Annotated in this window: 92 protein-coding genes, 2 tRNA genes and 1 riboswitch (2 of these 95 running past the window's edge); of the genes, 41 read left to right on the top strand and 53 right to left on the bottom strand. The window is 65.4% G+C overall.

Annotated features, from left to right (window positions below):
• The 14 genes from HKW67_RS03550 to HKW67_RS03485 all read right to left on the bottom strand — a co-directional run.
• On the bottom strand, positions 1 to 1,047 hold the 5' portion of the coding sequence (locus HKW67_RS03550) for a glycoside hydrolase family 10-like protein (protein ID WP_171227534.1). The gene continues 591 nt to the left of window position 1, outside the view; only the first 1,047 of its 1,638 coding nucleotides appear in the window; it begins with the start codon at positions 1,045 to 1,047; its stop codon lies beyond the left edge, outside the window.
• A complete protein-coding gene (locus HKW67_RS03545) occupies positions 1,047 to 2,231 on the bottom strand; it encodes an aminotransferase class I/II-fold pyridoxal phosphate-dependent enzyme (RefSeq protein ID WP_171224084.1) in 1,185 nt (394 codons plus the stop codon). The genes HKW67_RS03550 and HKW67_RS03545 overlap by 1 nt, the downstream gene beginning before the upstream one ends.
• Before the next feature lie 28 nt (positions 2,232 to 2,259).
• Positions 2,260 to 3,453: a homogentisate 1,2-dioxygenase gene (locus HKW67_RS03540; protein WP_171224083.1), complete on the bottom strand. Its 1,194-nt coding sequence runs from the start codon at positions 3,451 to 3,453 to the stop codon at positions 2,260 to 2,262.
• A 173-nt stretch (positions 3,454 to 3,626) separates the two neighbouring features.
• Positions 3,627 to 4,427 (bottom strand): PEP-CTERM sorting domain-containing protein, encoded by an 801-nt coding sequence (locus tag HKW67_RS03535; protein ID WP_171224082.1) that lies wholly within the window; start codon positions 4,425 to 4,427, stop codon positions 3,627 to 3,629.
• Positions 4,428 to 4,504: 77 nt separating this feature from the next.
• Positions 4,505 to 5,629, bottom strand: a complete 1,125-nt coding sequence (gene hppD / locus HKW67_RS03530; protein ID WP_171224081.1) for a 4-hydroxyphenylpyruvate dioxygenase — start codon at positions 5,627 to 5,629, stop codon at positions 4,505 to 4,507.
• Between the two features lie 232 nt (positions 5,630 to 5,861).
• A complete protein-coding gene (locus HKW67_RS03525) occupies positions 5,862 to 7,877 on the bottom strand; it encodes an acetoacetate--CoA ligase (protein WP_171224080.1) in 2,016 nt (671 codons plus the stop codon).
• 9 nt (positions 7,878 to 7,886) lie between these two features.
• A complete protein-coding gene (locus HKW67_RS03520; protein WP_171224079.1) occupies positions 7,887 to 8,198 on the bottom strand; it encodes a hypothetical protein in 312 nt (103 codons plus the stop codon).
• 38 nt (positions 8,199 to 8,236) lie between these two features.
• Entirely contained in the window at positions 8,237 to 8,848 is a 612-nt protein-coding gene (locus tag HKW67_RS03515) for a hypothetical protein (protein ID WP_171224078.1), read from the bottom strand.
• Between the two features lie 8 nt (positions 8,849 to 8,856).
• Entirely contained in the window at positions 8,857 to 10,386 is a 1,530-nt protein-coding gene (locus tag HKW67_RS03510; protein WP_171224077.1) for a class I adenylate-forming enzyme family protein, read from the bottom strand.
• A 16-nt stretch (positions 10,387 to 10,402) separates the two neighbouring features.
• Complete coding sequence (locus tag HKW67_RS03505; protein ID WP_171224076.1) at positions 10,403 to 11,347, bottom strand: extracellular catalytic domain type 1 short-chain-length polyhydroxyalkanoate depolymerase; 945 nt, start codon at positions 11,345 to 11,347, stop codon at positions 10,403 to 10,405.
• A gap of 87 nt (positions 11,348 to 11,434) precedes the next feature.
• Positions 11,435 to 13,960 (bottom strand): TonB-dependent receptor, encoded by a 2,526-nt coding sequence (locus tag HKW67_RS03500; protein WP_171224075.1) that lies wholly within the window; start codon positions 13,958 to 13,960, stop codon positions 11,435 to 11,437.
• Positions 13,961 to 14,147: 187 nt separating this feature from the next.
• Complete coding sequence (locus HKW67_RS03495; protein WP_171224074.1) at positions 14,148 to 15,884, bottom strand: AMP-dependent synthetase/ligase; 1,737 nt, start codon at positions 15,882 to 15,884, stop codon at positions 14,148 to 14,150.
• A gap of 6 nt (positions 15,885 to 15,890) precedes the next feature.
• Positions 15,891 to 16,961, bottom strand: coding sequence for a 3-oxoacyl-ACP synthase III family protein (locus tag HKW67_RS03490; protein ID WP_171224073.1), 1,071 nt, complete (start codon positions 16,959 to 16,961; stop codon positions 15,891 to 15,893).
• The gene (locus HKW67_RS03485; RefSeq protein ID WP_171224072.1) at positions 16,958 to 17,986 is read right to left on the bottom strand and encodes a LacI family DNA-binding transcriptional regulator; all 1,029 of its coding nucleotides are present in this window, start codon (positions 17,984 to 17,986) and stop codon (positions 16,958 to 16,960) included. The genes HKW67_RS03490 and HKW67_RS03485 overlap by 4 nt, the downstream gene beginning before the upstream one ends.
• Positions 17,987 to 18,079: 93 nt before the next feature.
• Between HKW67_RS03485 and HKW67_RS03480 the strand changes: the two genes are divergently transcribed.
• A complete protein-coding gene (locus HKW67_RS03480; RefSeq protein ID WP_171224071.1) occupies positions 18,080 to 18,964 on the top strand; it encodes a LysM peptidoglycan-binding domain-containing protein in 885 nt (294 codons plus the stop codon).
• Between the two features lie 335 nt (positions 18,965 to 19,299).
• Here HKW67_RS03480 and HKW67_RS03475 read toward each other — a convergent pair whose 3' ends face one another.
• From HKW67_RS03475 to HKW67_RS03455, 5 genes are all read right to left on the bottom strand, one after another.
• Entirely contained in the window at positions 19,300 to 20,286 is a 987-nt protein-coding gene (locus tag HKW67_RS03475) for a deoxyhypusine synthase family protein (protein WP_171224070.1), read from the bottom strand.
• 98 nt (positions 20,287 to 20,384) lie between these two features.
• Positions 20,385 to 22,421: a tetratricopeptide repeat protein gene (locus HKW67_RS22400; protein WP_230981115.1), complete on the bottom strand. Its 2,037-nt coding sequence runs from the start codon at positions 22,419 to 22,421 to the stop codon at positions 20,385 to 20,387.
• Positions 22,422 to 22,476: 55 nt separating this feature from the next.
• Positions 22,477 to 22,767 carry a hypothetical protein gene (locus HKW67_RS03465; protein ID WP_171224069.1) on the bottom strand — a complete coding sequence of 97 codons (291 nt, stop codon included), beginning with the start codon at positions 22,765 to 22,767 and terminating at the stop codon, positions 22,477 to 22,479.
• Between the two features lie 130 nt (positions 22,768 to 22,897).
• Positions 22,898 to 23,839: an alpha/beta hydrolase gene (locus tag HKW67_RS03460; RefSeq protein ID WP_171224068.1), complete on the bottom strand. Its 942-nt coding sequence runs from the start codon at positions 23,837 to 23,839 to the stop codon at positions 22,898 to 22,900.
• Positions 23,840 to 24,030: 191 nt separating this feature from the next.
• Entirely contained in the window at positions 24,031 to 24,909 is an 879-nt protein-coding gene (locus HKW67_RS03455; RefSeq protein WP_171224067.1) for a LytR/AlgR family response regulator transcription factor, read from the bottom strand.
• 380 nt (positions 24,910 to 25,289) lie between these two features.
• Between HKW67_RS03455 and HKW67_RS03450 the strand changes: the two genes are divergently transcribed.
• Together HKW67_RS03450 and HKW67_RS03445 are read left to right on the top strand one after the other, a co-directional pair.
• Positions 25,290 to 26,435: a sensor histidine kinase gene (locus HKW67_RS03450; protein ID WP_171224066.1), complete on the top strand. Its 1,146-nt coding sequence runs from the start codon at positions 25,290 to 25,292 to the stop codon at positions 26,433 to 26,435.
• 26 nt (positions 26,436 to 26,461) lie between these two features.
• Positions 26,462 to 27,208 (top strand): SIMPL domain-containing protein, encoded by a 747-nt coding sequence (locus HKW67_RS03445; protein ID WP_171224065.1) that lies wholly within the window; start codon positions 26,462 to 26,464, stop codon positions 27,206 to 27,208.
• Here the strand turns inward: HKW67_RS03445 and HKW67_RS03440 are convergent.
• Positions 27,205 to 28,914: an ATP-binding protein gene (locus HKW67_RS03440; protein ID WP_171224064.1), complete on the bottom strand. Its 1,710-nt coding sequence runs from the start codon at positions 28,912 to 28,914 to the stop codon at positions 27,205 to 27,207. The two genes, HKW67_RS03445 and HKW67_RS03440, sit on opposite strands and share 4 nt — an antisense overlap.
• Before the next feature lie 121 nt (positions 28,915 to 29,035).
• On the bottom strand, positions 29,036 to 30,232 hold the full coding sequence (locus HKW67_RS03435) for an acyl-CoA dehydrogenase family protein (RefSeq protein WP_206044591.1): 1,197 nt from the start codon (positions 30,230 to 30,232) through the stop codon (positions 29,036 to 29,038).
• Positions 30,233 to 30,346: 114 nt separating this feature from the next.
• Between HKW67_RS03435 and HKW67_RS03430 the strand changes: the two genes are divergently transcribed.
• Positions 30,347 to 31,096, top strand: a complete 750-nt coding sequence (locus HKW67_RS03430) for a pseudouridine synthase (RefSeq protein WP_171224062.1) — start codon at positions 30,347 to 30,349, stop codon at positions 31,094 to 31,096.
• Between the two features lie 8 nt (positions 31,097 to 31,104).
• Here the strand turns inward: HKW67_RS03430 and HKW67_RS03425 are convergent, their stop codons facing one another.
• The 7 genes from HKW67_RS03425 to HKW67_RS03395 form a co-directional block, all read right to left on the bottom strand.
• The gene (locus HKW67_RS03425; protein WP_171224061.1) at positions 31,105 to 32,289 is read right to left on the bottom strand and encodes an efflux RND transporter periplasmic adaptor subunit; all 1,185 of its coding nucleotides are present in this window, start codon (positions 32,287 to 32,289) and stop codon (positions 31,105 to 31,107) included.
• Positions 32,289 to 35,444: an efflux RND transporter permease subunit gene (locus tag HKW67_RS03420; protein WP_171224060.1), complete on the bottom strand. Its 3,156-nt coding sequence runs from the start codon at positions 35,442 to 35,444 to the stop codon at positions 32,289 to 32,291. The genes HKW67_RS03425 and HKW67_RS03420 overlap by 1 nt, the downstream gene beginning before the upstream one ends.
• A 102-nt stretch (positions 35,445 to 35,546) precedes the next feature.
• Positions 35,547 to 36,749, bottom strand: a complete 1,203-nt coding sequence (locus tag HKW67_RS03415) for a methyltransferase (RefSeq protein WP_171224059.1) — start codon at positions 36,747 to 36,749, stop codon at positions 35,547 to 35,549.
• 32 nt (positions 36,750 to 36,781) lie between these two features.
• Entirely contained in the window at positions 36,782 to 37,198 is a 417-nt protein-coding gene (locus HKW67_RS03410) for a hypothetical protein (RefSeq protein ID WP_171224058.1), read from the bottom strand.
• A complete protein-coding gene (locus HKW67_RS03405) occupies positions 37,199 to 37,792 on the bottom strand; it encodes a transmembrane anchor protein (RefSeq protein WP_171224057.1) in 594 nt (197 codons plus the stop codon).
• Between the two features lie 8 nt (positions 37,793 to 37,800).
• A complete protein-coding gene (locus HKW67_RS03400; protein WP_171224056.1) occupies positions 37,801 to 38,505 on the bottom strand; it encodes a HupE/UreJ family protein in 705 nt (234 codons plus the stop codon).
• Positions 38,489 to 40,606: a carbohydrate binding family 9 domain-containing protein gene (locus tag HKW67_RS03395; protein WP_171224055.1), complete on the bottom strand. Its 2,118-nt coding sequence runs from the start codon at positions 40,604 to 40,606 to the stop codon at positions 38,489 to 38,491. The genes HKW67_RS03400 and HKW67_RS03395 overlap by 17 nt, the downstream gene beginning before the upstream one ends.
• A gap of 467 nt (positions 40,607 to 41,073) precedes the next feature.
• On the opposite strand from HKW67_RS03395, the gene HKW67_RS03390 reads away from it, so the two are divergent.
• Complete coding sequence (locus HKW67_RS03390) at positions 41,074 to 41,934, top strand: DUF1259 domain-containing protein (RefSeq protein ID WP_343212903.1); 861 nt, start codon at positions 41,074 to 41,076, stop codon at positions 41,932 to 41,934.
• A 20-nt stretch (positions 41,935 to 41,954) separates the two neighbouring features.
• Here HKW67_RS03390 and HKW67_RS03385 read toward each other — a convergent pair whose 3' ends face one another.
• The 10 genes from HKW67_RS03385 to HKW67_RS03340 all read right to left on the bottom strand — a co-directional run bounded on the left by HKW67_RS03385 (position 41,955) and on the right by HKW67_RS03340 (position 55,476).
• Positions 41,955 to 42,665, bottom strand: a complete 711-nt coding sequence (locus HKW67_RS03385; RefSeq protein ID WP_171224054.1) for a hypothetical protein — start codon at positions 42,663 to 42,665, stop codon at positions 41,955 to 41,957.
• A gap of 65 nt (positions 42,666 to 42,730) precedes the next feature.
• Positions 42,731 to 42,804, bottom strand: a tRNA-Ile gene (locus HKW67_RS03380).
• A 120-nt stretch (positions 42,805 to 42,924) separates the two neighbouring features.
• Complete coding sequence (locus HKW67_RS03375) at positions 42,925 to 43,218, bottom strand: hypothetical protein (protein ID WP_171224053.1); 294 nt, start codon at positions 43,216 to 43,218, stop codon at positions 42,925 to 42,927.
• Between the two features lie 231 nt (positions 43,219 to 43,449).
• Positions 43,450 to 45,282, bottom strand: coding sequence for a translational GTPase TypA (gene typA, locus HKW67_RS03370; protein WP_171224052.1), 1,833 nt, complete (start codon positions 45,280 to 45,282; stop codon positions 43,450 to 43,452).
• Positions 45,283 to 45,389: 107 nt separating this feature from the next.
• Positions 45,390 to 46,286 carry a 4-hydroxythreonine-4-phosphate dehydrogenase PdxA gene (pdxA, locus tag HKW67_RS03365; RefSeq protein WP_171224051.1) on the bottom strand — a complete coding sequence of 299 codons (897 nt, stop codon included), beginning with the start codon at positions 46,284 to 46,286 and terminating at the stop codon, positions 45,390 to 45,392.
• A gap of 13 nt (positions 46,287 to 46,299) precedes the next feature.
• Entirely contained in the window at positions 46,300 to 47,694 is a 1,395-nt protein-coding gene (locus HKW67_RS03360) for a peptidylprolyl isomerase (protein WP_171224050.1), read from the bottom strand.
• A 47-nt stretch (positions 47,695 to 47,741) separates the two neighbouring features.
• A complete protein-coding gene (locus tag HKW67_RS03355) occupies positions 47,742 to 49,181 on the bottom strand; it encodes a peptidylprolyl isomerase (RefSeq protein WP_171224049.1) in 1,440 nt (479 codons plus the stop codon).
• Between the two features lie 70 nt (positions 49,182 to 49,251).
• Complete coding sequence (gene mfd, locus HKW67_RS03350) at positions 49,252 to 52,563, bottom strand: transcription-repair coupling factor (RefSeq protein WP_171224048.1); 3,312 nt, start codon at positions 52,561 to 52,563, stop codon at positions 49,252 to 49,254.
• Positions 52,563 to 54,485 (bottom strand): BatA domain-containing protein, encoded by a 1,923-nt coding sequence (locus HKW67_RS03345; protein ID WP_171224047.1) that lies wholly within the window; start codon positions 54,483 to 54,485, stop codon positions 52,563 to 52,565. The genes mfd and HKW67_RS03345 overlap by 1 nt, the downstream gene beginning before the upstream one ends.
• A gap of 82 nt (positions 54,486 to 54,567) precedes the next feature.
• Positions 54,568 to 55,476 carry a DUF58 domain-containing protein gene (locus HKW67_RS03340; RefSeq protein ID WP_171224046.1) on the bottom strand — a complete coding sequence of 303 codons (909 nt, stop codon included), beginning with the start codon at positions 55,474 to 55,476 and terminating at the stop codon, positions 54,568 to 54,570.
• A 139-nt stretch (positions 55,477 to 55,615) separates the two neighbouring features.
• Between HKW67_RS03340 and HKW67_RS03335 the strand changes: the two genes are divergently transcribed.
• The 3 genes from HKW67_RS03335 (at position 55,616) to HKW67_RS03325 (ending at position 59,604) form a co-directional block, all read left to right on the top strand.
• Complete coding sequence (locus HKW67_RS03335; RefSeq protein WP_171224045.1) at positions 55,616 to 56,533, top strand: hypothetical protein; 918 nt, start codon at positions 55,616 to 55,618, stop codon at positions 56,531 to 56,533.
• Between the two features lie 139 nt (positions 56,534 to 56,672).
• Positions 56,673 to 58,469, top strand: coding sequence for a translation elongation factor 4 (gene lepA / locus HKW67_RS03330; RefSeq protein ID WP_171224044.1), 1,797 nt, complete (start codon positions 56,673 to 56,675; stop codon positions 58,467 to 58,469).
• 136 nt (positions 58,470 to 58,605) lie between these two features.
• Positions 58,606 to 59,604: a glycosyltransferase family 9 protein gene (locus tag HKW67_RS03325; protein WP_171224043.1), complete on the top strand. Its 999-nt coding sequence runs from the start codon at positions 58,606 to 58,608 to the stop codon at positions 59,602 to 59,604.
• On the opposite strand, the gene HKW67_RS03320 is transcribed toward HKW67_RS03325, so the two are convergent.
• The gene (locus HKW67_RS03320; protein WP_171224042.1) at positions 59,598 to 60,650 is read right to left on the bottom strand and encodes a serine hydrolase domain-containing protein; all 1,053 of its coding nucleotides are present in this window, start codon (positions 60,648 to 60,650) and stop codon (positions 59,598 to 59,600) included. The genes HKW67_RS03325 and HKW67_RS03320 overlap by 7 nt on opposite strands.
• 199 nt (positions 60,651 to 60,849) lie before the next feature.
• On the opposite strand from HKW67_RS03320, the gene HKW67_RS03315 reads away from it, so the two are divergent.
• The 10 genes from HKW67_RS03315 (at position 60,850) to HKW67_RS03270 (ending at position 69,736) form a co-directional block, all read left to right on the top strand.
• Entirely contained in the window at positions 60,850 to 61,857 is a 1,008-nt protein-coding gene (locus tag HKW67_RS03315; protein ID WP_171224041.1) for an ROK family protein, read from the top strand.
• The gene (locus HKW67_RS03310) at positions 61,854 to 62,921 is read left to right on the top strand and encodes a carbohydrate kinase family protein (RefSeq protein ID WP_171224040.1); all 1,068 of its coding nucleotides are present in this window, start codon (positions 61,854 to 61,856) and stop codon (positions 62,919 to 62,921) included. Before HKW67_RS03315 ends, HKW67_RS03310 begins: the two co-directional genes overlap by 4 nt.
• A complete protein-coding gene (locus HKW67_RS03305) occupies positions 62,918 to 63,865 on the top strand; it encodes an ATP-binding protein (RefSeq protein WP_171224039.1) in 948 nt (315 codons plus the stop codon). The genes HKW67_RS03310 and HKW67_RS03305 overlap by 4 nt, the downstream gene beginning before the upstream one ends.
• 7 nt (positions 63,866 to 63,872) lie before the next feature.
• Positions 63,873 to 64,430, top strand: coding sequence for a hypothetical protein (locus HKW67_RS03300; protein WP_171224038.1), 558 nt, complete (start codon positions 63,873 to 63,875; stop codon positions 64,428 to 64,430).
• On the top strand, positions 64,427 to 64,759 hold the full coding sequence (locus HKW67_RS03295) for a hypothetical protein (RefSeq protein ID WP_171224037.1): 333 nt from the start codon (positions 64,427 to 64,429) through the stop codon (positions 64,757 to 64,759). Before HKW67_RS03300 ends, HKW67_RS03295 begins: the two co-directional genes overlap by 4 nt.
• Before the next feature lie 63 nt (positions 64,760 to 64,822).
• Positions 64,823 to 65,881, top strand: coding sequence for a trans-sulfuration enzyme family protein (locus HKW67_RS03290; protein ID WP_171224036.1), 1,059 nt, complete (start codon positions 64,823 to 64,825; stop codon positions 65,879 to 65,881).
• A gap of 12 nt (positions 65,882 to 65,893) precedes the next feature.
• Positions 65,894 to 66,595: a cell division ATP-binding protein FtsE gene (gene ftsE, locus HKW67_RS03285; RefSeq protein ID WP_171227529.1), complete on the top strand. Its 702-nt coding sequence runs from the start codon at positions 65,894 to 65,896 to the stop codon at positions 66,593 to 66,595.
• Between the two features lie 8 nt (positions 66,596 to 66,603).
• Positions 66,604 to 67,452 (top strand): cell division protein FtsX, encoded by an 849-nt coding sequence (locus tag HKW67_RS03280; RefSeq protein WP_171224035.1) that lies wholly within the window; start codon positions 66,604 to 66,606, stop codon positions 67,450 to 67,452.
• Positions 67,452 to 68,660 carry a murein hydrolase activator EnvC family protein gene (locus tag HKW67_RS03275; RefSeq protein ID WP_171224034.1) on the top strand — a complete coding sequence of 403 codons (1,209 nt, stop codon included), beginning with the start codon at positions 67,452 to 67,454 and terminating at the stop codon, positions 68,658 to 68,660. The genes HKW67_RS03280 and HKW67_RS03275 overlap by 1 nt, the downstream gene beginning before the upstream one ends.
• Before the next feature lie 83 nt (positions 68,661 to 68,743).
• A complete protein-coding gene (locus HKW67_RS03270) occupies positions 68,744 to 69,736 on the top strand; it encodes a deoxyribonuclease IV (protein WP_171224033.1) in 993 nt (330 codons plus the stop codon).
• A gap of 146 nt (positions 69,737 to 69,882) precedes the next feature.
• On the opposite strand, the gene HKW67_RS03265 is transcribed toward HKW67_RS03270, so the two are convergent.
• Both HKW67_RS03265 and HKW67_RS03260 read right to left on the bottom strand, forming a co-directional pair.
• Positions 69,883 to 72,231, bottom strand: a complete 2,349-nt coding sequence (locus tag HKW67_RS03265) for a TonB-dependent receptor (RefSeq protein WP_171224032.1) — start codon at positions 72,229 to 72,231, stop codon at positions 69,883 to 69,885.
• 84 nt (positions 72,232 to 72,315) lie between these two features.
• Entirely contained in the window at positions 72,316 to 72,663 is a 348-nt protein-coding gene (locus HKW67_RS03260) for a hypothetical protein (protein ID WP_171224031.1), read from the bottom strand.
• 77 nt (positions 72,664 to 72,740) lie between these two features.
• Between HKW67_RS03260 and HKW67_RS03255 the strand changes: the two genes are divergently transcribed.
• Both HKW67_RS03255 and pckA read left to right on the top strand, forming a co-directional pair.
• A complete protein-coding gene (locus HKW67_RS03255; RefSeq protein WP_171224030.1) occupies positions 72,741 to 73,430 on the top strand; it encodes a zinc metalloprotease in 690 nt (229 codons plus the stop codon).
• 243 nt (positions 73,431 to 73,673) lie between these two features.
• Complete coding sequence (gene pckA, locus HKW67_RS03250; RefSeq protein WP_171224029.1) at positions 73,674 to 75,296, top strand: phosphoenolpyruvate carboxykinase (ATP); 1,623 nt, start codon at positions 73,674 to 73,676, stop codon at positions 75,294 to 75,296.
• A gap of 479 nt (positions 75,297 to 75,775) precedes the next feature.
• Here pckA and HKW67_RS03245 read toward each other — a convergent pair whose 3' ends face one another.
• Both HKW67_RS03245 and HKW67_RS03240 read right to left on the bottom strand, forming a co-directional pair.
• Positions 75,776 to 77,410 (bottom strand): hypothetical protein, encoded by a 1,635-nt coding sequence (locus HKW67_RS03245; protein WP_171223430.1) that lies wholly within the window; start codon positions 77,408 to 77,410, stop codon positions 75,776 to 75,778.
• Positions 77,411 to 77,463: 53 nt separating this feature from the next.
• Positions 77,464 to 81,243, bottom strand: coding sequence for a TonB-dependent receptor (locus tag HKW67_RS03240; protein WP_171224028.1), 3,780 nt, complete (start codon positions 81,241 to 81,243; stop codon positions 77,464 to 77,466).
• Between the two features lie 303 nt (positions 81,244 to 81,546).
• Between HKW67_RS03240 and HKW67_RS03235 the strand changes: the two genes are divergently transcribed.
• Positions 81,547 to 82,830: an HD domain-containing protein gene (locus tag HKW67_RS03235; RefSeq protein WP_171224027.1), complete on the top strand. Its 1,284-nt coding sequence runs from the start codon at positions 81,547 to 81,549 to the stop codon at positions 82,828 to 82,830.
• Between the two features lie 16 nt (positions 82,831 to 82,846).
• Here the strand turns inward: HKW67_RS03235 and HKW67_RS03230 are convergent, their stop codons facing one another.
• From HKW67_RS03230 to HKW67_RS03215, 4 genes are read right to left on the bottom strand one after another with little or no spacing between them, the layout of a single operon-like run.
• On the bottom strand, positions 82,847 to 83,530 hold the full coding sequence (locus HKW67_RS03230; protein WP_171224026.1) for a thioredoxin family protein: 684 nt from the start codon (positions 83,528 to 83,530) through the stop codon (positions 82,847 to 82,849).
• Positions 83,530 to 83,733 (bottom strand): hypothetical protein, encoded by a 204-nt coding sequence (locus HKW67_RS03225; RefSeq protein ID WP_171224025.1) that lies wholly within the window; start codon positions 83,731 to 83,733, stop codon positions 83,530 to 83,532. The genes HKW67_RS03230 and HKW67_RS03225 overlap by 1 nt, the downstream gene beginning before the upstream one ends.
• A complete protein-coding gene (locus HKW67_RS03220; protein ID WP_171224024.1) occupies positions 83,726 to 84,517 on the bottom strand; it encodes a Stp1/IreP family PP2C-type Ser/Thr phosphatase in 792 nt (263 codons plus the stop codon). Before HKW67_RS03220 ends, HKW67_RS03225 begins: the two co-directional genes overlap by 8 nt.
• Positions 84,518 to 84,576: 59 nt before the next feature.
• Positions 84,577 to 86,580, bottom strand: coding sequence for an ABC transporter ATP-binding protein (locus tag HKW67_RS03215; protein WP_171224023.1), 2,004 nt, complete (start codon positions 86,578 to 86,580; stop codon positions 84,577 to 84,579).
• Between the two features lie 42 nt (positions 86,581 to 86,622).
• Between HKW67_RS03215 and uvrA the strand changes: the two genes are divergently transcribed.
• The 7 genes from uvrA (at position 86,623) to HKW67_RS03180 (ending at position 93,764) form a co-directional block, all read left to right on the top strand.
• The gene (gene uvrA, locus HKW67_RS03210) at positions 86,623 to 89,460 is read left to right on the top strand and encodes an excinuclease ABC subunit UvrA (RefSeq protein ID WP_171224022.1); all 2,838 of its coding nucleotides are present in this window, start codon (positions 86,623 to 86,625) and stop codon (positions 89,458 to 89,460) included.
• Between the two features lie 84 nt (positions 89,461 to 89,544).
• Positions 89,545 to 89,618: transfer RNA gene (locus tag HKW67_RS03205), tRNA-Asn, on the top strand.
• Between the two features lie 239 nt (positions 89,619 to 89,857).
• Positions 89,858 to 90,346, top strand: coding sequence for a type II secretion system protein (locus tag HKW67_RS03200; protein ID WP_171224021.1), 489 nt, complete (start codon positions 89,858 to 89,860; stop codon positions 90,344 to 90,346).
• On the top strand, positions 90,343 to 90,723 hold the full coding sequence (locus HKW67_RS03195; RefSeq protein ID WP_171224020.1) for a type IV pilus modification PilV family protein: 381 nt from the start codon (positions 90,343 to 90,345) through the stop codon (positions 90,721 to 90,723). The genes HKW67_RS03200 and HKW67_RS03195 overlap by 4 nt, the downstream gene beginning before the upstream one ends.
• A complete protein-coding gene (locus HKW67_RS03190; protein WP_171224019.1) occupies positions 90,711 to 91,628 on the top strand; it encodes a prepilin-type N-terminal cleavage/methylation domain-containing protein in 918 nt (305 codons plus the stop codon). Before HKW67_RS03195 ends, HKW67_RS03190 begins: the two co-directional genes overlap by 13 nt.
• On the top strand, positions 91,625 to 92,812 hold the full coding sequence (locus HKW67_RS03185) for a hypothetical protein (RefSeq protein WP_171224018.1): 1,188 nt from the start codon (positions 91,625 to 91,627) through the stop codon (positions 92,810 to 92,812). Before HKW67_RS03190 ends, HKW67_RS03185 begins: the two co-directional genes overlap by 4 nt.
• A gap of 67 nt (positions 92,813 to 92,879) precedes the next feature.
• Positions 92,880 to 93,764: an alpha/beta fold hydrolase gene (locus HKW67_RS03180; RefSeq protein WP_171224017.1), complete on the top strand. Its 885-nt coding sequence runs from the start codon at positions 92,880 to 92,882 to the stop codon at positions 93,762 to 93,764.
• Here the strand turns inward: HKW67_RS03180 and HKW67_RS03175 are convergent.
• Both HKW67_RS03175 and HKW67_RS03170 read right to left on the bottom strand, forming a co-directional pair.
• Positions 93,751 to 94,623 (bottom strand): MOSC domain-containing protein, encoded by an 873-nt coding sequence (locus HKW67_RS03175; RefSeq protein ID WP_171224016.1) that lies wholly within the window; start codon positions 94,621 to 94,623, stop codon positions 93,751 to 93,753. The two genes, HKW67_RS03180 and HKW67_RS03175, sit on opposite strands and share 14 nt — an antisense overlap.
• Complete coding sequence (locus HKW67_RS03170; protein ID WP_171224015.1) at positions 94,620 to 95,996, bottom strand: APC family permease; 1,377 nt, start codon at positions 95,994 to 95,996, stop codon at positions 94,620 to 94,622. Before HKW67_RS03170 ends, HKW67_RS03175 begins: the two co-directional genes overlap by 4 nt.
• A 64-nt stretch (positions 95,997 to 96,060) precedes the next feature.
• On the opposite strand from HKW67_RS03170, the gene HKW67_RS03165 reads away from it, so the two are divergent.
• From HKW67_RS03165 to HKW67_RS03155, 3 genes are all read left to right on the top strand, one after another.
• A complete protein-coding gene (locus tag HKW67_RS03165) occupies positions 96,061 to 97,443 on the top strand; it encodes a M16 family metallopeptidase (protein WP_171224014.1) in 1,383 nt (460 codons plus the stop codon).
• Complete coding sequence (locus tag HKW67_RS03160; RefSeq protein ID WP_171224013.1) at positions 97,443 to 98,900, top strand: M16 family metallopeptidase; 1,458 nt, start codon at positions 97,443 to 97,445, stop codon at positions 98,898 to 98,900. The genes HKW67_RS03165 and HKW67_RS03160 overlap by 1 nt, the downstream gene beginning before the upstream one ends.
• A gap of 80 nt (positions 98,901 to 98,980) precedes the next feature.
• Positions 98,981 to 99,817 carry a sulfurtransferase gene (locus HKW67_RS03155; RefSeq protein ID WP_171224012.1) on the top strand — a complete coding sequence of 279 codons (837 nt, stop codon included), beginning with the start codon at positions 98,981 to 98,983 and terminating at the stop codon, positions 99,815 to 99,817.
• A 1-nt stretch (position 99,818) separates the two neighbouring features.
• Here the strand turns inward: HKW67_RS03155 and HKW67_RS03150 are convergent, their stop codons facing one another.
• Entirely contained in the window at positions 99,819 to 100,805 is a 987-nt protein-coding gene (locus tag HKW67_RS03150) for an ion channel (RefSeq protein ID WP_206044589.1), read from the bottom strand.
• A 71-nt stretch (positions 100,806 to 100,876) separates the two neighbouring features.
• Here HKW67_RS03150 and HKW67_RS03145 point away from each other — a divergent pair, with 71 nt between their 5' ends.
• The 8 genes from HKW67_RS03145 to HKW67_RS03110 all read left to right on the top strand — a co-directional run bounded on the left by HKW67_RS03145 (position 100,877) and on the right by HKW67_RS03110 (position 109,876).
• Positions 100,877 to 101,206 (top strand): hypothetical protein, encoded by a 330-nt coding sequence (locus HKW67_RS03145; RefSeq protein WP_171224010.1) that lies wholly within the window; start codon positions 100,877 to 100,879, stop codon positions 101,204 to 101,206.
• Positions 101,207 to 101,244: 38 nt separating this feature from the next.
• Complete coding sequence (locus tag HKW67_RS03140) at positions 101,245 to 102,399, top strand: serine hydrolase domain-containing protein (protein ID WP_171224009.1); 1,155 nt, start codon at positions 101,245 to 101,247, stop codon at positions 102,397 to 102,399.
• A gap of 226 nt (positions 102,400 to 102,625) precedes the next feature.
• Positions 102,626 to 103,144 carry a 5-(carboxyamino)imidazole ribonucleotide mutase gene (gene purE / locus HKW67_RS03135; protein ID WP_171227528.1) on the top strand — a complete coding sequence of 173 codons (519 nt, stop codon included), beginning with the start codon at positions 102,626 to 102,628 and terminating at the stop codon, positions 103,142 to 103,144.
• The gene (gene purK / locus HKW67_RS03130) at positions 103,141 to 104,328 is read left to right on the top strand and encodes a 5-(carboxyamino)imidazole ribonucleotide synthase (protein WP_171224008.1); all 1,188 of its coding nucleotides are present in this window, start codon (positions 103,141 to 103,143) and stop codon (positions 104,326 to 104,328) included. Before purE ends, purK begins: the two co-directional genes overlap by 4 nt.
• 7 nt (positions 104,329 to 104,335) lie before the next feature.
• Positions 104,336 to 104,713: a hypothetical protein gene (locus HKW67_RS03125; RefSeq protein ID WP_171224007.1), complete on the top strand. Its 378-nt coding sequence runs from the start codon at positions 104,336 to 104,338 to the stop codon at positions 104,711 to 104,713.
• A gap of 46 nt (positions 104,714 to 104,759) precedes the next feature.
• The gene (locus HKW67_RS03120) at positions 104,760 to 106,001 is read left to right on the top strand and encodes an acetate/propionate family kinase (RefSeq protein ID WP_171224006.1); all 1,242 of its coding nucleotides are present in this window, start codon (positions 104,760 to 104,762) and stop codon (positions 105,999 to 106,001) included.
• Between the two features lie 241 nt (positions 106,002 to 106,242).
• A riboswitch (SAM riboswitch) is annotated at positions 106,243 to 106,317 on the top strand.
• A 65-nt stretch (positions 106,318 to 106,382) separates the two neighbouring features.
• On the top strand, positions 106,383 to 107,762 hold the full coding sequence (locus tag HKW67_RS03115; protein ID WP_171224005.1) for an O-acetylhomoserine aminocarboxypropyltransferase/cysteine synthase family protein: 1,380 nt from the start codon (positions 106,383 to 106,385) through the stop codon (positions 107,760 to 107,762).
• Positions 107,759 to 109,876, top strand: coding sequence for a homoserine dehydrogenase (locus HKW67_RS03110; protein WP_171224004.1), 2,118 nt, complete (start codon positions 107,759 to 107,761; stop codon positions 109,874 to 109,876). Before HKW67_RS03115 ends, HKW67_RS03110 begins: the two co-directional genes overlap by 4 nt.
• 10 nt (positions 109,877 to 109,886) lie before the next feature.
• Here HKW67_RS03110 and HKW67_RS03105 read toward each other — a convergent pair whose 3' ends face one another.
• From HKW67_RS03105 to HKW67_RS03095, 3 genes are read right to left on the bottom strand one after another with little or no spacing between them, the layout of a single operon-like run.
• The gene (locus tag HKW67_RS03105) at positions 109,887 to 111,536 is read right to left on the bottom strand and encodes a hypothetical protein (RefSeq protein WP_171224003.1); all 1,650 of its coding nucleotides are present in this window, start codon (positions 111,534 to 111,536) and stop codon (positions 109,887 to 109,889) included.
• Entirely contained in the window at positions 111,533 to 112,714 is a 1,182-nt protein-coding gene (locus HKW67_RS03100; RefSeq protein ID WP_171224002.1) for a hypothetical protein, read from the bottom strand. The genes HKW67_RS03105 and HKW67_RS03100 overlap by 4 nt, the downstream gene beginning before the upstream one ends.
• Positions 112,715 to 112,746: 32 nt before the next feature.
• A complete protein-coding gene (locus HKW67_RS03095) occupies positions 112,747 to 113,946 on the bottom strand; it encodes a P1 family peptidase (protein ID WP_171224001.1) in 1,200 nt (399 codons plus the stop codon).
• A 55-nt stretch (positions 113,947 to 114,001) separates the two neighbouring features.
• On the opposite strand from HKW67_RS03095, the gene HKW67_RS03090 reads away from it, so the two are divergent.
• The gene (locus HKW67_RS03090) at positions 114,002 to 115,093 is read left to right on the top strand and encodes a DNA polymerase III subunit delta' (RefSeq protein ID WP_171224000.1); all 1,092 of its coding nucleotides are present in this window, start codon (positions 114,002 to 114,004) and stop codon (positions 115,091 to 115,093) included.
• A 17-nt stretch (positions 115,094 to 115,110) separates the two neighbouring features.
• Positions 115,111 to 115,343 carry the 5' end (the start) of a cyclic pyranopterin monophosphate synthase MoaC gene (gene moaC / locus HKW67_RS03085; RefSeq protein ID WP_269141431.1) on the top strand. 253 nt of this gene lie beyond the right edge of the window, so the window shows 233 of its 486 coding nt (coding positions 1-233); the start codon lies at positions 115,111 to 115,113; its stop codon lies off the right edge, out of view.

Genomic DNA, 115,343 nt, shown 5'->3' with positions numbered 1-115,343 from the left:
CTGCGGCGTGAAGTAGTCCACCCATCCCTCGCGCAGCCACTTCCGTGCGTCGGCGTACAGCTTTTCGTAGGCGTCAAATCCACGAACCTGCGTGGGATAGCCCGGACGCCAGATACCGAATGGACTGATGCCGAAGCGCACCCACGGCTTGGTCTTGTGCACGCCGTCGTCGAGGGCCTCCACCAGCAGATCGACATTGCGGCGCCGCCAATCGGCCCGCGAGAGATCACCGCCCTCTCGCACGTAGCGTTTCCAGCTGCGGTCATCGGGGAACGGAATGGCGCGACCGCGCCGGTCGTTCTCCGGGTACGGATAGAAGTAGTCGTCGATATGCACGCCATCCACGTCGTAGCGCTTCACGACGTCGAGCACCACGCGCAGCGTGCGCGCCCGAACGGCGGGCTCACCGGGATCCATCCACAGGTAGCCCGCATACGGCTTCACGAGCGATGGATTGGTGCGCGCGATGTGCGTGGATGACAACGGTGACTTGGCGTCGGTGTGTCGTGCACGATAAGGATTGAACCAGGCGTGCAACTCGAGGTTGCGCGCGTGCGCTTCCTTGACCGCGAACTCGAGCGGATCCCAGAACGGCACTGGTGCGCGGCCCTGTGCGCCTGTGAGATACTCCGACCACGGTTCGATCTTCGAGGCGTACAACGCGTCGGCCGCCGGACGGATCTGAAAGAGCACCGCGTTCAACTTGAGCGCCGCCGCGCGGTCGAGCAGCGCGATGAGCTCCGCCTGCTGTTCAGCGGTGGAGAGCGAGCGCTTGGATGGCCAGTCGATGTTGGCCACCGACGCCACCCACACGCCGCGGAATTCGCGCGCCAGCGGCGGCGCCTCGGCGCTGACCACCGGACGAACACGCGCGGGCGTGGCCGGTGCGGTGCGCCCCGGTGTTTCCACCGGCGTGGGACGCGTGGGCTCCGGGCGTGCCGCCGGGGCCGGCTCGCCTGGGGCGACGGGCGGCGCTGAGGGCCGGCAGGCGAGCACCGCCGACACGGTCAGCAACGCCCCGGCGGCGATCAGATCGCGGCCACGCATCACGCCAACTCCTTCAGCATGGCATCGAGTACAGCGCCGGCCCGCTTCGCGGCTTCGGCAATGCGCTCCTCCGACTGGATGAACGAAATGCGGAAGAACCCTTCTCCACCGCTACCGAACCCGGAGCCCGGCAACACAATGACGCCGGCCTCTTCCCGCAGCCGATCGGCAAACGCCGCGCTGGCGATGCCTTCGGGCAAGGGCATCCACAGGTACATCGTGGCACTCGGCACATCGACGGCGAATCCGTGGGCGCGAAACGCCGTCACGGCGGCGTCACGACGCGCCTGAAATACCGCCACGTTCTGCGGCACGAACTCTGCCCAGCTCTCGATGGCCGCGACGCCGGCCGCTTGAATGCCCATGTACTGCCCGGTATCCGTAAACGCCTTCACCTTGGCGAGCGCCGTCGAAATCTCCGGCTTCGCGACCGCCCAGCCACAGCGCCAGCCGGTCATGTTGTACGTCTTCGACAGCGAGTGGAACTCGATCGCCACCTCACGTGCCCCGTCGATCTCGAAGATGCTGGGGGGCACGTAGCCGTCGAACCCCATTTCGGAGTATGCGTTGTCGTACACCAGCAGGATGTCGCGTTCCCGACAGACGTCGACGACCCGCTCGAGATAGTCGCGCGGCGCGATCGCCGAGGTCGGATTGTTCGGATAGTTGAGATACAGAATCCGCGTGCGTGACAGCACGTCGACCGGGATCTCGTCGAGGTCCACGAGAAAGTTCGTGCGAGGCCGCAACGCGTACACGTATGGCGTGGCATCGCTCAGCAGCGTGCCGCCCAGATACGCTTGATAGGCCGGATCGGGAATGATTGCGACATCGCCCGGTCCCGCGAACGCGAAGGCGATGTGCGCGAGCCCTTCCTTGCTGCCCAGCAGCGGCACGATCTCCGTCATCGGATCGACGCGCTGCCCGAAACGCGTCTGCATCCAGGCGGCGATCGCCTCGCGGTAGCGCACGAGCCCGAGTCCGAATCCGTACCGCTGCATGGCGGGCACTTCGGCCGCCCGCTGCAACGCCGACACCGCGCCGGCGGGCGGCGCGAGATCGGCGTCGCCGGCACCGAGATCGATGACATCGACGCCGGCTTCGATCAGCGCTTTCTTGCGCGCCGGAATGTGCGCGAGCGGATAGGCCGGGAACGACGAAAACCGTTGGGACAGACGCGGCATGACAGTGAGTCGAAAGGTCAGAACGGAATTACGACGTGGGCGGACTGTACTGCGCATGCTGCGCATCAATCCAGCTCTTGTGATACGCCGGGTCTTCGATCGCCATCGCGAGCTTGGCGACCTTGAGCGGCTTGAAGCTGTCCATCATCACGGCGAGCTCGTTCGTGTACTTCGCCCCGATGGACGCCTCCGTACGGCCCGGATGCGGACCATGCGCCAATCCATCCGGATGATGCGTGATCGAGCCGTACTCGATGCCCTTCCGGCTCATGAATTCACTCGACGCGTAGAACAGCACTTCGTCCGAATCGACGTTGCTGTGGTTGTACGGCGCCGGAATCGCTTGGGGATCGAAGTCGTACGGGCGCGGACAGAACGAGCAGATCACGAATCCGTCACCCTGGAACGTCTGGTGCACCGGAGGCGGCTGGTGAATCCGACCGACAATCGGCTCGAAGTCGTGGATGTTGAAGATCCACGGATAGAAATACCCATCCCATCCCACGACATCGAACGGATGGTGATCGAGCACGAGTTCGTTCAAAGCGTCGTACTGCTTCACGAGAATCGGGAAGTCACCCATCTCGTCGTGCGGCACGAGCTGCATCGGGCGGCGGATGTCACGTTCCGAGAACGGCGCACCCTCGAGCATCTGACCGAAGTTGTTGCGATAGCGCGACGGCACGCGAATGTGACCGCGGCTCTCCATCACCAGGAACTTCGTGGCACCGGCGGTGAGGTCATGGCGCCAGCGATGCGTGATGTTGCGGTGAATCACGACATAGTCGCCCGGCTTGTACGGCAACTCGCCGTATACCGACTCCAGTACGCCAGAGCCCTCGACCACGTACACGACTTCGTCCGCCTGTGAATTGCGGTAGAAATGCGCGTCGTTCGTGTCGGGCTCCACGTAGAGCATCACGATGTCGGTGTTGAACAGCAGCGGCAGTCGATCGAGCGTGGCCGACCCGCCATTCGTGGTGCGCGAGGTGAGGAAGTGGCGGTGGCGCAGCGACGTGTCTACATCGGCCTCGAGCACGAAATCGCGCACCTTGCGGGCCGATTTGTACGTGGTGGGCGGATGCGTGTGATAGAGCAGCGACGAGGTCCCCACAAAGCCCTCGTGTCCCATCAACTCCTCAGCGTACAGTCCGCCGTCGGGACGTCGAAAGACGATGTGTCGCTTGCGCGGCACGGAGCCCAGCTGGTGGTAGAACGGCATGAAAGACGGCCTCTGGTGCGGGCAGTCGACGAGATGCCGGATGGCAGTCGTGCGCCGACGAATTGATGCATGCAATCTGGCCGAACACACGAAGCGGCGGGAGGGTGAACCTCCCGCCGCCGCTACATGACGCTACATACTCACTCGGGGCGTGCACCGCCCCTCACGGACGCTCAGCGGCCGCGTGCGCTCCGCCGACGCAGGAACAACAGCGACGACATCCCGACGGCCATCAACACCACGGTGCTGGGCTCCGGTACCGTGGTGACGAGCGGTGCGACCACGAACGACTGGGCTGACGCCGAACTCGCCGCGTTGGAAACGCCTGCGACGGACGGCGTCCCCGCGCGACCAGCCGACTGAGGCGCCGCCTCGGCTGGCTCAGCGGCCGATTCGTCCACCGCATTGTTCCACGCGCCCGGTGCCGCGACAGGGCTGCTCCCCGGAGCGACCCACGCCGGTGCGCGACCAGCGCCATCGGCAACGGGGGCCGGTATGGGGGCCGCTACGACGCCCGCTGGCTCGCCGGCCCGCGTCGAGACCTCATGTGCGCGCGATGCTTCCGTCGCCGCCACAAGACGATCAAGCGCAGCGCCGTCGGCGCCAAACCGCCGAGACCAGCCATAGTCGCTCAGGTCAGCGCGGTCGGTCGGAAGCAGTGCCGATCGACCAGAGGCGACCGACGCGCTGCGGCTCGACGCACGCAGCGCCGACACCGTGGAACCGAAGGGCGCCATCGCGAAACCGCGCTTGCCGAATGCCGCGCAGCCACCTGCGCAGTTCCATGCATTCGGATGCGACGCGTCGGTGTCCGCCCCGCCGAATCCGACGAAGTTGCCGCCGAGTCCGAGCAGCGAGACGACAGCGCTGGAGGTCGAGGTTGAATCCTCGCGCTCCTGAGCGCCGGCCGACGACGCCGTCACCACCGCCGCTATGGCAATGAACGGGATGGTGCGATGCAACAGATGCATCATCGGTGATCTCCTGTGGGTACGGGTTCACCGGTGATGCATTGCACGTAACATGCCGAACGCATTCCCCGTTCGGCACGCTAGAGGTTGCCGCGAAGCTCCTGCTCGCGCTCGATGGCTTCGAACAACGCCTTGAAGTTGCCCTTGCCGAAGCTCTTGGCGCCCTTACGCTGAATGATCTCATAGAACAACGTCGGGCGATCTTCCACCGGCTTCGTGAAGATCTGCAGCAGATATCCGTCGGGATCACGGTCCACCAGAATGCCAAGGGCGGCGAGCGCGTCGATATCCTCATCGATCTGCCCCACGCGCTCTTGCAACTCCGCGTAGTACGATGTCGGCACCGAGAGGAACTCGACACCACGATCGCGCAGGGCCGTTACGGTGGCCAGAATGTCGTCGGTCGCGAGCGCGAGGTGCTGCGCGCCTGGCCCGCCGTAGAAGTCGAGATACTCTTCGATCTGCGACTTCTTCTTGCCCGAGGCCGGCTCGTTAATGGGGAATTTGATCTTGTCGTCGCCATTCGCCATCACCTTCGACATGAGCGACGAGTACTCGGTGCTGATGTCGTCGTCGTCGAAGGTGATCAGATTGCGGAAGCCCATCACGTTCGCGTAGTAGTCGACCCAGCGATTCATCTGGCCAAGCTCGACGTTGCCGACGCAATGATCGACGTACTTGAGTCCGACGCTCGCTGGCTGATAGCGCGACGAGATCTCGCGGAAGCCAGGCAAGAAGAAGCCACGATAGTTGCGGCGTTCCACGAGCGAATGAATCGTGTCGCCGTACGTACCGATGGCGGCGATGATCACCTCCCCATGCTCGTCGGAGACCACCTGCGGCTCCTGAATGGCAATCGCGCCGCGCTCGATAGCCGTCGCGTAAGCCGATCGCGCGTCGTCCACCCAGAGCGCGTAGTCGCGGAGGCCATCACCATGCTTGTGCACGTGGGCCGCGATGGCGGAGTCGACGTTGAGCGCGGTCGTGAGCACGAGGCGGATCTTCCCCTGCTGCATGAGATAACTGGCGCGGTCGCGCACGCCGGTTTCCGGGCCACGATAGCCCACCAGCTCATAGCCGAAGGCCGCACGGTAATAGTGGCTCGCCTGCTTGGCATTCCCAACGTAAAACTCGACGTAGTCGGTGCCGTTGATCGGGAACGCATCGTGCTCGATCCCCTGCTCGGGGATAGTCATCGTCGCCATAGGACAGACCTCAGTTGTGATGGTTGGACGGTCGGGCACGCGAAATCGCGCCGACCATGGTCAGCCATCTCAAACTCAGATATGCGAACGCGGCAGCGCACCGATCCAGGCGCGTTGCCGTTGGTCTTCCGAAAGCGGATTCTTGCACATGGGACGATGCTCCACGAACGCGATTTTTCGGGGCTGGTCCGGCGGGATATCTGAAAGATAACCCGCTGCCGACTAGAGGTGCCTACGATTGGAGCTCCGGGAGGTCGGCAAAGAGCGCCAGCGCCGCCGGGTTCGCCAGCGCGTCGGCGTTCCTGACCGGTCGGCCGTGCACCACGTCTCGAACGGCGATCTCCGTGATCTTGCCGCTGATCGTGCGCGGAATGTCCGCCACCGCCACGATCACCTTCGGGACATGATGCGGGCTGGCGTGCTCCCGGATACGCTGCCGGATGCCCCGTTGAACGTCCGCACTCAGCAACGCCCCGTCACGCATGCGCACGAACAGCACCACGCGAGAGTCGTCGCCATCGACGCCGAGCCGTTGCTCGATGACCAGCGACTCCAGAATCTCCGGGATCTGCTCGACCTGCCGATAGATCTCGGCCGTACCGATACGCACCCCACCAGGGTTGAGCGTCGCGTCGCTGCGGCCGTGGATGATCAGGCCGTCGTGCGCCGTGATCTCCGCCCAGTCGCCATGACGCCACACACCGGGGAAATGCTCGAAGTAGGCGGCGCGGTAGATTGCCCCGTCGGGATCATTCCAGAACGCCACCGGCATACTCGGGAACGGCCGCGTGCACACCAGCTCCCCCGGCGTGTTACGCACCGGCGTGCCATCCTCCCCGAACACCTCGACCGCCATGCCAAGCCCGCGCATCTGCAATTCGCCGCGATACACCGCGCCGGTGGGATCACCCAACGCAAAACAGCTCACGATGTCGGTGCCGCCACTGATGCTGGCCAGACGAACGTCCGATTTGATCTGCTCGTACACGAAATCGTAGCTGTGCGCTGCCAGCGGGCTGCCCGTGGACAGAATCGCGCGCAACGCGCTCAGATCGAATGCTGCACGCGGCTGCACGCCTTCCTTCTCGAGCACGGACAGATACTTGGCACTCGTGCCGAACACCGACACGCGCTCGACGGCGGCCATGCGCCACAGCACGTCGGCGGATGGGGCCAGCGGGGCGCCGTCGTACAGCACGATCGTGCTGCCCAATGCCAACGCCGACACGAGCCAGTTCCACATCATCCACCCACAGGTCGTGAAGTAGAAGATGGCATCATCGGCGCCAAGATCGGTGTGCAGGGCCAGCTCCTTCCAGTGCTGCAGCAGCGTGCCGCCCGCGCCATGCACCATGCACTTGGGAAGTCCCGTCGTGCCCGACGAATACATGATGTACAGCGGATGTTCGAACGGCAGCCGAGTGAAGGTCGGCTTGCGATGCGCCGCATACTGCGCCAACACCGCGGTGAAGGTGACCGCACCGGGAATCGACGCGATGGCCGGCGCGGCGTGTACGTATGGCACCACCCACACGGCCGCCACCGACGGCAGCGACGTGACAATCTCGCGCAGTCGTTCCAGGCAGTCGATCTGCTTTCCCGCGTACCAATAACCGTCGGCGGCGATGAGCACCTTGGGCGCGATCTGCCCGAAACGATCGAGTACGCCCTTCGTGCCGAAGTCTGGTGAGCAGGACGACCACACGGCGCCGAGCGACGTTGCCGCCAGCATAGCAATCACGGCCTGCGGCAGATTCGGCAGATAGCCCACGACACGATCACCAACGCCAACGCCGGCGGCAACGAGTGCGGCGGCCGTCGCAGCCACTTGTCCGGCCAAGTCCGCGAAACTGAGGCGCTGCCGGGCCCCGTGCTCGTTCCACGACACGATCGCCGTTCCATCATCGCGCCGACGCAGCAGATGTTCGGCGAAATTCAGCCGGGTGTCGGTGAACCAGCGCGGGCCGCGGAGCGCATCCGGCGGCGCCATCCGGTCACCGCCCACCAGCACGTCGCTCCACGGCGATTGGGGTGAACCGGGACCGTCCGCCATGACCGCCGCCGCGCGCCAGATCTCGGCCCAAAACGTCGCGGGGTGCTCGACCGACCATCGCTGCAACGCATGCGCATCAGCCACCGATGGATCGACGATGCCGCGCTGCATGAGATCGCGCCGAAACTGCGTCAGGCGGGCGCGATCGACGCCTTCGGCCGACGGAGTCCAGATCGGCGTGGCATCAACGGACATGACGATCCGTCATTTGATCTCGTCGCGGGCGAGTTGTACGGTGTGACACGAGGGTCCGTGCGACTCGCAGTACCAGCCGTGCCGGTCATGGAAGATCAGGTGCGGCGCATCATTGGGGCGCAGACGCACGCGCACCAGATGCTCGACGCCGGTCTGCGCCCCGACGACGGACCGCGGATCGAGCACGTCGACGACTGGACGTACCGGAAACAAGTCGAGCTGCGGCGGCGCCGTCGCGGCCTTGGCCTCGGCGGCAGCAGACGCCGACGTGCGTGCGCCTTTTGCGCGCTTGGGGGCGGGTGCGCGCTCAGGGCGCGTCATGGAGCCGTTCGGACCGGCAGAAGCATCTCCAATGCTCGCTAGGTCGCGCTCCGTGCGCCAGCGGTGGAGTGCTCGACGTGCCACGAGAGTTCCCACTCGCAGAAGGCATCCCCTTCAATGCAGCACCGCACATGTCGCACCCGGGCGCCCTCGCCACCAGCCAGGGCGACGGCCTTGCGTAAACCGCCAGTCTGGCGTCGACAGAAGATGGTCGTCACCGGATCGAAGCCCACGAGCCGAAGCACGACCCGACCCGGCACATCTTCGACGACATCCATGTCGCCGGGCTGGTAGTACAGCTGGAAAAGCGAAATGCTCTGCGTGAGAAACTCGCGCGGCGTCGGCTTCCGGAGAATGCCACCGTACAGCTGCACGCCGAGTGAGCCGATCGACGCTTCGCCCGCCTGCTCCGCCCAGTCCCGCAAATCCGGACGATGCGCGAGGATCCAGCGGTCGGCCGCGCGCCACAGCGTCACGAGCACGTCGTATGGGACCTCGTGCGTCGGCGAAACGCCGGCGACAACGGCCTTGGTATCGGCGTCGAGTTCGGTCATGAGCGCAGTCGGCATCTCGTCGCCAGCGGCAGCGGCCAGGAACGCCAGCGTGCTCTGAACGGCCGAGCCTTTCGCTCTCGCCGACGGACTAGGCATCGGGATTCTCAGGCATCGGGAATGAGCGCCGCCGTGGCCCGTCGGTCGATCTTTCCAGAGCCGAGCCGCGGGATTGCCTCGACGAACACCACGCGCTTGGGCACCTTGTAGCCAGCCAGTCGCAGCCGCGCTTCGGCAGTCACCTTGCCCTCGTCGAGCGCCGGATCGCGCCGCACGATGAGTGCGCATCCCACCTCCCCCCAGCGCGCATCGGGCACGCCGATCACCGTCGCTTCAAGCACGCCGGGACAATCCAGCAGCGCGGCTTCCACTTCGCCGGGGAACACGTTCTCGCCGCCGGAGATGAACATTTCCTTGCGACGTCCCCGGATGCGATGCACACCCTCGGCATCGCGACTCGCCAGATCGCCGGTGCGCAGCCAGCCGTCGGCCGTCATGGCGTCCGCGGTCTTCTCAGGCGCACGGAAGTAGCCGCTGAACATCTGCGGACCGCGCAACTCGAGCTCGCCGATTTCGTCATTGCCGACGAGTGAACCGTCGTCGGCACGCAGCCGCATTTGCAGGAACGGAATCGGCCAGCCGGTCGAACCATCCTTTTCGAGCGCGGTGCGATCGTTGGTGGCGAAACAGTTCGGTCCGCACTCGGTGAGTCCATACCCCTCGCGAAAGCCGTACCCCGCGGCGCGCACCATATCCTTGATACCCGGTGGGCAGGGCGCACCACCTGAGAAGAACCATCGCAACTTCGGCAATGGTCGGCCCCAGTTCGTGCAATCGCGCATCATCGCGAACTGTGTGGGGACCCCGAACGTGACCGTGACCCCGAACCGATCGAGCGCATCGAGGTACTCCGTGGGCTCGAAGGCACCCATCAGCACGATCGTGCCGCCGCGCGACAGCAGGGTGGTCGTGAACACGTGCCATCCTCCCGTGTGGAAGAACGGTGTGGCTGCCGGTCCGACATCATCGGAACCCAGTCTCCACCCGATAGTCGTCGCCATGGCGTTCCACAGCAGCTGACGATGCGGCAGCATCACGCCTTTGGGGACACCGGTGCTCCCCGACGTATACAGCAGCATCGTGGTGTCATCGTGCCCGCGCGCGGGCGACGTTGGCGTGACGTCGTCGCTCGCCGCGCGCTGCATGGCCGGCAGATCGTGATCCAGGTCGAGCACGCGCGGCATCGGGGTGCCGTCGAGATGCGCGCACGCCTCTTCGAGCAGCGCGCGCGATGCCGATTCGCCGAAGATCAACGCCGGGTCAGCATCGGTGATGACGCGGGCCAGCTCGACGGCCGACAGTCGCCAGTTGAGCGGCACCAGAATCGCGCCGAGCCGGATACAGCCGAAGAAGAGCGGCACGAAGTCGTACCGATTCTGCGCGAGAATCCCCACTCGGTCGCCGGCCTGCACGCCCTGGCGCGCCAGCACCGTGTGCCAACGATCAGCATCGCGATCGACATCACGGTAGCTGTAGCGACTCCCGGAGGCCGAGTCGATGATGGCCGTTCGCGTGCCATCCACCATGGACCACCAGGCGATGGGATCGAAGAGATCGGGCAGCTGCGGATACGTCATCGGGTCGAGAAGAGGCCTAGCGAGCGGCTGGACGCGCATGCTGCGCCATGAAGGTCGCGATCAGGTGACTCGCGTTTGGTCCAGCACTATCCGTGAAAGTACCGGTGTGCGAGCCACCCGACCATGCATGCCCGAGTTCATCGACACGCAGGAGCGTGACGGCGGGACGCCCTCCAGCATCGGCCCAGCGTCGCTCATGCACGGTATAGCCCTGCTCGACGCGCGCCGGAATCTCGGAGGCGACCAAGGGCGCCTGCCCTGCCTCGCCGTGCACGACGTCGTGCAGCGCAGTGAACTGTCGCGCCGTCTCGTCCGCGTTGCGCACGCTGACCACCGCATCCTTGCCTCCGTGTATCACGAGCACCGGCAGAGCCCAGGCGTTGGCACCCATTGCCGCGCGCATCGCCACGCCCGATGGCAGCGCGTCGCCCGCCCCCTTCTGCATGACCGAGATCGCCGCCGATACGTCGCTGGCGGCACGCCAGCCGATCCCCGACGCCGACGTGAGCGAAGCAAATCGTTCGGGATACGCCACGGCCAGCAGTCCGGCCATGCCGGCACCCGCCGACACACCGGCCAGATGCACGCGCTGAGGATCGACGTGGTACGTCACTCCGACTTTCGCGATCATGGCCGCGAGAATCGCCGGCTCACCACCGCCGCGTGACTGGTGCGCCGCGTCGAACCAATTCCAGCAGCGTCGCGGATTGCCGGCGACGGTCTGCTCAGGGTACAACACGAGGAAGTTGCCCGCCTGCGCTTCTTCATCGAACCGCGTCCCGCGTGCGATGTCCGCCGCATCCTGCGTGCAACCGTGCAGCATGACCAGCATCGCCCGCGGCGTCGTGGCATCGCCCGCCGGCACAAAAAGGCGCCATGGTCGACGACCTTCGGGACCATCATACTCCCCCGACACCACGCCGCTCGCGAGCGGTGCCAGCGCACTGGACTCATCGATCATGTGTCTCTCCGCGTGGACGCGCGGCGTGGGGACGACGGTCGTCCCCACGCACGCGGCCAAGGCTAGGGAACGCCAGGGATTCACGTCTTAGCGGTCGAACCGGAGGCCGATGAACGTCATCGAGCCAAGGGCCGGCATGTTGAGCAGTTCGATGTGCTTACGGCCCAAGCCACATCCCCATCCACGCTGGTAGGGTGCGACCTGATCCGCTCGCAGAAATCCCGGCGCCGTCGTCACGCCGCTCGTGCAGGTGAAGAGATTCTGCACCGACACGTTCAGCACCATGTTCGGCGTGAGGCGCTTGCCCATGTTGATGTCGAGATTCAGCAGGCCCGGAATGCGACCGTTGTGTACGCCTGAGAGAAACTTGTAGTCCTTCACGAAGCGCATCGTGAATCCGCCGAAGGTCTGGAACGGGCCGTCCTTGCCATCCATGCCGACGGTCGCCTTCATCGTCGGGCTATTCAGCGACGTCGCTTCCGCCGGGTCACCGGTCTTCTGGATGATCGAGTCGAGCTTGAGCACGCTGAACGTACCGGTCGTATTCACTTTACTGTTCACCACGAAGCGCCAGCCGGCATCGATGCCCGTCAGCGTGGCTTCACCGAGGTTGTAGTACGTGAGCGCGATCTGTTCGGCACCGGCCGCATTGGTGTACTTCTTGTTCGTCGCGGTGTTGTACGCGAATGTGCCTGCGAACGGATTGGCGACGACGACCAGCGGGCTGAGGAACGACTTGTAGCGCGCCACGTAACCGGCCACGTCGATATACAGGCGGTCCTTGATCACGCCCTTGTAGCCAAGTTCGATCGTGTTGTTCACCTCGGGGACGACCGGCGCAAAGGTGCGAAGCGTGGTGCCTGCCGCGTCCTTGATCGTCGTACCGTCCTTGTTACCGAACACCCCGACACTCGGGCTGAAATCACGGAAGTAGAAGCTCGTCTGCAGAATCGACGGCGACTTGAACGCGCGATTGAACGTGAGGCGGAAGGTGCTGTTCTCGTTCGGCGAGAGCAGCAGCGCCGCCTTCGGGCTGAACTGCGGATCGTAGAACTCCGGATTGTCGTAGCGCGCGCCGAACACGAGCTTCGCGTACTGGTTCACCGGCGTCTCCGTCTGCGCGTACACGCCCACCTGGTTCAGCTGGATGTCTTCCTTGGTCAGTGCGTCCGTGAGCCACACCTCCTTCGAGCTGACCACGTCACGACGCACCTGCGAACCGGCCACGATGCGCGTGTTGAACAGCTTCGGCACCGTCGTGTTGTACTGGATTTCACCGGCGTAGATGTGCCCATCGGCCGGGAACGCCGAGGCGCGACGCACGGAGTCGTCGCTGATGCCGTTGAAACGTGCCGCCAGACGATTCGTGGAGAAGCCGTTCAGCGCGAAGGTCTGCCCCGACGTGGAGCGCGTGGCGTAGGCCTGTGCGAACCAGTGATCGGAGGTGTAGCGCACCTGCTGATTCCAGTAGCCCCAGTTCTTGAGCTGGTTCCGACCCGCGCTGGTCACGCCAATGCCGTTGCTGTTGCTGGCGCCCGCCTGGTACTCGAGACGTCCACCCTGATCGAAGTAGTACACCAGGGCTCCGCTCGCGCGGCGATAGCTGGTGGTCCAGTCGGGATTGATTTCCGGCGACGCCGTTGTGCGCGGTGCGACCGGCGCATAGTTGTTGGTGTTCTGCCAGTCGTTGGCATACAGCGCTTCACCAGTGACCTTGAAGCCGACCTTGCCGTACACGTTGGCGTAACGGACCTGCAGATCCGAGAAGCTCACATGTCCCGGATCCTTCTCGAAGGTCTTCGACACCGAGCCGCCATTGCTGCCCATCGACGTCTCGACCGTGAGTCCCTTGTACTGCTTCGGGTCCTTGCTGAGCAGCGTGACGACACCGTTCGATGCGTCGGGGCCGTAAAGCGCCGCGCCGGGGCCGATCAGCACTTCCACGCCCGCGATGTCGATCTTCGGGATGGTCGTGAACACGCCCACCGGCAAGCCGTTTTCCGGAAGCACCGCGACGCGGTTGTCTTCCATCTGCAGCATGCGGTTGTTGAAGGCGCTATTGAAGCCGCGGGCATTGATGCCCGCCGCAGCGACGCCCGTCTGGAAGAAGTCGACGCCCTTCACGTCCTTCAGCACTGACGTGAACGAGTTGCCGACCGTGTTGCGCAGTTGATCGGCATCGATACGCGTGACGGTGGCCGGCGCATCGGTAATCTTTTCCACGCGACGCGAGGCCGACACGACATAGCCTCCCAGTTGCAGCGCCGAGGCAGCGAGCGTGATGTCGAGCTTGGTGTCACGGTCGGCCGCGACGGTGATGTTGTCGAAGGTGCGAGCCAGTGCGCCGATGCGCTGCACCCGCAACGAATACGTGCCGGCCGGCACGCCGACCACACGATAGCGGCCGTCCATACCTGACGTGCTCGAGAAACGGGTACCGACCACGGTAACCTGCGCGCCGGGCAGCGGCGCCTTCGCGCTGTCGGAGACGAGACCGGAGATGCTGCCGGACTGCGCCGCCGCGACGGCGGGCGCCGCCAGGACCGACAGGGCCACGAGCACGTGCCGGAGCGTACGCCCATACGGGACGACCGGGTGAACGAAAGACGACATACGTACTCCTCCAGGAGGGGAACAACGAGGGAGGTGCACCAGAACGGTGCGGAGGGAGAGGGAACTGCGGGACATCGGAAATCGTCCGGGTAAGAGGGGTGGAGGCTTGCCGGGTGGTGACATCACCCCTCCAGCGGAACGAGCACGACGGCTACGCCGTCGAAGAGCAGTACCAGATCCGTGATCATCAGGCGTCCCCCGTGGGCCGCGCGGCGGCCGCGTACAACGCGTCGAATACTGGAGCGAAGCGCGTGTCGATCACACGGCGCACCAGTTTGAGCGTCGGCGTCAGCTCACCGCCCGCCACCGAGAACTCGGCATCGGTGATCGCGAACGACTGAATGCGGTCGGTGCGCGCCAGCGCCGCGTTCACGCGATCGACCTGCTCCTGCACGAGGGCGTGCAGCGCCGCGTGCCGCGTCAGCTCGGACCACGGGAGCGAGAGCTGCTGCGCCGTGGCCCACGCGGTGACCATGTCGCGACGGAGCGCCAGCAGCGCCACCGGAAACTTCCGACCTTCCCCATGACAGACCGCATGCGCGACAAACGGTGAGTCGGTCAGCGCGGCTTCAATGGGCAACGGCGCGATCTTGCGACCGGTCGAGAGCGCGATGAGCTCCTTCACGCGGCCCGTGATGCGCAGCGCACCATCGGCTTCGAGTGCAGCCTGATCGCCAGTTCGTAACCAGAGCCCGTCGTCCGTGAACGCCGCTCGCGTGTCGTCGGGTTTGTTCCAGTATCCACTGAATGTGAGCGCGCTCCGCAGCACCAGCAGTTCGCCGTCATCGGCAATGCGGACCGTCGTTCCCGGCATCGGTGTGCCGACCGTATCGAACCGGATCGCGTCGACGCGGTTCATGGCGATGCACAGGTGCTCGGTCTGTCCGTACGCGCCAAGTATTGGCAGACCCAAGGCATCGAGCGTCTCCGCGACGCGCTGCGGTAGCGCCGCCCCTCCGGACGTCGCCAAGCGTACATCGGGGCCGATGCGCGACGAGATGGCGTCGCGGGGATCGCTGCCGGTCGCGCGCGCGATCTCGGTGGCCTCGTACAGGCGTTCGAAGAGCCGCGGCAACCCGCCGAACACCGTGGGTTGGAAATGCTCGCACACACGAAACACGTCCGTCGGATCTTCCACCAAGGCCGCCGACATCCCCGAAAGCATACGCGTGCACTGCCCGAAGATACGCTCGGCCGCGTGCGAGTACGGCAGAAACGAGACCGAGCGATCATCACCGTCGATGCGGAGCACCTCCGCGATCGACGCCGCAGATGCCGCCAGATATCGGTGCGAAATGCAGGCGCCCTTCGGTTCTCCGGTCGAGCCCGAGGTGTAGATCAGCGCCGCCACATCATCTGGCACGAGAGAGGCGATGCGCGCCTCGAGCTTCGTCGTCGCACCCCTATCGCGGAGCAATCGTGCGCCCTCGTCGCACCACGCCGTGAAGGGCACGACCTCACCGTCGCGCGCGGCATCGACGACGATGGCAATACCCGCCACGGCTGGATCGCTGGCCGCCCGGATCTCCGCGACGTGCGCGACGCTGTCGGTAAACAGCAGACGCGCGCCGCTGTCTTGCAGCAGCGCCACAATCTGCGCCGGCGCACTGGTTGGATAGAGGCCGACACCGACCGCGCGCACCAACTGCAACGCGACGTCTACGACCGGCCACAGTAGTCGATTGCCCGCCAGAATCGCCACCCGGTCACCGGGCTCGATGCCCGCAGCGAGGAGGCGCGCCGCACAGGCCAGCGATGCATCGCGCCACTCGCCCCAGGTCAGCACCCGACTCGGCGTGCGCGCCCCCGTGGGATACACCGCATACGCGACCGAGTCGGGAAACCGGTCGCAGCGCGCCAGGAAGCGCAACGCCAGCGGCGTCTCGGCCATGATGGCCACCGTATCGGTGGAAGCAGTCGCCATGCTGCTTTACGCCGGTGGCAGGGGAGACGGCGACGGAGCCACGGCGGCGGCGGGACGCCAGCGCATCGCGACCGAGCCCATCGCGAGACCGGCGCCTGAACCCGTGAGCACCATCAGGTCGCCGTCATGGAGCCGACCGCTCCGCACGGCGTCATCGAGCGCCATCGGCAGGCACGCCGAGCCAGTGTAGCCCCACTTGTGCATGATGGTGTGCGCGCGCTCCATCGGCTGCCCCAGCCCCTGCATGACGATGTCGATGGTGGATCGGTTGACCTGCGTCCAGAGCCAGAGATCGACGTCATCCGGCGTGTGACCAGCCCGCGCGAGCACTGATTTCACGATGCGCGGCCATCCCTCCTCGTTCACGGACGCGGGATACTTCTGCACGAAGCGCAGGTACTGCTGCACATTCTCGTCGAGGACGGCGTGCGTGATCGGCGTGTGCGTGCCCCCCGCGAACACGCCCATGCCATGACAGTAGCGCCCATCGGCGAAGAGCTCCGACGACAGCACGCCAGCCACTGGTCCGGCTTCGACCACGGCGGCACCGGCGCCATCGGCGAAGATCGTGAGCGTCTTCTTGTCGCGCGGATTCAGATACTTCGACATCGCGTACGCGCCGATCACCAGAATGCGCGAATACCGCTCGTCGGCGCGGATATACTTCCACGCCGTGTCGAGGGCGGTCACGAATCCGGCGCACCCCGCATTCAGGTCGAACGTGCCGGCGTTCGTGAGCCCCAGACGTCCGTGCACCACCGACGACGTGGCCGGTGACACATACTCCGGCGTGTCGGTGGCGACGATCAGCAGGTCGATCTGCTCCGGCGAGATTCCCGCGGCGACAAGCGCCGCACGTCCCGCCGCTTCGGCCAGATCGGCGGTGCTTTCATCGGGTGCGCACCAGTGCCGCTGCGTGATACCGAGCGTTCCCCGCACGAATGGGTCGATGTCCTCGCCAAGTTGCGCCGACAGTTCTTCGTTGGTCACGATGCGCGACGGAACGGCGCTGCCGGTGCCGATGATCGTTGCTTCGCGACCGCGAGCGAACGTGCTCGATGTGGTCGCCTGGCTCACGCGACCGCCGCCGGCGCGCGTCCGGAGCTTCCACGGGTGACGAGTCGCACGGGCAACAGGCGGCTGGCCGAAACGCGCTGCGTGGATTGCTCAATGAGCTGCAGCAGCAGACGGGCCGCGCGTGCGCCAAGCTCGCGGGCGGGGACGGATATCGTCGTGAGTTCGGGAGTCACGTAGCGCGCCAGTTCGATATCATCGCAGCCGACGACGGAGAGATCAGCGGGCAAGGACAGTCCCACGGTGAGTGCCTGCTTGAGTGCACCGATGGCCATCAGATCGTTCGCGCAGAACACCGCGGTCGGTCGAGGTCCGGTGGCCAGGAGCAACCGCATGGCGTCGCGGCCGCCGGCCACCGTGGCGGGGGCACGACGGAGCCGCGCCGAGCGCATCGCGATGCCAGCTTCGCGCAAGCGCACGACGAATCCGCGCTCGCGCATGCGGAAGGCGTGGACATCGGAGGCCGGGCCGATGAACGCCATCTCGGTGTGTCCGAGTTCGAGCAGGTGGTCGGCGGCCAGACGTCCAGCCATGACGGCATCGGTCGCGATGCCTGGCCACCGCTCCGATGGCTCGTCGATGAGTACGACGTTCACGCCGGCGAGCGCCTCGTCGGGGAGGGTGCTGGCACCGACGGCGTCGAGCAGCACACCGTCGATCTGGCGCGCCCGCAGGACATCGAGGTGCTGCCGGACGTCGCGCGCCGACTGATCGCACAGCAGCACGGCATAGCCTGCGTCCGCGGCCACGCGCTCGGCCCCGGTGATCACGTCGGCGACGAACGGGTTCCGCACATCGGGCACGATGACCCCCAACGCAAAGGAGCGGCGGCTGGCCAGCGACTTGGCGACCACGTTCGGCCTATAGCCGAGCTCGGCGGCGGCGTCGAGGACGCGCTGCCTGGTCGCGGGCGCCACGCGGGCGCGCGGGTGGTTCGAAAGGACGAGCGACGCGGTGGGTTGAGAGACACCGGCGCGGGCGGCGACGTCATGGATCGTGACGCGGCGCCCAGAAGGAGGGAGAGCCATCGCGATGCAAAATGTGCTGCAAATACGTATTGGCAAGACCCTTTCTGACATTTATCGCCGCGTTCAGGGGGCCCCCGTGGGTATTTTCAGCGAATGGCTATTCACGACCCGTCCGCAAGTCCGGCCAAAGCCCCCCCAATGGCAGAGCTCGATGCGACCGTGTCCGCCGAGCCCGCGCAGGTGTCGCCCCCGTCTCGGCGGGCGGGCTGGCTGCGGTCCGGTGCGGCGGCGCCACCTGCCCGTCGGCAGCGCAGTCCGTGGGTCCGGCTGCTGGTGGCACTCACCAGCAGTACCGCCCTGCTTGGCACGGCAGCGCTCGTGGCCGCCGCGGCGATTGTGCCGCCGATTGGCGCCCGCCGCACGGCACGCGAGGCCGCCCAGCAGGAGGTGTTGTCGCAGTTGGGCCCCGACGAGCGCGTGGTCGCACGGGCCTTCGCGTCACAACGCCGCTGGACCGACATGTGGCGCGAGTCGTTCGGTGTGGTGGTCGCCACCAACCGGCGACTGCTGTATGTAGGTGCACCGCCCACACCGCTGCTGCGTCCACGCGAAGACGGTCCGACCGAACTGTTGGTGGAGAGCTACCCGTTCGACGCGGCATTCACCCTCGAGCCGCGCACCCTCTTTCGCGGCTATGGCCGTGGCCTGGTGCTGCGGACCCCTGCCGCACAGGTCGACTTCGTCGTCGATGATGCGTCGTGGACCGCAGCGCTGCGCGTGTCGCAGGCGAGTGCCGCCGCGCGCCGATCCGTCACCCGCGACGAAGAGGCTCTCAGCGCGACCACGCGCGCCCCGGCCCCGCCGGCAGCGCTCTACGTGCGCTACGTCGTGCAGCGGGGCGAGACACTGACCGGACTCGCCCGACGCTTTCGCACCTCACCCGATGTGCTGCGCCAGCTGAATCAGTTATCGACGGACGAGATCAAAGTGGGGCAGCGGTTACGCGTGCCGAAAGTTGACGTGGACACGCTACCGTAGCACCGCGCCGGGCCAGCCTCGACACTGCGGGAACTGATCACGCCGAGGCGCAGAGAACGCGGAGGCCGCAGAGGGTCCAGCATCGCTGAGCCGATCACACAGGACAAATGAGAAAAGGAGAACGACGGCATGTGCACCCCCTCTGCGCTCTCTGCGCACTCGGCGCCTCCGCATGAGCTGTTCTGCGGAGCACAGCCGCCGCACGGCGGTAAGTGATCACGCAGAGTCGCCGAGCGCGCGGAGGCCGCAGAGAGGGTGCGTACTGAATAGCCACGTGGCCAGCATCCCGTTGTACCGGACGCTGGCCACGCGTACCACCACCAAATACGGTGCGGCTACTGACCGAGCACGATCGCAAACACCAGCGGTGCCACAATAGACGCATCGCTTTCGATGATGTACTTGGGCGTCTCGATGCCGAGCTTGCCCCACGTGATCTTCTCGTTCGGCACGGCGCCCGAGTACGAACCGTACGACGTGGTCGAGTCGCTGATCTGACAGAAGTAGCCCCACAGCGGCACTTCCGTGCGCTGCAGGTCCTGATGCAGCATCGGCACGACGCAGATCGGGAAGTCGCCGGCAATGCCGCCGCCGATCTGGAAGAAGCCCATCGACGAATTCTTCGTGACTTCGGTGTAGTGATCGGCGAGATACATCATGTACTGAATGCCGCCCTTCACCGTATGCACATTCTTGATGTTGCCGTCGATCACGTGCGACGCGAAGATGTTGCCGGTGGTCGAGTCTTCCCAGCCCGGCACGATGATCGGCAGGTTCTTCTGCGCGGCGGCCAGCATCCAGGAATTCTTCGGATCGATCTGATAGAACTCCTCGAGCTTACCGCTGAGGAGAATCCGGTACATGAACTCGTGCGGGAAGTAGCTCTCGCCCGCCTGGTCGGCCGCGGTCCACTCGTCCAGAATCGCCTTCTCGATCCGACGGATTGCTTCCGCTTCGGGAATGCAGGTGTCGGTCACGCGATTGAAATGCTTCTCCAGCAACGCCTGCTCGTCCTGCGGCGTGAGGTCGCGATAGTTCGGCACGCGCGCGTAGTGATCGTGTGCGACGAGGTTGTAAATGTCCTCTTCGAGATTCGCGCCGGTGCAGGTGATCGCGTGGACCTTGTCCTGCCGGATCATCTCGGCCAGCGAGAGTCCGAGTTCCGCCGTGCTCATCGCGCCGGCCAGCGTGATCATCATCTTGTTGCCCGCTTCGAGATGGCGCACATAGCCATCGGCGGCGTCGATGAGCGCGGCCGCGTTGAAATGACGGTAGTGATGACGGAGAAACGCCGTGACGGGCGCGGACGTGGACTGGGCCATGAGATGAACGACTCTGTTCGGAATGGGACAGCGACGACGGCGCGCGGGCGCGGCCAATGGGGCGTCGCCGACCGGGGGCCGGTAACGCCGAGGGGAATCTAATCGGCCCCAGTCGTATCGCGGTCCCCTGCCCGATCCCGTCGTACCGCCCGACGCGCGTCGGGGAGCGCATCCTCGCGTGCATGCGACCGCCCGCTCCGACGGAGCCCGAGCCACGCCGCGCCGATCCCGAAGGCCACCGCGACCGTGCCGGCGCCCGACATCCCCGCGCCGGCCGCGATGATCACACACAGGAGCGCCGCGATCCGCATGCTGGCCCCCTCGTCGCGCGGCCGCGGTTGCAGCGAGGCGGCCGACATGGCGGCCCCCCAGCCGCGCCCGTCGGCGTCCACCGCCCCTATCGCGAGCCCGTTCGGGGTCACGCGACTCGGCGTTGTCGTACCCATCGTCGTGCCCATCGTCAGCGCACGAGGATGCTCGATCCAACCACTGAGCGCACGCGCCGGCTCATCGCTTCGGGCACCCCAGATCGGGTCCGTCGCTCGCGTCGAGTTCGGCGTGCGGCTCCACACCGCCCGATCGCTCTCGCCCGAAGGACGTCGCCCCGCGTCACGCGGCCGTTCCGCCAACCGATCCGGCGCGTGCTCCGAGGAACGCTCCTCGAGCAAGGCGAGCCCAAGCCGAACCGGAATCAGCGGCCCCTTCACGGGCTCACCCTGCACCAGCGCCTCGTACTCACCCGTGCCGAAGGTCCGAACTGACGGCTCACGGTCGTCGCGCGCGGTCGACTCCGGTTTCATTTGCGAACAGGCCGACAGCAGACGCCGTTGCACATCAGGTATGCTCGCGCCGAGCCGGCGCAACACACGGGCCGCATCGCCAAAGCGCTCGGCTTGCATCAACGGGAGCCACTGCGAAATCAGCACGTCCAGAGGCGACGCACCATCGGTTGCCCTCGTACCGCCACCCGCGTTGTTGAGCGCAAAGACGATGGCCGTAAGGATGCCACGCGCGGCATGCGCCTGCTCGGGAGTGCATGTCCCCGCCATGGAGCCGCCCGCACTGAACGCGCGAATCAAGACGCGACCCTCGCGCACGGCATCCGTGACCGACAGCGCGGCGAAACGCGCACCCAGACGCGCCAAGGCACGCTCGGCGACATTGCCGGACGCGACGTCGTCCGCGGCACCGTCGATCGTGCGATCGTCTGTGTCTCTCGTGCCCCGCTGCGGTGCATCAGCCGTTACCTCGTCCGCCGCGCCTCGCCACAAGGGTTCGCCGGGGACCTCGAGCTCTCGTTCGACACCGCGCGACACGGCGCCGAAGGCCTCGAACACCTCGTGGTCGCCAGTGGTGAAGGGCGACGGTTCGTCGACCCGCCCACCGAAGGCGCTGCGGGACGCGCTCCTCGTGTGATCCGCCGCAATCGCGCGTAGCGCGCTTCGGGCGAACTCGATCGCGGGATGTTCGGGAAACACGCGCATCACCTGCTGGAGCAGCCGCTCAGACTCCGCGCGGTTCCCCTGGCGCGCGAGCACGATCACCTGCTGCATGAGCAGCACCGGATGCGTGGTCTGCTGGTCGATAGCGGCCGCGATCGCACTACGGGCTCCGGGAACGTCCCCGGCGGCGAGTCGCGCCAGCGATTGGACGAAGCGCAGCGCGATCGACGACGGCTTGAGCTGGAGCGCCTCCGTGGACACGCGCTCTGCTTCCCCGGGAAGACCCAGCACGGTCAGCGCGCCACTGCGGAGATACCAACCCTCTTCCGTAAGCTGGGCGCGCTCCCAGACACCGTCCAGCGTTGCGAGCGACTCGGCGGCGAGGCCACGCAACAATGCGCCGCGAGCCGTCTCGAGTCCGACATCGAGCGCGACTGGCGCCACGACGCTGCGCTCCACAAGCACGTCGGTCGTGTCGAGGATGTCGAACAGGTCGAGCCCACTGCGCCCCAGCGGCGACGGCATCGCGGATGCGCTGCGGGCACCGGTGGGGACCACCGGAACGACCGCCGTCGACGGTGTGACCGGGCCTATGGGCCCGGGGGGCACGGTCCCTGGCGAGACCGCCGGGCCGATCGGCGACGACGGCAGCAGGCGCGGTGTCGCGCCTACGCCGGGGATATCCGGGGGCATGGGAAAGAAGTATCGGCTGCGTCGCCCCGGAATTCCATGAACTTCTCGCTCCCGCTCAGACCAGCGCTCCGATCAGCGCTTCCTCGTGATCCACCCGACTGTAGCCATTGATCTCATCGAACCAGCCATAGGCGCCCCCATTGCGGTCGAGGGCAATACGCCGACGCGTCGTGCTGTACTCATACAAGCGGAGTTCGCCCACATCGGCCGGTCCCTGGACAAACCCGATGAACCAGAAGGAGGCAGTGGCGTCGATGGCGGCGGTCCCGAACACCAGCGCGAGGGCGCGCTGCAGTGGGTACCAGTCCGGCGGACGATAGGTCGGGAAGATGTCTGAGTTGCTCACGGTCGTTGCTCGCTGGACGCATCGTGCCGCAAGGCGTCACGATCCGTCACACTACGAGACGCCGATGTTCCAACGTGTCACCACACGGTGACGTGACACACAAAACGTCGCACGCGACCGTGGCGTGTTGCTACATGCGTGCGAGCACGAAACGCGTCGTGGCGGCGAGCGACGCGCGCGCTTCCGGCAGTACGGCCGCGAAGAACTGCCACACGTGCGGCACGTGCGGCCAGAGCTGCAGCTCGACCTCCACACCATCGCGACGGGCTGCTTCGGCCACGCGAATCGCATCGTCGCGCAACACTTCATCCTCGCTGGCGTGCACCAGCATGGGCGGCAGCCCGCGGTAGTCGCCGTACAACGGGGAGATCAGCGGCAACGTCGGATCGGCATCACCCACGTAGAAACGCGCGGCCCGTCGAATCGTCTCGCCGGCAAACATGGCGCACCGCTCGGTGTTCTCCTCGAGCGAACCGCCGGTGGCGGCCAGGTCGGTCCAGGGGCAGAACGCGACGAGACCGGCCGGATGCGGCCACTGCTCATCACGGATCGCCAGCGCCAACGCCAAGGCGAGCCCACCGCCGGCCGAATCGCCGGCAATCACGATCTGTGTGGGTGCGATGTGCTCGATATCGAGAAGATACCGGTAGGCAGCCATGGCGTCGTGCAACGCCGCCGGAAACGGATGCTCAGGCGCCAGTCGATAGCGCGGTACGAACGCCCGCCCGCGGAGGCGACGCACGAGTGAGGAGACCAGTGGGCGGTGCGTCTCCGGCGAGCAGGCGATGTAGCCACCCCCATGGAGATACAGCAGGACCGGCGCGCCCGGCTCGTGCCCGGGCCACGAGACGACCTCGCCGCCGGGCCACCCCTCTCCCGCGGGGCGCGATTCCATCGCGGCTCCGGTCGACCGCGCCATCCAGCGACGTGCCGCGCGCGGCCGGCCCATTTCGGTGCGTACCCACGACGGGTCGATCGGGGCGTGGGCGTGCGGACGCATCCGCGCGCGCACGAGCAGATGCACGATCCGGGACTGCCAACTGATCGGGGTGACGGACGGGACGGTCGACATCGGTCTCACTCAAGCTCGCATGAATCCTGCACGCCGTGATGTGTACCGAATCACACACCATCCAGAGGGCTCGAGAATGATACTCGTGACGACAGAATTGGGTCACATCGGCCGCAGGGCTCAGTGACACGAACGCCCCCGAGGGCGCCGCGCAGGGCGCACTCGAGGGCGTCGGCGAACAGATCGCGGCGTTAGACGCCGACCTGCTTCTCGACGCGATCGCGATAGTGGCGGCTGAGACGCAGTCGCGTCCCATCTTCGAGGATCACCACGTAGTCGCCGGAGAACCACTGCTGCATCTCGCGTACGCGATTGAGATTCACGATCGTGGAGCGGTGAATGCGCGCAAACAGTCTCGGGTCGAGAGTCTCCTCGAGATGGCTGATGCGCTCGCGAATCGTGTGCGACGTCTTGCCGACGTGCAATCGCACGTAGTTGCGATCGGCTTCGATCCAGTCGATCTCCGTGGTCTTCACGAAGAACATACGACCATCCTGCTTGACCAGGATACGGCTTGCGTGACGACCGTTGACACCCGCGGCATTGGCGCTTGCGCCGCTTGCGCCGGGCATGCTGCCACTGACCCCATTGGCACCGTTGCCCACCGCCCCAATCTCCCCGCGGGCGTCGGCCATCGCGGCACCGCCGTCGGCGAGACGTCGCACGGTCTCGAGCAGCTCACCGAGGCGCTCGGCAGCCACGGCGTTCGCGCGCTGCTTACGTGCTTTGTCGAAGGCCGCCTTGAAGCGGTCTTCGTCGACCGGTTTCAACACGTAATCGACGGCGTGCACGTCGAACGCGCGCTGCGCATGCTCGTCGTACGCCGTGATGAACAGGACCATGGGGACGTGACCGCCGTCGAGCTCACGCAGCACGCCGAATCCGTCGAGCCCCGGCATCTGCACGTCGAGGCAGACGAGATCCGGTTGGAGCTCGCGAATCAGCGCGACGGCGTCATGGCCGCTCTCCGCTTCGCCGACTACCTCAACATCCGCCTCAGTCTGCACGAGACGGCGAACGCGCTGCCGCGCCAGACTTTCATCGTCAACGATCAGTACTCGCACACGCACCGTCTCCGCCTCCTCTCGACTTGCCGACCGCCACTGAAGAGCGCGCCGGGAGGTGCAGCGCGCGTGACGTCGATCGACAATGACCTGACCGTCTCCAGTCCAGCAGCGTCGCCGGATCGATAGACGACCGTTGGGAATCCAGAAGCGCTATCGCAGTGCGGAGCGTCTGGTCGTCATTCCGGAGAGACGGCGGTCGTGATTAATACCGTTTCTGGAATGCAAACATGGTTGCACCAAGTACCGCGAAAGGAAAGTGCAGCCGAAAAGCTGCACCTTCTGCCCATATCTTGTGTACTACGTTCTCCTGTGGGCGAAGTTCCAGTACATCGCATGGCACGCATGTCCCGCAGGACGTCACTCTCCTCATCCGCTACCGCCTGGTGACCTCGATTCAGCCCGTCACGATCGCCGATGAAGGCGCGCGCCTACGGCGCATCACGCGGCTGCTGTTCGCCGTCGTCTGGGTGATTCCGGCCATCCTGGCGGCGCTGCAACTCATCCTCGTTGGCGACGCCTCGGGCACCCACTACAGTCTGGCCACGGCCCTGCTGTGGCAGGGTGCGTCATGGATGATGTGGGGGCTCTGGTCACAGGTCGTGCTGACCCTCGTCGAACGGGTCAAGCTGGACACCGCTCGTATCCTGCCGTGGATCTCGATGCACGTCGCGGTCAGCGCGGTCATCTGTACGATCAACGTGTTCGCGATCGCGTGGCTCGATCACGTGCTCGGGGCCATCGGTCAGGTCACCAGTTACGCCTTCGCGGTGCGCGTGGTGCTCGTCAATCACCTGGATTTTCAGGTGGTGCTCTATTGGGCCGTGGTCGGTGCCGCGTACATGGTGGAGTTCGTGCGCCGATATCGCGAGCGCGACCGTGCCGCCACCGCGCTGGAGCAAAAACTCGCGAGTACGCAGCTCGAAGCACTTCGCATGCAGCTCAACCCGCATTTCCTCTTCAACGCCCTGAATTCCGTGGCGGAGCTGATGGAGATGGACGTGCGCGAGGCCCAGCGGACCCTGACCCGCGTAGCAGATCTGCTTCGCCTCTCACTTCGCAGTGCGGGCTCGTCAGTGATTCCGGTGTGGCAGGAGATCGAACTGGTCGAGCTCTACCTGCAGATCGCCCGTGTGCGCTACGGGCAGGGGCTCGACGCCGACATCACGGTCGATCCATCGGCGGTGGACGACATGCTCCCCAGCTTTCTCCTGCAGCCGCTGGTCGAGAACGCCCTGAAGCATGGGCTGGCGCCAGGCCATCCGGATCAGAGCATCGAGGTGCATGTGAAGCGCAACGGCGGCGTGCTCGAGATCATCGTCGAGGACAATGGTCGCGGCCTCGACGGACTGCTCACCACCAGCGGACGATTTCTCGCAGCCACACCATCGGTGGACGGCCTTGGCATCGGCCTCACCAACACCCGGATGCGACTCACGATGCTGTACGGCGACCGATACGCCTTTCGCATGAGCAATCAGGCGTCGGGCGGTTGCCGCGTAGAGATTCGCATTCCCGTTGACGATCGCTAAGTCCGACCTCTCACACTCTCCACCCCATGAACACACCCACGACTTCGTCGTCCGGCCGAATCGTTGCTGCCCTTCTGCTGGCCACCGGCGTGGCGGCCGGCGGATTCCTTGCCGGCACGGGCTTCGCGCGGATGCGCACTTCGGATCGCACGGTCTCGGTCAAAGGCGTCGCCGAGCGGGAAGCGAAAGCCGATCTTGCCATCTGGCCGCTGCGGCTCGTGGTGACCGATGACGATCTGGTACGCGCCAACACCGCGCTTGAACGCAATGTGCAACAGGTGCGCGCCTTCCTCGCGGCCCAGGGAGTCGATTCCGCTGGAACGGAAGTGAGTTTACAGGAATTCTCCGTGCAGGATGCGCGCACCGTGGGCGGCTATCAAAACACGGGACGCTATATCATCCGGCAGACCCTCGTCGTGCGATCGACGCGTGTGGATCTGGTGCAAACAGCCAGCCAGCGCGTGCCGGATCTCGTGCGCAACGGCGTGGTGTTGTCGTCGGGTCAGGAGTACGGTGGCGGCGGCCCCACGTTCGTGTTCACTAAGCTGAACGATCTGAAGAACCCGATGATCGCCGAGGCCACATCGCGTGCGCGCGAATCGGCGCAGCAGTTCGCCCGCGACTCGAAGAGTACGCTGTCAGGAATCCGCAGTGCCAATCAGGGCGTGTTCGAGATTCTTCCGCGCGATCAGGCGATGGGGATCTCAGAAGAGAGTCAAGTCACGAAACGTGTCCGCGTGGTGACCACGGTCGTGTACGGACTCGCGAACTAGACGAGCAACAGCGTACGGGTTTCCGCGCCCGTCGCTCGCGAAAGCGACGGCGCGGCGTCCTGCTCTTCCGACGACGCTGGGAAGAACACCCGCACGCGCGTGCCCGAGCCGACGCGCGAGTCGACTGTGATCATACCGCCCGCCTTGTGCACGATGCCGAACACGGTCGACAGGCCGAGACCGGTGCCCTTGCCCACGTCCTTGGTGGTGAAGAACGGGTCGAAGATGCGCGACAGGAACTCGGTGGGAATGCCGACACCGGAATCGCGGACCGTCAGCTCGAGCCACCGTCCCTCGGGCACCGTAACGCTGGCGGTGGTCAGCGGTTCAGTGAGACGCAGCGAGACACACTCCACCCCGATGGTGCCCCCGTTCGGCATCGCGTCGCGCGCGTTCACGATCAGATTGATCGCCACTTGCTCGACCTGCCCCGGGTCGATGAACACGGTGGGCAGATTCGGCTCGTGGCGCGTGTCGATGTGTATACCGGCGGGAATCAGCCGTCGCAGCATCGGGGTGAGTGATTCCACCGTGGTGGCGATATCGACGTGTCGCGGCTGTATCGACTGCTTCCGACCGAACGCCAGCAGCTGTTGCGTCAACGACGCCGCGCGGGCGACCGCCGCGCGGATGTCAGACAATTCGTCGTACGTGGGTGATGTGGGCGTCAGGTCATCCATGAGCAGCTCGCAGTTGGCGCGCATCACGGTGAGCAGATTGTTGAAGTCGTGCGCGACACCGCCGGCGAGGGTACCGATCGCCTCCATCTTCTGGGCCTGGCGTAGCTGATCTTCTCGCAGGGCGAGGGATTCGATCGCCCGACGTCGCTCGGTGGTGTCGGCGAAGTACACGGCGAGCCCGTGGCGCGCCGGCACCGCGCGGATCTCGAACCAGCGGGCCTGCGCCGGGAGAAACGCCTCCGCCTCGAGCGGACGACGCGACGCCGCCGCTTCACGCAGCAGTTGCTCGATCGGTGTGCCGATGAGCATGGGCAGCAGCGTCCAAAGATCCTGCCCTACGGCGATCGACCGCGAGACCCGCGTCAGTCGCGCTGCGGCGCGATTCGCCAGCGTGATGCGCCAGTGACGATCGAGCGCGACCGCGCCCTCGAGCATATGGTCCAGAATATCGACGCCGCGCGTGGGCAAGCCTTCGGCCAGCACCGACGGATCGGTGGCCTCCGCCGAGTCCTCGCGGTGCGAGAGCTCGGCCCGCAACTCGAGGTCGCTGATCACCATTTGCGCCAGGTCGCGCAGCGTGGCCTCGTCCTGCGGTGTCCACACGCGTGGTGACATCGTCAGCGCGCAGAGCGAGCCGAGGGTATGACCGTCCGACGTCGTGAGCGGGAACCCGAGATACCCGACCACACCCATCTCCTCAATAGTCGGGTTGTCGAACACGAGCGGATGGGAGCGGGCGTCTTCGATCGAAAGCACGGCGCCCGTCATCACGACGTGTTTGCAGAACGAGTGCGATAGTGGCGTCGCGCGACACACCGCAATCTCGCCAAGCAAGCCCGTCGCGCCTTGAAAGAACTGCCCTTTGTCGTCGACGAGAGACACCAGGACGACAGGCACGTCGAGCGCCTGTGCCGCGACGCGGGTCAGACTGTCGTACGCCGATTCGGGGTACGCACGCGGACGGCTGGCGTCCCGCAGCAGACGAAGCCGCGCGGGATCATGCAGCACATCGAAGAACTCAGGCATGAAACGACCGAAAAATCGAAAGCGGCGCGCCAGGCCTGCATCGGGCCGACCACTCCGTCATTACAACAGACGACCCGTGCCCCGAATCGTTGCAGAACGGTCCAGCTCGACGGCTCGCGAACTACACAAACGCCGAATAGCCGGTGACGGCCCGTCCCACGATCATCGCATTGATCTCGTTCGATCCCTCATAGGAGTAGATCGCTTCGGCGTCCGCGAACAAGCGCGCCACGTGGAATTCCAGGAGGATCCCGTTGCCCCCCATCGACTCACGGGCGAGCTGCACCACCTCGCGGCACTTGGCGGCGCAGAACTGCTTAGCCAGCGCGGACATTTCGTCCTTGGGCCCCAAGCGATCCTGCAGCTCGGACGCCCGCAGCGCGAGGCCGATCATGGCGGTCAGGTTGCCGAGCATCTTGACCATCATCATCTGGATCAGCTGAAAGCTGCCGATCGGCTTGCCGAACTGCGTACGTTCCTGCGCGTACCGAAGGGAGTGTTCGTAGGCCCCCATCGCGCAGCCCACCCCCTGCCACGCCGTACCGCAACGGGCCGTGACGAGGACGCGTTGGGTGTCGGCGAAGCTGTTCGCCCGCTGCAGTCGGTCCCGTTCGGCCACCCGCACGTTCGAGAGCGTGATCAACCCGTTCAGCACGGTGCGCTGGGCGATCTTTCCCTGCATCGTTTCGGCCGAGTATCCGGGCAGCGAGGTGCGCACGATGAATCCCTTGACCGACTGATCGGCCTCGTCGCGCGCCCAGATGATCACGATGTCGCCCCAGGTGGAGTTGCCGATCCACTTCTTCTGACCGTTCAACACCCACGTGTCGCCCTCACGACGGCAGGTCGTCGTCAGCCCCCGCGCTACCCCCGACCCGACGTCGGGCTCAGTGAGGCCAAAGGCGCCGATCAGGTCCCACCGACGCAACGCCGGCAGCCATTCCGCCTGCTGCTCCTCGGATCCGCACAGCGCGATCGACCCCATGCACAGGCCCGCGTGCACGCCGAAGAACGTCGCCAACGACGGATCGACCCGGGCGAACTCCATCGAGAGCAGCCCGTCCATGACAGTCGCCATGCCGGCGCGCTCCGGCGTATACGCCCCGTGTAGCAGGTCGAGCTCCTTCATCTTGCCCACGAGGTACTCGCGCGGGAATTCCGCACGTTCCCAGTACCCGTTCGCCTGCGGCTCCCATTCGCCGCTCATGAAGTCGCGCAGCTTCAATCGCGCCGCGTTGACCTCATCGGGGAGCGTCGAGAACCAATCGTAGAAGTCGCCGTTGATCGGCGGTCGCGGGCGGGAGGAAGCAGTGCTCATCGGCGGGCTGGGAGAGAGGAGACCACGGTGCATTATACTCCCCGGTACGCCCACTTCGCCGCCGGCTCGGGCTGGCCGGCCACGCCCCAGGTTCACGCCCTCTGCCCTCGCGCTGTGTCCTTAACGCTGTCCCGCTATCTCGTGTCGCTCGGCCACGGCACCCGCAAAGAGGCCGAGCGGATCGTGCGGCAGCGTCGCGTCACCACGGCGGCGGGCGTCGTGCTGCGCGACACCGATCGCTATGTCCATGACGACGTGTTCGTGGATCGCACGCCGCTGGATGCACCGCCTGGATCGGTCGTGTTGCTGAATAAGCCGGCAGGATACGTCTGCTCCCTGAACGACCGGCCGCCGATGATCTACGAGCTCCTCCCCGCGAACTATCCCAAGCGAACCCCGGTGATGGCCTCGATCGGCCGGCTCGATGCCGATACGTCAGGGCTGTTGCTGGTCACCGACGACGGGCCGCTCAATCATCTCCTCGCGTCACCGAAGTCGCACGTGCCCAAGCGCTACGCCATGACGCTGGCCGAGCCACTGCGTGGCGACGAGGCCGAGCTGTTGGCCAGCGGGACGTTGCTGTTGAAGGGCGAAACCGCACCGCTGCTGCCCGCGGAGTTCCTCGCGACCGGAGAGCGCAACGCGGACATCACTGTGCGCGAAGGGCGATACCATCAGGTTCGGCGCATGATGGCCGCCATCGGCAATCACGTGCAGGCGTTGCAGCGCGTCGCTCTTGGTCCGCTCGTACTCGGTGATCTCGCCGAGGGGCACTGGCGACGGCTCGAGGCGCCTGAGATCGACGCGTTGAGGACAGTCGCGCTCGAGCACAAGGCGATCGCCAAGGCCGCGGCGAAGGGCTGAACGACCGCTTACGGCGCCGGCTTGGCTGGCGCCTTGCCGCGCGCGATGGCCTTCACGACCATGCCATCGGACAGCTGTTCACTCGCATTCACGACCAGCTCGGCTCCCTGAGCGATGCCCGACAGTACCTCGAGCGACGTACCGAAGTCGCGGCCGAGGGTGACGGGGGTCAGTCGCACTTTGCCATTCACGACCTGGGCCACCTGCGTACCGTCGGCACGCACTATGAGTGCGATCGATGGAATGCGCAGCCCACCGCCTGCCGTGGGCACGGTAAACTTGACGTGCGCAAACATACCCGGCAGCAGCCGTCGGTCGGGGTTGGTGACGTGAACTTCGGTGAGCAGCGTGCGGCTGAGTGGATCGATGGCGCGCGAGGTGAGGGCCACCCGTCCGCGGAATGTCGTGTCGCCCAACTCCCGTACCGCGACGTCGGCGCGCTGACCAACGCGAACCATCGCGGCGGCACTCTGCGGCACATTCAGCATGACCCGCAACGTGTCGATCTGCACGAGCGTGAGCAGCGGCCGGTTGCCCGTCACGGCGCCGGCCGACACGAGCCCACCGATATCGATGGTACGTGACGTGACCACACCACGGAACGGCGCGATCAGTGCACCAAAGCGTAGCACCTCCGAAAGATTCGCCACGTTGGCGCGCGACACACGCACGTTCGCCTCGGCTACGTTGGCGGCGGCCTGACGCTCGTCGAACTCCTGCGGCGTCACGGCAGCCTGTTCCCGCATGCTCTTCCAGCGGGCGAGCGTACTGCGCGCCAGTCCGGCCGAAGCTTCCACCTGCTCGAGTGACGCACGGGCCTGCCGAAGCTGCTCGGCCACGTCTGGCATATCGAGAACCGCCAACGTGTCGCCGGCACGGACCATCGAACCGATATCGACCCGGAGCGATTTCACGAAGCCGTTGGTACGCGCGTAGATCCCCGTCTCGTGCAAGCCGGCGATCGATCCCGGCAAGTCGAGCTCCGTATCGGCGGTGTCGCGTCCCACCGTCTCGGTGAACACCGTTGGCACGTCGGTCGCAGTGCTCTGCTCGGCCGAACGCGCCTGCGACTGCCGAAGCCGCGGCAGCACTCCGGCAACGAGCAACAGCATGAAGATGGCGATGATCACGATCGGCAGCACACGCCCGGACCGGGTCCGACGCTGCTGGATCTGCGAGTGAGGCTGTCCCATTACACGGTCCTCGGCGCACGACGCAGCCGGCTGTATACGATCGGCACCACGAAGAGCGTGGCTACCGTAGCGAAAGTGAGTCCACCGATGACGGCACGACCGAGTGGAGCATTCTGCTCACCACCTTCCCCGAACCCGAGCGCCATCGGCAGCATGCCCACGAGCATCGCAAGCGCGGTCATGATCACCGGGCGCAGGCGGGTCGACGCGGCATCGAGCGCCGCTTCAAGCGCCGTGCGCCCGGCGGCCATGCGCTCGTTGGCGAACGATACCACGAGAATACTGTTCGCCGTCGCGACGCCCATACTCATGATCGCCCCCATGAACGCCGGAACGGTGATGGTGTTGCCGCAGGCGAAGAGCGCCCAGACGATCCCGGCCAGCGCACCAGGGATGGCGCAGCTGATGATGAACGGGTCCAACCACGACTGGAAATTCACCACCATCACGAGATAGACGAGCAGAATCGCGAAGACCAGACCAACCGCGAGGCCGGTGTAGGACGTCCACATACTCGCCACCTGGCCGCGAATCGCGAGCGTCGTGCCGCGCGGCAGGTCACGGCGCAATGAGTCGAGTACGGTTTCCATTTCACGCGCGACGCCACCCAAGTCGCGATCCTGCACATTGGCGAAGATGTCGAATACCGGTGCGACGTCGTAGTGACTGACCACGGCGACGCCACTGCGGCGAGTGATCGTGGCGAGGTTGTTGAGCATCTGCGTCGTGCCGCCAGCAGCGCCCAAGAGCGGCGTGCGCCCCAGCGCCTCGAGCGAGGCCACGCGGTACTGCGGTGTCTGCACGTTCACCGAATACTGCACGCCGTTCTGCGGATTGAGCCACACGTTCGGTGCCGTTTGGCCGCTGGATGACAGCGACACGAGGAGATCGCTGGCAATTTCGCGTTCCGTGAGCGCCATCCCCGACGCGCGGGCGCGGTCGATCGAGACGAACAGCTCAGGGCCGGCCGTGCGCTGCTGCAAATACACATCCACCGCGCCGGGCACGTTGCGCAACCGGCGCTCGAGAAACTGCGCGATCTCGAAATTCTTCACCTTGTTCGAGCCGACCACCTGCACGTTGATCGGCGCCGGAAGTCCGAAATTGAGAATCTGCCCGACGATATCGGCGGCTTGGAAGAAGAAGGCGACCTGTGGATAGTCTGCGCGCATCATGCTGCGCATTTCTCGACGGTACGCATCGACGTTGCCGACGCGCTCGTCGTTCAACACGATCAGGATGTCGGCGTCGGTCACACCGGTGGTCGGATTGTCGCTGAACGCCAAGTTGGTGGAGCTCGACGTGCTGATGCCGACGTTGTCGAGCATCGTCCCGAGATCTGCCGGCGGGATGATCTTCCGGATCCTGGCTTCAACCTCGGCCACCAGCCGCGCGGTCTCCTCGACACGTGTACCGATCGGTGCGCGGAGGTGGAGGCGAATCTGTCCGGCGTCGACCACCGGGAAGAAATCCTGTCCGAGAAACGGCACGAGCCCACCGGCGAACACGACGACCAGACCGAAGGACACGAACACCTTGGTGGGATGGTGCAGCGCACGCGACAGCGCGTCACGATACTGGAGGCGCTGCTGCTCGAACCACGCTTCGAACCGATGGTGCGCCCGCGTGAAGGCCCCGGGTGTTTCCACGCCGTGCGCCGCTTCGCGATTCCGTCGCTCCTTCTCCAGCGCGTAGCGCACCAGCGTCGGCACCAGCGTCCGCGAAATCACATATGACGCGAGCATCGCGAACACAACGGCCATCGCGAGTGGCGCAAACAAAGAGCCGGCCACACCGCTCAGAAAGAAGATCGGCACGAACACGATGCAGATGGCCAGCGTCGACACGAGCGTGGGCACGGCGATCTGCCCCGCCCCCTCGAGAATCGCCTTCTCGATATCGGACTCGTGGGCGAGCACCCGATAGATGTTCTCGATGCCGACCGTGGCATCGTCGACCAACACGCCGACGGCGAGGGCCAGCCCACCGAGCGTCATCACGTTGATCGTCTGGCCAAGCGCGGCCAGTACTGTGATCGACACCAGGATAGACAACGGGATCGACAGGGCCACGATGAGCGTGGCACGCCAGCTTCCGAGGAACAGCAAAATCAGGAACGCGGTGAGACAGGCCGCCACCGCGGCTTCGAACAGCACGCCGTTCAGCGCCGCCTTCACGAACAGCGACTGATCGGCCAGGAGGTCGACCTTGAGCGCCGACGGCAGCGTGGACAGAATGCCGGGCAACGCCTCGCGTACGCGCTTCACGACGTCGATCGTGGACGCGCCACCCGACTTGAGCACCGTGACCAACGCGCCGCGCACGCCGTCGCGATGGACGATGTTCGTTTGCACGGCGTACCCGTCACGCACCTGCGCCACATCGCGAATGCGGATCAACGCCCCGTTGACCGTGCGGATGGGGAGATCGTTCAGCGCTTCGACTGCATCCGGACTTCCGTTCAGCCGCACCGTGTATTCGCGCTCGCCGATTTTCGCGGTGCCCGAGGGCAACACCAAATTCTGCGCATTCACGGCATCACTCACATCGGTGGGCGAAATGCCGCGAGCCATCAACTGCTCTGGGTCGAGGTCCACGTTGATGACGCGCGACCGACCACCATAGGGCGACGGCACGCTGGCACCGCGCACCGTGGCAAGCCGGGTGCGTATGCCGTTTGTGCCGAGATCGGCCAGCTCCTGCTCGGACAGCGAATCACCACCCAGCGCGAGCTGCAGCACCGGCACGTTGGCCGCATTGTAGCGGATGATGAACGGCGCCGACGCGCCCGGCGGCATGATGCGCAGAATACTCTGCGACACCGCCGCCAGCTGGGCAACCGCCGACTCCACTTCGGCGCCCTGCTGGAAGAAAATCTTGATGACATTCACGCCGGCGAGCGACTGCGACTCGATATGCTCGACGTTGTTTACGGTCGTGGTGACCGCCCGCTCGAACGGCGTGGAGAACCGTCGCTCCATCTCCTCCGGCGGCAACCCGTTGTACGACCAGATGACCGACACCACGGGGATGTCGATTTCCGGGAAAATGTCCGTGGGCATCCGAAACAGCGACAACACCCCGAAGAGCACGACCAGCAGTGCACCGACGATGAAGGTGTAGGGGCGCTTCAGCGCCAGCTCAACAATCCACATGCTCTGGGATTCGGGATGCCGTCGGGGCGGCGCCGGACGGCCGCCGTCTCTTCAGTGTACGCGCAGCGTCAGGCTTTCGCTCTCGCGGTAGCGAACGCGCATCTACCGGGTGGCGCCCAGCACTTTGAACCGGCGACCGTCGTGAACCGTGCGGACCTCACCGAACCGGTCGCCGATCACCTGCTCGTACGGGAGCGTGCGGTTGGCCACCAACAATAGGCGACCACCCACCTTCAGATGCGCGTAGGCGTCGGCGATAAACTGCCGCGGTACCATGAGATCGGTGGCCTTCCCCTGATGAAACGGCGGATTGGAGACGACCACGTCGAACTGCTCCTCACCCACCCCGCCACCCACGTCGCTGGTGCGCACCTCGGCGTTGCCGAGCTCGGCCTTCGCGATGCCGCGCGCGGCGCAACGCACCGCCTCGGCGTCGGCATCGACCATCAACACGCGGCCGCTTCCGGACAAGGTGGCCGCCGTGAGCCCCAGCGCACCCGCGCCGCAGCCCAGATCGAGCACCGATTCACCGGCGCGGATGTCCAGCACATCTCCCAGGATCTGCGTGGCCTCGTCGAGATGCTCCCACGAGAACACGCCAGGACGCGAATATAGCGTGTGGGCAACGCCCTTGAGCGTCACCGCGACGTCGCGGAAATGATCCGGGTCGAGATACGGTGACGTGCCCTCGGTGAGCGAGGCGGGGGCGATCTGGGTCTTGGTGGCCACCGCCAAGCGGTGCCCGCTGTGCTGGGCCTCGAGGCGAGCCAGGCCGAAGATCGACTCCAGAAGACGCACCGCCGGCTTCACGCCCTCATCGTTCGCGCCGGCGATGTAGCACTTGCCGCCAATCCGGAGCGCGTGAAACGCCTCCCAGATGAGCTGCTGCAGCGCCAGCTTGTCGGTCGACACGCGAATGGTGACCACATCCGCCGCCAATGCCAGCGGAAATGCGTGCGTGCCATGCGCGTGCACCACATGAGAGCCGGCAATGCCGTTCGCAGCCATCGTACGCTCCGTCGCCTGCACCGACGGCAGCGAACGATCCGAGCACCAGAGTATCGACGCGCCACCGGCCACCGCCGCGGCGGCAGGCACCATGCCGTTACCGCAGTTCAGGTGCACCGAGGTGCTCTTCCCCATCGACGCCATCTGTTCCGCCAGCATCATCGACGCCGGGTCGACCGTGCCGTGCGCAAACACCCCAGGCTTCGTGGCCACCAGCACCCGCGACCCCGCGATCGAGAGCGGAGCGTTCTGCCAGAAGGCGTAGCGGTCGGGGGCGGTTTCGGTCGGTGTCGTCATCCCTGCAGTCTAGCGACCTCCAACAGCGGCCCCTACTCCTCCAGCAGCAGATCCCCGCAGGCCACGATCTTCGCCATCGCGGAGGACGACTCATGGACGTTCACGTAGAAGCTCCCGCTATCCGGGAGCGCCAGGCGCAACGTCGCCTTGCCCCCGGCGGCGCCCTTCCCGTCTACGCGCAGCACCGGATACGCCGACGCGGCGCCCAGTACAGGACCGCCTTTCGCACAGCTGCCCACATGTACGTGCCAGGGCCGGATCGCCCCCGCCGCGTCGCGGGCGAAGCTGACTTCGACGGCGGTCGTTCCCGGCGTCTTACCGGCCACCATCTCCACCTCGCCGCGGAGCTTCGAACCTCCAACGCCCATCACCATGCCGTCCCACGCCACATGACGACCTGCGGCGAGCGTGAGTGCGACCCCGAGCGACAGTACGACTGTGGTCTTCATCTACTTGAGCTCCTTGAGCACGAGATATTCCCCACCAGTCCGCAACGTAATTGTAATCGGCTGCTCCGTGCGATTGCGCCAGAACCACCCATGCACGCCGTCGAACGCGGCCACCAACTCACCCGACTCGGCGGCAGACGTGCCCTTACCGTAGCGATGGGCCGCGTAGTCCTTGGGCGGATTCGGCGGTTCGCCGTGCATGTTGAAGTACACCTCGCCACCGTCCGTCGTCCATGCGTAGCGCGCCGTTTCGGCGGTACGCATCGACATCTTGACCTCGATTCCCTGACTTGGCTGTAACGTGATCGTCATCGAGTCACGCCAGCGCGACCCAGTCAGTTGCGTTGCCTCAGATGTCTTTGCCCGAGCGCCTTCTTTCACTTCGGCCACGGCCTCGTTGGCGAGCGCCACCTTGATGCGACCCATCTCGGCGATCCCGAGCACACGACCCAGTCCGGTCGGATCGCGGTCCGTTTCCGCTGGCAGCACGACCGCGACGCCGATGAAGGCCGCGAGCAGCAGGGCGCAGAGCGACAGCCATGCGAGCAGGCGCACGGACGGCAGATCGTCGGGAGGCTCGTCCTGCTGTTGCATACGTCCTCCTAGGTCGGTGACGCGGTGAAGTAGCCGTTCACCTGATAGATCACGAGCGCCACGCCGCTCATCAGGAGCAAGACATTCGCGGCGGTCGCGTAGCGCACGAAGCTGGCACTGCGACGCCAGAAGCTCATCGCGATGAGGATCACACACAACGCGAGAAACTGTCCGACCTCCACGCCGACGTTGAAGGCCAGCAGATTCTCGAGCAGGCCGGCCTTGCCCAACTCGAAGTCGAGCATCTTTGTGGCCAATCCGAGTCCGTGACAGAGCCCGAACACCACGGTCGCAGTGCGCGGATTGGGCTCGTATCGCAACCAGCGCGAGAACACGCTGAGATTGTCCAGCGCCTTGTAGATCACCGAGGCACCGATCACCGCATCGATGACGAATGCGTTTACCTGCACGCCCATGAGCACTCCAGCTATGAGCGTGATCGAGTGGCCAACGGCGAACAGCGTGACGTACACGCCGATGTCCTTCAGGCGGTACAGATAGAAAATGACGCCGACGAGAAAGAGCAGATGGTCGTAACCAGTGACCATGTGCTTCGCACCGAGATACATGAACGGCACGATGCGCGTGCCGAACGTCTCCATGATGTAGCCCTTGTCGCCGGCGGTTACGCCATGGGCGTAGGCAACGGACGGCAACGCCACCGCCAAGAGCAGCAGCAACGCGCGCGTCCGCATGCTAGTAGCGGAACGCATACTGCAACTTGACCAGCAGTTGATTGGACGCGAAGCCCCAGTTGCGCGGGTAGCGCGTGGTCGGATCCGTCTGCAGGCCCGTGCCGTACGGCAGCCCGGTGTCGCCGTTGATGTCGTGGCGCAGGTTGTGGTTGTACACGATGAACAGGTCGCCGAGCGGTGAGAACGTCCAACGAATCCGCGTGTTCGCGCCGAACGTGTCGCTCTGATTGTCGTACTGCGCGTAGCTATTGAGCTGCAGGTTCGACGATACATTCACGCGCAGTCGAGTGCCGATCAAATCCTGCGTGAACCCTCCTTCGCGCAGACGGCCGATATTGCGCGTGCCGTTCACTTCCACGTTGAACAGTGACGACGGCTTCCACGCGGTGGTCAAGGTGATCTCGTCGAGCCGGCCCGTGTAGAACGGCCCGAACCACCAGGTGGCCTGTCCGCTGAAGCGGCGCTTGGCAGCGAGCCCACCTTCCACGCGATAGCGATTCCAGTGATACGCGCCAGCGGGAATCGTGACACCCGGCGCAATCGTGAATGGCACGGCCAATCGCTCGCCGGTGGGATTCACGTTGAGCTCGAAGCGGTCGCCGCTCTCGAGACGCCAGTTTACCGGCGCCATGAAGATGCGATAGCTCTCCCACTTCCCGTTCAAGTCGGTGACGACGCGCGGCTGGAACTCGTTGACCATCTGACGCACGCGCAAACCGGCCACCCGTCCGCGCGGACGCGGCACGAAGTTGCTCGTGAAGGTGATGATCTGGGCGGCGGCACGCGGCACGAAGCCAAGTGACGGATCAAAGCCGTCGCCGATGCGTTTGTAAGTGGCCGAGATCTGCCAGAGGTCGTTCGGATAGTCGATCTTGGCGCCCCACGCCGACTTCTCGCCGGTGAGGCCGTCGCGGTCGGTCTGCAGCCCCCAGACGCCCATGGCGAGGTTCTTGTTGCCGTGGAAGCGTGAGGTTTGATACGTCGCATCCAGACCTCCCATCCAACTGTTGGCGCGGCCCGTGGGATCGCCGATGGTGCCGATCATCCCCACCGTGGATTCACGTCCGATGTTCTGCTTGTAGCGGAGCACGCCGAGCGTATTCGCGGTTGACGGCAACGTGGTGCCCGCGGTGACCGCAGCACTGAGGTCGCCCGTGCGCAACGCAATCGCTCCCACGTTCGCACCATTTGCGCGCCCCGTGACTTTCACGCCGGCGCGGATCGGCACTTCGTTGCCACTCAGCAAACCGATGCGCCGGCTGAAGAACGGCCGCACGTCGTCGCCGAGACTGAGCCCGAAGTCGAAGATGTCCGCGCCCTGCAGGAAGAACGTGCGCTTCTCGGGAAATACAATCGGGAAGCGCGTGAGATTCGTGCGACGCGTGTCGACTTCGGTCTCGGCGAAGTCCGTATTCACCGTAAGGGCCGCCAGTGTGCTCGCGCCGAGCGTCTGCGTGATGTCGAGACTCATGTCGCGTTCATCGCGGCGCACTGCGCCCGGGGCCGGCACGCCCGTCGCACCCATCAGTGACGGACGGACGCTGAGTCCGAGGCCAAGGGCGAACGGCGGCAGATTGGTGAGTCGTCCCGCGCGAAACGTCTGCGTGATCTTGAAGTCGCGCACCGGACTCGCCCATCGGTCGTTCTCGAGCAAGCGCTGCACACGGCGCTGCACGTTGAAGCCCCACGTGGTCAACCCGCTGGCGAACTGCACGCTACGGATCGGGATCACGATTTCCGCCGACCATCCGGTCGCGGTGCGCACCGTCGCGGCGTCCCAGACCGCATCCCAATTCGCGTTCTCGCCGTCTCCCGAGATCAACGCGTCGTAGCGCGCCCCGTTCGGATTCACCGCGAACACGTAGCCCGAGCGACCGTCGAGATACGTATCGAGCACGATCTTGATGTGATCTTCGTTGGCGAGTGAGTTGTCGCGCTCGCGGGCGAAGCTCACGATGCCATCGGGATTCGGATCGTCGGCGCGCACGCCGATCACGATTCGGTCGGCGTCGGTCAGCACGCGCACGATGGTGCGACCGGCCGGCGCGCGGCCCGCGACGGGTTCGACCTCGGTGAGTGCTCCGATCGAGTCGGCCGCTGTCCACATGGCCTCATCCATGCGACCGTCCAGGCGAAATCCTGAGCCGAGTGGTGCGCTCCGTAACGTCGCGCCGGCGGCCCCACCTGTGGCCCCTGCCGGCGCACCTTTCGCTGCCGCCGCAACGACGGGCTGGGCGTGAACGATCGACGCCGAAAGCAGAGTTCCGGTCAGCGCGACGATCGCCGCACATGAGGTGAATCGGGGAGCAACGAGCACAGGGTTCGCGAAGCGGGGAGAGATGGAAGCGGCCGTGGTCGGCATCGACGGGCTAGACCCGAACTTACGGCTATGTTATCTCAGTCGCTGGCCCCACACGCGATGTATGGCGACTGGTTCCTGTTCCTGCCGCGGATCGCGGCTCGGTTTTGAGAGGTTCTGCCATGACGCGACGCAACGCGAAGTCGGCCCGGATGACGTTTCGATCACATCTACTTGGTGCGCTGGGCATCACGCTCTCGGCTTCGACGCCGGGTGCAGCGCAGGTGATGTCGCTTCCTGCTGATGGCGGCCCGACGTGGGCGAGTGTGCAACAAGCACTTGGCGGACGAGGCGCCATGCAGCCCGGCGACGTGCTCCGCTTCGGTTTTCCCCGCACCGATCTCACGGTCGTTGCCGACGGCGTGACACTGAAGCCGACGCTCGCTCTCGGCTCATGGGTGGCGTTCAAGCGGATGGACGCCGGCGGCACGACCATGGTGATGGGTGATCTGGTGCTCACGGAAAACGAGGTCAGCCCGGTCATGCTGGCGCTGCAACAGAACGGCGTGGAGCAAACGGCGCTGCATCAGCACGTCCTTCGCGAAAACCCGCGAGTGCTTTACATGCACATCGATGCGCACGGGGACGCGGTGAAGATCGCGAACGCCATTCGCATCGCGATCGGCGCCAGCAAGACACCGATGACCGCGCCGACCGCTCCCGCACCGACCTCACCCGCATCCGCGGCGTTTGATCTGGACACCGCCGCCATCGCGAGAACGCTCGGCGTGGCCGGGCGAGTGAACGGCGGCGTGTATCAAGTGAATGCGCCACGCGCCGAACGCATTGTGGCCCACGGTGTCGAAGTACCACCGTCGATGGGCGTGGCGACGGTGATGAACTTTCAGCCCACCGGTGGCGGGAAGGCGGCCATCACGGGCGACTTCGTGATGACGGCGGCAGAGGTGAACCCGGTCATTCGTGCACTTCGCGATCACGGTATCGAAGTCACGGCGCTGCATAGTCACATGCTCGACGAGACGCCGCGGCTGTTCTTCATGCACTTCTGGGCCAACGCGAACGCGGTCACCTTGGCGGCGGGATTGCGCGCCGCACTCGACCAGACAGCGAGACCGGCGGCCAGATAGCGCGCGGCGACGTGTGCGGTTCAGCCGTGCAGCGCGCCGTACAACAGCTGCGCGGCCTCGCGCCACCACGCACTGTCGAAGGACAGCACTTCGAACACCTGCTCGGCGATCACCGCACCGCCGCCATATAAAAGCACCGGGTGTACGGACCCGCGCGCGCGCCAGTCGCGAAGCATCGCGACCACGATCCAGGTATACGACAGCACGACGCCGAACCAGATGTCAGGGCGTGGCACCGCCGGAAACCAGTGGCGGAAACGAAACCACGCGGGCCAGATCACGACCAGTGTGGCGAGCAGCAGCCATCGCGCGTGCGCCTCGCGATCGCGGCGCGACATGATGCCTGCGACCACCAGCGCAACGAACAGCAGTCCCGAGGTCAGCACGCCGAGCATCGCCGAGATGCCGGTGGAGCCGGCTCCGGCGGCGGCGTCGCGAGTGGCCTGAAACACTCCCGCGGGCAGCATCGTGACCGCGACACCGATCGCCAGCGGCACTCCGAGCCGTCCGATGCGCCGGTGCGTTGAGAGTGCTCCGTATCGCACCAGCAGTGGCTGCGTGAGGAACAGCAACACCCACGTCATCGCCAACGCGCCGTGGAGATGCACCACCCACGGCGCCGCGAAGGTCCCACGAGACATCGGGACCACGTACGTACGACCAAATCCGAACAGCACCGCGCCGAGCGCCACGGCGCCCATACCGACGAAGAACCAGGAGCGCTTGGGCATTTCCGACGATAATACCAAACGGCGGCGGCATCGAGGGATCCGATGCCGCCGCCGTTCCTGTTCAGTGGGCCTTGTAGGAGTTGAACCTACGACCTCACGCTTATCAGGCGTGCGCTCTAACCACCTGAGCTAAAGGCCCGAAGGAGAGTTCACCATCTCCGCCAGAGCCGCATAATGTATCCCGAGCAACCGTTCGGGGCAAGTGCGGCCGAAAGGCAGACGAGCGACACCCCGCAGGAGTATCGCTCGTCCATCTCACTCACGCGTCCGGATCATCATCGTCGAACCCATCGACGTCAAAATCCAGATCTTCGTCCTCGTCATCATCGTCGTCGTCCTCGTCGTCATCATCGAGGTCGTCGTCATCATCATCGTCATCATCGTCGTCGTCATCATCGAAGTCGACGTCATCATCTTCATCGTCATCTTCGTCGAGATCGTCGTCGAGACCTTCGTCGTCGAAATCTTCGTCGTCGGCAGCCAGCGCAAAAACCGAGGACGGCAACTTCTCTTCGAGCGCGTCCAGCGACGACGACCCGAACTGCTCCAACATGGGACGATTCTCCTGCGAGTGGTGATGGTGTTCCGCGCGCGCGTGCTGCGGATGGCCGAACGGCAACGAGGTTTTCGAGACGGCGTGATCGGGAGTATCGGCAGACGCTCGCCGTCGCGCAACCCGAAAGTGTGTGCGCCTAACCAGAAAATTGCTCGGACCACCGGCGGACCTCGGCGGAACGGTCCGATGACGAACCATTCACGCCGCGCCGATGGCTCAGCCAGCCACTTAGGCCGTCCGTTCCCGTTTCGTCTCGCGGTTGGTCCGCTTGCGGTCGCTCGTGGAGAGGAGACGCTTGCGGAGCCGGATGTTGAGCGGGGTGATCTCGATGAGCTCGTCGTCTTCGATATACTCGAGGGCGCTTTCGAGGGTGATCTCCCGGGGCGGCTCGAGGGTGATGTTTTCGTCGGTCGACTTGGTACGGATGTTCGAGAGCTTCTTTTCCTTGGTCGGATTCACGTCCATGTCGCCCGGACGCGAGTTCTCACCGATCAGCATGCCCTCGTACACCGCGTCACCCGGCGTCACGAACAGCGTGGAGCGCTCCTGCAAGCTGAACAGAGCGAACGCGATGATCGTACCGTTTTCCATCGACACGAGCACACCGCGCGAACGGCCCGACAGCGGACCTGCCCACGCCCCATACTCGAGGAACCGGTGGTGCATGATGCCGGTGCCGCGCGTGTCCGTGAGGAACTCGCTGCGGTAGCCAAACAGACCACGCGCCGGTACGCGATACAGCAAGCGCACCAGACCCTGACCCGGGTTCTTCATCTCGATCATCTCGGCCTTGCGGGGTCCGAGCTTCTCGATGACGGTGCCGAGGTATTCCTCGGGCACGTCGATCGCGAGTTCTTCAAACGGCTCGAGCTTCTGGCCGTTGTCGTCGGTGCGCAGAATGACCTTCGGACGCGACACCTGAAATTCGAAGCCTTCGCGCCGCATCGTCTCCATGAGAATGGAGAGGTGCAATTCACCGCGGCCGGACACGCTCCACGCATCGGTGGAATCGCTGTCTTCGACGCGCAGTGCCACGTTGCGCTCGAGCTCCTTGTACAGGCGCTCACGCAGCTGACGCGACGTGACAAACTTGCCGTCTTTGCCGGCGAACGGCGAATTGTTCACCACGAAGTCGACGCTGATCGTGGGCGACTCCACGCTGATGCCGGGGAGCGGCTCCTGATGGTCGGGATCGGTGAGCGTGCTGCCGATGTCGACATCTTCGAAGCCGGCCAGCAACACGATCTCGCCCGCCGAAGCCTCCTGAATTTCCACGCGCTCGAGGCCTTCGTAGCCGTACAGCTTCGACACGCGACCGCGCTGAATCGGCTTGTCGCTCTCGAACGGCAATAGCGTGACCGAATCGCCGAGGTGCACGACGCCACGTTCCACGCGGCCGATCGCCATACGACCGAGGTACGCCGAATACTCGATAGTCGACACGAGCATCTGGAACGTGCCTTCGCTGTCCGACGGCGGCGGCGGCACGGTGTCGACGATCGTCTGATACAACGGCTGCAGATCGACCGGAGTGACATCCATGTCCATCGTGGCCAGACCCTGCTTCGCGCTGGCGTACACCACCGGCGCGTTCAGCTGCTCTTCCGTCGCTTCGAGTTCGATGAACAGCGACAGCACTTCATCATGCACACGTAACGGATCGGCGCCGGGGCGGTCGATCTTGTTGATGACGATGATCGGGGTGCGTCCGAGTTCGAGCGCCTTGCGAAGCACAAACCGCGTCTGCGGCATCGGACCGTCGAACGCGTCCACGACGAGCAGGACGCCTTCGACCATGCGCAGAATGCGCTCCACTTCACCACCGAAATCGGCGTGGCCCGGCGTGTCGACGATGTTGATCTTCGTGTCGTTCCAGCGGATCGACGTATTCTTGGCGAGAATGGTGATTCCGCGCTCTTTTTCAAGCGGATTGGAATCCATCACGCGTTCTTCTACGACCTGATTTTCGCGGAAGGCTCCAGCCTGGCGGAGCATCTTGTCGACGAGGGTGGTCTTCCCGTGGTCGACGTGCGCGATGATGGCGACGTTACGAATCTGCATAGCCTTAAAAGTTAATGGGGCCATGCACTTAGAGACAATGGGGGGACTCGGTAACGGACGTGTGACGACGCCTGGCGCCTCAGCCGATGCGCCTTAGGCGACTCGCCTTAGGCGACTCGCCGTCGCTCCACCATGTCCACCGCCAGTCGCATGGCCGCGATCAGGCTTTCTGCGCTGGCCACGCCCTGCCCGGCGATATCGAGCGCCGTGCCGTGGTCCGGGCTGGTGCGCACGAAGGGCAGACCCAGCGTGACGTTCACCGCACTCCCGAAGCTCGCCACCTTGATCGCCGTCATGCCGACGTCGTGATACGGCGCGATCACGGCGTCGAACTCGCCACGCATGGCGCGCACGAACACGGTGTCGGCCGGGAACGGCCCGGCCATGCCCGCTTCTTTGGCCACGGGAGCCAGCAGGTCGTCGTCTTCACGCCCGAACCGACCACTGTCGCCGGCGTGCGGATTGAGGGCACAGAGGGCCAACCTGGGCTCAGCGATCCCAAAGTCGTGGCGCAGCCCCTTACGGGTGGCGTACGCGGCCTGCAACAGCGCCTCGCGGGTCACCGCCGCCGGCACGTCGCGCAGGGCGATATGGGTGGTGGCCAGCACCACCCGCAGCCGATCGGAGGCCAGCATCATCGTCGCCGGTACGCCCGCCAACTCGGCCAGCATCTCGGTGTGACCGGGGAAATCGAACCCGCCCGCCTGAAGCGCCGCCTTGTCGAGCGGGGCGGTCACGATGCCATCCAGCTCTCCCGCCAGCGCCATGCGGGCGGCCCGCTCCAGGGCGAGGCCGGCCAGCTTCCCGGCCAGGGCGACGTCGGCGGCAGCGTGGCCGGTTGGCGCCCACGCGCCGATCGACTCGTGTACCGGCACCGGGGTGCCCGTTGGGCCGATCACATACCACGAAGCGCCCAGTGCCGCGATACGCGGATCACTGAGCGCCTTGGCGGCGATCTCCGGGCCAATGCCACGGGGATCGCCGAGGGTGAGCGCGAGGCGCATCACGGTCTCCGCCTTACGGCGTCACCGTCTGCTTCGACGGATCGTAGCGCACGGACACATACGTCTGCTTCTTCAGCGTGTCGATGAGGCGACGCATGCTGCGCTCTTCGGACAACTGCGACCGCAACCGCTCACGCACTTCCTTGAGCGTGTACTCGCCAGCGTCGTCGAGAAACGTAACCTGCGCGATGATGTACTTGTTCACGCCGGCCGACGGATCGGGCATCGGGAACGGGTCGATGATATCACCCAACTTCTTCCCTTCGAGCGCATTGCGATACGGCTCCGGCAGCTGGCTGCGCGGATACTCCGGAATGGTCTTGTCTTCATCGCCGGCCGAATCGTGAAACTTCACGCTGAGTGAATCAAAGCTGCCCCCAGCACGCCACACGGTGGCAATGCTGTCGGCCAGCGCCTTGGCGCGCCGCTCATCGGCCGTATCAAGCTTTGGACGGATCAGGATGTGGCGCGCCTTCACTTCGGCCGGCTGCACGCGATCCACGCGAATGATGTGATATCCGAACGACGTTTCGATTACCGGGCTGATGATGCCGGGATTGAGCGCGAACATCATGCGATCGAACTCGGGCACCATGCGGCCGCGACGATTCCAGCCGAGATCTCCACCGAGCTCCTTCGTGCCATCCATCGACTCTTTCTTGGCGATGTTCTCGAAGTCTTCGGGGTGCTTGTCGAGATCGGCGCGCAGCGAATCGATCTTGGCGCGCGCCTTCTTCTTGGATTCTTCCGACGGCTTGGTGGCCAGCACAACCTGACGCAGGCCGATGCGCGCTTCCTTACGCGGCAGCTTGGTGCGATTCGACTCGAACGCCTCGTTGATCTCGGCTTCCGTCACGTTGATCGCCGTCATCTTGCCGTCGCGCTTCAACTTGCTGACCACTTCCTGCTGCAGGTTACGACGCTTGAGCTGATCGTTCTGTAGCTTGCGCCACTCGTCGACCGTCCCGAAGCCCGCTTCCTTGAGCGCCGCCTTGAACTCGGCTTCCGTCTTGAACTGCGAACGGATCTGCTTCTCGTTGTCATCGATGGAGCGCTGAAGCTCGGCCTCGTTGGCCTCGACCTTGAGCTCCTTCGCCTTCTGGACCAGAAGCTCGGCTTCCACCAGCTGTTGAAGGATTTCCTGCTCGAGCTTCACGAGATCCTGCGCCGACGCAACCTTGGCTCCCGCCGAGCGGGCGGAGTTCACAGCCGCCAGCACCTCGGACACCAGCACGACCTGATCGCCCACCACGGCAGCAATGCCGTCGACGGGCAAGCCTTTGGGTTGCACCGTATCGGCGGTGGCCGCCTTCGGCGCAGGCTTCGGCGCGTCCTGCGCCAGCGTAACCGACAACGGCGCCGCGATGATCGCGGCGCCGGTCAGCAGAGAAAGCAGTCTGGGCATCATTCCGTATAGTACCCGGTCGGATGACCAGGGGTTCGTTGAAAACGCGCTTACTTCTTGGTGGTGTCAGGCGTCGGCATCGGCATCGGGGCCGGAGCGCCGCCCGGAGCCGGAACGCCCGGGGCGCCCTTGCCGGCCTTTAGCGAATCAGACGTGGCACGCACCGTCTTGGCCTTTTCGACGACCTTGTCGAGGCCCGCGTCGTTGATCGAGAACGCGAACTTCTTCTGAAGCGCATGGGCGACCGGGTACGGCACGTCCACGAACGGCACTTCGTTCTTGATCAGCTTGTCGAAGAACGACTCGATACGCGCGGCGGCGATCTTCGCCTTGTCGCCACCCGCCTTCGCGCTGTCGGCGAGCTTCGACGGCTCGACGTTGAGCGAGCTCCAGGTCTGCGTAACGGCGTTCTTGAAGTTCAAGTACAGGTTCGACAGTTCTGCGGTATCGAGCGTGGCCTTGGCGCTGTCAGCCTGGTGCAGCACGAGCTCGTTCCGCACGATCTGACGCACGAACTTCTCGACCAGCGAATCCGGCGCGTTCAAGAGCTGCGGGCGGATCTGCGAGTTGGGCGGATAGGCCGCGACCCAGTTGGCGAATTCCGACGCCGTGAGTTCGCCGCTCTTGTACGTGGCGAGCTTGCCGTTGTCCTTGCCGTAGCCGAGCGGGTTGCGCGCGATGGCCTTGGCCTTCACGGCGGCGCCCGACGTCAGCTCGACGCCGTTCGACGACTCGACCTTCGCGAGATAGGTGCTCTCGGCGATCTGCACGTTCCGCTGCTTGGCGACCGGCGCGAACTTCGCGGCGACGTCGGCATACGGCGAGCGGTAGATGACGTGGAACCCGAACGACGTCGCGCACACCGGTCCGATCTCGCCCGGCTTGATGGCCAGCACGCACTTCTCGAACTCGGGCACCATCATGCCCTTGCCGAACAGGCCAAGGTCACCGCCACGCTCGCCGGCGCCCGGCTCGTCGCTCTTGGCGGCCAGCTTGGTGAAGTTGGCCGTCGTCGCTTCGGCACGAATGCCTTCGGCCTTCTTCTGCGCCGCGACCTTCTGCTCCGGCGTCGCGTTGGCATCGACCTTCACGAGGATATGACGGGCGGCCAGCGCCTCGCCATTCATATAGCGCTGCTCGTCCGGTCCCGGGGTGAGTGTGTCCCAGCCCTTCGAGACATTGTCGTAGAACTTCTTGACGCGGATGTTGTCGATGTTCGACCACAGCGCCTCGTCCATGGTCTTCTTGTCAGAGAGCGAGTCGCCCTTGGCGGCCGCCACACCCACGAGCTGGTAATTCACCCAGAGCTCAGCGATGGAACGGGCGACGTCCTTTTCGAGCGGGGCCTGCGAAGTGCCCAGGATGTCCGCCAGGCGCGTCACGGAGAGCTGCTGGTCGCCGGCCGAGGCCGCGACGTCCGGATTGGACGCGGCACCACAGGCTACGGCGAACGCGACGGCAGCGAGCACGGACAAACGATACGATTTCATCAGGTCGAACTCCGGCACCGGAGTGAAGAGAAGTGTTGGTGAGACCCCAACGGCATCCAGTCGGTTGCCATCAGGGAGCGAGGGCACGCAGCGCGCGCACCAGGCCCTCGAGCATTTCCGCCCCGCCTAACCGGGTCAACTTGAGCGCCAGCGGCTGGGTTCGTCGAACGTCCACTTGGAACTGGACACCGTGGAATGCCGCTGACAGACCCTTCAGGCGAGGAACTGCGTCAGCCCTGAAACTAACACGGGCTTCAGATGCCCGCACAAGCACCCCCTCCACGCCGAGGGCCGCCCCGAGCACCCGGAGCATGGCACTGGCGAAAAGGGCGTGGGCCGCCGTTGGCATCGGACCGAACCGGTCGCGCACCTCACTTTGGAGGGCCTCGATGTCCTTGGGCTCGCGTAACGCCGTGAGCCGGCGGTACACGTCGAGCTTCGCTTCCTGCGACGTGATGTAGTCGTCGGGCAGGAAACTCGGGAAGTCGAGCGACACGTCGGCCGGGATCCAGGCCTTCTGGCCCCCGGTTTCCGACAGCTGACGCACGGTCTCGTCGAGCAAACGCAGGTACAGATCGAAGCCCACGGAGTGCACAAAGCCCGACTGCTCCGACCCGAGCAGGTTACCCGCACCACGCAGTTCGAGGTCCTTGAGCGCGATTCGGTAGCCGGCACCAAGCTCGGTATGGTGCTCGAGTACGGCCAAGCGGCGCTCGGCGTCCTCGTCAACGCGATCGGGCACCAGCAGATAGCAGTAGGCTCGGCGGTGCGACCGTCCCACGCGACCGCGCAGCTGATAGAGCTGTGCCAGCCCCAAATGGTCGGCACGGTTCACGAACATCGTGTTCGCATTCGGCACGTCGAGCCCGCTCTCTACGATCAGCGTGGACACCAGGATGTCCACCTCGTGATCCACGAACTGGCGCATCACCACTTCGAGCTCGCGCTCTTTCATCTGCCCGTGCCCCACCGCCACCTTGGCGCGCGGCACGATCCGACGCAGATGATCGGCGATCGCTTCGATCGTCTCGATGCGATTGTGCACGAAGAACACCTGACCGCCGCGGTCGAGCTCGCGCGAGATCGCTTCCTCGATGAGGGCGTCGTCGAAGGGCTCCACGAACGTGAGCACCGGCGAGCGATCGCGCGGCGGCGTCTGCATCAGCGTGAGATCGCGTAAGCCCGCCAAGCTCTGATGCAGCGTGCGCGGTATTGGCGTCGCCGTGAGCGTGAGCACGTCGGTTTGCAGCTTGAGCTGCTTGAGCCGTTCCTTGTGCTTCACACCAAAGCGATGCTCTTCATCGACGATGATGAGGCCGAGATCGGCGAACTCGACATCGGGGCTGAGCAACCGGTGCGTACCGATCACGATGTCGATCTGCTTCTTCTTGAGCTTCTCCACGACGACGGCCTGTTCCTTGGCCGTCTGAAAGCGACTCATGACTTCCACCGTCACTGGGAAGTCGGCCAAGCGGTCGCCGAAGCTTCTCGCGTGCTGCTCGGCCAGAATGGTGGTCGGTACCAGCACGGCCACCTGACGACCACCCTGCACCGACTTGAAGGCGGCGCGAATGGCGATCTCGGTTTTGCCGTAACCCACGTCGCCCACGAGCAGGCGATCCATCGGGCGATCGCTCTCGAGGTCGCGCTTCACATCTTCGGTGGCTTTGCGCTGGTCGGGCGTGTCTTCGAACAGGAACGAGCTCTCGAGCTGGCGCTGCCACGCCGTATCCACGCCATGCGTGGGACGCGTTGCCACCTTGCGACGGGCGTACAGATCAAGCAGTTCCTGCGTCATCTCGAGAATCGCCATGCGCGTCTTTTCGCGCTGCTGCTTCCAGCGATTGCCGCCCAGCTTGTGCAACCGCGGGGCGGGCGCGTCTTCCGACACATCGCTGGCGCTGCGGTATCGCTCGATCTGATCGATGCGATACAGCGGCACGTTCAGGCGATCGCCGCCCTCGTACTCGATGACCGCGGCTTCGATCGTGCTTTCGCGCACGAAAATCTTCTCGATGCCGCGATAGATGCCGATGCCGTGCTCCAGATGCACGACGTAATCACCCGGCTTGAGCGCGCCGATGGTATCGAGCGGTGCACCGGTGGTGTACTTGCGCGTACGACGCAGCCGGCGATCACGACGGAAAATCTCGTGATCGGTGAGCACGCGCACGACGTTCGGGATAATGAACCCGCCGCCGAGCACACCGATGGCGAGCGCCGCCGACAGCGGGCCGTCTTCGCCGAGCAGTTCGTCGAGCCGCTCTACCTGGCCAGCGTTGTCGCACAGAATGACCGTAGGCAAACCGTCGCGCTGCAGCTTGCGCAGCACGCGCAGATCGCGCGAGATCGATTCCGGCGGACGCGTGGCGAACACCACATCGGGTTCAGGCCCCTGCGGCTGCATGTCGGCCGATGAGGCACTGACCGCCCGCTGCGGCGGCGGTGCGATGCGAATGGTGCCGAAACGCGCGAGCGTACTCGCCATCTCCGGCGGCGGCACGAACAGCCGTTCGCGACGCACCCATTCTTCGCCCCGACGACGCGCCAGCTCGAGATGGTGTGCGGCTTCCTCCCACGTGCGCACCAGCTCGGGCAATATCGACGCGCCGGCGGGCATGATGACGACGGCATCGGGCGGCCAGAGCGACGGCAGCGATACGCGCTCGGCGTCGCCGTCTTCTTCGCGCACCCGACCGTCAACCGGCAGAATCAGCGCGAGCTCGGCATCACGCGTGCTGCGCTGCGTGTTGAGATCGAAGTGTCGCAGCTCGACGATGTCATCGCCCCAGAACTCGAGGCGCACCGGCTCGGCCATGCCGAACGAGTAGATGTCGATGATGCCGCCACGCACGGAGAACTGCGCGACGTCTTCCACCATCGGCACGCGTTCAAAACCGATGGATTCGAGATGCGCCGTGAGATCCTCCAGGCGACGCACATCGCCCTTGCGCAGTTCGAGTCGCGCGCCGGCGAGGGCCCGTGGCAACGCGGTCTGTTCGAGGACGGCACGCGCGGTGGTGAGCAACAGGCGCACACCGCTGCGTCCGAGCTTCTCGAGCGTCTCCACGCGTTCGCCGGCTACTTCCGCGTGCGGCTCGACTTCGCCGAAGCCTTCGCGCGGCGGGTAGAGCGCGACCGGGATGTCGTCCACGAGCGACTGGAGGTCGGCCAACCAGCGTTCGGCGTCGCCCACCTGGTCGGTGATGACCACGACCAATCGTTGTGGCAGTGCGCGGGCGAGGGCGGCCACGAACACCGCGTCGGCCGACCCGGCCAGTCCACCGACACGGAGACTCTGACCGGGCCCCGGAATCGCCTTGTGTACTCGCGCGAACGCCGGCAACGCCTCGACCGCATCGAGCAGTCTGGGAAGGCCCATCAGTGTCTCGCCAACCAGGCTTCGGCCAACAACGCGGCGAGTGCCAACGCCACCAGCGGCAAGAGCAGCCCATGTCCGGCCGCACGATCGAACACCAGCGTACGCCACGCGCTCACGCTGGTGGCCGGCGTGACGTCGCGTCCGGCAATGTGCGTGCGCATCGCGGCCACCGCGCTATCCGCTGCTCCCTGCCCCATCCCCACCACGTCCGACTCCTCTGGCTCCGGATTCACCACCAACGCGCCGATGCGCGCGGCCTGACGACGCAGGTAGTACACGCCTGCTTCATTGGGAACGGTGAGACGGTCACTGTTGGTGCCCACAATCTTTCCGTCGGGGCTTTCGAGTCCGGTCACACCGCGCAGCCCTGCAATGTGTTCGCCCGGCACCGCTTCGATGAGCCGGCCGTCTTCACCCAGACGACGTGACAGTGCCTCCAGCACCCATGGTACGAACGCCGCGCGCAGCGGCAGTTCAGTGGCTTCGGGCTCGAGCGGCGATCCGATGAGCACGTAGCCTTCGCCCGCCACCGCCCAGGCCGATCCACCGGCGGTCGCCAACGTGTCGGGTATCGCCGGCGCACCGGCACTCGTGGCCGCGGTGGTGCCACCCGGCGAATACACGAGCGGATAGCGCAGACGCACCGGCGTGCCTTCGAACACGCTCACCGATGCCGCGGTGGTGTCGAGCGGCGCGCCATCGCTGCTGGCGGCACGCGCCAGCACGAGATTGCGTGCGATGGCGCCGAACCGCCACGGAATACCGAGCCGGGTGAGCGTGCGATTGGCTTCGCCTATGCGCACGGGATCGAGCGGCGCGGTGAGCAATACGGGCAGGCGAACGCCGGCCGCGTCGGCGCCCGCTACGGTCACACTGCGCGCCGCACCTTCGGCGCCGCGCTCGAGTCGCTTTTCTTCAACCAGCGTGGAGAGTGCGGCCGAGAGAAACGGGCCGCCTTCACTGCGGACCGCGACCATCGGCGGCGACGCCACGCGCACGGCAAACCATCGCGCGTCATCGGCACGGAGAGCGTCGGCGTCGACTTCGACCTTGCCGCGTACCCACCCGGTACTGTTGCTGGCCAATCGCTGCGTGAGCCGCACCGGCGCGCCAACGGGCGCACTGGCGACGGCGCCGCGGGCGACCGTGCGACCATCCAACAGCAAGCGCCAGTCGGCCGAATCGGGCGCACTGATGGCGAAATTCACGGTGCCCGAGGGCGTCCAACGCGCGGGCTCGGCTCGCGCCGCCAGCACGGCCCGATTCCGTACGGAACCGGTACCGTGGGCCAACACCACGACCGGCACGGTGCCAGCATTGACCACACTGTCGGTGGCGAAGGCGTTGCGCTGCCCATCGCTGACGATGGCCACGACGGGCGCGCGGGGACTGCCGCTGCGCGCGAGTCCCACGGCGCGGCGCGTCGCGGCCGCGAGATCGCCGCGTCCGCCCAAGGGCGCGAGTCCGTTCAACGCCTCCAGCAGCGACGGAGCGCTGCCACCGATCACGCGTCCATCGGCGGTCACGATCCAGGCGCGATCGTCGTTCGAGAGATCGGAAAGCAATCCGCGCACATCGGCCCGCAAGCTGTCGAACACCGACCGCTCGTTGCCGATGATGCCAGTGCTCATGGAATTATCCAGCACAATGGCCAGACTGACCGGGGCATGCCCAAGCCCGGCGAGCTTGGCGATCGGGCGTGCGGCCGCCAGCGCCAATGCCAGCACCGCGAGGATGCGCAGCAGCAACAGCAACCGATGACGAAGCTTGAGGTCGCGGCTGTGTTCCTGTTCCATGCGCGTGAGGTAGCGCACGGCGGGGAAATCCACCGTACGACCGACCTTTCGTCGCAACAGATGCACGAGCAACGGCACGCCGACCAAGGTGGCCAGCGTCAGAAACAGCGGAGCGAGAAACGCCATCGAGAGGCTGCGAGAGGACTACAACAGAATCGGAAAATTCAGGAGAGGTAGGCGCAACAGATCGCCATCCAACAGATCGCCATCAGATCATGGCGCCGCGACCGTTCACGCCGACCAGATGGCGTAGTGGTCGGCCGAACGGTTCATCGGTCATGGCCACCGCATAGCGCGCGCCGGCCCGGCCCAAGGCGGCGCGCCATTCGGCGAGCGCCTCCTGCACCGTGGCCTGATAGGTGGTCCGTACATCAGAGGGTGACGCCGGCACTTCGATCTTGGATTCCGGATCGCGATAGCGCGCCTCGCCGGAATCGGGGAAGTCGCGTTCGGCCGGGTCCATCACGTGCAGCACCAGCACTTCGTGCCCGCGCGCCCGTAATGTGCGCGCCGCATCAGCCACCGGCTCGGGATCGGCGAGCAGGTCGGACAACAGCACCACGAATCCGGGGCGACGCACCAATCGGCCGGCCTGCAGCAGCGCCCCCGCCACGTCGGAGCTGTTGCCGCCGCCCGGTTCGGAGAAGGCCGCCATGAGCCGGCGCCACTGGGTGCGCTGCGAGCGCGGTGGCACCACATGGCGCAGCGTCGCATCAAAACGCACCAGCCCCACGGCATCACGTTGCCGTAAGAGCAACAACGCCACCGCAGCGGCGAGCCGTTCAGCGTACGCGAGCTTGGTGAGCCGGGCCGGGTCGCTGGTCCACTGCATCGACGCGCTCACGTCGAGTACGAGCATGGCTCGGGCGTTGGTCTCTTCCTCGAACTGCTTGACCACCCAGCGATCGGCGCGGCCGGCGATTCGCCAATCGAGATAGCGCAGGTCGTCGCCCGGCATATACGGGCGATGCTCGGCGAACTCGACACTGAAACCCTTGCGAGGCGATCGATGCATGCCCGTCACGAAGCCGTCGACGACCCAGCGGGCGACGAGTTCCAGATGGCCGAGGGCCGCCAGGACTGTGGGGTCGAGTTGATCGGCGCGTGGCTGGGACATGTGCGAGAAGGATAGTGCGGTGGCCGCCGATATGTGGGTGGGTATCCGACGGCGGCTCTGAATCGTTTGACAATTACGGCCAAGACCCCAACATTGGTTGAGGATTGACGAATAATTCCCTCCCTATAGGAGGCTGGACATGACCAGATCGTTTGCATTGCTCGCTACCGTCGCTTCCGTGACGGCCAGTGGTACCCTGGTGGCGCAGGGTGCGGCCCCGAAGGCGTCCCCGGTCGAGACCGCGCCGCAGATCACCGTGACCGGGGTGACGGCGGTGACGTCGCTGGCGAACTGGCCCGGATTGTCGCTGTCGGTCAACAAAGACGCCTACGTCACCGTGTTCGCCGTAACCCGCACGAAGGGATCGGCGCTCCCGATTCAGATCCTTTCGCCGGCCAAGCCGGACGACGCGGGCAAGCTGAGGGCCGGCAGGACGGTCAAGCCCCGTCGTCTACTGGGTGACGAGGCGTTGCACCTGCTGAATTACGGCGAGTCGCCGCTGATCGTCGCCATTGCTTCCAGCGTGAAGCCGGAGCTGGGGGCCTTCAAGGCCGGCGGCAGCTGGGGACACGACCTACTGATGGACACCCTCGCCACCAGCGAGCAGCAGATGGTGGAGATTCTCGCGAAAACGATCTACGCCGCGGGAGTGCCATTTGATGCCGTTATCAGCCAGCCCAGCGAGATCTCGCCGGTGCCGGTTGTGAGCGGTGCCTTCGCGTTCGGGAACGGGCCGGTCGTGGTGTCGCGGTATGCCACCAGCATCAATGGTGCCCTCGTGCTCGCCACGCTCGATCCGATTGTCATGACGGCCGACGTGTTTCAGAAGTCCGGGATGATTCCGATGGGTTACACCAGCGGTGCCCCGTTCACCCTCAAGGGCGGCTCGGTGGCGGCCATCGAGAAGGGACGTGTGGTGTATTACCCTCGTCCACCGGCGCCTCCGACGGCTGCTCAGCTGGCCGGTCAGGCTCGCTCCGGCACGCCCAACATAGCGCCGTCGAACGTCTCCTCGACGAAGGGCAACCCTGGCCAAATCGTCCCGGACGAGCTGTAAGCAACACGAGATCATAGCGTTACACGGCGGCCGTCCCCTCGGGACGGCCGCCGTTTTCATATCCGGGCACCAGATTGCGGGGCGAATCGGTTATCTTGAAAGGCTGTCCACGCATCGCCCCTTCTAGCAAGGCATTCCGTTGGAACTCAGTCACATCCGCAATTTCTGCATCGTCGCGCATATCGATCACGGCAAGTCCACGCTGGCGGACCGCCTGATCGAGAAAACTGGCACGTTGCAGAAGCGCGAAATGAAGTCTCAGGTGCTCGACACGCTCGACCTCGAGCGCGAGCGCGGCATCACGATCAAGCTCAATGCCGTGCGTATGAGCTATAAAGCGGGCGACGGGCAGAACTACGAGCTCAACCTGATCGACACGCCGGGCCACGTCGACTTCACCTATGAAGTCTCGCGGTCGCTGGCGGCCTGCGAAGGCGCGATCCTGGTGGTCGATGCGTCGCAAGGCATTCAGGCGCAGACGCTGTCGAACCTGTTCCTCGCGATGGACGCCGGTCTCGAGATCATTCCGGTGCTCAACAAGATCGACTTGCCGGGCGCCGAACCGGAGCGTCGTCGTCAGGAAGTGGTTGACCTGATCGGCTGCCGGCCGGAAGACGTGCTGCAGGTAAGCGGCAAGGAAGGCACCGGCGTGCCCGAGCTGCTCGAAGAGATCGTGCGACGCGTCCCGGCGCCGTCGGGCGATGTGAACGGTCCGCTTCGGGCGCTGATCTTCGACTCGTACTACGACAAGTACCGCGGGGCCATTCCCAGCATTCGCGTGGTCGACGGCGCGATGCGGAAGGGCACCAAGATCACCTTCGGCGCGTCGGACAACGTGTACGAAGTGGCCGAAGTGGGCTATCTGCAGCTGCGTCAGGTGCCCACCGATGTGCTGCATGCCGGCGAAGTAGGCTACGTGCTCGCCGCCGTGCGCTCGGTGCGCGAAACGCGCGCCGGCGACACGATTTTCGACCAGGACAATCGCGCCGCCGAAGCGCTGCCCGGCTATCAGGAAGTGAAGTCGTTCGTGTTCGCCGGTATCTACCCGACCGACACCACGCAGTATGAAACGCTGCGTGACGCGCTCGAGAAGATGAAGCTGAACGACGCGTCGTTGCAGTACGAGCCGGAAACGTCCACCGCGCTGGGCTTCGGTTTCCGCTGCGGATTCCTCGGCCTGCTGCACATGGAAATCGTGCAGGAGCGGTTGGAGCGCGAGTACAATCTGGATCTCGTGACCACCGTGCCCAGCGTCGAGTACCAGGTCTTGAAGACCGATGGCACCGAGCTGCTGGTGGAGAACCCCGCGCTCATGCCGCCGGCCGTGGTCATCACGCGCGTGAGAGAGCCGTACGTACGGGCGCGTATCATGTGCCCGTCGGACTACATCGGCCCGATCATGACGCTCGGCATGGAGCGTCGCGGCATCTACAAGAACACGCGCTTCCTTGATACGGTACGCGTGGAGCTGGATTGGGAATTCCCGCTCGGCGAGATCATTCTCGACTTCTTCGACAAGATGAAGACAGTGAGCCGCGGTTACGCCTCACTGGATTACGAGATTCTCGAGTATCGCGAGAGCGATCTCGTGCGCCTCGACATGCTCATCAACGGCGACGCAATCGACGCGTTCTCCGTCATCGTACACAAGGACAAGGCGTACGAGTGGGGTCGCAAGGTCGCAGAGAAGCTCAAAGAACTGATTCCGCGCCAGATGTTCGAAGTGGTCATTCAGGCGGTCATCGGCGCCAAAGTCATCGCGCGTGAAACTGTGAAGCCGCTGCGAAAGGACGTGACGGCCAAGTGCTACGGCGGCGACATCTCGCGAAAGCGGAAGCTGCTCGAGAAGCAGAAGGAAGGAAAGAAGCGCATGAAGCAGGTCGGCAGCGTGGAGATTCCGCAGGAAGCGTTCCTTGCGGTGCTACAGGTCGACTAATACTCGCGTGAGTTTCGAGTTGTGGGTTCAAGTCTCGGGTTGTGAGTAAGCGATACACACGACTCCAAACTTTTACTCACAACGCGAAACCCACGTGACGATTTCGGCGGTACTGCAAACTTCCTTTCTTGGCGACATGATCCTCACGACCCCGCTCATCGAGCGGTTGGCGCGTGAGGGCGAGGTGCACGTGGTGGCGACGCCGGCGAATGCGGCGGTGTTGGCGAATCACCCGTCGGTAGCGTCGGTGATTGTGTACGACAAGCGCAACACCGACGCGGGATTGACGGGGCTGCGTCGCGTAGCGGCGCGACTCCGAGCGACCGGGGCGTCCACGGCGTACATGGCACAAGGCTCGTGGCGTACGGCGGCGTTAGCGCGGCTAGCGGGTGTGCCCAGCGTGGGCTTCGATACTTCAGCGGGGCGATGGTTGTACTCGCGCCGCGTGGTGTATCGGAAAGACTGGCATCACGCCCAGCGGCTCTGGGCGTTGGCGAGTAATCCGGGCGACCGATCACTGCGAGCGCCGGAGTCCATGCGACCGTCGCTCTATCCGGGTGAGTCTGATCAGGCGCAGGTCGTCGCGCTGTTGCACGCCGCCGGGGTCGGACCCAGCGAGCGATTGATCGCCCTGGCGCCCGGCAGCGTGTGGGCCACCAAGCGATGGCCGTCGTACGATGCGTTGGCGAGTGAACTCGTGGCCGGGCTCCGCGCTGGGCGCGTGGCGGTACTCGGAGCGGCTAGCGATGCCTCGCTCGCGACGGCAATCGGCACCGCGGTGCAGCAGCGCGGTGGCCCGCCAATTCTCGATGCCACCGGCAAGCTGTCCTTGCTCGGATCAGCCGCCCTGCTCTCCCGTTGCGCCGTGCTCGTGACCAACGACTCCGCGCCGCTGCATCTCGCGAGCGCCATGAACACGCCGACCGTTGCGCTGTTCGGCCCCACGGTGCCGGCAATGGGATTCGGCCCGCTCTCTGATCGTCATGTCGTGATGGGGCGCGACGAGCTGACCTGCCGACCATGCAGCGCGCACGGCGGCCAGGCCTGCCCGCTCGGTCATTGGAAGTGTATGCGGGATGTGGAGCCGAGCGTTGTGTTAGCGCAGGTCGTGCGTATGAGCGGCCCGTCTCAGTAGCGAAACGCCAATTTGAGTTTGCGCCACCACTGCTCGTCGAAGGTCGATACCGCGAGTGGATTGCCACCCGACGCATCGGCTTCTTCCCCGTGGCGAACGACGACGAGTTCGAGGCTCGGGACCACATAGATCTTCTTGTCGCCCTTCCCGAGGGCCGCCACCAGATCGGCGGGCGCCGACGGAATGAGCGCGCCGGGTTGCGACGGCAGCCGATACGGACCGGGAATGCGATAGCTGGTGCTACCGTTGAGCCACCAGAGCAAGCCGTATCCTGCGTTATCAGGTGGGGTGGCGCGCCACGACGCGGCAAACCATGCGCTATCCGCCAACACCGCGACGCCGTTCCAGCGACCGCGATTCAGCGCGAGCAGGCCGAAGCGCGCCATATCGCGCGCGGTGCTACTCAGAATCCATCCCAGTTCGCCGGTGTCGACGTTGGGGAACCACGTGGAGCCGGACATCCCGATGCGGTCGAACAGCACGCGCCGCGACAGCACGTTGATACTCTCTCCACTCGCCGCCTGCACGACCCCGAATAGCTGATAGTAGCCTGGATTGTTGTAGTAGAATCGCGTGCCGGGCTGCACGACGGTCTGCAGTGAGTCGTTGAGACCCGACATCATACCCATGAGATGACGCACTGTAATGCGCACCTCGGTGCCGGGACTGCGCGACCAGCCGCTCCCGAGGTATCGCGTGGCCGCGCTGTCGAGCGCAAGCTGTCCCGATCGTGCCAGCTCTCCGGCGATCGCACTCAGCACCGACTTGCTGGCCGACGCGATGATCGAGTCCTTCGCGGGTGTCCAGCCGCTCCAGTAGCGTTCGGCCACGATCCGGCCTCTCCAGAGCACCACCACCGCGGTCGAGCGCTGTGTGCCTGCCCAGTCGAGAGCGGCCGTGAGAGCGGCCGTGTCGAAACCGAGTCGCGCGCCGGCAATCGTGTCCCACGACGCGCCCGTTGTCGGCGGAAAGTAGGGCGCCAGCGTGCGCGGATCGACGACGACCGGTGGTGGCTCGGCGGGCGGTGCAGTTGACGTCGCGGTCACGTCAGCGCTGGCACACGCGGTCGTGAGCCCGAGAGCGACCTCCCACGCGAAGCGCGCGATCCGGGGCCGGGTAACTGCAGGCAGTTGAGCGCTTCGAGGAGTCGGCGGCATTCGCATGACCATTGGACGACCGGCCGCCACGTGCGTTAACGACCGCCAGCGCAGCCAGCACTGGGCGGCAGCATTATCTTTTCGCCTTATGACTGCTCTCCCAGCCAACCAGTTCATTGTCGGTGTCGATCTTGGCGGCACCAACATTGTCGTCTGCGCGATGTCCGCCGATGGATCGCGCCAATACGGACTCTGCTCCGAACCCACCGCCGCGCACGAAGGTGCCGATGGCGTGATCGCGCGCATGGCCCGCATGGTGAACACGGCGGTGGCCGACACGATGCGCGAGGCCGGGGTGTCGCGCGATGCGTTTCTCGGCGTGGGTGTGGGAGCGCCCGGCCCGCTCGATCGGGAAAAGGGCATTGTCCTCGTGGCGCCGAATCTGAACTGGCACAACATCCCGCTGCGCGATCGCATGACCGAGCTCACCGGCCTCGCCGCCGCACTCGACAACGACGCGAACTGCGCGACGTACGGCGAATGGTGGGTCGGTGCCGCCCGCGGCGCGAAGAACGTCATCGGCATGACGATCGGCACCGGGATCGGCGGTGGTATCATCCTCGACGGTCGGCTGTATCACGGCTCGAGTGACGTGGCTGGTGAAATCGGCCACACCACCATCGACCAGACCGGCCGTCGCTGTGGCTGTGGTAACTACGGCTGCCTCGAGGCATACGCGTCGGGCACGGCGATCGCCGAACGCGCGCGTGAGGCGCTGTCGTTCGAGCAGCTGTCGATTCTGCCCGACCTGGTGAACGGCGACGTGTCGAAGATCACGGCGGCCACGGTATATGCCGCGGCGGCGCAAAGTGATGCCGTGGCCATCGAGATCGTGCGGGACACCGCGCGCTTTCTGGGCACTGGCATCGCGAATCTGCTGAACGTGTTCAATCCCGATTGCGTCGTGATCGCCGGTGGCGTCACGCAAGCCGGCGAGGCGTTGTTCGTGCCGCTGCGCCAGGAAGTGCGTCGTCGCGCGTTCAAGCCGGCGGTGGACGCCTGTCGGATCGTGCCCGGTACGCTGCCCGGCACCGCTGGTGTGGTGGGTGCGGTGGCCACGTTCATCGCGCAGCACACCGGTCGGCCGCCCGCGTGAGTACCGCCGGGTTGCCGCGCGAATCACGAAGCGCACCGCATAGCGAACCACGCAAGAAGCGCGTGGGCGTGATCGGTTCGTTCGTCTGGGATGTGCTGCACGGCCGTGACAAGCGCAGTGTGCCCGTGGAGGAATGGGGCGGCATCACCTACTCACTCTCGGCGCTCGATGCCGCCCTGCCCGATGATTGGGAGATCGTGCCGTTGGCGCGTGTGGGCGATGATCTGGTCGATCGCGCGCGCTTGTTCTGCCGCACCTTACGGCACATGGCGCCCGACGCCGAGATCATCGGCGTGCCCTACCCCAATAATCGGGTAGAGCTGCGCTATCTGGACGACGAACGTCGTACCGAGCATCTATCGGGTGGTGTACCGGCGTGGACGTGGATGGGACTCAAGCCGGTGCTCGATGCAGCGGGGCTCGATGCGCTGTACATCAACTTCCTGAGCGGCTGGGAGCTCGATCTCGAGACCACGCAGCTGGTGCGCGCGCATTTCAGCGGGCCGATCTACTGCGACCTGCACATGAAGATCATGGCCGTGCTGCCCGATGGCCTGCGCGTGGCCCAGCCGTTGCCCAACGTGGCGGCGTGGTGCGAGTGCTTCGACGTGCTCCAGGTGAACGAAGACGAGATGCAGATGATGGCACCCGACTCGATGGCGCTCGCCGCCACGGCGATGGCGGCCGGTGTGTCCTGCCTCTGTGTCACCCTCGGCAAACGCGGCGCGGTGTACGTGGCTGCTCCAGGCTTTGAGCGTCTGCGCGACTTGCCGCCCGTGCGAGGTCACACTTCTGCGCTATCCACATCGCCGCGAGGTGGAAGTGGTGCGCTGGGCGCGCTGCGCACGGGACTGGTGCCAAGTGTTCCGCCACGGGTCGATGGCCCCGGAGATCCGACCGGATGTGGCGATGTATGGGGCGCTACCCATTTCTCGCGGCTGCTTGCCGGTGATATGTTGACTGATGCGATTGCGACGGCGAACAAAGCCGCATCGCGCAACGTCGAGCATCGCGGGGCCTCCGGTCTTGCGAATCATCTCCGCGGAGAGCTGAGCCTTTCGTGACGTCTGTCATCAGCGTACCGCCATCACTCGATGAACACAGCTTCGAGCAAGTCTTCGAGCAGCTGGCGTTGGTCCCCGAAGGTGACAAGATCCTGGTCGACGCCCGTCATGCGCGATGGGCCTCGCCCTACGGACTGACGGCGCTGCTCTGCGTCGCGCAATCACGCGCCGACCGCATGGGATTCGCGGTGCCCGAACATGCCGACACGGTGTCCTACTGGTCGCGCACGGGATTCTTCCGTCATGCGGCCGAGTTGTACGACATGCATGGGACTGTGCCGCGCGCGCGTGACGCACATGAGTCGGATGTGCTGCTCGAGATTACGCCGATCACCAAAAGCGACGACGTGCACGGGGTGGTGGGCCGCATCCAGCAGAAGGCCGCCGACATTCTGCACGGCCAGCTGAATCTCGATACCGCCATCACCGGCGCCTTCGGTATGACGCTGAGTGAAGCGTGTCAGAACATCGTGGAGCATGCCGGCCTTGGTGGCTGGGTGGCCGTGCAAACGTACAAGTACGCGCGCCGACTCGGTCGCCGTGTGGTGGTGATCGCGGTGTGCGATGCCGGTGTCGGCTTCCGCAAATCACTCGAGAGTTCGCCGGGACATCGGCGCAGCGACCGCTGGGATGACGCGATGGCGCTTGAAGATGCCGTGCTGCGCGCGGTCAGCCGCTTCCGTCATGGCGACAAGGGACGCGGCCAAGGTCTGGCGGGCATTCGTCGCTTCGTCGGTCGGTGGGACGGGAAGTTGTCGGTGCGCAGCGGCGCCGCCCGCATCGCCATCACGCCGGACTGGGATGAAGATGTCCCGATGACGGAGGGACTTCCGTTCTTCCCCGGTGCGCAGATGCAGGTCACGATCCCCGAACGCCTCGGTGAGGCGCCCGTGCGGGCCCGCAGCGCCGGTGCGTCACGTGCGCGCCCGCGGGGCACGCTGTGAGGGCGCGATGACCGTGAACATCGACGTCGGGACCGTGTTGCGTGGCACCGTGTGCGACCTGTACTCGAATCTGGTCACCCGCCCGACCGGCGCGGCCGTCCGGACGGCGATCGAGGAGCAGGTCCTCGAGCTTGGTGCGTCTGTGGTCACCACGATCGACTTCTCGCAGGTGAACCTGCTGGATTTCTCGTGCGCCGACGAGATCGTGGCCAAGTTGCTGCTGCGTTACGCCAGCGACGACGGACTGCCGGGATTCCTCACCTTCCGCGGGATTCACGAAGGCCATATCGATCCGATCGAGACGGTCCTCGAACGTCACGCGCTGGCGTTGGTCTCGTGGCATGAGGGGGCGGCCGAACTGTTCGGCCATGTGGACGACGACGAGCGTTCGCACTGGGAAGCGGTCCGCGACCACGGACCGATCTGGGCCGAGGCGCTGGCGCCGATTCTGGCCGTGAGCGAGGCGTTTGCCGCCCAGCAGCTGGACCGGCTGCGGGTCCGCCGGTTGATCATGCGACGCGACGACGGCTTCACGGTGCCCGGCACCGTGGCGAGGGCATCATGAACGACGACGAGAAGGCCAAGGCCCGAAAGTTGGGGATGTTCAGCGGGTTCTCCCCGGTGTTGCAGGTCGTGGGTTTCATCAGCAGCAAGCCCGGCGACGCCGAACGGGGCCCGATGGTGCGCCTTCGCTCCGACGATGCGCTGGTGCGTCTCGTGACGGGACACGAGCTGGTGCGTGTGGTATCGGATCGACGTTCTGAACTGGCCGAGCTGCAGATCGACGACACCTTGCCTCGCGGCGGGTGTGTTTTGCGGGACGTGGTCGGGGCGGCTCCGTCTGAACTCGTGCGCGTGATCAAGTTGGATACCGACTCCCGGACGCGCGTCTGACCTCGTCCGGCCCCTTGCCGGCCAACTCCGCATTTATTCCGCACCCAACCCGCCGTGCCTGACATGAGTGACATCGACGCGATGCCCCCCATGCCGTTGAACGGCCTTCCCGACGGGCTGCCCGTCCCGGACGGGCTGCCCGATGGCCTCGTGCCCGGGCGGCCCGACAACTCGGTCGTGCGTGAGTTGGCGCAGCTGGACCGGACCGAGTCGGCGCTGGTACTGGCCAGCGGCATGGCCGCCGTGGCGTGTACGATGGTCTCCCTGCTCCGCCCCGGTGATCACCTGCTCGCGAGCCGCTGGCTGCGTCCCGAGACGCGCCGGTTCTTCGAGCATGAACTTCCGGCGCTCGGCGTACAGGTGAGCTTCGTCGATCCCACCGAAACGCGTGGATGGCGCCGCTCCCTGACGCGCACGACGCGCCTGGTGTATCTCGAGTCGCCGGTCGATCCGAGTACGCGCATCGTGGACATGCGCCCCGTGCGTACGCTGGCTCAGGAGCTCGGGATCGCCCTGGTGGTCGACGCGACGTTGGCGAGTCCCATCAATTTTCGGCCCGTCGAGCACGGCGCCGATGTGGTGCTTCACTCCGCCAGCGCGTTCCTCGATGGTCATGCTGACGGGTTCTCCGGCGTCGTGTGCGGCAGCGACGCGGTGATCGACGAGGTCCGCACCAAAATGCGGTCGTGGGGCGCCGAGCCGCATCCAGCGGCTGAGGAGCATCTGGCCCGCGGACTCAAGACGCTCGGCGTTCGGGTCGCGCGGCAGAACAGCTCGGCGCTGCACGTGGCGCAGTGGGGGGCCGCATTCGCCGCCACCAACGGTGCCGTGAGCGCGGTGCACTACCCCGCACTCGCTTCGCATCCCGATCATGCGGTGGCCGCCGAGTGCTTCTCGGGGTACGGCAGCCTGATGTCGATCACCCTGCGCGATGGCGACGCGGCGGTTGGCGAGCTGCTCGGCCGACTGCAACACTTTCATGTGCGCCACGCGGAGCGCGCCGCGCGACTGGGCGGCATCGAGTCGGTAGCGAGCGCCCTCCCCGAAGGATCGATCCGCCTCAACATCGGACTCGACGATGCGTCGACACTGATCGGCGATCTCACTCAGGCATTGGAGTAGTTGGTGTCCGGCATTCTTCGCCTGACAAACGTCAGCAAGGAGTATCCCCGCTCAGGCGCCGCCCTGCGCGACATCTCGTTCGAGATGCGCAAAGGTGAATTCGTGTTTCTGGTGGGACACAGTGGCGCCGGCAAGAGCACGCTGCTGAAACTGTTGTCGATGGCCGAGCGCCCGACCACGGGTGAACTGCGCATCTCGGGCTTTTCGAGCCTCTCGATCAAGCAGCGCGAGATTCCGATTCTTCGCCGCCGACTGGGCATCGTGTTTCAGGATTTCCGGTTGTTGCCCGATCGCACCGCGGAACAAAACGTCGCGTTCGCCTTGGAAGTGACGGGGGCCCCGCACGCGCAGATCCGCCCCAAGGTGGCGCGACTGCTCACGCAAGTCGGGCTGGCCTCGAAGGCCACTGCGTTTCCGCACGAACTCTCGGGCGGCGAACAGCAGCGCGTCGCGATTGCGCGCGCGTTGGCGAACGATCCGTTTGTCCTCCTGGCCGACGAACCCACCGGTAATCTCGACGACCGCGCCACCCACGCCATCTTTCTGCTGTTGCGCGAGATCAACGCACAGGGCACGGCCGTGCTGATGGCCACGCACGACGTCGCGATGATCCAGCGCTCCAATCTGCGCTTTCTCGAGCTCGACCACGGTGAGCTGGTGCACGACGGCACCGATGTGGCGCGACTGCTGGCCGACATGCGAGGCCGCCGATGAGGCTCGCCATGCGAGAAGTGTTCCTGGCATTCAAGCGCGCCCCACTCCTGGCGATGCTCGGCGTGACGACGATTGCGTTCTCGTTGTTCGCGTTCGGGCTGTTCGGGCTGGTCGCGATCAATATCAAATCGGCTCTGCTGGAAATCGAAGATCGCGTGGAAATTCGCGCGTTTTTGATCGACGGCGCGAAGGACGCGCAGGTGGAAGAGTTGATGCAGGGGATCAACAAGATCCCGCAGGTCGCCGACGTGGGCTATGTGAGTCCCGACTCGGCGCTGCAACGCGCCCGCGCCGAGCTCGAAGAGTTTCGTGATGTGATGGAAGGGGCGATGCTCCCCGGCTCGGTGGAGCTTCGCCTGAAGGAAGGTGCGCGCGACCCCGAAACGGTACAGACGATTTCACGGCGCCTGCAGACCTTTCCGGTGGTCGAGGAAGTGCGCTACGGTCGCGAGTGGGTGGAGAAGCTCTATCGCATTCGCAATATCGCGGGCATCGCCGGATCGGTGCTCGGCAGTGTATTCGCCTTGGTTGCGATCATCATCATCGGGTCGACGATCCGCATGGCCATCCTGGCGCGGACCAAGGAAATCGAGATCATGCGACTGGTCGGCGCGACGAACAATTTCGTGCGCCTGCCCTACCTAATCGATGGAACACTCAAAGGGCTCGCCGGTGGCGCGATCGCGGCAGCCCTGGCGTGGACGGCCGTGCAGCTCGTGTCGAAGAACCTCATGGCCGCGCAGTTCTTCAACGCCGAACAAGTCATGCTGGGGATCGCGGCCGGCGGCGTGCTGGGCCTCGTGGGGAGCTGGCTTTCGGTGGGTCGTCACCTGCGCCGCGTGTGGCGCGACGCGTAGTGCGCGCAGTCGTCGCGTTCGCGTTTGCAGTAGCGGTAACGGGGGCTGCGATAGCCGGCACGCCGACCATCGCGCGCGCGCAAGCGAGCGGCGCACCGGAACAGCGCCTGCGACAGCAACAGGACGAACTCGACAAGCTGCGAAAGGAACGCAGCGACCTCGAGAAGAAGATGGCCGACCTGCAGCGCAGCGCGCGCACGCTCTCCGATGAAGTGACCAATCTTGAAGCGCAGCGGAAGGCGACGGCGCGACTGGTTGGCGCCCTCGATCAGCAGCTTGAGACCATCAACACCGAAGTGGTAAAGGCGGGCTCCGGCCTGGTGAAGGCGGAGAGTGAGCTGGTGAACAAGCGTACCGCGCTGCAGCGCCGCATGGTCGAGATCTACAAGCGCGGTAGCCTGTACGACGTGGAAGCGATGCTCTCGGCCCAGTCGTTCGCCGGCCTTGTGGCGCGCTACAAGTATCTGCACGAGCTGGCGCTGCACGACCGCGGACTCGTGCGCCGCGTGGAAGGACTACGCGATCAGATCATTTCACAGCGACTGCTGCTGGTGCGCCTGCAGGATGAAGTGGCGCGCAACCGTTCCGAAAAGGATCGGGAAGCGCGCCGGCTGGCCGAGCTCGAATCGCGGCGTCAGCGCAATCTCACGACCGTGCAGCGCAGCGCCACCCAAACGCGCGAGCGGCTCACGCAGTTGGCGCGCGACGAAGCCAAGGTGGCCGGCGTCATTGCGTCGCTCGAAACGGTACGACGCCGGGCCGAGATGTCGCCGAACGCTCGACCGGCGGCACCGTCGAGCATTCGCACGTCGGACCTCGGCAAACTCGATTGGCCGGTGGACGGCACGATTCTGTATCGCTTCGGCCGCGTGATCAATCCGAACAACACGACCACCCGCTGGAACGGCATCGGCATCGGCGCGTCGGTAGGCACTGCCGTGAAGTCGATTGCCGCCGGTGAAGTCGTACTGGCCGACAACGTCGGCACGTACGGGCCTACGGTGATCGTGCAGCACGGCGGTGGTGACTACTCGGTGTACGGTTCGCTCTCTCGCATCGATGTGCGGAAAGGGCAGCAGATTCCAAAGGGGCAGACCATCGGCACGGTGGGTGCGACCGACCCTGATCTGCCGCCGCACCTGCACTTCGAGATCCGCCCGAAGGGGCGCTCGGTGGATCCGTTGGAGTGGCTGCGCGGGCAACGGTAACGGCGAAGTTGGGGGTATGAAGTACGGAGTACGGAGTAACGGGTAGGTGTGGAGGTGGCGGGGGGATGGTGGTAGTGTTGGTCATGCCTGCCAAGAAAGCCGCCACTAAGGTGCCTGCCGCTGCTGCGGCCCCCGCGAAGAAGGTCTCCACCCGCAAGGCGCCATCGCCGCCTGCCCCATCGATTGCTGCGCCCATCGTGGTCGATGCGGGCGACCACACGAAGGACCGAGCACCGATAGGTGCACATGTGTCGATCGCGGGAGGTACGTGGGAGTCGGCAGCGCGGGCGCGTGAGATCAGCGCGACCGGGTCGCAGATCTTCACGAAGCAGGCGAACCGCTGGCTCGAACGCGACATCGACGACAGCGAATCCGCGCGCTATCGCACGGCGATGAGCGAGACACAGGTGCGCTGGACCTGTGCGCACGACTCGTACCTCATCAATCTCGCCTCACCCGATGACGCGCTACGGGCGCGCTCGGTGGAGAGCTTCAGCGCCGAGCTGCGTCGTTGTCACGCGCTCGGCCTCGACGCGTTGGTGTCGCACCCCGGCAACTTCATGGACGACCGCGCCAGTGGCATCGCGCGCAACGCCGAAGGCATTGTCGCCGCACTTGAAGCGGAGGTCGGCCCCACGCGGTTGCTGATGGAGCTCACCGCTGGTCAGGGTACGGTGCTGGGCTCGACGTTCGAGGAGATGGCCGACTTGTTGTCGCGAATTCCCGCCGCGCTGCGGAGCCGGGTGGGCGTGTGCCTCGACACCGCGCACATCTGGGCTGCCGGCTACGACCTGGTCACCGACTACGACGGCGTGTTCGCGAAGTTCGGCGACCTGCTGGGCTTCGACACGCTCGGCTGCCTGCACCTGAACGACTCGAAGGCCAAGCTGGGCTCGCATCTCGACCGACACGAGTTGATTGCCGAAGGCACGATCGGCGAACAGGCCTTCCGTCGCATCATGACCGACGAGCGCATGGCGCAGATTCCGAAGGTGATCGAGACGCCAAAGGGCGACACGCCGGCGGAGACGGATGGACGGATGCTGCGGTTATTGCGGGGGTACGCGGCGGGGTGACCTGCGAACGGCAAACGGCGAAATACAAACTCCCTAGGAAGCAGGGGGGAGGGTATCAGGGCAGAGGAGGGAGGTAAACCGCGCGCCGTTGCTCCTCCCTCTTACCTGATACCCTCCCCCCTGCTTCCTAGGGAGTTTGCCGTTGTTCAAAACAGCAGCTTATACACCACACTCACGTTGCGTCCCGGATTGTACGCGTAACTCTTGATGCGGCTGGTCGCGTCGCGATACTGCTCGTCCAACGCGTTGTCCACGCGCATCGTGACCGAGTGCACCTGGCTTCCCTTGAGCGTGAACAGCCACGTCGCGCTCAGATCGAGCAGCGTGTAGGCATCGGTGGTCACGTCGAGGTCGTCGCCGCTCACCTTCTCCTGCGCGAATACACGGCGCACGTCGCCGCCCGCCGACACGCGGCCGTTGTCGTAGCGCAGTGACGCGCCAAGACGGCCGGCGGGAATGTACGGAAGATTGTCGTCGCTATTGCGGATCTTGGCGCGGACGTAGTCTCCCATCACACCGCCCACGAGACGATGGACCAGCTTCGTTTCAAGTTGTCCTTCGACGCCGTACATCGCCGCGTCGCGCTGCAGGAAGTTGACCAGGGGTACGCTGTTCCCGTCGACATTCTGCGTGCCCGTGGCGCTGGGTACGATGTACTTGTCGATCAGATTGTAGTACGTGTTGAACTGCGCGAAGGTGCGCGGTGTCTGTGCGCGCAGTCCCGCTTCGAAGCCCGTGCTCTGCTCCGGCTTGAGGGCGGCATTGCCGACGTCGAAGGTGCCCACCGCGGCGTGGTAGCCGTTGGCGAACAGCTCTTCCACCGCCGGCGCTCGGAAGCCGCGCGACACGTTCGCGGTGAGCGACATGTCGGTGGTCACCGGCACGCTCAGCCCCAACGACGCCGCCATGTTCTCGAAGGCGCGGGACTGCGCGGCGCCGAAACGTGCCGCTTCGCTGCCGGGATCGGTGGAAATCGAGAAGCGATCGTAGCGCGCACCGATCTGCAGGCGCGGGGTGTGGTCTTCCGACGCACCCATGCTGAGCGGTAGCTCTTGAAAGACGAACGCGGCTACGTTGTTGTTGGTGGAGCCGGGAACGAACGCTTCTTCACCGACTGGGCGGTACTCACGAAACAGTCCTTGCACACCGACCGCGCCGCTCATCCGGCCGACCTTGGTGCGTCCGGTGACGTTGACCGTCTGCGTGTTGAGCGTGAACTGCGTGCCGATCGCACCATCCGGCTCGATCTCGTTGTGCGAGTACCACTGCGAGGTGCCGTCCACGCGCAGCGTGGCGATCGGGGCGTAGCCGGTGCTGATGGTGGATTGCAGCGCCGCCATGCGTCGCACGCCATCGATGCGAATGGGGTCGTCGCCGGCCGGATGCGGCAGGCCGTACTCGAACCCCATCTGCCGATACACCACACCGACCGACCCGCGCCCGCCGACCGTGCCGGCACCGAGCGCAAACTGATTGGTCGCACCATTCGTGTTCGGCTGCGAAGCGCCGCCGCCCACGCGCATGTTCTCGAAGTGGCGGAACCCACCACGTGCCGTGACGGCGAGCTTCGAGCCAACGGGAACCGTGATGCCCACGCTCGCGACACCGCCGGGCGTGACGCTTTCCCCCTGCCCCAGCACATAGCCGGTCGCGCGACCAGGAACGCTGGTGGGGATGTCCGACGAAATCACGTTCACCACGCCGCCGATGGCGTTGTTGCCGTACAGCAACGAGGCCGGACCGCGAATCACTTCGATGCGTTCGGCGGTACTCGGATCGACCGCGTTCATGTGATCGGCGGCGCCGGCCGACAGATCGCCGGCGCGCTCACCGTCTTGTAGCACCAGCACGCGTTCGCCGGTGAGACCGCGAATGACCGGCGTGGACGCCATCGGTCCGTTGAAGCGCGTCGACATGCCGGGCTCCTTCGAGAGCGTCTGACCCAGCGACGTGCTCAGGGCGCGCTGCAGTTCCTTGCCCGACAGCTGCACCGTGGCCTGTGTGACGTTGAGCGGATCGGTGCCGGTGGGCGTCGCGGTCACGTTAACGCTCGAAAGTCGTACCGTGGCGACCCGCATCGTCACGGTGACCTGCACCGGCGAACCACTGGCACTCACGGTCACGACTTCATGCGCGGCGGAGTAGCCGATGCGAATGAAGTCGAGGTGATACACGCCCGGCGGCAATCCCTCGATGGCGAAGCGACCCCGCTCGTCGGTGAGCGCATTGCGGTTCGCGCCGCTGACCACGACCTGAACGTTCGACAGCGGCGCTCCGGCCGTGTCTTTGACGATGCCATTCACCACGGCCTCGGAGGCGGCGGTCGGCGCCAGCGAGGCAGCCTCACCGCGCGTCGGGACACTCGCGATCGCGAGCGCGGCTACCACCAGAGGGGTGAACAGCGAGAAGACGGTCCGCGGGCTGATACGACGGCCCGCGGCCGGACGCGCGACGGTCGCCGAGGCGACGTCGCGGCGCGAAAAGTTCGGCAGCATGACAACTCCAGAAATGTGATGTGCGCGACGCGTAGATGACGCGATCGCATGGTCCGGGGCCATGCACGTGGCATGGCCGACAACTCAGACCGACATCATCGGAGGAGCACGCTGAGAAGCAGTGCCGCGACCGACACCCTCGCGACGCGGGGCTTCGAGGCTGACGGGCGCGATGACGCGCGCGGTAACGATGGGGGTGCGCGGCGCGCTCGTTGACGTGCCGTTCGGGCCGGTCGCCACACTGCACAGGAGACAGTCGTGCCCATGCACGAGCACGCAGCCGGGTCCCGTCTCCGACTCCATGTGCACGTACGCTTCGCGCTTGTCGAGTCGCCAGGCGTCGGCCACCGACGACACGGCCGGCCCCATGACCTGAAACCAGGCCAACAGGAACAGGAAGCGCGTGAGCAGTGGGGAGCGCGTGCGAGCCATCTCTGTAACGTGTCGGTTCCGGGAAAACGACGCAACGGGCTATGGAAGATCCGGCGTCTGACAGACAGCTTTCACAAATGTTCCGCCCTCGCGCTCGATCACACGCATCCCGCTGTCGGTTCCACGCCGGCCGGCATCTCATCGGCATCGCCCTGCTCGCCGCCGCCTGCGACAATCCCACGGCGGTCCGACCGGATTTCGCATACGATCCTACCGAGCTTACGGGGGGCCTGCTGTACCGCTGGACCACAGGCGCCAAGGTGCGCGTGTTCGTGGAGCCGATACCGGCGAGCAGCGTGAGTGTGGCGCTTGCGACGCAGCGCGCGGTGGTGGCGTGGAACGCCGTACCGCAGGTCCGTGAGTTCACGCTCGAAGTCGTGACGAACCGCGATGTAGCTGATGTGATTGTATACGACCGCAGCCTGGCGCAACCCGTGGTGACCGGCTCATGCCCGTTCAACCCGTCAGGTGCAGCGGGCTATACGTATTTCTGTGCGGTCAATGGTCGGGCCGAACGTCTGCGCCCGATTGCCTCATCCGTGCTGAGCGCAGCGATCGTGATTCGCGTGGACATGTCCACGACCGCGACGCAGGCGTCGCTCGATGCGCTCGTGGCGCACGAGATGGGGCACGCCGTGGGTATCGGTGGCCATAGTCCGCAAACCACCGACGTGATGTACACGCGACCGACCGTGAGCGCACCCACCGATCGCGATCGCAACACGCTGCGAAATCTCCTGGGGCGAGCGGCCGACATTACGCTCTGACGCGGGCAGGTGCCATGCAACCGTACTGAGAATTCATGCAGGAAAAGGGGCAAATCCGCTTGAGCCAGCGGGCCTCGTCCGTCATGTTTCATTCTCGGTTCGCTGCTCGACCGAATGAAGGCCGAACCAGTCGCTCGCAGTTTCACATCTCTGAAGCATACCTCCCGCAGGACAGGTCAAGCGCTGCACCGTGCGCGCTCGACTGCGCCTGTCCCGCCGTCCGTTTTCCGTGAGGGTCGCACCATGGCGACACAGGTCACCCCGTCCGCTGCCGTTCGTCGCGAGAGCCTTGAAGGCCTCGCTCCCCAGGGCCTCAAACCGAGCGGCGAGGTTCACTGGAACTTCGTCGCTTCCGAACTCGTCGAGGCGGCGATCCGTCGTGGCGAGGGGCGGTTGGCTGAAATGGGGCCGTTCGTGGCGGTCACGTCGCCGCACACGGGCCGTTCGCCGAACGACAAGTTCGTGGTGCAGGAGTCGTCGAGTGAGGCCGATGTCGACTGGGGCAAGGTGAATCAGCCCATGGCGCAGGCGCACTACGAAGCGCTGAAAGCCGATGTGAAGCAGTATCTGAACACGCTGCCCGAACTGTTCGTGCAGGACCTGTATTGCGGCGCCGATCCGGCCACGCGTCTCAGCGTGCGGTACGTGCTGCCCAATGCGTGGCACGCGTCGTTCGTGCGCAACATGTTCATCCGCCCGGCGGTCGAAGAGCTGGCCACGTTTGCGCCGAACTTCACGGTGTATCACGCACCGGAATTCCAGGCCGACCCGGCAAAGCACGGCACGCGCACGACCACGTTCATCGTGCTCAACATCGCCGAGCGGACGATCCTCATTGGCGGCACGCGCTATGCCGGTGAGCTCAAGAAGTCGATGTTCACGGTCATGAACTACCTGCTGCCGAAGCAGGGTGTGCTCTCGATGCACTGCTCGGCCAACATCGGCCCCGCCGGCGACACGGCGCTGTTCTTCGGTCTGTCGGGCACGGGCAAGACGACGCTCTCGGCCGACCCCACGCGCGGTCTCATCGGCGACGACGAGCATGGCTGGTCGTCCGAAGGCACGTTCAACTTCGAAGGTGGCTGCTACGCGAAGGTGATCAACCTGTCGCCCGAGAACGAGCCCGACATCTATCAGACCACGCAGATGTTCGGCACGGTGCTCGAGAACGTCGTGCTCAACGAGCCGTCGCGTTCGGTGGACTTCGCCAATCAGTCGATCACCGAAAACACGCGCGCGTCGTATCCGCTCCATTACATCAAGAACCACGTGCCGAGCGGCCGCGGTGGACACCCGAAGAACGTGGTGTTCCTCACCGCCGACGCCTTCGGTGTGTTGCCGCCGATTGCCAAGCTCACGCCCGAGCAGGCGATGTACTACTTCCTGTCGGGCTACACAGCCAAGGTGGCCGGCACCGAGCGCGGCGTCACGGAGCCTCAGGCCACGTTCTCGGCCTGCTTCGGCGCCGTGTTCCTGGTGTGGCACCCCACGAAGTACGCCGAGATGCTGGGCGAACTGCTGCGTACGCACGGCTCGCAGGTGTGGCTGGTGAACACCGGCTGGAGCGGCGGCGCATACGGCGTTGGTCAGCGCATGAAGCTGAGCTACACGCGCACGATGGTGCGTGCGGCGCTCGACGGCTCGTTGGCCAACGCGAGCTTCGCCGCTGATCCGATCTTTGGATTGCACCTGCCCAATGCCATCGATGGCGTGCCGAGCGACGTGCTGAACCCGCGCAGCACGTGGGCCGATGGTGCCGCGTACGATGCGCAAGCGAGCAAGCTGGCGGGCATGTTCCGCGACAACATCACGAAGTTCGGCGCGGCCGTGTCGCCGGCGATTCTGGGCGCGGGTCCGAAGGGCTGAGGCTCGGCGCTGACGGTGGCCGCTGAATGACAAACCGCCCCGGAGCAATTGGCTCCGGGGCGGTTTGCGTTTCACAAACTGCTTGACCGCGAATTGGCGCAGGTGCTCGCGGATGAACAGCATAATGAAATTGGGCGTCGCGCCTGCGGACCGAGTCCTGCTCTGCGACGATCGTCCGCGACCATTCGCTCAACTCGCGGTGAGGTTGTGCCGTGTTGCACCACTGCGCGTTCCGCGTCGCGGTGAAAGACCCGTATAAACAGCAACTTGACCGCGAATTGCCGCAGGTGCTCGCGGATGAACAGCATAATGAAATTGGGCGTCGCGCCTGCGGACAGGCCCCCGCTCTACGACGATCATTCGCGACCATTCGTGCGAATCCGCGGTGAGCTGTTGCTGTTGTTGTAGCGCAATGCCCCAAACAACAAACCGCCCCGCAGCATGAAGCTCCGGGGCGGTTTGTTTGCATCAGCGGTGCATCACTCCTTCCGCATCACCTTCTCAACCATGATCTGACGGCCCTCACGGGCGCCGAGGAAGATGGCGCCGTTGGGGCCGAAGCCGAGGAGCTGACGACCGGCAGGCAGCTTCACGCGCTCGATCATCTTGCCCGCGGGGCTGATCACGTCGTACACGAGCGGCGGCTGGTTCATCATGGCCGCCATCATGCCCATCGCGGCAGCGGGCATGCTGCCACGCGTGGTGTCACCGGCGGCGCGCGGAGCGCCAGGAGCACCAGCAGCCGCGCCAGCGGCTCCGGGAGCGCCCGGCGGGCCACCAGGGCCACCACGACCGCCCATGCCACCCATGAACTGCGTCGCGAGTTGCGCCGACAGGTTCGACGTGGCGGGAAGCACCCACAGGTTGCCATCGAAGTCGGCCAGTGTGGTGCCGGCGCGGATGGGCGGGTAGTAGTCGGGCAGCTTCTCAGCGGCCACGGGCTCGAACGACATGCGGAACCCACCGCCGCCGCCCGCGTTACCAGCGGCTCGCTCGGTGGCCGCCTTGGCCAGCGTCTGTAGCGAATCCACCAGCTTGGTCTTGTCGTCGTCGGTGATGCGCTTCCAGTCGAACGGCAGCTTGTCCGACGCGATGTGCGAACCATCAGGACGGTAGTAATCCACATGGAAGTCGAGCACGCGCATCACGGCGACCGTGCCGTCGTTCAACAGCGCCCAATCATCGGCCTGCGGCAGCGGGTTGATCTTGATCGCGATCTTCGTGCTGCCGTCTTCGCCACGCGTCATCTGCGTTTCGTTCTTGGGCACCTTCACGAACGCGACCGTGTCCGCCTTGCGCGTGTCGAAGTTGACGCGCACGATGGGCACCGAATCCGGCTGGCTCTGCGGGTTGAAGCCGCGACCGCCGGGGCCACCGAACGGCTGCCCGCCTTGGCCGCCGCCCGGAGCGCCACCACCGAACCCGCCAGCGTCGCCGCCAGGACGCCCACCCTGCGCGCCGCCCCGGTTCTGCTGCTGGTTGTTACCACCCTGCCCGCCAGGCTGACCGCCACGACCACCACCACCGCCACGATCGTTGCCGCTTCCGAACATCATCGCCATGCCACCGCCACCGGGACCACCGCCGGCGTTGCCCTGGCGATAGTACAAGCGACCCTTCTGGTCGAAAGCGTGCGACCCGAGGTTCATGTTGGACAGCGTGTTCACATCGTTCGTGCGCGGTGACGCCATCACGCGCACCGTCTTGCCGTCCTTGTTCAGCACCACCATCGACAGCGTAGCCGGGTCGACCACGATCGATGAGTCGCCGAGATACGGGATCAAGCCGATCGGGCGCTGACCGTACGGCATGAGCGCACCCGCCGCCGTGTCGGCTACGACCACCACGTTCTGCAGCGTGGGGTCGAAGCGCAGCAGCTGGCGACGCTGCACGTCGTTGATGAAGATCGAGCCGTCGGGGAGCGCGCGCAGCATGTTCGCGCCGTTGATCGGACGCGTGGCCTTGGCCAACGGTGCCGTCACTTCCCGCACCGGAACCGTCGAGGTGGACGGGGTTTCCGGCGACACCTGCGCGGACGCGGTCGATGCGGTGGCGGCCAGAATCGACACGCCAACCATCGTCCACGTCGCAGACTTCGTACGCGACACGCTCATGCGAGTACCACTCTGTAGTCGAGAGAAATTTCGATTCGTCAGGTCAGACATGATCAGTTGCCTCCTCGGCCGCCGCCGCCGCCGCCCATACCACCCATGCCGAACCGGTTGTTGCCAGACGTTCCTGAGCGCAATCCCTGCAAGGTGCGCTTGTCGAGGAAGCTGACCAGCGACGTGGGGAGCACGCGGATCTGCTCCTGCGTGAGCATGCTCTTGATGCCAGGCGCGAACCGGATGAGGATGTCGATGGTCTGCTCGCGAGCATCCTTGTAGCGCCCGTACGCCGCATCATGGTTGTACTTGTCGGGCAACTCGTTCAGGAACTTGGTGACCGGGTTCCAGATGGTATCGGAACGCAGCACGAAGTAGCGGTTGAGCGTGGCCAGACTGTCCGCCTGCTTGCGCGTGAGCTTGAGCGTGTCCGACTGCTGGAGCAGCTGCTGCATCGGGTTGATGATGCCGGACGTCGCCGTGCCGCGGAGCTGCTGCAACGTCGGCTTGTTGCCGGCACGCGAGCGACCACGATCGAGCTGCTGCAACAGCTGCTGCTGTTCACGCGTGGGCCCGACGTCGACGCGCATCTGCATCGTAATCGCCATCGGCGCTGAGCGAATGGTCGTCTGCTGCGGACGCGTGGAGCCGAAGCGCTCGTTCACTTCGTACTTGAACGTGTTGCTTGCCACGTCGAAGCCGCGCACGTACAGCAGCTGACCGTTCGGCGTCGGCGTGACGCCCCATCCCTTCAGGCCAGCTTCGCCGTTCAACAAGCGATCCAATCCGTTCAGCGGATTCGCGATCTGCAAGCTCAGCGTCGTGCGCTGAGGCAAACCGAGCTTGAGCGAGTTGAAGGAGACATTCAGGTTGCCGCTCATGCTCCACGGGGTCGTGCAGGAGTTGCGGCCGGCAAACTGGCCGAGCTGACTGCGCAGGCATGCCACGGCTTCTTTCGTGCCCGTCGCCAACAAGTTCTCGAGTCCAGCCTTGAGCGCCGGGTCGGTCACCGCGGCGGGATCGTAGATGAACGCGCGGTCATTGCCGTAGCTGTCGCCGTTCACGTCTTGATTGATCGTAGGCGTGTAGTTCGAGCCGGAGCGGAAGTTACCGTTCCACGAGATGCGCACGGCATCCCAGGCGTTGTAGCTGATCGAATACTGAATCTGATGACGGGCGAAGAAGGCACCCTTCGACCATTCCGTGCCAGCTGGCGAACCCACCGTGCTGTTGAAGCCGAGGAACTGTTCGCGTACGTCGGCCAGCACGTAGGCCAGGCTCCAGCTGTAGTGCGAGTTGAACACCGCCGGGCGGAGGCTCACGTTGACCTGCTTGCTCTCCGATTCGAGCGTCGAGGTCTGCCCGGTTACGCGACCGAAGGCATCGACCACACGCGCATCGCGCCACGCCACCTGACCCGTGGTCGGCACGATCGCCGACGGCATGACGTAGACCGGACGTCCGAGTTCATTGGCCAGCGTGAACTGCTGGACACCCGGGAAGTTGAGATCGACGCCACCCTGCTGATGCTGATTGCGCGAGTACGTTCCGTCCACCGAGAGCATGAAGCGGTTCTTGAGCACCGCGCCGGCCCACTGCAGGTTGCCGCGAATGGAGCGCTGCGCGGCGTACTCGGGCACGAACAACGTGATGTTCGGCGAGCTGTTGGCGAACACCGTGCCGTTGGTGCCGTCGGCGCAGGTGGTCGGAATGTTGGCCTGATCGGCGGCATACGCCGTCCAATTCGGGATTGGCGTGGCGGTACCGAGGCAGGTGAGCTGCTGCAGCGCCGAGGGCAGACCGGTGTTGTCGATGGCGTTCGAGATGAGCTGCGTGCCGGGCGTGTTCTGGAACACGCCGACGCCGCCGCGAATCACGGCGCGCGGCGCGCGGATCATGCCGGGGAGCAGCGCCATCTGATCGGCCTGGCCAACCGTCCAGGAGAAGCCGACGCGCGGGCTCACATAGAACCGGTTCGGCGTTTCCGCGTTGTCGTAGCCGAAGGCCGAGCGTACGGCCGGGTTGGACTGCGGTCCCTTCGAGAACCGGTTACCGTCGACGCGCACACCGTACTGGACCTGCAGATCGTTCGTCGGGCGCCACGCGTCGCCGAGCGACATCGCGCCAACGATCTGGCTGCCGGTGCGCGTGCGTGGCGACAAGGTGCGCGTGAACGACGCCGGCGTATTCGCCTGCAAGTCGGCCAGCGAGTTGTAGCTGAACGAGCCGAACTGATTGAACGTGACGTTCTGCGAGAACGCGTCGTTCCGCAGCTCGCTGGTGAGCTTCACGCGATGCCGATTGTCGTTGGAGAACCACGACATGGTGTTGTTGAACGCCAGCGACGTGTTCTCGGAGGCGGTGTTCAGATTCGTCGAACCACCGAACAGGAGGCTGCTCACGGCCGCCGAACCGTCGAGGAGCTGCGAATTCACGCGAACCGTGCCGGCCGGTAGAATGGCGTACGGCTCAGACTCATTGCGGCTCAGGCTGTATCCAATCGTGCTCTCGGTGAAGATGCCCTTGAAACCGAGCAGGCCGCTGTGGCGCGCCTGCAGGGCGCCGCCGTAGTTGTCGCGCGTGCCGTCGCGCGTCGGGGTGAAGAGACTGGCAGCACCGCCGCCGAATCCGCCGCCACCGCCGCCGCCAAACCCACCACCACCACCGCCACCGACCGGGGACGTTCCCGAATAGTTACCCGACAGCGTGATGGCGAACGTGTTGCCGCGATTCGAATTCGGCTGCACGAAGTCCAAGCTGTTAAGCATCGTGACGTTGTTGCGAATACGCTGCGGCGAGTAGCCACCCACGGTGATCGGCACGTTGCTCGACCCGAGGATGTTCAGCAAACGCGCCACCGAGTCGGCCGCAACACCGGCCGTCTCGAAGCCCAGTGAGCTTTCGCTGAGCAGCGTCTGCAGGTCCTGCAGGCGACGATCGAACTGGAACGACGAGTTGAAGAAGGCGCGATCCATCTTGATCGGGCCGGACGCCGAACCGCCCAGCGACATGTTGGTGTACTGCTGACCCGTCGCAATACCCGTTTGGTCGAGCCACTGCGTCTGCGGCGTGATGAGATTGCCGCTCAGGCTGCGCGTGATGTAGTTCGACCCCGAGCGCGTACGCACCTGCAGCTGGCCGCCGGAGAAACCACCGCGCGACACGTCGTACGAGGACGTGGCGAGCGACGTCATCACGTTCGCGTCGCGCGGTAGCGCTGCGTCGCCGAAGTTGAGGCCGTTGAGCTGCGTGTTGTTCTGGTCACCGCCCAGGCCGAACACCGAGAAGGCGTCGGCACCACCGTCGGAACCCAACAGCAACTGCACGCCCGGAATCGCCGACGCCATCGCGGCCAGATCGCCGAGCTGATCGGCGTTCAGGAAGCCCGCGGTCGCATCATCGACCGTCTTTTCCGTGCCGGACACATCGGACACCGTATCGGTGCGCGACGCCGCGGCCCGCTCCGTGACTTGCACGGCATCGAGCGTGATCGTGGCCGGCGCCATGCGCGCGTCGGCGATCAGGATTTCCTGATCCGCCGTGCGCTTCACCTGATAGCGACGCGGGCCGAGACCGACCGCCGAAAATGTCACCCAGTAATCGCCTTCCCCGCCGGGGAAGGAGATCGTGTAGCGACCGTTCTTATCGGTGCGTGCAGAGCGGCTGACATTGCCGCTGAGTGTCGTCGCGGTGACGAGCACATTGGGAATCGCCTGTGCGTCGGTGCCGAGCACGCGACCACGGATGATATCGACTGCCTGCGCGGCCAGCTGCAGACTGCACACGAAGAGCAATCCGATGGCGCCGAGGAGCCGTCTGAAAAAGAGAGATGTATGGGTCACGACAATGTAGACGAGGAAACGGCACCCGCGTTAAGAGCGGATTTTGGACGTCTTTGCAGAGGGAAATACGACGTCGGACTGCTTGAGCCAATTACACGGGGCTTGGTGATTTCGTTGACGAATTGTGCGAGTCTTAACGCCGACGCTGAACAACGCCGCGCGAGTGCAATCGGTGCCGCTTGCGTTTGGGGACACGGCAGCGGCGTTTGGTCCCTGCCGATTTCAGGGACGTCCCGTACGGGTTCGCGATCCACCCGATGGCTGCTGATGCCCCACTGACGGCTCCGCTTCATATGTTTGGGTATGGAGATTCTTCGCGATCCGCTCTGGAACAACATTCGCCTCGACCCCCTGGCCCTGGCGCTGCTGGAAACGCCAGTCGTGCAACGGCTGCGCTACGTGCGCCAGTTGGGATTGGCCTTTCTGGTCTATCCGGGCGCAACGCATTCCAGATTCGAGCACGCCCTCGGGGCCTGGCACCTTGCCGGCGTCGCCCTCCGTCTGCTCGAGGAGCGCGGAGCCCTCCATGGCATCGACGCCCGTGCGCAGCAGATCGTGCGGGCCGCCGCCCTGCTCCACGACGTCGGGCATTATCCGTTTTCGCATGCGCTCGAAGAGATAGGCGTCACGCACCATGAGCAGGTCGCGTACCCGCTGATCACCTCCGGTCCGGTGGCGACCGTGCTTCGCGACGCGCTGGGCGAATCGGCCCCCGAAGAGGTGTTCGCCCTGATCACCGGTCGCAGCACGGATGCGCTGCAGGGACTCATCTCGGGTTCGCTCGATCTCGACAAGATCGAGTACCTGAAACGCGACGCGACCATGTGCGGCGTGCCGTACGGCGAGATCGATGTGGATCGTCTGCTCAACTCTCTGGTGATCGTGCAGACCCCAGAGCGAACCACCCGCATGGTCGGCGTGCATGAGAAAGGGCTCTCGGCGCTCGAGTCCTTGCTCTTCGCGAAATACCAGATGTATCGCAACGTGTATTGGCACCATGCCGTGCGCAGTGCGACGGCGATGTACAAGCGACTGGTAGCAGTGGCACTCGACTCCGGCCACGTGGCATCGGACACGGTCGCCCGATTCACCGACGAAGGGCTGCTCGTGCATCTCGACGTGCCCTCGTTGCCGACGGAGGCCCGCGTGATGCTGGACGGACTGCGCTTTCGCCGCCTGCACAAACGCGCCTACGAGTGCCCCGCCGCTACGCTGGGTGAGGATGTGGGCGAGTGGATCGCCAGCGATTTCCATCTCGCGCGTCGCGTCGAAGATGCCTTCGCGCGGGAGCTCGGATTGCCGGCCGGCGCTGTGCTGCTCGACTACCCCGCCAAAACGCAGATGCTGGGGCTCGACATCCCCATGCAACGCCGCGATGGTCGTGTGGAGCAGCTCACCGCCGCCGGATGGGAAGGCGCGATCAACCTGCCGCGGCTCAGCGACGAACTCTATCGCAGTGCACGACGGCTGCGCGTGTTCACCACGGACCGGGCACCCGTCCCGGAAGCGCGGGTGCTGCGCGCGCTGCGCGAAGACGCGGATGTGGTCCGGACGCGACTGGACGCAGGGACCGCGCTATTGGGCTAGCGCGAACGGGCGCGCGTTACGGTCGGGCGCCGCGCGAACAGCGCGGTGATCCGGCCTTTGCCGCCTCCAGCATCTCCACCGCTTCGGTGGTGATCGCCACGCCGCGGTTGGCCGCGTAGAAGGTGCGAATGCCGGCATGCAGTGAATCGCTGCTGACCGTGCCGCGCACACCATGGGCCCAGTCGCGGATCTCGCGCGGCAGCTCCACGATGCATCCCACGTCATTGCCCTTGCTGTCCAGCAGCACGAAGGTCGGCGTGGCGGTGCGTCCGTCGAGCGAGCGGTGGGTATCCTGCACCGGCCGCCCGTTCACCGGCAGCACGATGCGGAGGTCGAGCCCGGGGACCAACTCCGACAGCTTCGCGAGATAAGGCACGTTGTTCATCGAATCGCCACACGCGTCGATGGCGATCACCAGCAGATGCCAGGTGCCGCCCACCGCTTTGGCGCGGGTCACGAGCGCGTCTTCCACCCGCGCGCTGTCGGCCATCTTGAGCCACCCTTCACGGCGCGCCTTGGCGGCGGCGAGGAAGTCGGGGAAGCTCTGGCCTGTTCTGAACAGCGACAGCAGCGTGCTGTCCTGCCCCACCACGCAGCCCGGACGACTGGCGGCGAAGGCCGGCGTCGGCGTACCAGCCAGGGCGAGGATGACCGCCGAAAGCCCGGCCATGCAGCCGGCGCGAAGACGCGGAGAGAGCATCAGGAGCGGTCCGGTGAATGTTGATCGGCTGGGCGCGTCTTCGTGCGTCCGTGTGCGTCGGCAAGCTTGCGTCCGATGCCGCGATAGAAGGCGGCATCGAGCGGCTTCTCATCGGCCTCGAGCGACAGCGCACATCGCTCGATCGCATAGAGGAGATTGCCAAGGTAGAGCTCGGCAATCTCCCCGACCGACTCGTCAGGCATGCGAGACGGCAGCCTGCTCGCCGGTCGTGCCGGTGCTCCCCGTACCATGGACCTGCAGCACCTGCACGACGATGGCCGTGATGTTGTCGAGTCCACCGCGGCGATTCGCCTCGGTAATCATCGCGTCGACCATGCGGCCGGGCGTCTGCTTCGACTCGAGGATCTTCTTGAGCTGCGGATCCTCGACCATACCGGTCAGACCGTCAGAGGCGACGAGATAGAGATCGCCATTCTGGATCTCCCCGTTCAGCACGTCAGCTTCGACGGCGGCGTTGGCGCCCACGCAACGGGTGATCACGTTGCTGTAGGGGTGGTAGCGCGCCTGTTCCGGCGTGAGGAAGCCAGCGTCGACCTGCTCCTGCACGTAGGAGTGGTCCTTGGTGAGCTGGCGCAGGGTGCCATCCCGCAGGAGATAGACGCGCGAATCGCCGATGTGTCCGATGATCCAGCGCCCCTGTCCGATCATGATGCAGGAGGCCGTGGTGCCCATCCCCTGCTTGTCGGCTTCCTGAATCGTACGCTCGTAGATCGCCCGATTGGCGGCCTTGAGCGCTTCACCCATACGAGAGAGCGGCGGGTTGCCGGTCAGGTCGCGGACATCAGTGAGGTCGCGCGCAACGATCTGCACCGCCATCTCACTGGCCACTTCACCTGCGGCGTGACCGCCCATGCCGTCGGCAACGATAAAGAGCCCTCGCTCCTGATCGGCGTCCGCATAAAGGCTGTCTTCGTTGCCTGCCCGAATGCGCCCGACATCTGTGCCGGCGGCGACGGATAGCTGCACGTGGATAGGAAGAGGTCTGACCGAGGATGACGAATGGAACGTGGAGCGGAGAAGCGAAGCTACCCGAGAGTTGCGTCGGTTGGCAAGCGCGTCGCCGAGCTCGCCGAGAGATCCGTGGGCCCGACGGGAGGCAACTCCTCGGCTGGAAGGGCCGGGAGATCGCCCGATTCGTGGACGTCCGGCTCGCCGACCTGCAGTCGGAAGAGTCGGTCGTACAGACCCTGACGGGTCATCAGCTCGCGATGGGTCCCCCGCTCGACGACCTCGCCGTGGTGGAGCACAAGAATCTCGTCGGCCTCGACGATCGTGCTGAGCCGGTGGGCGATGGCGATCGTGGTGCGGCCGCGCATGAGCTCCGAGACGGCCCGTTGGATCTCCGCTTCGATCTGCGAATCCACCGCGCTGGTGGCCTCATCCAGAATGAGCAGGGCCGGATCGGCGGCGACGGCCCGCGCAAAGGCCAGCAGCTGCCGCTCGCCCACACTGACTCCGCCGCCTCGCTCGGCCAACTCGTGGTGCCACCCGCCGGGGAGACGCGCGATCACCCGGTCGGCGCCGACCTGGGCCGCCGACGCGGCGAGCGCCTCGTCGTCGATGTCGGCATCGAGACGGAGGTTGCCGGCCACGTCTCCCGCGAAGAGGAAGATGTCCTGCTGCACGTAGCCGATCACCGAGCGGAGTACATCGACCGGCAATTCCCGGATATCGACGCCATTTACCAGAATGCGACCGCGCTGCGGCTCGTAAAAGCGGAGCAGCAGGTTCACGATGGTGGTCTTGCCAGCGCCCGTATGCCCCACGAGCGCGATCTCCTGCCCGGGCGCGACGCGGAAGCTGACGCCCTTCAGCACCCAGCGGCCCCCGGGGAGATCAGCGTCGGCTGGGCGAAGTGCGTCGGCCGCACGCTGCGAGGTGGGCGAGTGATCGTCCGACACCCCCTGCTCCCGGTCGTACGCGAACCAGACATCCTCGAACACCACCGTCACGCCGGCCGATCGCAGGGCGCCGACGCGCGCATCCCGATCAGGGGTAGCGGCGACACCAGCCGCCACCGGCGTATCGAGGAGGCCGAAGATGCGCTCAGAAGCGGCCATGGCGGCCTGCAGGATGTTGTACTTCTCCGAGAGATCCTGCAGTGGCTGAAAGAAGCGACGGACCAGCTGAAGAAAGGCGGCGACCGTGCCGACCGTGATCGCACTGCTCCCCACCCGGAAGCCGGCGGTCACGAGCAGACTGGCCAAGGCGAAGGTGGTGAGGAACTCGATCACGGGGAAATAGAGGGCGTACACCGTGATCGACTTCAGATGGGCATCGAGATGCGACTGGTTAAGCGCGTCGAAACGCCGGACTTCGTGCGCCTCCCGACCGAACAGCTGGACGATGCGCATGCCGCCGATCCGTTCGCCGATGAAGGCGTTCAGGCGCGCCAGGCGCGTGCGAATGTCCCGGTAGGCGGTGCGTACGGAATTCTGAAAGACCCGCGACGCGATCAGCACCAGCGGAATGACCACAAATGCCGCCATCGCCAACTGCCAATCCACGTACAGCATGACCACGCCGATGGCCAGCAGCGTAAAGAGGTCACCGACACCGGCGACGACGCCAGATGTGAACAGCTCGTTGAGCGCCTCGACATCACTGGTGACCCGGGTGACCAATCGCCCAACCGGATTGCGGTCGAAATACGAGACGGGGAGGCGCTGCAACCGTTCAAACAGCTCCCGGCGCAGATCACGCATCACTCGCTGTCCCAGCAGGGACGTGAACATGGTCTCGCCGAAGGCTGCACCGAACTGGGCCACGAGCAGGGCCGCGTACATGAACGCCACCTGCACGACGAGGCCGACATCCCGGGCGGGCAGCGCGCGATCGATGACCCAGCGGGTGAGCAGCGGTCCAACCAGCTGCATTCCAGACTGAACGATGATGCACGCCAGCGCCGCGACGACCAAGGGACGATAGGGGCGCACGTACGCCAGCAGACGCCGCACCAGGCGCGCGTCGTACGCTTTGCCGAGCGCGTCGTCTTCGGTTGGTGCCGTGGTATTTGTAGAAGCGGCCATGAGATGCGGAATCTAGCGGGCCGCCCCGATAGTTTTCATGGGATGAAGGATCGCATTCGCATTCGTGGCGCCCGCCAGCACAACCTGAAGGGCTTCGACCTTGATATCCCACGTCGGGCCATCACGGTCGTGACCGGGGTGTCGGGTTCAGGGAAATCATCGCTCGCCTTCGATACCATTTACGCCGAAGGCCAACGGCGCTACGTCGAGTCGCTGTCGGCCTACGCGCGTCAGTTTCTGGAGCGGATGGAGAAGCCGGCGGTCGATTCGATCGAGGGGCTGTCGCCGGCCGTGGCCATCGAGCAGAAGAATCCCACGCGGACGTCGCGGTCGACGGTCGGTACGGCCACCGAGATCTACGACTATTTGCGACTGCTGTGGGCGCGGGTGGGGCGGACCTACTGCCGCGTGTGCGGTCGTGAGCTGCGTCCCGATACCGTGCAGACCGTGACCGATGCGGTGATGGCGCTGCCCGAGGGCACGCGCTTCATGGTGGCGTGCCCGTTGATTCGGTCCAGCGAAGTCACGCACGCGGTCATCGCGGAAAATCTACGCGCGCGCGGTCTGGTGCGCGTCGCGTTGGGTGAGCGCATCGTGCACTTGGATGACGTCGACGCCGAAGGCGTAGATCTCGCCGCCGCCGGCGATGTCCAGATCGTGATCGACCGGTTGCGCGTGGAGGCCTCGGCCCGCGGGCGCATCGCCGATGCGGTGCAGACGTCGTTCAACGAGGGCGACGGCGATACCGTGCTCCTGTTCCCCGAGCCGGTGCTGCCCCCCGAGGCGTTGCGCGCGAGTACCGGCAACAAACCCGTATCGCGCTTGGCGTTCACCGAGCGGTTCGAGTGCCCCAACGACGGCACGCGCGCCCCCACGCCCACGCCCCAGCTGTTCTCGTTCAACAATCCGCGCGGCGCCTGCCCCACCTGCAACGGGTTCGGGGCGACACTGGACTACGACGAAGCGCTGATCGTGCCGAACCAGGAACGCTCGGTGCGTGAGGGCGCCATCGACCCATGGACCGCCCCGCGCTACGAGAAGCAGCGACGCACGGTCGTGGAGTTCGCGCGCGCGCTCGGCGTGTCCCCTGATGCCGCGTGGAAGACGCTGCCGGCGAAAGCCCGCGAGCAGTTGCTGCGTGCCAAGTCACGCGCGTACACGGGCATCTTTCCGTTTCTCGAGGCGCTCGAAGAGAAGCGCTACAAGCAGTACATCCGCATCTTCCTGCGGAAGTATCAAAGCGCGCGCGCCTGCCGCGATTGCGGCGGCAGTAAGCTGCAGCCCGATGCGATGGCGGTGCGCATTCAGGATCGCACGATCGCCGATGTCACACAGCTGCCGGTGCGCGATCTGCACACGTGGCTCGATACGCTGTCGCTGACGCCCAGCGAAACGCAGATCGCCGAGGCCGTGCTGCGCGAGGCGCGAAGTCGCACGCGTTTTCTGTCGGATGTCGGCCTTACATACCTCACGCTCGACCGCGCCACGCGCACGTTGTCGGGTGGCGAGGCACAACGCATCACGCTGTCGAATGCGCTGGGCGCCGCGCTCGTCGACGCCACGTATGTACTCGATGAACCCAGCATCGGGCTACATCCGCGCGACCTCGACAAACTGCTTGCGCTCCTGATGCGCCTCCGCGATCACGGCAACACCGTGATCATGGTGGAGCACGATCTCGAAGCGATGCGCATTGCCGACTATATGGTGGAGCTGGGTCCGCACGCCGGTGAGCACGGCGGTGAGGTCGTGTTCGCCGGACCGATCGCCGATATCACCAACAGCCCGCTTACCGGGCAGTATCTGACGGGCGCGCGCACGATTCCGCTACCTGCGAAGCGGCGGGCGGTGGGGCCGCGCTGGCTCGACCTCAAGGGCGCGAGTGCGAACAATGTGAACCACGTGGACGTGCGCTTTCCGTTGGGCGCGATGACGGTGGTGACCGGCGTCTCGGGCTCGGGCAAGAGCACGTTGGTCCACGACATTCTCTTTCATGCGGTCGAAGCACGTCTGCACGGCGAGCATTCGGCCAAAGAGCACCTGGGCGAGACCGTGGGCACGTTCACATCGTTGTCGGGCGCGGAGTTCCTCGATGACGTGGTGCTGGTGGATCAGAGCCCGATCGGCAAGTCGCCGCGATCGAACCCCGTGACGTACGTGAAGGCGTACGACGAAGTGCGAAAGCTGTTTGCCGAGATGCCGCTGTCAAAAACGCGCGGGTACGGGCCGGGGCACTTTTCGTTCAACGTTGCCGGTGGCCGCTGTGAGCAGTGCGAAGGCGCCGGGGCGATCGAAGTGGAGATGGTGTTCATGGCCGACGTCTTCGTGCCATGCGACGCGTGCGGCGGCAAGCGCTTCAAGCCCGATGTGCTGGAGGTGCGGGTGCGTGGTCGCAACATCGCCGACGTGCTCGAACTGACGGTGGATGAGGCGATCAAGTTCTTCCCGCGCGAGGACAAGCTGGCTCAGGCGCTCTGGCATGTGCAGCAAGTGGGGTTGGGCTATCTACGTCTGGGGCAGCCAGCCACCACGCTGTCGGGGGGCGAGGCGCAGCGTCTCAAGATCGCCCGTGAGCTCGCTCTGACGGCGCGCGGCGGCGCCCGGAAGCTGTACGTGCTGGACGAACCGACTACGGGCTTGCACCTCGAGGACATCCGGAAGCTGGCCCAAGTGTTCGAGCGCCTGCTCGATCAGGGGCACACGTTGGTCCTCATCGAGCACAACCTCGACGTGATCAAACTGGCCGACTGGATCGTGGACATGGGCCCGGACGGCGGCGACGGCGGCGGGCATTTGGTGGCGATGGGGCGACCGGAGGAGATCGTCCAGGTCGCCGCGTCGCACACCGGTCGGTGGCTCAAGACGGTGCTGCCCGCTTGACTCAGTCGGGTGGGGTGACGATACTATTGGGCTCTTGCATGGCCGTTCGCGGTTGTGTGAGACGGCGGCGACGGCCGTCGATATTCCCGGGTAGCTCAGCCAGGTAGAGCAGGTGACTGTTAATCACCCTGTCGGGGGTTCGAGTCCCTCCCCGGGAGCTGAACACAAGGTTTGACACGAGAAAGGTCATCGCTCACGCGGTGGCCTTTCTTGCGTGCAATAGCTCGTAAATCGTTGATTTCATGTATTTTGCTTCATATTGATCGAAAAGTGACGCGCAGTGTGAGGGCGAGCGCCCAGACAGGAATGTTCTGTGACGCCCGACACCGTGACGTTGTCTATGTCGCATCAGAACAGGGGTTCTGGTGTCGCATCGCCCTTCGTCCTCCGTGCTGTCATGACCCATCGCGCTCCGCTTCGCCATCGGCTGGGCTTCACCATGATCGAGGTGCTCCTCGTCGTGGGAGTAGCCGCCATCATGTTCGCGATGGTCGTGCCCCGCATGACGACCATCAAATCCAGCACGTCGATGCGCGCGGCCCGCCAAGAGCTTACCGCCGTCTTCGCCGCCGCCCGCGCCGCCGCCCTGCAAAAGGGGAAGACGTCGACACTGACGATCGACGGGTCGTCGGCCCGCGTTTCGGTGCTCAGTGGGCTGAACGGCACAGTGGTCAATGTCTTCGGGCCGATCAAGCTCGATACCGAGTTCGGCGTTGCGCTGACGGCGCTGTCCGGCTCTCCGGTCACGCTCAACTTCGATGCGCGCGGCATGCTCACGCCGACGCCTGTGTCGACTCTCAAGTACAAGCTCAGCATGTCGTCATCGTCGGACACGCTGTGCATCAGTCCGGCCGGCATCATCATGCCTAAGGGGTGTCAGCTATGAAACAGCCTGCTGTCGTGAAGCCTCGCCGCACACGTGACGGCGTGACGCTGGTCGAGATCCTGGTGGCCGTCCTCATGCTCACCGTGGCCGTCGGTGGGCTCCTGAGCAGCTCGGCCGCCGTAGCCAATCAGATGGGCGGCGGTGTGCGACAGACCGTCGCGGCGGGCGTGGCGCAGGCGCGCCTCGACTCGCTCACCAGCCTCTCCTGCGCCCAGCTCGCGGCGGGGGCAGCGACCGGCTACAGCTCCACGCGCGGCGTGAAAGAGTCATGGACCGTGACCGACGGCCGCAACATCAAGACCATCGCCGTGAACATCCAGATCCCCCGTCGCACGAAGACTCTCGTTTACTCGATGGTGATTCCATGCCGCGATTGACCTCCGTGCGCCGCCGGGGCTTCACCATGGTCGAGATGCTGGTCACCATGACCATCCTCTCGGTCATCGGCATCATCGTGTCTCGTCTCATGATGGGACAACAGCGCTTCTATCAGCGCACCAACGAACAGATGGGGATGCGACGCGAGCTGCGTTCAGCGATGAATCTGGTGCCGGCCGACCTGCGCTCGATCTCCTCCTCGGGTGGCGACCTCACGACCTTCAATTCCAACTCCCTCACGTTTCGCGCCGTGCTGGGGGCTTCGGCCGTCTGCGCGCGACCGTCGAACAGTGCACTAGACCTGCCTCCATTGAACATGGCGCGCAACACCGTGACCAGCTGGTACACCACCCCGCAGGCGGGTGACACGGTGTGGGCGTTCAACGACAGCTTGTCACGCGGTGCCGAAGACGACGTCTGGGTGCCGCTGCGGATCACCGCCGTGTCACAGAGCGCGGTGCTCTGTCCGCTCTCGCCGTTCATCGACGCCATCCTCGACGTCGGGAAACCGCGATTTCGCGTGACCGTGACGCCCAATCTGCCCGATTCAATCAAGGTGGGCTCGGCACTGCGCTTTACGCGCAGCGCGCGCTTTCAACTCACCGCGCAGAGTAGCGGGCGGTACTACCTCACGCGCGCCGAGTACGTGGGCGGTGCATGGCAGGGGGCGACGGCCGTGAGCGGTCCGTACGAGGCGCCGAGCGGCTCGAATGGGGGCATTCGTTTCACCTACTTCGACAGCCTGGGCCTCGCCGTCACCAACCCCGCGTTGGGTCGCGACGTAGCTCGCATCGACATGATCCTGCGCGCCAAGGGGGCGAACAGCTCCGGCGGCGTGGGCAGCAGCAGCACGAGCAATACCGATTCACTGGCCTTTCGTATCGCCCTGAGGAACCGTCAATGACCCACATCGAAGCGTCGAGTGATGAGCAGATGACCGAGCTGCCGCGCACCCTGCGCGTGCGTCGCGGTACCGCACTACTGATCACCTTGGTGGTCGTCGTAGTGCTCGCGATTCTGTCGACCGGAGCGGTTCTCGGTGCGATGCAGGACTTTCGCGCCGGCCGCAATACGCTGGTCGAGCAGCGCGCGTTCGCCGTGGCCGAGTTTGGTTTGAACCAGGAGATCTCCAAGTGGGATCGCGCTCGCAACTTGCCGGCGCCGAAGGGCATGGCGGTCGGAGCGATCGATTCGACCAATGTCTTCGTGGCGCAAGGAGACACGGCGCGCGTGCGCGTGCAGCGACTGACCGAAACGACGTTCTGGGTCGTGTCGGTCGGACGCGCCAATATCGGCAACGGCACGCTTGAGGCACAGCGTCAGACGCACATGGTGGTGCGCATCGCGTACCCCACCATCAATCCCGGCGGCGCGATCGTGACGGCTGGTAATATCGATGTAAAGGGATCCGCACAGATCACCGGTACGAATACCAATCCGACCGGCTGGACGCAGTGCGCCAACATCGCCGGCCGCGACACGTTCGCGATCAGCTACGCCACGGGCAAGACGGCCACGATCCAAAAGACAAACATGGTGACGGGCGGTATCAATCAAAGTGCTGCCGCCGCCGACTCGAATACCTACGTGCGGTACGGAACGGAAAGTTGGAACACGCTCGTTGCGAACGCTGATATCACTCTGCCGGCGGGCAACCTCGGACCGGAACCGGTCGGCACCGCCACGACCTGCGACATCTCGGATGTATCGAACTGGGGCGAGCCGTTGCGCAGCGGCAACGGGTACGTGGCCGGCTGCACCGACTACTTCCCGATCATTTACGCGAGTGGTTCGCTGCAGCTCACGAAGGGACGCGGACAGGGCATTCTGCTGGTGAACGGCGACATTCGCCTGGCGGGCAACTTCCAGTGGTTTGGTCTGATCATCGCTCGCGACGATATCACGAAGGGCAACGGTACCTTCGACATGTGGGGCAGCATCATGTCCCGCAACGCGAACGTGAACGACGGTAACGACATCGTCGGTAACTCCTCGTTCAACTGGTCCAAGTGTGCCGTCGAGTCCGCCCTGCGCGGATCGGCCATCTTGACCCGCACGAAGGAACGCAGCTGGGTGCAGCTGTACTGAGTCGGTCGTCGAAGTCTGCAGGGCCCCTCGGGAGGGGGAGCGGAACACGAAGGGCGGTCGCCGACAGGTGGCCGCCCTTCGTGCATCGCTGCGATACTTCGGTATGGCCAACGACATCCCCGTCGGCATCCGCATCATCCGCGGAGCGAACCGCACGCTCGGGCGCGTCGCGCCCTCGCTGGCGTCGCGCCTGAGTCGCCGGATCTTCTCCACGCCGCGCAAGTTCACGCCCCGCGAGTGGGAGGCGCCCTTCGAAGCGTTGGCGCGACGGGAACGCCTTCCCAGCGGGCTGTCGGTGCTCCGGGCGGGTGATGGTCCACCGGTGGCGCTGATTCACGGCTGGGAAGGACGCGCCACGCAATTCGCCGCGATGGCCCCTGCCCTGCTCGCCTGCGGATTCAGTGTGGTCGCGATCGATGCGCCTGGGCACGGGCATTCGCGTGGAAAAGAGTCTGATCCGTACCGGTTCGCCGAGGCCTTGATCGATGTCAGTGCGACATTCGGTCCCCTGCATGCGGCCGTCGGTCATTCCATGGGTGGCGGGAGTATCGCGCTGGCGCTCTCGTCCGGGCTGTCGTTGTCGCGGGCGGCGCTGATCGCCAGCCCGTCCTCATTGCACGACGTGCTGCACCGGTTTTCCGCCGCGATGCACCTGCCGCCAAAGGCGACCGAGCACTTCGTGCGCGACGCCCGGCGCCGCATCACGGCGCGCGGCTATCGCACCGACGATATCGAAGGCGCCCTGCGCGCGGTGACCGCACCGGCGCTGGTCATTCATGCGCTCGACGACAAGGAAGTGCCCTTCGCGGACGCCGAACGGATTGCGGGATTCTGGCTTGGCTCCACACTCCTGCGCGTGGAGCACGTTGGACACCGACGGATTCTGCGCGACCCGATCACGATTGCCGCCGTAGCCGAGTACTTCTCGGCAGGCGTTGCTAGCGAAGACTGAGCACCTGCAGTTCGTCGCCAATGCGGATCACGCCGGCGGCGCGATGCGTCGTGTTCATGCCGAAAATGACACCGCCGTCGGCGCGACGATACTGTGCGAACGCACGCAGCGGCTCATGACCGCTCTCGGCCGAGTCGGGATCGACGGTCGTGAGCACGCAGCGCGTGCAGGCCGAGACTACGCTCAGTGACACGTCGCCAATCCGGATATCGCGCCACGTGTCTTCGTCGTGTGGCCGCGTGCCGGCCACGAGCACATTGGCGCGGAACCGACGAAGATCCATCACATCAGCGTGGCCGCTCTCGAGCAGACGCGCATTGAGGGCGTCGATGCTGGCCATACCAAGCAACAGCAGCGGCGCACCGTCCGACATGGCCACGTAGCGGGCGTGCGCGTCGATCGTTCCCGCAAAGCGCGGCGCGAGCGGTCGGCGATCCACGTCAGCCAGTCGCAGCAGCCGGCAGGCGCGTCCGGCCGCCGCGGAGCACCAGGCGGCGGCGATGTCCCCGACGTCATGCGCGACGACGTCGTCATCCCACACGCGCACGGTCTGGGTCCGCGCAGCGCGATTTATCCACTCGGTCGGCACATCCAGCGGTGGCAAACCGGGGGCCGTGAGCCGGATGCCACCGTGGCGATCGTCCGTGAGGAACGACGGGCGAATCAGCACGAGGCGGTGCGTCTCGCGCGCGGTGATCATCGCGCCGTTGGAGTCGGCCAAGATCCATCGGCGATCGCCAACCGCGCCGCGTTCGTCCAGCGTAAGCTCCTGCACGCGAATACCCGCTGCCGATTTGAGCGGATGAACGAAGAGCGCAGCGACGCGCACGGTGGTGTCCGCGGTTGCGTGTGCGTTCACGGGGTGGCCGGCGGCCGCGACGCCGTACGCCGCCCGTTCCAGTAAAGGTAGACCGGCACGCCAAGCGCGAGCAGACCGGCGCCGCGCGCCGCGTTGCCGGGGTTCGAGATGATCGACCCGAGGACGACGTAGATCGCAGCCGCAATGAAAATCAGTGTCGTGACCGGATGTCCCGGCGCCTGCACCAACGCGGGTCCGTCGCGATGCGCGTCACGCCGCCGCAACACGAACAACGTGGCAGCCGTGGAGCCGAAGAAGATCCAGTCGGCGAACACGACGTAGTCCAGCAGTTGGCCGTACGTGCCCGTCAGCAGCAGCACCAGCGCGACGGCACCTTGTGCCACCAACGCCACCACCGGCGTGCGCGTGACGGGATGCAGCGCCGCCATGCTCTGAAAGAACAGCCCGTCGGCGGCCATCGCCTGATACACGCGGGCCGACATGAGTATCACCATGCCCAGAAAGCCGATAGTGGACGCGACGATGCCGCACGTGATCAGGGTGCGCCCGGCCGGGCCGAGGTACACGAACATGGTGTCGGCGGCCGGCGCGGTGCTGGCGGCAAGTCCCGCGACGCCAAGAGCACGCAGATAGGCGACGTTCACCAGCAGATACGTGGCGGCCACGATGAGCACGCCCAGAATCAGGGCACGGGGCAACGTACGCGCGGGATCGCGCAACTCTTCGGCCACGGCATTGGTCTGCTGCCACCCGCCGAAGGAGAAGAGCACCGGAACCAGCGCGGCGCCCATCGCCACCACCGTGGCGGTGAGGCCTTGCGGAGGCATCAACGGCGCGGCGGCGACCGTGGGCACCGGCAACGCGTTCGCCGGCGACATGATCAGCGCTGCCACCACCAGGATCGCGATGGCCGACAACTTGAGCACGGTCAGCACGTTGCCGGTAGTGGCCCCGATGTTCACGCCCAAGACGTTCAGCAGCGTCAACATCACGATCAAGGCGATGGCGATGGCGCGTGCATTCTCCGGCGCCCACCCCAGTAGCGTGGCCAGATAGCTGGCGCCGGTCATCGCCACGGCGGCGATAGCCCCGGTTGCCATGATCAGGAACAGCGCCCAGCCATAGAGAAACGCCGGCAGTGTGCCGAAGGCCTCTCGCAGATAGACGTAGGTGCCCCCCGCCTGCGGGCGTCGGGCGCCCAGTTCGGCGTACACGAAGCCACCGATGATGGCGACGACCGCACCGATGCCCCAGGCGGCCAGTGTAAGCGGCGCCGTGCCGACTCGCTGGGCTACCACCGACGGGGACAGGAAGATACCGGAGCCGATGATGCCGCCGACCACCAGCATGGTGCCCGAGAAGAGGCCGAGGCGGGCCGCGTAACCGACCGGCTGGGGCGCGTGTATATCCATGGCGCCAAAGTGGCTTGTGTACATTTCCAGCGCTACCAGCGACCCCTCTTCGACTTTCCGAACCATGACCCTGCGGTATCGCGTCGGTTTCTTCACGGCAGCCTGTCTGCTGGCGCTCGGAACCTCCGTTGGCCTCGCCTCCGCGCAAAAGGCGCCGACGATTCCCTACGAGAAGTTCACCCTGCCCAACGGACTCGAAGTGATCCTGCACGTGGATCGCTCGGTCCCGATCGTGGCCGTGGAGAACTTCTACAAGGTCGGCTCTGGCGACGAGAAGCGAGGCCGCACCGGCTTCGCACACCTGTTCGAGCATGTGATGTTCATGGGCTCGCAGAACGTGCCCGTCGGCAAGTTCGACGAATGGCTCGAAGCGGCCGGCGCCAGCAACAACGGCTCGACCAACTTCGATCGCACGAACTACTACGAAACCGGTCCGTCGAACGCCCTGCCCCTCATGCTCTGGCTCGACGCCGATCGCATGGGATGGCTGCTGCCGACCATGGACAAGGAAAAGCTCGACCTGCAGCGCGACGTGGTGAAGAACGAGCGGCGGCAGAGCTACGACAATGTGCCGTACGGACGCGCCTACGAAACGATCCTGCCGGTAATGTTTCCGTCGAATCATCCGTACTCTTGGCCGGTGATCGGTTCGCTGGCCGACCTGAGCGCCGCGTCGGTCACCGACGTGAGCGATTTCTTCCGTCAGTACTACGCGCCCAACAACGCCACGATCACCATCGCCGGTGACTTCAACGCCGACTCAGCCAAGACCTGGGTGCGCAAGTATTTCGGCAACGTCCCGCGGAACGCTGAGATTGCGCGACCGGTCGTACCCGCGGTGGCGCTGAAGAAGGATACCGTGATGATGATGGAAGACCGTGTGCAGTTGCCGCGTGCGTACTATGTGTGGCACAGCGTGAAGGCGTTCAGCCCCGACGATGCCGCGCTCGATGCGCTCACCGACATCATTGCCGGTGGCAAGAGCTCGCGTCTGTACCGTACGCTCGTGTACGAGAAGCAGATCGCGCAAGACGTCAGTATGGGCAACAGCTCGAGCAAGCTCGATGGCATGATCATGCTGACGGCGACCGCCAAGCCCGGCGTGCATCCGCGTGAGCTCGACGTCGAGATCGCGAAGGCGATCGCGGACGTGGCCGCACGTGGCGTGACCGAACGCGAGTTGATTCGCGTGAAGAACGGCATGCGCGCCAGCACCATCGACCGCTTGTCGAGCGTCCTCGGCAAGGCGACGCAGCTCAGTTACTACAACTACTTCACGGGCACGCCCGACTACATGGCCAAGGACCTCGAGCGCTACGAGTCGCTGACACTCGCTGACATCCAGCGCGTGGCGAAGCAGTACGTGGCCGGCCAGCCGAAGATCGTGCTCACGGTGGTGCCGGAAGGCAAGAAGGAACTCGCGTTGATCGCAGGAGACCTCCGCTGATGCGCCGCACACTGATGGTTCTCGCGTCGCTGGCGTCAGCGCCGGTGATGCTTTCCGCGCAGGCCGTGCTGGCGCAACCGGCATCGACCACGCCGCCCAAGCTGACCGCGCCGAAGCCGCTCACGCTGCCCACGATTACCGAGCGCGTGTTGCCCAACGGACTCAGGCTGGTGATCGTCGAGCAGCACGAGATTCCGGTGGTGGACGCGTCGCTCGTGATTCGCACTGGCGCCGAGGCCGACCCCAAGGGCAAGGCCGGACTGGCTACGCTCACTGCGAACCTGCTCGACGAAGGGGCCGGTACGCGTGATGCGCTCGGACTGGCCGAGCAGATCGGATTTCTGGCGATCGGCCTGCGCACCAGCGCCGGCTTCGAGCAGAGCACGATCGCGATGCATTCTACCAAGGCGACGCTCGACAGTGCGATGGGGCTCATGGCCGACGTCGCGCTGCGTCCCACATTCGCCGACAAGGAATTCCTCCGCCTCAAGAGCGAGCGCACCACCGGCTTGCTGCAGGAACAGGATCGTGGACCGGCCATGGCCGATCGCGCCTTCGCGGCGTTGGTGTACGGCGAGGCGCACCCCTACGGCCAAAGCACTATCGGCACCAAGGAGAGCACCGAGAGCCTCAGCCGCGAAGACGTACAGACGTTCTGGAAAACGTGGTACCGCCCGAACAACGCGACGCTGGTGATCGTCGGTGATTTGTCCGTGGCCGAGGCGGAATCGCTGGCGCGTCGCGCGTTCGGCGCGTGGACACGTGGCGCGCTACCGACGCTCCCGGCGAAGTCGGCACCGGCCAGTGCTGGTGGAAAGGCCACGACCATCTTCATCGTGGACAAGCCCAAAGCTGCGCAGTCGAGCTTTCGTCTCGGCGGACTTGGCGTCGCGCGCAGCACGCCGGACTACTACCCCCTCATGGTGGTGAACACGGCGCTGGGCGGTTCGTTCACCTCGCGCCTGAACAACACGCTGCGTGAGAAGAAAGGCTATACCTACGGTGCTGGCTCGAGCTTCACCATGCGCAAAGAGGCCGGTCCGTTCCGCGCCAACGCGGAAGTGGTATCGGCCAAGACCGATTCCGCGCTCATCGAGTTCATGCGTGAACTCAAGGCGATTCGTGATCCGCTGCCGGCCGAAGAACTCGCCAAGGCGAAGCGTTACCTGCAGCTCGGGTACGCCGAGAACTTCGAATCCACCGGTGACATCGCGGCGCAGCTCTCGCAGCTGATTCCGTATGGCTTGCCACTCACGACGCTCAGCGCCTTCAACGCCGGCATCGGCGCGGTCACCGTGCAGTCAGCACAGCGCGTCGCCAACAAGTACCTCGACCCTTCCAAACTCACTATCGTGATTGCCGGCGATCGCGCGACTATCGAACCCACGCTCAAGGCCACCGGCATCGCGCCGGTCGAAGTGCGTGACTCACGTGGCCGTCCGGTAATCACGCCGTGATGCGGCGCCTCGTCGCTTCCGTCGCCGTGGCCGCGAGCGCGCTCGCGGCCGGTGCCTGCCATCACGCTCCCCCCCGCGCGATGCCCGCTCCGAACCCGGCGAACATGCTCGTGACCACCGCCTGGCTGGCCGAGCACCAGAACGATCGCGATCTCGTGATGCTGCACGTGGGCAGCAAGGCGCAGTACGACAGCGGTCACATTGCAGGCGCCCGCCACACCGCACTCGACGAAGTGGCGCTGCCGAACGTGCCCGGTGGCCTCACGCTGCAGTTGGCGGGCGTGGAGCAACTGACCGCGTGGGCCGTGCGTAACGGCATCGGCGACCGGACGCGCGTGATCGTGATTCCCCATGATGGCGCGCTGCAATCCGCTACGCGCGTATTCATCACACTCGCGTACCTCGGCGCGATGGATCGCATCTCGCTGTTGAACGGCAGCTATCAGGCGTGGAAGAGCGAGTCGCGCGCCGTGACGACCGACGCTCCTGGCGCCGCGCCTTCGGCGACGTTTACGCCGAAGCTGCGTCCGGATATCATCGCCACGATCGCACAGGTGGAAGCCGCCACGAAAGACAACACGCGTCACATCGTGGACGCGCGCCTGACCAGATTCTTCAACGGTGACGGCGGCGGCTATCCGCGTCCTGGGCATATCCCGACCGCGGTGAACGTGCCGCTGTCAAGCGTAAGTACGAATGGCTATCTGAAGCCGGTCAGCGAACTGAAGACGTTGTTCGCCGACGCTGGCGTGGATCAGAGTAAGCCGGTGATCACCTATTGCCACATCGGGCAGCAGGCGACACTGCTCTGGTTCGTGGCGACGATGCTCGGGCACGATGCGCGCATGTTCGACGGCTCGTTCCAGGAGTGGAGCGGCACGGCGCGCTTGCCGGTGGTGGGCCCGCCGGGCAAGTAGGTCAGGGGCGTTCGTGCGGCGCGGCCAGCGACGGAAGGTCGACCGCGTCGTGCAGATCGATCTGCGTCAGATCGACGGAGACGCCGCCGTCGGCGCGTGACGTCTGCAGAATGTTGCGAAACTTGGCGCCCCACACCAACTCGTCGCTGCGATACGAACGTCGTGACGAGACGCGGGTCGCGAACGTCTCGTCGGTGCCGTGCATGAGCACGAGGATCTCTGCCTCCCGCGCATGCAGATCGCCCGCCGACATTCCCCAGAGCGGACTGTCGGCGGTTATTGGATGGACCAGCGTCCACGTGGTCGGCAGGAAGCTCACGGCACGGCGGTCGAGAGCCAGAGGATAGTAGCGACGGCCACCGCCATCGCTGTCGGTGTCGCGTAAGGTCACCGTCACTTGCGCTTCCAGCTCGATCAGTTCGTTCCTGCGACGATTGGCAATGCGAAACATGAGTGCCGTCCCGCCGTTGAATGGCGCGATCACGGCGACAGAGCTGAACTGCAGCGCCATCGTCGGGCGTGCGAATCGCGCAAACAGGAGCCCCGTGATCAGGGCTTGCGCCATCAGGCCCACCAACGCCTCGGCGGTGACGACGAGATTGCCAGCTACGCCATTGGCGACGATCGTCCCGTAGCCGATCGTCGCGAAGGTTTGCACACTGAAGAAGAACGCGCGCCAGAACAGACCACCGGAGTGATCGACCGACGCACCGCTGAGGGCGTCGTTGCCGAGCAGCAGAAAGACTGCGGCGAAGAGCAGATTGATGCCGACGTAGATCAGCGCTGTCCAGCCGAGAAACCGGCCCCAGGTCACGGTCAGGGCATCGTGATACAGGCTACCGCCTTGCGTCCACGAGAGGCCCTCGCGGCGAACATTGAACGTGCCGTCGGCATTCAGGAGTCGACTGCCGCGCGTGTTGGACAGATCACGTCCAAGGCCGAAGTCGCCCTTGTCTTCGTGTGGCGGCGGGGGAAGCATCGATGACATGGGCGGGAATTTAGCACCGCTGGTCGCTATCCTACTCCGATGTCGACTCTCTCCCCTCCACCGTCACGCCGGTGCATCTGACCCGGGTCAACGTTCCAGCGCTGGTGGCCCTCTGGGCGCGCGGCATCGACGACGCGGCGCGTACGGGGAGCGCAGAGCTGCCCGATGAGCTCCTGGGCGTGCGCCACGAGATCGCGCTACGGTTACGCGTGCGACCGGCGAGTGCCGAAACGCGCGACCTGCTCACGGAGTTCGACGACGCCTTTCGCGCAATGACGCAGGCAAGTGCGCACTGCTGGTATGGCGACGAACGAGCGGCGGCTGAAGGCTGGACAGCGGCGCGTGAATGGTACTTTTGGCGAAGTACGGCGCAAACCGACGTCACCCCGTCCCCGACGTGAGCGCTTAACGCGAACGACCGGAGTCCCGTCTAACAGGCATGACACGCTTCATGGGACTCTGCATCGCAGTGGCGATGCTCTCGTCGCAGGCCGTAGGGGCCGAGCTGGCGGCACAGGCGCCGACAAACGCGCAGTTCGAACGGGCCGCGGCGTATGCCTCGCGCACGGAGGGACAGGCGGTGCTGGTGATGCATCGCGGACGCATCATTCACGAGCGCTACATCGGCGAGGGTAGTGCATCGAAGTCGATGATGCTCGCCAGTGGGAGCAAGAGCTTCGTTGGCGTGGCCACGATCGCGGCGGTCGCGGATGGACTCGTCAGACTCGATCAGCCCGTGGCCGATCTGCTGCCCGAGTGGAAAAGCGATGCCCGCAAGTCACGCGTGACGGTGCGCCAACTCCTTTCGCTCGAGAGCGGCATCGAGACTGGTAATCCCGGCACGGGCTGTGGCGGCCCCCGGAGTACGTGGGCCGACGCGGTCGCGGCCCAAGCGCTTGTCGAACCGGGCACCCGGTTCCGTTACGGTCCGTATCCCTTCATCACGATGGGCGCCGCCATCGAACGGGTGAATCCGCGCGAGTCATTCGAGGCCTATCTCGCACGTCGCGTCCTGGCGCCGCTGGGCGTAAAGGTGGACTGGCGCATGACGTGCGGCGATGGCAAGCCACAGCTGGCCGGCGGCGCCGCGATGACGGCACTTGACTGGGCCACGTTCGGCGAAATGATCCGACGGGGCGGCATGCATGGCACCACGCGCATTCTGCCAGCCGAGCTGGTCTCCCAGCTGTTCCGCCCGAGTTCCGTCAATCCGGCGTATGGCATGTCCTGGTGGCTTCGGGATGCGGCGTTTCAGACCAATCCGGCCATGGGCGCACCGGGTGTCGGGGCCGGCGACGACGACACCGCGTCGGGGGCGGGAGCGCGCGGCGCCGCGCGTGGCCGGATCATCGAACGGCTGAAACAGCGGGCCGCCGCCCGACGTGGCACCGGCAGCGCCGGCCGCGGTAGTGATGCCGATTCCCGCGCCGCCGGCAGCGACTGGCTACCGCGCGATCTGGTCATGGCGGCGGGGGCCGGCAAACAGCGGCTGTACCTGATTCCGTCGCAGGAGCTGGTCATCGTGCGGATGGGACCCGTGCGGGGCGGCCGAGCTTTCAAAGACGACGAATTTCTGGCGGCCCTGCTGCGGTAGTCGGACACCCTGAGATTCAACGACTCCGAGTCGTTGAACGGGCCGCGGCTTCAACGACTCCGAGTCGTTGAACGAGCCGGCCGGGTTGGAGGCGGTCACGCGCGCGCGTAACTTTGGACCTCAGAGCGGCCCCCGTTGGGCTGCCGATTCCCTTTACGGAGTGCACGTGACCGCTGCTGCCGACAGCTCGATCGCTGCCGCGACCACGCCACTGATCGGTGTGGTCATGGGTAGCGCGAGCGATTTCGACACGCTCGCCCCGGCCTGCGAGATTCTCGCCGAGCTTGGCATCCCCTACGAGGCGCGCGTGGTGTCAGCGCATCGCACGCCCGACTGGCTGTTCGAGTACGCCGAAACGGCATTCCCCCGTGGGTTGCGGGCGATCATCGCCGGGGCCGGTGGCGCGGCCCACCTTCCGGGGATGCTCGCCGCCAAGACGCTGGTGCCGGTCCTCGGCGTGCCGGTGGTCGCGACACCCTTGAACGGCATGGATGCACTGCTGAGCATCGTGCAGATGCCGGCGGGTGTGCCGGTCGCCACCTTCGCCATCGGGAAGCCAGGCGCGTCGAATGCGGCGCTATTCGCCGCGCAGTTGCTCGCCGCCGACGATGCCTCGCTGCGTGACAAGCTCGCCGCCCGTCGGAGCAGCAAGGCCACGGAAGCGCTCGCGCGCCCGCTGGCCGCCCCGAATGCGATCGCCCCCAACGCGGTCGCGCCCAACGACTTCATTCCGTCCGCCACGTGACGCCGATTCTTCCGGGCGCCACGATCGGATTTCTCGGTGGCGGACAGTTGGGACGCATGACCGCCTTCGCGGCGCGCTCCATGGGATACGACATCCAGGTGCTCGATCCTGACGCCGCCTGCGCCGCGCGTGCGGTGGCCTCTCGCACCATCACGGCGCCGTTCGACGACATCGCGGCGGCCGTCGAACTCGCGAAGTCGTGCGATGTCGTCACGCTGGAAATCGAACAGATCCATCCGGATGTGCTCGACGCGGTCGCCGAACACACCGCGCTTCGACCGGGGCGAGCGCCGGTGTACATCATTCAGGATCGCATCCGTCAGAAGGAGTGGCTGCACGCGCAGGGCTTTCCGCTCGGTGCGTTCGTTGCCGCGGCATCGGCAGCGGACGTGGAAGCGGCCGTCCGCGAACACGGCGCGTGCATCGCGAAGTCCACGCACGGTGGCTACGACGGTCGTGGTCAGGTTCGCTTGCGCGAGCCTGAGCAGGCAGCGGATGCCTGGGAGGCACTTGGCGGTCGTACATGTCTCGTCGAGAAGATGGTGTCGATCGACTACGAGATCTCGGTGATGGTCGCGCGCCGACCGGGCGGCGAGATGGCAGTGTATCCACCATCGCGCAATCACCACACGAGCGGCATTCTCACCTGGGCGGTGATCCCAGCCGTCATTGCTCCGGAGATGTCCGAGAAGGCGCAGTCGCTGGCATCAGCGATCACCGAGCGCATCGGCATCGTGGGACTGCTGGCCGTCGAATGCTTCGTGACCACCGAGGGCGAGCTGCTGGTGAACGAACTCGCCCCGCGTCCACACAACACGTATCACCACAGTGAGCGTGGACTCGCCACCAGCCAATTCGAGCAGCTCGTCCGCGCCGTGTGCGATTTGCCGCTGGGTAGCACCGAGGTGCATGCCCCGTCGGCCATCGTGAACCTGCTGGGCGAAGTCTGGTTACAGCACGAGCCGCCACACACGACGCACGCGCTCCAAGTACCCGGCAGTCGCTTGCATTTGTATGGCAAGGCCGGCGCGCGCGGCGGCCGCAAGATGGGCCATCTCTCAGCGGTCGGCGAGAGCGCCCAGCAGGCCCTCGGGCGCGTACTCGAGAGCTACCGGCGCCTGTCGCCGGAAACGATCGCGAGCTTCGATGTGCACGAGCCCGTGCTCGCTCGCTCCACTAACTGACCCCCACATGTTTCCGCGCGACTTCTACGAAATTCTGCACGTCATCGGCATCGCCATGCTGTTCGTCGCCATCGGTGGCGTGGCGACGCATGCAGCGAACGGGGGCTCCAAGGGTACGAGTTCCACGCGCCCGTTGATCGGTTCGATTCACGGCCTCGGTGCCCTGCTGATCCTTGTGGGCGGGTTCGGCATGCTGGCCCGACTCGGATTCATGCACGGCACCAATTTTCCGGGATGGTTATGGGTCAAGATCATCGTGTGGGTGATCCTCAGCGCCGTGGTACTGCTGCCGTACCGCAAGCCGGGACTGGCCAAGCCGTTCTTGCTCGTGCTCCCGCTGCTGGCCGGCTTGGCGGTGTACATGGCGCTGTACAAGCCGTTCTAGTGCACCCTGCCCTTCCGATCTCCGTTCCCCACGAACGCGTGCAGCCGTGAACATTCTCGTGCTCAACGTGGGCTCGGCGACCCTGAAATTTCAGGTGGTCGTCACCGACGCGGATCGGATCAATACTGACCGTGACGAGCGCCTGATCCGCGGTCAGATCGAGCGCATAGGCGGCGAGTCGATCATCACGATTCGCGGTGCCGACGGTGTCTCGCGCAAGCGCACAGCATCGCTGCGCGATTTGCGCGCGGCAGTCGACTGGCTGGTAGGGTTCGTCACGTCGGAAGAGAGCGGTACCGGCCTCACCAGCCGCGGCGAACTGCACGCGGTGGGTCATCGTGTGGTCCATGGCGGCGAGCGATTCCGCAGCAGCGTCGCGATCGACAGCAGTGTATTGCACGGCATCGAGGAAACGATCGAACTCGCGCCGCTGCACAATCCGCACAACCTCCGCGGCATCGAAGCGGCGCGTGCGGCGCTCGGCAGCGGTGTGCCGCAGGTAGCGGTGTTCGACACGGCATTTCATCACACGTTGCCGGAACACGCCTACCTGTACGCGATTCCGTACCCGCTCTACCGTCGGCACAAAGTGCGTCGCTACGGCTTTCATGGCACGTCGCACCGTTCCATCGCCTATCGCTGGCGCACACTGACCGGCCGCGACCGCGCCGATGTGCGCATCGTGACGCTGCATCTTGGCAACGGCTGCTCAGCCTGCGCGATCAAGGGCGGCGCATCGATCGACACGAGCATGGGCTTTACGCCGCTGGAAGGACTCGTGATGGGCACACGCTCCGGTGACATCGACGCCGCACTGCTGGACTACATCGCGGCGAAAGAAGGGCTCACGCTGCCGCAGGTCGAAGCGCTGCTGAACAACCAGTCGGGACTGCTCGGCATTTCCGGCCTCACCAACGATATGCGCGATCTGCTCGCCGAAGCGGACGAGCATCAGGATCGTCGCGCGAAGCTGGCCATCGACATTTTTTGCTATCGCGCGCGAAAGTATGTGGGCTCGTATCTCGCCGCGATGGGGGGCGCCGACGCCATCGTGTTTGCCGGCGGCGTCGGAGAGAACTCGCCCGAGATCCGCCGACAGATCTGCGACGGCCTGCAGTGGGCCGGACTGCACGTCGACCCGACGGCGAACGAGGCGCTCACACATGGTCGCGAGGGACGTTTCTCGACCGACGAGTCCCCGCTCGCGGCGTGGGTGGTGCCCACCGACGAAGAGCTGTTGATCGCTCGCGACACCTTCCGCGTCATTGCCGGCGTCGAGCCGACCTGAAGCATTGCGGCGCGCAGGGGGTTGCAGATTTCGCGGAATCGGACGATACTGACGTGTGCGCGGCGGTTTCCCCGATTTGACGGGCCGCGCACTCAGTGCCTGTGGCACTGACTATCCGTCTAAGTCGAGGTCCTGACGGCCTTCGACGAGAAATCGGCGATGGCCGTCAGTCGTTTCAGGCAGTCGATCCTCGAGATTCGAACAGAAAAACTGAAGGTGAAGGGCCATCGGCATTCGCCGGTGTCGCTTCCGTGGTGATTTGCCGCCGATTGCCGCCACGTAAAACAAGGAGCTAAACTGCGATAGCGCCCGGCGGCCATCTATCCGCCCGGGCGCGTTCGTGTTGTTGGGCGGCACTCACCCAATTTGGAGAGTGCCACGATGTCCGATTCCACCACTTCTGCACCCCGTCAGCAGGCCGTCGACACGCTCGCCCTGCACGTGGGCCAGGAAAAGCCCGACGGTGCCACCGGCGCCCGCGCCGTGCCGATCTATCAAACGAGTTCCTTCGTGTTCGACAGCCCCGAACACGCCGCCGATCTGTTCGGTCTCCGCGCCTTCGGCAACATCTACACGCGCATCAACAATCCGACCACCGACGTGTTCGAGCAGCGCATTGCCGCGCTCGAGGGTGGCGTGGCGGCGGTAGCCGTCGCGAGCGGCCAGGCCGCACAGACGCTGGCGCTGCTGAACCTCGCCGAGGCCGGCGACAACATCGTGGCGTCACAGTCGTTGTATGGCGGTACCGTCAGCCTGCTCACCCATACGCTCCCTCGCCTCGGCATTCGCACGCGCTTCGTGGACATTCACGATCACAAGGCCGTTGCCGCGGCGATCGACGAAAACACCAAGGCCGTGTACGTGGAAACCGTGGGCAACCCGGCGCTCGACGTGCCCGATCTCACCGCGTTGGCCAAGCTGGTGCACGAGTACAACGTACCGCTGGTGGTGGACAATACGTTCGCGCCGATCATCACGCGTCCAATCGATCATGGTGCCGACATCGTGCTGCACAGCGCGACGAAGTGGATCGGCGGACATGGCACGTCGATCGGCGGCGTGATCGTCGACAGCGGCCGCTTCGACTGGGGCGCCACCGCACGGTTTCGGAAATTCTTCAACGATCCCGAGCCGGCGTACCACGGCCTTCGCTTCTCCGAGGCCTTCGGCAATGTGAACGGCGCGAACATCGCGTTCGCCGTGCGCCTGCGGGTACTGCTGCTGCGCGACATCGGCGCGGCGCTGTCGCCGTTCAACGCCTTCCTGTTCCTGCAGGGACTCGAAACGCTTCCGCTGCGCATCCGTCAGCACAGCGCCAATGCACTCAAGGTCGCCGAATTTCTGCAGTCGCATCCCTCGGTGTCGTGGGTGCGCTATCCGGGACTCGCCTCGCATCCCACACACACGCAGGCGGTGGCGCATCTCAAGGGTGGCTTCGGTGGAGTGCTCACCTTCGGTGTGCGCGGCGGCGAAGCCGCGGCGCGACGCTTCATCGTGGAGGCCAAGCTGTTCTCGCTGCTGGCCAACGTCGGTGATGCGAAGAGCCTCGTGATCCATCCGTGGACGACCACGCACGAGCAGCTTGGCGAGACGGAACGGCGCGCCGCCGGAGTGACGCCCGATCTCGTACGATTGTCGATCGGCCTCGAAGATGCCGACGACCTCATTGCCGATCTCGATCGCGCGCTGGCAGCTGCCGTCGCGGCCGACGCTGGTCGGACCACTACTGCTGGCCCGCAGCGGAGCGAGCACGCCGCATGAGCACCCTGCCCTCGAGTCTCCTGGTCGGACGCGCCGCCGTGCGCGTTCCGCGATCGTCGATTCCCTCGCGTGCCACAGTCGGCACAGCGAAGAGCGGCACCTCAGCGTGGCCGATTCGCGATGAGACGATCACGTTTCACGACGTCGCGCTCGAGCGCGGCGACCGGCTGGACCGCGTTGATGTGCGGTATCGGCTCGAGGGTACGCTCGACGCAGCGCGCGACAACGTGGTGCTCGTCGTGCACGCACTCACCGGCACCACGCACGCCAGCGACTGGTGGAAGGGCGTGATCGGCGCGAATGCCGCGATTGACCCCACCAAGCACGCTGTGCTCTGCGCGAACCTCCTCGGGGGCTGCGACGGCACCACAGGGCCGACCGATGACAATCCGGACGCGTTACCACCGTTCAGCACGCGCGATCAGGCCACCGTGCTGGCGCGCTTGCTCGACAGCCTCGGCATCACCGCGCCGTTGCTGGTGTGCGGCGGATCGCTCGGCGGCATGGTGGCGCTCGAGTTTGCCGCGAGCTTCCCTGACCGCGTCCGGTCGGCGGTCGTGCTGGCAGCGCCCGCCGCGCAAACGGCACAAGGCATCGCCTGGAACGCGATCATGCGGCGCGCGATCGCGCTGGGCGGCGTGCGTGAAGGACTCGCTTTGGCGCGCATGGTCGGCATGCTCAGCTATCGCACACCCGAGGGACTCGAACGTCGTTTCGGCCGGTCGCGCAGCGAGCACGACACCTTTCAGGTGCGCGACTGGCTTGAAGTACACGGTGACAAACTCGTCTCGCGCTTCGATGCCACGAGTTACGGCGCGCTGATCGATGCGATGGACGAGCATGACGTGGGCCGCAATCGCGGTGGACTCTCGGCCGCCCTCTCGGTTGTCGGCGACCGCCTGATCGGCGTTGGCATTCCCGGGGACCTGCTCTATCCCGCCGAGAGTGTACGTGAATGGACGACCGCGGCGAAAGCCACGTACGTGGAGCTGCCCTCCATTCATGGGCATGATGCGTTTCTGCTCGAAGTGGATCGGGTCTCTGCGGTCATCGCCAAGGCGATCGCCGAGTCTGAACTACGCAACGCATCAGCGCCGGCCCGCGCGGCGGCGACGACGACGCCGATTGTCACGTCGGTGACACCGCGCGTACGTCCGCTGCGCGTGGCACTCGCCGGCTGCGGCCATGTCGGCGGCAGCTTGCTTGACCTGTTCGGTGAACGGGCGCAGCAACCTGGCGACGCGCAGCCCATTCGCGTCGATCGCGTGTTGGTGCGCGATGCCGAACGTCCGCGCCCCGCCCTCGCGCAGGCGATTGCGCGGGGCATCGCCGCACCGGATGCCTGCATCACCGACCCTACGCTGTTGCTCAGCGACGATATCGATGTACTGGTGGAAGCGATCGGTGGCACGACGACAGCGCGGACCTTGGTGGAGACAGCGCTTCGTCGAGGCATCCGCGTAGTAACGGCGAACAAGGCCTTGCTCGGTGAGCGCGGCTCGTCACTCGCCGCCCTCGCGCGCATCACCGACACGCGTCTCGACTTCGAAGGTGCGGTGTGCGGTGCGATTCCCATCGTGCGGTGCGTTCGCAGTGGCGCCGCCGGTGTGGGCATCACCAAGGTGAGCGGCATCCTGAACGGCACGAGCAACTACGTGCTCGAGAAGGTTGCCGAAGGTGCCTCGTTGGCCGAAGCGGTCGCCACGGCGCAGCGACTGGGCTACGCTGAGGCGGATCCGACGCGCGACCTTTCCGGTCAAGACGCCGAAGACAAGCTGCGCATTCTCGCCTGGATGTGTTTCGGCGTCGATCCCGCCACACTCAAGGTCACGCGGCGCGGCATCGACGCCGAGACCGCCGCGTGGGCCACACGCGTGGCTCTCGAAGGCGATCGCGTGAAACTCATCGCCAGTTGCACGCGAGAAGGCGACGAACTCGTCGCACGCATTTTTCCCACGCGCATCACCAGCGACGATCCGTGGGCGCGAGTGTCGGGCCCGTTCAATCGCATCGTGGTGGAGAGCGAAACGGCCGGATCACTCGTGTTTCAGGGACCGGGTGCCGGAGGGCGCGCCACGGCTGGTGCGGTGCTGGCCGACATCGTGGCGCGATAGCACGACCGCACTAACGCGTGAAAGGTCGTACCGGCTCTCCTACCGAGACGTCGAACGCGGCTGTTTCTATCGCGTCGTTGCGCCGCACCTGCACGAACACGCGGTAGGCACCTGCCGTCGGGAACGCAAAGGGGAACGCGAGCGCACTCGGTCCTGCCGCGTGCGCGGCGTGCGATCCACCTGATGCCATTTCCGCCGTCGCCATCTCCGCCGTCGCCATCTCCGCCGTCGCTATGGCGGCGGAGAGCTGTGCGGAATCGAGCAACGCGGTATCGCCGCGCTCTCGGCGCATGAGCTGCGCCTGCGCGGTCATGCTGGCCGTTCCCATCGGGTGCAGATGCATGAATACGCCGGCGTCTCGGCGCAGTACCATAGCGTGTCCACCCATACCCATGTACGGCGCAAGCGTCGACAGCGACCCGTCGGCATTCGTGACCGTGGCGACCAGCCGGAGATCGCGCTCCGCGTCGACCCTCGCGTCCGCAGTAAGCACCATCGTTCCGCCACTCGCGAGGCGATAGGCGACGCCGAGCGGCACGGGCGTCACCGCGCTCCACGCGTCATCGGTGTCGAGCGAGGGAACTACCGCTGAGCTCACGACGGTAGCAACAGCGCCATCCTCGCCGGGTACGACGGGTGCGACCGGCAGGTCGATCGTATCTACCAACGTGCGTTGTGCGCCGTTCTGCAGCAGCAGGTCACCGAACAGCAGGTATCGTCCAGCAGTCATCGGGGGGATGCGTGTCACGAACGTATCCGCATGCACGCGCAATGGATGTAAGTGCGCGAGGACGCTCGTTCCCTCCGCGCCGTCGGCGCGGATGAGAAACAGGTGCATCAATTTGCCGTGGTCGGGCATCACCGGGGCGAATCGATTGGTGAGCCACAGGGAATCGGTAATCGCCATGGTCAGCACACGCTCTGCGTCCACCAGTCGAACCGACGCCTGCATCGCGATCGGCTTCAGCATGCGACGCTCGTACGCACGTTCTTCCACATCCCACCACTTCGATCCCCCGAACAGCGCGAGCGCAAGCAGCGCCGCACCGGCCCCAATCGCGATGCGCGCACCGCGCACCCTCGCGGGGGGAGGCAATTGCCCCGGGGCCACCGGCCCTTCGCGCACGGCGGCGCCGATGATGGTGAGCATGCCCGCCACCAGTAGCGTGCCGAGCGCGATCAGGACGGCCGCCATGCCGCGCTCCATTCCAAGCGTTCGCGTGGCGCTCGTTTGCATCGGCACCACCACCGTTCCGTTGCCCGCCGGACCCTCGACGGCGACGTACACCGCGTAGATGCTGGCCGTCATGATCCACAGGTCGTGCGCCCACACACCGGGATCGCCGGGCACGATCGCGGCGTCTTCCGCCGGTGGCGCGCCTTTCGTGCCCACGTTCCATTGCGCCGCACGCACTGTGACGCGCGAAGGCGTTCCGCTCAGCACACGCACCGCAATGGGCACCTGAGCCGGGACCACTCCGGGCGGATTGATCAGCACGCGTACGGGATAGCCGCCGGCCTGTCCTTCGAACACGACCTGATTGGTGCCCACATGCGCCGACAGGAGCACGAACGCCAACAGCGCGCTGCTGAGCAGCGTGAGCCGAGCACCCATTCGCGACAACCGCGCGATGGTGCGCACCGAACGAACGCGCGTCACCGGCGCACCGAGCGTAGCCAGTCGCCCCAGCCGAGTCCGACACGCGCCGACAACACCGCAATCAGGCACGCCAACCCGAATGCGCTCACCGTGCGCGAGATCGGCTCGATGGCGAACTGGCGCATGGGGCGCAGCCAGTCCGGCGGCATCATGTAGGGAATATTGTCGGTGTTGAAGAACCAGTTCCGCGACGCATCGCTCACGAGAAAGTTCGCGAACGGCCACTGCGTCACCGCATGCACCGCCAGGAACAGCACACCCAACGCGGCGGCCTGCACCCACGCATGACGTTCACGAAGACGCGGCATGAGCAGGTCGATACCGATGGCCGGGAGCAACAGCAGCAGCGGGAAGTCCAACGACACCATATGGGTGACGGCGGTGCGGATCGGTCCGAGCTTGGGAGATCCCTCGAACAATGGCAGGACCCAGGCCTGCGCACACATGACGAGCGTGTAGACGAGCGCCGTGGCCGTCGCGCCGAATCGAAGCCGCGTACTGCGCGCAGCCGCCACGAGTGCGAACGGAAACACGAGGGCCGAGACCACGTAGAAGCTGCCAAGGTGCATCGCTTCGCGATCGTGATACTCGGTCGTGAAGATCGACAGCATCGCGAGCACCAGTCCACCCGTGTAGGCCACGATGTACGGCGCCACTCCCGATGCCTCCGCGGCGCGATCGGCGCTCCGATCTGCTTCGCGTCCCTGCTCCGCCACCGCCATGATCAGCGCGCCGCCGAGAATCGTGATGAAGCCCAACGCCAGCAGGGCATGCGGCGGGCTGATGATCTTGACGTCGAGTCCGTAGGCGGCGTGCCACCAGTCATCGAACGGCGCCGACGTCAGCATCGCGACCGCCCCCCAGATACAGAGCCATCCACCCAGCGGCCCGTTGAACAGGCGCCACACGGTGACCCCGTCGTCGGGCGCGCCTTTCGTGAAGAATGAGCGACGCAAGACTTCGAAGCCGCAGGCCAGCCCGGCGACCGCCCCGCCGGTGTAGATCGCCAGATGGGCCGGCGTCCAGAACGTGTCGCGGCCGATCGTCATGTGCCACGAGATATCCCAGATGAGACCCACGATCACACTGGTGGCTGCAAACACCACCGCCGCCAGCTGCCACGGGAGTGCGCGTGTCGTCGAGCGCGAGTCGACACGGCTACGGTCAGCCGTGGTCATGCGGAGAGAGGCCGAATCCATGATCGTGTCCGTTATCGAGGGGCGCGAATACCGCGGGCTTGCAGCAGCACGCGCACGGAATCGCGTGGCAATGGGTTCACGCGTCCGGCCCGCGTCGAGACCGGGGTCGCCATCAGCAGCGCGTCGTACAACGCTTCCTCCGTCGCTTCCGTCACCGCTTGAAACAGCGCCGACATGGCTTCGTTCCCCAGTTCGTCGTTCGTGGACAGCGTCGCATCGGGCGAACGACGCACGCGCGGCGACGTCGAGAAGGCAATCACGTAGTCGCCGGAGCCGTTCGACGCACTGGAGCCGGTGCGCGCGAGCCCCATGACCGCCCGGGCCCCCATCCGCTCGAGGTTGCGGGAGAGCACCGGCGCGTCAGTGGCGATCACGATCATGCACGACCCGTCACCCTGCTCGGCGCCCGCGTCGCCGAAGCCGCCCGCCCCCGGCGGAGTGCCCGCCGCCCGTTCCACATCACGCTGGAATGCGTAACGACCCAACAGCTGCCCAACCGGCACGCCGGCCATCTGTAGCACACCGCCGTAGTTGCCCTGCACGATCACGCCAACGGTGTAGCCGCCCAGGGAAGCGGGCAGCTTCCGCGACGACGTGCCGATGCCGCCCTTCCAGCCGAACATCACGGTACCATGCCCGGCGCCGACGCTGCCTTCCGCAACCCGTCCGCTGTCGGCATTCGCCAGTGCGCGGTTCACGGCCGCGGCTATACCCGGCCGCGCCCGAGTGGCATTGAGCTGCCCATCGTTCGTTTCACCCACGACGGGGTTGATCGACCGCACATTCGCGTTCTCCGGCTTCGCCAGCATGTACTGGGCGAGCGCGTCACCCGCTTGCCAGATGCACAGCGTGCACGTGAGCAACACCGGAGTCTCGAGCTCACCCAACTCCCGCAGTTGGGTGACGCCGAGCAGCTTGCCGAAGCCATTGCCCACATGCAGGGCCGCGGGTACGCGATCGCGATAGAGATCGCCCCCGTGTGGAATGATGGCGGTAACTCCCGTTCGAACGGAGTCGCCGAGCGTCACCGTCTCATGGCCGACGCGCACGCCGGCCACATCGGTGATGGCGTTGTTGGGACCGGGCGCGAAGACCCCGGGAGCCAACCCGATGGCGCGGGCGCGCTGTTGGGCGGCCAGCGGTGCCGACGCTGCGACCACCGCGAGCCCGACGGCGACGAGGCGGGTGCTGCGACCAGAAAACTGAGTCATCGGAGTCATGAAGGCGGACTGACGGGGAGGACCGTGATCCCTGCATATTGCGCGCATGTCGCTTCGCCCGCTCTACGGACATGCCGCCCTGCGGCATCGGCTCACGGCGGCGGCCGCCGATGACCGGCTGCCGGCCAGCATCATGCTGCAAGGTCGCCGCGGTGTCGGCAAGCAGCGCCTCGGACTTTGGCTCGGACAATACCTGCTCTGCGAGCGGGCGCTGTCGGAACGCCTCGACGAACCGTGCGGCGACTGCCAGCACTGCCGATACACCGTGCGCGGCATGCACCCCGACCTGCACTGGTTCTTTCCGCGTCCGCGTCTCAAGGATGGCGACGCGTCGCCGGATGACGTGAAGGCGGACTACAGCGAGGCCATCGCCGAGCGCATGGAGGCGGAGGGGCTGTGGGCGCCCTCGATCGGTACGGAGGGGCTCTATGTCGCCACCGTGCGCGCGCTGGTGCATCAGGCGTCGCTACGCCCGGCGATGGCGCGCCGGGCGGTGTTCGTGGTCGGCGACGCCGAGCGCATGGTGTCGCAGGAAGGCGCCGATCAGGCGGCTAACGCCTTTCTCAAGCTGCTCGAGGAGCCGCCGCCGGGCACGACGATCATTCTGACCACCAGCGAGCCGGGCAATCTGCTTCCCACCATCAAGTCGCGCGTGGTCGCGATACGCGTGCCCACCCTCAGCCGCGCTGACATCGACGCGTTTCTCGACGACGCGGTGGTGGTGCGCAAGCTCGCGCGCGTTCCACGCGACGAAGCGCTGGCGCGGATGAATGGCGCACCCGGCGAGTTGTTCGCTGGCGAATCGATGGCGGCGGCGTTCACGGCGGCGCGGCGTATTCTCGACGCCGCGTTGCAACCGTCCACACCGGACGGCACGGCCGAACGCATCAAAGCCGCGGCGCGTCAGGGCGTAGCCGGTGCGCGCGGTGCATTCACCGATACCCTTGAGGCGTTGACGCATCTGTTGCATGCACGCGCCAAACAGTTGGTCGATGTCGGACGTGAGGCGGACGCGCGACGCACCGCGTCGGCGGTGGTCATTGTTGAATTCGCGAAGGCCAAGGCACAGGGCAATGTGAGCCCGCAACTGCTTGGTGCCTCGTTGCTCTCCTCCCTCCACCGGACCCTCCGCCCGTGAGTCCAGACAAGCCGGAAGTGCCCGCGCGCGAGTTTTCGCACCTGGATGCGGCAGGAAATTTCACCATGGTGGATGTGGCGGAGAAGCCGATTTCGGTCCGTTCGGCCCTCGCCAGCGGCTCGATTCGAATGGAGGTGAGCACGCTTAAAGCAATACGTGACAACACATTAAAGAAAGGCGATGTGATTCCGGTTGCGCGGCTCGCCGGCATTCAGGCTGCGAAGCGGACGGCCGACCTCATCCCGCTCTG

It is taken from the genome of Gemmatimonas groenlandica (genome assembly GCF_013004105.1).
GTDB classification, from domain to species: domain Bacteria; phylum Gemmatimonadota; class Gemmatimonadetes; order Gemmatimonadales; family Gemmatimonadaceae; genus Gemmatimonas; species Gemmatimonas groenlandica.
Note: the sequence above shows the minus strand (reverse complement) of the source record. Positions and strands in the feature narration are given on the sequence as shown.

What these genes read in the sequence shown, in the direction of transcription:
- HKW67_RS03545 (WP_171224084.1), bottom strand. Translation starts at nt 2,231, where the DNA reads ATGCCGCGTCTGTCCCAACGGTTTTCGTCGTTCCCGGCCTATCCGCTC.
- HKW67_RS03540 (WP_171224083.1), bottom strand. Translation starts at nt 3,453, where the DNA reads ATGCCGTTCTACCACCAGCTGGGCTCCGTGCCGCGCAAGCGACACATC.
- HKW67_RS03535 (WP_171224082.1), bottom strand. Translation starts at nt 4,427, where the DNA reads ATGATGCATCTGTTGCATCGCACCATCCCGTTCATTGCCATAGCGGCG.
- hppD (WP_171224081.1), bottom strand. Translation starts at nt 5,629, where the DNA reads ATGGCGACGATGACTATCCCCGAGCAGGGGATCGAGCACGATGCGTTC.
- HKW67_RS03525 (WP_171224080.1), bottom strand. Translation starts at nt 7,877, where the DNA reads ATGTCCGTTGATGCCACGCCGATCTGGACTCCGTCGGCCGAAGGCGTC.
- HKW67_RS03520 (WP_171224079.1), bottom strand. Translation starts at nt 8,198, where the DNA reads ATGACGCGCCCTGAGCGCGCACCCGCCCCCAAGCGCGCAAAAGGCGCA.
- HKW67_RS03515 (WP_171224078.1), bottom strand. Translation starts at nt 8,848, where the DNA reads ATGCCTAGTCCGTCGGCGAGAGCGAAAGGCTCGGCCGTTCAGAGCACG.
- HKW67_RS03510 (WP_171224077.1), bottom strand. Translation starts at nt 10,386, where the DNA reads ATGACGTATCCGCAGCTGCCCGATCTCTTCGATCCCATCGCCTGGTGG.
- HKW67_RS03505 (WP_171224076.1), bottom strand. Translation starts at nt 11,347, where the DNA reads ATGATCGATGAGTCCAGTGCGCTGGCACCGCTCGCGAGCGGCGTGGTG.
- HKW67_RS03500 (WP_171224075.1), bottom strand. Translation starts at nt 13,960, where the DNA reads ATGTCGTCTTTCGTTCACCCGGTCGTCCCGTATGGGCGTACGCTCCGG.
- HKW67_RS03495 (WP_171224074.1), bottom strand. Translation starts at nt 15,884, where the DNA reads ATGGCGACTGCTTCCACCGATACGGTGGCCATCATGGCCGAGACGCCG.
- HKW67_RS03485 (WP_171224072.1), bottom strand. Translation starts at nt 17,986, where the DNA reads ATGGCTCTCCCTCCTTCTGGGCGCCGCGTCACGATCCATGACGTCGCC.
- HKW67_RS03480 (WP_171224071.1), top strand. Translation starts at nt 18,080, where the DNA reads ATGGCTATTCACGACCCGTCCGCAAGTCCGGCCAAAGCCCCCCCAATG.
- HKW67_RS03475 (WP_171224070.1), bottom strand. Translation starts at nt 20,286, where the DNA reads ATGGCCCAGTCCACGTCCGCGCCCGTCACGGCGTTTCTCCGTCATCAC.
- HKW67_RS22400 (WP_230981115.1), bottom strand. Translation starts at nt 22,421, where the DNA reads ATGCCCCCGGATATCCCCGGCGTAGGCGCGACACCGCGCCTGCTGCCG.
- HKW67_RS03460 (WP_171224068.1), bottom strand. Translation starts at nt 23,839, where the DNA reads ATGTCGACCGTCCCGTCCGTCACCCCGATCAGTTGGCAGTCCCGGATC.
- HKW67_RS03445 (WP_171224065.1), top strand. Translation starts at nt 26,462, where the DNA reads ATGAACACACCCACGACTTCGTCGTCCGGCCGAATCGTTGCTGCCCTT.
- HKW67_RS03440 (WP_171224064.1), bottom strand. Translation starts at nt 28,914, where the DNA reads ATGCCTGAGTTCTTCGATGTGCTGCATGATCCCGCGCGGCTTCGTCTG.
- HKW67_RS03435 (WP_206044591.1), bottom strand. Translation starts at nt 30,232, where the DNA reads ATGAGCACTGCTTCCTCCCGCCCGCGACCGCCGATCAACGGCGACTTC.
- HKW67_RS03425 (WP_171224061.1), bottom strand. Translation starts at nt 32,289, where the DNA reads ATGGGACAGCCTCACTCGCAGATCCAGCAGCGTCGGACCCGGTCCGGG.
- HKW67_RS03420 (WP_171224060.1), bottom strand. Translation starts at nt 35,444, where the DNA reads ATGTGGATTGTTGAGCTGGCGCTGAAGCGCCCCTACACCTTCATCGTC.
- HKW67_RS03415 (WP_171224059.1), bottom strand. Translation starts at nt 36,749, where the DNA reads ATGACGACACCGACCGAAACCGCCCCCGACCGCTACGCCTTCTGGCAG.
- HKW67_RS03410 (WP_171224058.1), bottom strand. Translation starts at nt 37,198, where the DNA reads ATGAAGACCACAGTCGTACTGTCGCTCGGGGTCGCACTCACGCTCGCC.
- HKW67_RS03405 (WP_171224057.1), bottom strand. Translation starts at nt 37,792, where the DNA reads ATGCAACAGCAGGACGAGCCTCCCGACGATCTGCCGTCCGTGCGCCTG.
- HKW67_RS03400 (WP_171224056.1), bottom strand. Translation starts at nt 38,505, where the DNA reads ATGCGTTCCGCTACTAGCATGCGGACGCGCGCGTTGCTGCTGCTCTTG.
- HKW67_RS03395 (WP_171224055.1), bottom strand. Translation starts at nt 40,606, where the DNA reads ATGGATGAGGCCATGTGGACAGCGGCCGACTCGATCGGAGCACTCACC.
- HKW67_RS03390 (WP_343212903.1), top strand. Translation starts at nt 41,074, where the DNA reads ATGTCGCTTCCTGCTGATGGCGGCCCGACGTGGGCGAGTGTGCAACAA.
- HKW67_RS03385 (WP_171224054.1), bottom strand. Translation starts at nt 42,665, where the DNA reads ATGCCCAAGCGCTCCTGGTTCTTCGTCGGTATGGGCGCCGTGGCGCTC.
- HKW67_RS03375 (WP_171224053.1), bottom strand. Translation starts at nt 43,218, where the DNA reads ATGTTGGAGCAGTTCGGGTCGTCGTCGCTGGACGCGCTCGAAGAGAAG.
- typA (WP_171224052.1), bottom strand. Translation starts at nt 45,282, where the DNA reads ATGCAGATTCGTAACGTCGCCATCATCGCGCACGTCGACCACGGGAAG.
- pdxA (WP_171224051.1), bottom strand. Translation starts at nt 46,286, where the DNA reads ATGCGCCTCGCGCTCACCCTCGGCGATCCCCGTGGCATTGGCCCGGAG.
- HKW67_RS03360 (WP_171224050.1), bottom strand. Translation starts at nt 47,694, where the DNA reads ATGATGCCCAGACTGCTTTCTCTGCTGACCGGCGCCGCGATCATCGCG.
- HKW67_RS03355 (WP_171224049.1), bottom strand. Translation starts at nt 49,181, where the DNA reads ATGAAATCGTATCGTTTGTCCGTGCTCGCTGCCGTCGCGTTCGCCGTA.
- mfd (WP_171224048.1), bottom strand. Translation starts at nt 52,563, where the DNA reads ATGGGCCTTCCCAGACTGCTCGATGCGGTCGAGGCGTTGCCGGCGTTC.
- HKW67_RS03345 (WP_171224047.1), bottom strand. Translation starts at nt 54,485, where the DNA reads ATGGCGTTTCTCGCTCCGCTGTTTCTGACGCTGGCCACCTTGGTCGGC.
- HKW67_RS03340 (WP_171224046.1), bottom strand. Translation starts at nt 55,476, where the DNA reads ATGTCCCAGCCACGCGCCGATCAACTCGACCCCACAGTCCTGGCGGCC.
- HKW67_RS03335 (WP_171224045.1), top strand. Translation starts at nt 55,616, where the DNA reads ATGACCAGATCGTTTGCATTGCTCGCTACCGTCGCTTCCGTGACGGCC.
- HKW67_RS03325 (WP_171224043.1), top strand. Translation starts at nt 58,606, where the DNA reads ATGATCCTCACGACCCCGCTCATCGAGCGGTTGGCGCGTGAGGGCGAG.
- HKW67_RS03315 (WP_171224041.1), top strand. Translation starts at nt 60,850, where the DNA reads ATGACTGCTCTCCCAGCCAACCAGTTCATTGTCGGTGTCGATCTTGGC.
- HKW67_RS03300 (WP_171224038.1), top strand. Translation starts at nt 63,873, where the DNA reads ATGACCGTGAACATCGACGTCGGGACCGTGTTGCGTGGCACCGTGTGC.
- HKW67_RS03295 (WP_171224037.1), top strand. Translation starts at nt 64,427, where the DNA reads ATGAACGACGACGAGAAGGCCAAGGCCCGAAAGTTGGGGATGTTCAGC.
- HKW67_RS03290 (WP_171224036.1), top strand. Translation starts at nt 64,823, where the DNA reads ATGAGTGACATCGACGCGATGCCCCCCATGCCGTTGAACGGCCTTCCC.
- HKW67_RS03280 (WP_171224035.1), top strand. Translation starts at nt 66,604, where the DNA reads ATGCGAGAAGTGTTCCTGGCATTCAAGCGCGCCCCACTCCTGGCGATG.
- HKW67_RS03270 (WP_171224033.1), top strand. Translation starts at nt 68,744, where the DNA reads ATGCCTGCCAAGAAAGCCGCCACTAAGGTGCCTGCCGCTGCTGCGGCC.
- HKW67_RS03265 (WP_171224032.1), bottom strand. Translation starts at nt 72,231, where the DNA reads ATGCTGCCGAACTTTTCGCGCCGCGACGTCGCCTCGGCGACCGTCGCG.
- HKW67_RS03260 (WP_171224031.1), bottom strand. Translation starts at nt 72,663, where the DNA reads ATGGCTCGCACGCGCTCCCCACTGCTCACGCGCTTCCTGTTCCTGTTG.
- HKW67_RS03255 (WP_171224030.1), top strand. Translation starts at nt 72,741, where the DNA reads ATGTTCCGCCCTCGCGCTCGATCACACGCATCCCGCTGTCGGTTCCAC.
- pckA (WP_171224029.1), top strand. Translation starts at nt 73,674, where the DNA reads ATGGCGACACAGGTCACCCCGTCCGCTGCCGTTCGTCGCGAGAGCCTT.
- HKW67_RS03245 (WP_171223430.1), bottom strand. Translation starts at nt 77,410, where the DNA reads ATGAGCGTGTCGCGTACGAAGTCTGCGACGTGGACGATGGTTGGCGTG.
- HKW67_RS03235 (WP_171224027.1), top strand. Translation starts at nt 81,547, where the DNA reads ATGGAGATTCTTCGCGATCCGCTCTGGAACAACATTCGCCTCGACCCC.
- HKW67_RS03230 (WP_171224026.1), bottom strand. Translation starts at nt 83,530, where the DNA reads ATGCTCTCTCCGCGTCTTCGCGCCGGCTGCATGGCCGGGCTTTCGGCG.
- HKW67_RS03225 (WP_171224025.1), bottom strand. Translation starts at nt 83,733, where the DNA reads ATGCCTGACGAGTCGGTCGGGGAGATTGCCGAGCTCTACCTTGGCAAT.
- HKW67_RS03215 (WP_171224023.1), bottom strand. Translation starts at nt 86,580, where the DNA reads ATGGCCGCTTCTACAAATACCACGGCACCAACCGAAGACGACGCGCTC.
- uvrA (WP_171224022.1), top strand. Translation starts at nt 86,623, where the DNA reads ATGAAGGATCGCATTCGCATTCGTGGCGCCCGCCAGCACAACCTGAAG.
- HKW67_RS03200 (WP_171224021.1), top strand. Translation starts at nt 89,858, where the DNA reads ATGACCCATCGCGCTCCGCTTCGCCATCGGCTGGGCTTCACCATGATC.
- HKW67_RS03195 (WP_171224020.1), top strand. Translation starts at nt 90,343, where the DNA reads ATGAAACAGCCTGCTGTCGTGAAGCCTCGCCGCACACGTGACGGCGTG.
- HKW67_RS03190 (WP_171224019.1), top strand. Translation starts at nt 90,711, where the DNA reads ATGCCGCGATTGACCTCCGTGCGCCGCCGGGGCTTCACCATGGTCGAG.
- HKW67_RS03185 (WP_171224018.1), top strand. Translation starts at nt 91,625, where the DNA reads ATGACCCACATCGAAGCGTCGAGTGATGAGCAGATGACCGAGCTGCCG.
- HKW67_RS03170 (WP_171224015.1), bottom strand. Translation starts at nt 95,996, where the DNA reads ATGGATATACACGCGCCCCAGCCGGTCGGTTACGCGGCCCGCCTCGGC.
- HKW67_RS03165 (WP_171224014.1), top strand. Translation starts at nt 96,061, where the DNA reads ATGACCCTGCGGTATCGCGTCGGTTTCTTCACGGCAGCCTGTCTGCTG.
- HKW67_RS03160 (WP_171224013.1), top strand. Translation starts at nt 97,443, where the DNA reads ATGCGCCGCACACTGATGGTTCTCGCGTCGCTGGCGTCAGCGCCGGTG.
- HKW67_RS03155 (WP_171224012.1), top strand. Translation starts at nt 98,981, where the DNA reads ATGCCCGCTCCGAACCCGGCGAACATGCTCGTGACCACCGCCTGGCTG.
- HKW67_RS03150 (WP_206044589.1), bottom strand. Translation starts at nt 100,805, where the DNA reads ATGTCATCGATGCTTCCCCCGCCGCCACACGAAGACAAGGGCGACTTC.
- HKW67_RS03140 (WP_171224009.1), top strand. Translation starts at nt 101,245, where the DNA reads ATGACACGCTTCATGGGACTCTGCATCGCAGTGGCGATGCTCTCGTCG.
- purE (WP_171227528.1), top strand. Translation starts at nt 102,626, where the DNA reads ATGGGTAGCGCGAGCGATTTCGACACGCTCGCCCCGGCCTGCGAGATT.
- HKW67_RS03125 (WP_171224007.1), top strand. Translation starts at nt 104,336, where the DNA reads ATGTTTCCGCGCGACTTCTACGAAATTCTGCACGTCATCGGCATCGCC.
- HKW67_RS03115 (WP_171224005.1), top strand. Translation starts at nt 106,383, where the DNA reads ATGTCCGATTCCACCACTTCTGCACCCCGTCAGCAGGCCGTCGACACG.
- HKW67_RS03110 (WP_171224004.1), top strand. Translation starts at nt 107,759, where the DNA reads ATGAGCACCCTGCCCTCGAGTCTCCTGGTCGGACGCGCCGCCGTGCGC.
- HKW67_RS03100 (WP_171224002.1), bottom strand. Translation starts at nt 112,714, where the DNA reads ATGACCACGGCTGACCGTAGCCGTGTCGACTCGCGCTCGACGACACGC.
- HKW67_RS03095 (WP_171224001.1), bottom strand. Translation starts at nt 113,946, where the DNA reads ATGACTCAGTTTTCTGGTCGCAGCACCCGCCTCGTCGCCGTCGGGCTC.
- HKW67_RS03090 (WP_171224000.1), top strand. Translation starts at nt 114,002, where the DNA reads ATGTCGCTTCGCCCGCTCTACGGACATGCCGCCCTGCGGCATCGGCTC.